100 protein-coding genes and 1 other RNA gene (1 of these 101 only partly in view) are annotated in these 115343 nt (G+C 69.1%); 69 read left to right on the forward strand and 32 right to left on the reverse strand.

Annotated elements, in window-relative coordinates:
• Nucleotides 1-366: 366 nt before the first annotated feature.
• Both ACZ7OI_RS32820 and ACZ7OI_RS32825 read left to right on the forward strand, forming a co-directional pair.
• Nucleotides 367-1059, forward strand: coding sequence for a ferritin-like fold-containing protein (locus ACZ7OI_RS32820; protein ID WP_470267945.1), 693 nt, complete (start codon nt 367-369; stop codon nt 1057-1059).
• Between the two features lie 103 nt (nt 1060-1162).
• Nucleotides 1163-1393, forward strand: coding sequence for a DUF3107 domain-containing protein (locus ACZ7OI_RS32825; RefSeq protein WP_009072973.1), 231 nt, complete (start codon nt 1163-1165; stop codon nt 1391-1393).
• A 70-nt stretch (nt 1394-1463) separates the two neighbouring features.
• On the opposite strand, the gene ACZ7OI_RS32830 is transcribed toward ACZ7OI_RS32825, so the two are convergent.
• Both ACZ7OI_RS32830 and ACZ7OI_RS32835 read right to left on the reverse strand, forming a co-directional pair.
• On the reverse strand, nt 1464-1784 hold the full coding sequence (locus tag ACZ7OI_RS32830; RefSeq protein ID WP_470267946.1) for a DUF4873 domain-containing protein: 321 nt from the start codon (nt 1782-1784) through the stop codon (nt 1464-1466).
• Nucleotides 1785-1798: 14 nt separating this feature from the next.
• Nucleotides 1799-2596 carry a TetR/AcrR family transcriptional regulator gene (locus ACZ7OI_RS32835; protein ID WP_470267947.1) on the reverse strand — a complete coding sequence of 266 codons (798 nt, stop codon included), beginning with the start codon at nt 2594-2596 and terminating at the stop codon, nt 1799-1801.
• A 115-nt stretch (nt 2597-2711) separates the two neighbouring features.
• Between ACZ7OI_RS32835 and ACZ7OI_RS32840 the strand changes: the two genes are divergently transcribed.
• The 3 genes from ACZ7OI_RS32840 to ACZ7OI_RS32850 all read left to right on the forward strand — a co-directional run bounded on the left by ACZ7OI_RS32840 (nt 2712) and on the right by ACZ7OI_RS32850 (nt 6302).
• The gene (locus tag ACZ7OI_RS32840) at nt 2712-3620 is read left to right on the forward strand and encodes an AurF N-oxygenase family protein (protein ID WP_470267948.1); all 909 of its coding nucleotides are present in this window, start codon (nt 2712-2714) and stop codon (nt 3618-3620) included.
• Nucleotides 3621-3654: 34 nt separating this feature from the next.
• Nucleotides 3655-4557: an alpha/beta fold hydrolase gene (locus ACZ7OI_RS32845; protein WP_470267949.1), complete on the forward strand. Its 903-nt coding sequence runs from the start codon at nt 3655-3657 to the stop codon at nt 4555-4557.
• Nucleotides 4558-4721: 164 nt separating this feature from the next.
• On the forward strand, nt 4722-6302 hold the full coding sequence (locus ACZ7OI_RS32850; RefSeq protein ID WP_470267950.1) for a P-loop NTPase family protein: 1581 nt from the start codon (nt 4722-4724) through the stop codon (nt 6300-6302).
• A 1-nt stretch (nt 6303) separates the two neighbouring features.
• On the opposite strand, the gene ACZ7OI_RS32855 is transcribed toward ACZ7OI_RS32850, so the two are convergent.
• Together ACZ7OI_RS32855 and ACZ7OI_RS32860 are read right to left on the reverse strand one after the other, a co-directional pair.
• On the reverse strand, nt 6304-6978 hold the full coding sequence (locus ACZ7OI_RS32855; protein ID WP_470267951.1) for an alpha/beta fold hydrolase: 675 nt from the start codon (nt 6976-6978) through the stop codon (nt 6304-6306).
• A 4-nt stretch (nt 6979-6982) separates the two neighbouring features.
• Complete coding sequence (locus ACZ7OI_RS32860) at nt 6983-7606, reverse strand: TetR/AcrR family transcriptional regulator (RefSeq protein WP_067585865.1); 624 nt, start codon at nt 7604-7606, stop codon at nt 6983-6985.
• 108 nt (nt 7607-7714) lie between these two features.
• On the opposite strand from ACZ7OI_RS32860, the gene ACZ7OI_RS32865 reads away from it, so the two are divergent.
• From ACZ7OI_RS32865 to ACZ7OI_RS32915, 11 genes are all read left to right on the forward strand, one after another.
• Nucleotides 7715-8701: an alpha/beta fold hydrolase gene (locus ACZ7OI_RS32865; RefSeq protein WP_470267952.1), complete on the forward strand. Its 987-nt coding sequence runs from the start codon at nt 7715-7717 to the stop codon at nt 8699-8701.
• A gap of 80 nt (nt 8702-8781) precedes the next feature.
• Nucleotides 8782-9954, forward strand: a complete 1173-nt coding sequence (locus ACZ7OI_RS32870) for a DUF3152 domain-containing protein (RefSeq protein ID WP_470267953.1) — start codon at nt 8782-8784, stop codon at nt 9952-9954.
• 98 nt (nt 9955-10052) lie between these two features.
• Entirely contained in the window at nt 10053-11234 is a 1182-nt protein-coding gene (gene moeZ / locus ACZ7OI_RS32875) for an adenylyltransferase/sulfurtransferase MoeZ (RefSeq protein ID WP_470267954.1), read from the forward strand.
• A gap of 428 nt (nt 11235-11662) precedes the next feature.
• Nucleotides 11663-12460: a TIGR02569 family protein gene (locus ACZ7OI_RS32880; RefSeq protein WP_470267955.1), complete on the forward strand. Its 798-nt coding sequence runs from the start codon at nt 11663-11665 to the stop codon at nt 12458-12460.
• 115 nt (nt 12461-12575) lie between these two features.
• Nucleotides 12576-14612, forward strand: a complete 2037-nt coding sequence (locus ACZ7OI_RS32885) for a molybdopterin oxidoreductase family protein (protein ID WP_470267956.1) — start codon at nt 12576-12578, stop codon at nt 14610-14612.
• Nucleotides 14609-16033: an FAD-dependent oxidoreductase gene (locus ACZ7OI_RS32890; protein WP_470267957.1), complete on the forward strand. Its 1425-nt coding sequence runs from the start codon at nt 14609-14611 to the stop codon at nt 16031-16033. Before ACZ7OI_RS32885 ends, ACZ7OI_RS32890 begins: the two co-directional genes overlap by 4 nt.
• A gap of 26 nt (nt 16034-16059) precedes the next feature.
• The gene (locus ACZ7OI_RS32895; protein WP_470267958.1) at nt 16060-17397 is read left to right on the forward strand and encodes a nitrate/nitrite transporter; all 1338 of its coding nucleotides are present in this window, start codon (nt 16060-16062) and stop codon (nt 17395-17397) included.
• 1 nt (nt 17398) lies between these two features.
• On the forward strand, nt 17399-19903 hold the full coding sequence (nirB, locus tag ACZ7OI_RS32900) for a nitrite reductase large subunit NirB (protein ID WP_470267959.1): 2505 nt from the start codon (nt 17399-17401) through the stop codon (nt 19901-19903).
• Complete coding sequence (gene nirD / locus ACZ7OI_RS32905) at nt 19900-20232, forward strand: nitrite reductase small subunit NirD (RefSeq protein WP_470267960.1); 333 nt, start codon at nt 19900-19902, stop codon at nt 20230-20232. Before nirB ends, nirD begins: the two co-directional genes overlap by 4 nt.
• Nucleotides 20229-21356: a uroporphyrinogen-III synthase gene (locus ACZ7OI_RS32910; protein ID WP_470267961.1), complete on the forward strand. Its 1128-nt coding sequence runs from the start codon at nt 20229-20231 to the stop codon at nt 21354-21356. The genes nirD and ACZ7OI_RS32910 overlap by 4 nt, the downstream gene beginning before the upstream one ends.
• 16 nt (nt 21357-21372) lie before the next feature.
• A complete protein-coding gene (locus tag ACZ7OI_RS32915) occupies nt 21373-21981 on the forward strand; it encodes a formylglycine-generating enzyme family protein (RefSeq protein ID WP_470268060.1) in 609 nt (202 codons plus the stop codon).
• On the opposite strand, the gene ACZ7OI_RS32920 is transcribed toward ACZ7OI_RS32915, so the two are convergent.
• Genes ACZ7OI_RS32920 through ACZ7OI_RS32930 form a run of 3 tightly spaced genes read right to left on the reverse strand, consistent with a single transcriptional unit; the run spans nt 21978 to nt 24475 of the window.
• Nucleotides 21978-22928 (reverse strand): prenyltransferase/squalene oxidase repeat-containing protein, encoded by a 951-nt coding sequence (locus tag ACZ7OI_RS32920; protein ID WP_470267962.1) that lies wholly within the window; start codon nt 22926-22928, stop codon nt 21978-21980. The genes ACZ7OI_RS32915 and ACZ7OI_RS32920 overlap by 4 nt on opposite strands.
• Before the next feature lie 21 nt (nt 22929-22949).
• Nucleotides 22950-24068 (reverse strand): winged helix DNA-binding domain-containing protein, encoded by a 1119-nt coding sequence (locus ACZ7OI_RS32925; RefSeq protein WP_470267963.1) that lies wholly within the window; start codon nt 24066-24068, stop codon nt 22950-22952.
• Between the two features lie 11 nt (nt 24069-24079).
• Nucleotides 24080-24475 carry a DUF3224 domain-containing protein gene (locus tag ACZ7OI_RS32930; protein WP_470267964.1) on the reverse strand — a complete coding sequence of 132 codons (396 nt, stop codon included), beginning with the start codon at nt 24473-24475 and terminating at the stop codon, nt 24080-24082.
• A 62-nt stretch (nt 24476-24537) separates the two neighbouring features.
• On the opposite strand from ACZ7OI_RS32930, the gene ACZ7OI_RS32935 reads away from it, so the two are divergent.
• Nucleotides 24538-25515, forward strand: coding sequence for a helix-turn-helix transcriptional regulator (locus ACZ7OI_RS32935; protein ID WP_470267965.1), 978 nt, complete (start codon nt 24538-24540; stop codon nt 25513-25515).
• An 89-nt stretch (nt 25516-25604) separates the two neighbouring features.
• Nucleotides 25605-26411, forward strand: coding sequence for a uroporphyrinogen-III synthase (locus tag ACZ7OI_RS32940; RefSeq protein WP_470267966.1), 807 nt, complete (start codon nt 25605-25607; stop codon nt 26409-26411).
• Here the strand turns inward: ACZ7OI_RS32940 and ACZ7OI_RS32945 are convergent.
• Both ACZ7OI_RS32945 and ACZ7OI_RS32950 read right to left on the reverse strand, forming a co-directional pair.
• Nucleotides 26408-27229, reverse strand: a complete 822-nt coding sequence (locus tag ACZ7OI_RS32945; RefSeq protein WP_470267967.1) for a siderophore-interacting protein — start codon at nt 27227-27229, stop codon at nt 26408-26410. The genes ACZ7OI_RS32940 and ACZ7OI_RS32945 overlap by 4 nt on opposite strands.
• Nucleotides 27230-27838: 609 nt before the next feature.
• Complete coding sequence (locus tag ACZ7OI_RS32950; RefSeq protein WP_067585909.1) at nt 27839-28168, reverse strand: MGMT family protein; 330 nt, start codon at nt 28166-28168, stop codon at nt 27839-27841.
• Between the two features lie 116 nt (nt 28169-28284).
• Between ACZ7OI_RS32950 and ACZ7OI_RS32955 the strand changes: the two genes are divergently transcribed.
• Together ACZ7OI_RS32955 and ACZ7OI_RS32960 are read left to right on the forward strand one after the other, a co-directional pair.
• Nucleotides 28285-31458: an ATP-dependent helicase gene (locus ACZ7OI_RS32955; RefSeq protein WP_470268061.1), complete on the forward strand. Its 3174-nt coding sequence runs from the start codon at nt 28285-28287 to the stop codon at nt 31456-31458.
• The gene (locus ACZ7OI_RS32960; protein ID WP_470267968.1) at nt 31455-34865 is read left to right on the forward strand and encodes an ATP-dependent helicase; all 3411 of its coding nucleotides are present in this window, start codon (nt 31455-31457) and stop codon (nt 34863-34865) included. The genes ACZ7OI_RS32955 and ACZ7OI_RS32960 overlap by 4 nt, the downstream gene beginning before the upstream one ends.
• A 3-nt stretch (nt 34866-34868) precedes the next feature.
• On the opposite strand, the gene ACZ7OI_RS32965 is transcribed toward ACZ7OI_RS32960, so the two are convergent.
• Nucleotides 34869-35252: a DoxX family protein gene (locus tag ACZ7OI_RS32965; protein ID WP_470267969.1), complete on the reverse strand. Its 384-nt coding sequence runs from the start codon at nt 35250-35252 to the stop codon at nt 34869-34871.
• Nucleotides 35253-35358: 106 nt separating this feature from the next.
• On the opposite strand from ACZ7OI_RS32965, the gene ACZ7OI_RS32970 reads away from it, so the two are divergent.
• Complete coding sequence (locus tag ACZ7OI_RS32970) at nt 35359-36441, forward strand: potassium channel family protein (RefSeq protein ID WP_470267970.1); 1083 nt, start codon at nt 35359-35361, stop codon at nt 36439-36441.
• Nucleotides 36442-36660: 219 nt separating this feature from the next.
• A complete protein-coding gene (locus tag ACZ7OI_RS32975; RefSeq protein WP_470267971.1) occupies nt 36661-37131 on the forward strand; it encodes a hypothetical protein in 471 nt (156 codons plus the stop codon).
• A 101-nt stretch (nt 37132-37232) separates the two neighbouring features.
• Here ACZ7OI_RS32975 and ACZ7OI_RS32980 read toward each other — a convergent pair whose 3' ends face one another.
• On the reverse strand, nt 37233-38432 hold the full coding sequence (locus ACZ7OI_RS32980) for a neutral zinc metallopeptidase (RefSeq protein ID WP_470267972.1): 1200 nt from the start codon (nt 38430-38432) through the stop codon (nt 37233-37235).
• Between the two features lie 198 nt (nt 38433-38630).
• Between ACZ7OI_RS32980 and ACZ7OI_RS32985 the strand changes: the two genes are divergently transcribed.
• Genes ACZ7OI_RS32985 through ACZ7OI_RS33005 form a run of 5 tightly spaced genes read left to right on the forward strand, consistent with a single transcriptional unit; the run spans nt 38631 to nt 44189 of the window.
• Nucleotides 38631-40181, forward strand: a complete 1551-nt coding sequence (locus ACZ7OI_RS32985; RefSeq protein WP_470267973.1) for a hypothetical protein — start codon at nt 38631-38633, stop codon at nt 40179-40181.
• Entirely contained in the window at nt 40175-40810 is a 636-nt protein-coding gene (locus tag ACZ7OI_RS32990) for a DUF4129 domain-containing protein (protein ID WP_470267974.1), read from the forward strand. The genes ACZ7OI_RS32985 and ACZ7OI_RS32990 overlap by 7 nt, the downstream gene beginning before the upstream one ends.
• The gene (locus ACZ7OI_RS32995; protein ID WP_470267975.1) at nt 40807-41946 is read left to right on the forward strand and encodes a DUF4350 domain-containing protein; all 1140 of its coding nucleotides are present in this window, start codon (nt 40807-40809) and stop codon (nt 41944-41946) included. The genes ACZ7OI_RS32990 and ACZ7OI_RS32995 overlap by 4 nt, the downstream gene beginning before the upstream one ends.
• Nucleotides 41947-41957: 11 nt before the next feature.
• Complete coding sequence (locus tag ACZ7OI_RS33000; protein ID WP_470268062.1) at nt 41958-42908, forward strand: AAA family ATPase; 951 nt, start codon at nt 41958-41960, stop codon at nt 42906-42908.
• On the forward strand, nt 42909-44189 hold the full coding sequence (locus ACZ7OI_RS33005; protein WP_470267976.1) for a DUF58 domain-containing protein: 1281 nt from the start codon (nt 42909-42911) through the stop codon (nt 44187-44189).
• A 238-nt stretch (nt 44190-44427) separates the two neighbouring features.
• Here ACZ7OI_RS33005 and ACZ7OI_RS33010 read toward each other — a convergent pair whose 3' ends face one another.
• Nucleotides 44428-45432 (reverse strand): stage II sporulation protein M, encoded by a 1005-nt coding sequence (locus ACZ7OI_RS33010; protein WP_470267978.1) that lies wholly within the window; start codon nt 45430-45432, stop codon nt 44428-44430.
• A 66-nt stretch (nt 45433-45498) separates the two neighbouring features.
• On the opposite strand from ACZ7OI_RS33010, the gene ACZ7OI_RS33015 reads away from it, so the two are divergent.
• The 12 genes from ACZ7OI_RS33015 to ACZ7OI_RS33070 all read left to right on the forward strand — a co-directional run bounded on the left by ACZ7OI_RS33015 (nt 45499) and on the right by ACZ7OI_RS33070 (nt 59994).
• A complete protein-coding gene (locus tag ACZ7OI_RS33015; protein ID WP_470267979.1) occupies nt 45499-46347 on the forward strand; it encodes an RDD family protein in 849 nt (282 codons plus the stop codon).
• Between the two features lie 4 nt (nt 46348-46351).
• Nucleotides 46352-47506 carry a DUF2207 domain-containing protein gene (locus ACZ7OI_RS33020; protein ID WP_470267980.1) on the forward strand — a complete coding sequence of 385 codons (1155 nt, stop codon included), beginning with the start codon at nt 46352-46354 and terminating at the stop codon, nt 47504-47506.
• Entirely contained in the window at nt 47503-49032 is a 1530-nt protein-coding gene (locus ACZ7OI_RS33025; protein WP_470267981.1) for a DUF2207 family protein, read from the forward strand. Before ACZ7OI_RS33020 ends, ACZ7OI_RS33025 begins: the two co-directional genes overlap by 4 nt.
• A 9-nt stretch (nt 49033-49041) precedes the next feature.
• Nucleotides 49042-50334 carry a M16 family metallopeptidase gene (locus ACZ7OI_RS33030; protein ID WP_470232255.1) on the forward strand — a complete coding sequence of 431 codons (1293 nt, stop codon included), beginning with the start codon at nt 49042-49044 and terminating at the stop codon, nt 50332-50334.
• A complete protein-coding gene (locus ACZ7OI_RS33035) occupies nt 50331-51722 on the forward strand; it encodes a M16 family metallopeptidase (RefSeq protein WP_470267982.1) in 1392 nt (463 codons plus the stop codon). Before ACZ7OI_RS33030 ends, ACZ7OI_RS33035 begins: the two co-directional genes overlap by 4 nt.
• Nucleotides 51722-52729 carry an NAD(+) diphosphatase gene (gene nudC / locus ACZ7OI_RS33040; RefSeq protein WP_470267983.1) on the forward strand — a complete coding sequence of 336 codons (1008 nt, stop codon included), beginning with the start codon at nt 51722-51724 and terminating at the stop codon, nt 52727-52729. The genes ACZ7OI_RS33035 and nudC overlap by 1 nt, the downstream gene beginning before the upstream one ends.
• A gap of 521 nt (nt 52730-53250) precedes the next feature.
• A complete protein-coding gene (locus tag ACZ7OI_RS33045; RefSeq protein ID WP_470267984.1) occupies nt 53251-54480 on the forward strand; it encodes an ROK family transcriptional regulator in 1230 nt (409 codons plus the stop codon).
• A 25-nt stretch (nt 54481-54505) separates the two neighbouring features.
• Nucleotides 54506-55882, forward strand: coding sequence for an extracellular solute-binding protein (locus ACZ7OI_RS33050; RefSeq protein WP_470267985.1), 1377 nt, complete (start codon nt 54506-54508; stop codon nt 55880-55882).
• On the forward strand, nt 55879-56868 hold the full coding sequence (locus ACZ7OI_RS33055; protein ID WP_470267986.1) for a carbohydrate ABC transporter permease: 990 nt from the start codon (nt 55879-55881) through the stop codon (nt 56866-56868). The genes ACZ7OI_RS33050 and ACZ7OI_RS33055 overlap by 4 nt, the downstream gene beginning before the upstream one ends.
• A complete protein-coding gene (locus ACZ7OI_RS33060; protein ID WP_470267987.1) occupies nt 56865-57755 on the forward strand; it encodes a carbohydrate ABC transporter permease in 891 nt (296 codons plus the stop codon). Before ACZ7OI_RS33055 ends, ACZ7OI_RS33060 begins: the two co-directional genes overlap by 4 nt.
• Nucleotides 57752-59017, forward strand: coding sequence for a 6-phospho-beta-glucosidase (locus ACZ7OI_RS33065; protein WP_470267988.1), 1266 nt, complete (start codon nt 57752-57754; stop codon nt 59015-59017). The genes ACZ7OI_RS33060 and ACZ7OI_RS33065 overlap by 4 nt, the downstream gene beginning before the upstream one ends.
• Complete coding sequence (locus ACZ7OI_RS33070; protein ID WP_470267989.1) at nt 59014-59994, forward strand: N-acetylglucosamine kinase; 981 nt, start codon at nt 59014-59016, stop codon at nt 59992-59994. The genes ACZ7OI_RS33065 and ACZ7OI_RS33070 overlap by 4 nt, the downstream gene beginning before the upstream one ends.
• Before the next feature lie 42 nt (nt 59995-60036).
• Here the strand turns inward: ACZ7OI_RS33070 and ACZ7OI_RS33075 are convergent, their stop codons facing one another.
• The 4 genes from ACZ7OI_RS33075 to ACZ7OI_RS33090 form a co-directional block, all read right to left on the reverse strand.
• Nucleotides 60037-60546: an SRPBCC domain-containing protein gene (locus tag ACZ7OI_RS33075; RefSeq protein WP_470267990.1), complete on the reverse strand. Its 510-nt coding sequence runs from the start codon at nt 60544-60546 to the stop codon at nt 60037-60039.
• Nucleotides 60543-60884: an ArsR/SmtB family transcription factor gene (locus tag ACZ7OI_RS33080; RefSeq protein ID WP_470267991.1), complete on the reverse strand. Its 342-nt coding sequence runs from the start codon at nt 60882-60884 to the stop codon at nt 60543-60545. The genes ACZ7OI_RS33075 and ACZ7OI_RS33080 overlap by 4 nt, the downstream gene beginning before the upstream one ends.
• 107 nt (nt 60885-60991) lie before the next feature.
• Nucleotides 60992-62359, reverse strand: coding sequence for a GntP family permease (locus ACZ7OI_RS33085; RefSeq protein ID WP_470267992.1), 1368 nt, complete (start codon nt 62357-62359; stop codon nt 60992-60994).
• The gene (locus ACZ7OI_RS33090) at nt 62356-62850 is read right to left on the reverse strand and encodes a gluconokinase (protein ID WP_470267993.1); all 495 of its coding nucleotides are present in this window, start codon (nt 62848-62850) and stop codon (nt 62356-62358) included. Before ACZ7OI_RS33090 ends, ACZ7OI_RS33085 begins: the two co-directional genes overlap by 4 nt.
• A gap of 126 nt (nt 62851-62976) precedes the next feature.
• Between ACZ7OI_RS33090 and ACZ7OI_RS33095 the strand changes: the two genes are divergently transcribed.
• On the forward strand, nt 62977-63660 hold the full coding sequence (locus ACZ7OI_RS33095) for a FadR/GntR family transcriptional regulator (protein WP_470268063.1): 684 nt from the start codon (nt 62977-62979) through the stop codon (nt 63658-63660).
• A gap of 25 nt (nt 63661-63685) precedes the next feature.
• On the forward strand, nt 63686-64585 hold the full coding sequence (locus tag ACZ7OI_RS33100; protein ID WP_470267994.1) for a cobalamin biosynthesis protein CobD/CbiB: 900 nt from the start codon (nt 63686-63688) through the stop codon (nt 64583-64585).
• Between the two features lie 4 nt (nt 64586-64589).
• Here ACZ7OI_RS33100 and ACZ7OI_RS33105 read toward each other — a convergent pair whose 3' ends face one another.
• The 3 genes from ACZ7OI_RS33105 to ACZ7OI_RS33115 all read right to left on the reverse strand — a co-directional run bounded on the left by ACZ7OI_RS33105 (nt 64590) and on the right by ACZ7OI_RS33115 (nt 66606).
• Nucleotides 64590-65198, reverse strand: a complete 609-nt coding sequence (locus tag ACZ7OI_RS33105; RefSeq protein ID WP_470267995.1) for an FMN-binding negative transcriptional regulator — start codon at nt 65196-65198, stop codon at nt 64590-64592.
• 67 nt (nt 65199-65265) lie between these two features.
• Nucleotides 65266-66096 (reverse strand): SURF1 family cytochrome oxidase biogenesis protein, encoded by an 831-nt coding sequence (locus tag ACZ7OI_RS33110; RefSeq protein ID WP_470267996.1) that lies wholly within the window; start codon nt 66094-66096, stop codon nt 65266-65268.
• Between the two features lie 48 nt (nt 66097-66144).
• Nucleotides 66145-66606: a low molecular weight protein-tyrosine-phosphatase gene (locus ACZ7OI_RS33115; RefSeq protein ID WP_470267997.1), complete on the reverse strand. Its 462-nt coding sequence runs from the start codon at nt 66604-66606 to the stop codon at nt 66145-66147.
• Between the two features lie 40 nt (nt 66607-66646).
• Between ACZ7OI_RS33115 and ACZ7OI_RS33120 the strand changes: the two genes are divergently transcribed.
• From ACZ7OI_RS33120 to ACZ7OI_RS33135, 4 genes are all read left to right on the forward strand, one after another.
• The gene (locus tag ACZ7OI_RS33120; protein ID WP_470267998.1) at nt 66647-67465 is read left to right on the forward strand and encodes a Nif3-like dinuclear metal center hexameric protein; all 819 of its coding nucleotides are present in this window, start codon (nt 66647-66649) and stop codon (nt 67463-67465) included.
• 17 nt (nt 67466-67482) lie between these two features.
• Nucleotides 67483-68220: a zinc ribbon domain-containing protein gene (locus ACZ7OI_RS33125; protein WP_470267999.1), complete on the forward strand. Its 738-nt coding sequence runs from the start codon at nt 67483-67485 to the stop codon at nt 68218-68220.
• Nucleotides 68217-69359 (forward strand): bifunctional RNase H/acid phosphatase, encoded by a 1143-nt coding sequence (locus ACZ7OI_RS33130; protein WP_470268000.1) that lies wholly within the window; start codon nt 68217-68219, stop codon nt 69357-69359. Before ACZ7OI_RS33125 ends, ACZ7OI_RS33130 begins: the two co-directional genes overlap by 4 nt.
• 182 nt (nt 69360-69541) lie before the next feature.
• The gene (locus ACZ7OI_RS33135; protein WP_470268001.1) at nt 69542-71287 is read left to right on the forward strand and encodes a hypothetical protein; all 1746 of its coding nucleotides are present in this window, start codon (nt 69542-69544) and stop codon (nt 71285-71287) included.
• Here ACZ7OI_RS33135 and ACZ7OI_RS33140 read toward each other — a convergent pair.
• Together ACZ7OI_RS33140 and sfnG are read right to left on the reverse strand one after the other, a co-directional pair.
• Entirely contained in the window at nt 71284-72462 is a 1179-nt protein-coding gene (locus ACZ7OI_RS33140; protein ID WP_470268064.1) for an SLC13 family permease, read from the reverse strand. The genes ACZ7OI_RS33135 and ACZ7OI_RS33140 overlap by 4 nt on opposite strands.
• A 77-nt stretch (nt 72463-72539) precedes the next feature.
• Nucleotides 72540-73670: a dimethylsulfone monooxygenase SfnG gene (sfnG, locus tag ACZ7OI_RS33145; protein ID WP_470268002.1), complete on the reverse strand. Its 1131-nt coding sequence runs from the start codon at nt 73668-73670 to the stop codon at nt 72540-72542.
• Between the two features lie 110 nt (nt 73671-73780).
• Between sfnG and rnpB the strand changes: the two genes are divergently transcribed.
• The 10 genes from rnpB to ACZ7OI_RS33195 all read left to right on the forward strand — a co-directional run bounded on the left by rnpB (nt 73781) and on the right by ACZ7OI_RS33195 (nt 85488).
• Nucleotides 73781-74174: RNase P RNA component class A (rnpB, locus tag ACZ7OI_RS33150), an RNA gene on the forward strand.
• Between the two features lie 22 nt (nt 74175-74196).
• A complete protein-coding gene (locus ACZ7OI_RS33155) occupies nt 74197-75054 on the forward strand; it encodes an SCO6745 family protein (RefSeq protein ID WP_470268003.1) in 858 nt (285 codons plus the stop codon).
• 470 nt (nt 75055-75524) lie between these two features.
• On the forward strand, nt 75525-75791 hold the full coding sequence (locus ACZ7OI_RS33160) for a hypothetical protein (protein ID WP_470268004.1): 267 nt from the start codon (nt 75525-75527) through the stop codon (nt 75789-75791).
• Between the two features lie 12 nt (nt 75792-75803).
• On the forward strand, nt 75804-76292 hold the full coding sequence (locus ACZ7OI_RS33165) for a hypothetical protein (RefSeq protein WP_470268005.1): 489 nt from the start codon (nt 75804-75806) through the stop codon (nt 76290-76292).
• Nucleotides 76293-76295: 3 nt separating this feature from the next.
• Nucleotides 76296-79253, forward strand: coding sequence for an ATP-binding protein (locus ACZ7OI_RS33170; RefSeq protein ID WP_470268006.1), 2958 nt, complete (start codon nt 76296-76298; stop codon nt 79251-79253).
• A gap of 46 nt (nt 79254-79299) precedes the next feature.
• Entirely contained in the window at nt 79300-81378 is a 2079-nt protein-coding gene (locus ACZ7OI_RS33175) for a magnesium transporter (protein WP_470268007.1), read from the forward strand.
• Between the two features lie 3 nt (nt 81379-81381).
• The gene (locus tag ACZ7OI_RS33180; RefSeq protein ID WP_470268008.1) at nt 81382-81981 is read left to right on the forward strand and encodes a hypothetical protein; all 600 of its coding nucleotides are present in this window, start codon (nt 81382-81384) and stop codon (nt 81979-81981) included.
• A 2-nt stretch (nt 81982-81983) separates the two neighbouring features.
• Nucleotides 81984-82982, forward strand: a complete 999-nt coding sequence (locus ACZ7OI_RS33185) for a C40 family peptidase (protein ID WP_470268065.1) — start codon at nt 81984-81986, stop codon at nt 82980-82982.
• Nucleotides 82983-83103: 121 nt separating this feature from the next.
• Nucleotides 83104-85266, forward strand: coding sequence for a DNA polymerase III subunit gamma/tau domain-containing protein (locus ACZ7OI_RS33190; RefSeq protein ID WP_470268009.1), 2163 nt, complete (start codon nt 83104-83106; stop codon nt 85264-85266).
• 24 nt (nt 85267-85290) lie between these two features.
• Nucleotides 85291-85488, forward strand: coding sequence for a hypothetical protein (locus tag ACZ7OI_RS33195; protein ID WP_370940185.1), 198 nt, complete (start codon nt 85291-85293; stop codon nt 85486-85488).
• 120 nt (nt 85489-85608) lie between these two features.
• On the opposite strand, the gene ACZ7OI_RS33200 is transcribed toward ACZ7OI_RS33195, so the two are convergent.
• Entirely contained in the window at nt 85609-86568 is a 960-nt protein-coding gene (locus ACZ7OI_RS33200) for an ATP-binding protein (RefSeq protein WP_470268010.1), read from the reverse strand.
• Nucleotides 86569-86681: 113 nt separating this feature from the next.
• Between ACZ7OI_RS33200 and ACZ7OI_RS33205 the strand changes: the two genes are divergently transcribed.
• Entirely contained in the window at nt 86682-88100 is a 1419-nt protein-coding gene (locus ACZ7OI_RS33205; RefSeq protein WP_470268011.1) for an RNB domain-containing ribonuclease, read from the forward strand.
• Nucleotides 88097-88861 (forward strand): helical backbone metal receptor, encoded by a 765-nt coding sequence (locus ACZ7OI_RS33210; protein ID WP_470268012.1) that lies wholly within the window; start codon nt 88097-88099, stop codon nt 88859-88861. Before ACZ7OI_RS33205 ends, ACZ7OI_RS33210 begins: the two co-directional genes overlap by 4 nt.
• On the opposite strand, the gene ACZ7OI_RS33215 is transcribed toward ACZ7OI_RS33210, so the two are convergent.
• Together ACZ7OI_RS33215 and gabT are read right to left on the reverse strand one after the other, a co-directional pair.
• Nucleotides 88842-90269, reverse strand: coding sequence for an aldehyde dehydrogenase family protein (locus tag ACZ7OI_RS33215; protein WP_470268013.1), 1428 nt, complete (start codon nt 90267-90269; stop codon nt 88842-88844). The genes ACZ7OI_RS33210 and ACZ7OI_RS33215 overlap by 20 nt on opposite strands.
• Nucleotides 90266-91621 (reverse strand): 4-aminobutyrate--2-oxoglutarate transaminase, encoded by a 1356-nt coding sequence (gene gabT / locus ACZ7OI_RS33220; protein ID WP_470268014.1) that lies wholly within the window; start codon nt 91619-91621, stop codon nt 90266-90268. The genes ACZ7OI_RS33215 and gabT overlap by 4 nt, the downstream gene beginning before the upstream one ends.
• Nucleotides 91622-91774: 153 nt before the next feature.
• Here gabT and ACZ7OI_RS33225 point away from each other — a divergent pair, with 153 nt between their 5' ends.
• Nucleotides 91775-93193, forward strand: coding sequence for a PucR family transcriptional regulator (locus ACZ7OI_RS33225; RefSeq protein ID WP_470268015.1), 1419 nt, complete (start codon nt 91775-91777; stop codon nt 93191-93193).
• On the opposite strand, the gene ACZ7OI_RS33230 is transcribed toward ACZ7OI_RS33225, so the two are convergent.
• Entirely contained in the window at nt 93183-93950 is a 768-nt protein-coding gene (locus ACZ7OI_RS33230) for a cache domain-containing protein (protein ID WP_470268016.1), read from the reverse strand. The two genes, ACZ7OI_RS33225 and ACZ7OI_RS33230, sit on opposite strands and share 11 nt — an antisense overlap.
• A gap of 6 nt (nt 93951-93956) precedes the next feature.
• Nucleotides 93957-94700: a FadR/GntR family transcriptional regulator gene (locus tag ACZ7OI_RS33235; protein WP_470268017.1), complete on the reverse strand. Its 744-nt coding sequence runs from the start codon at nt 94698-94700 to the stop codon at nt 93957-93959.
• A 113-nt stretch (nt 94701-94813) separates the two neighbouring features.
• Here ACZ7OI_RS33235 and ACZ7OI_RS33240 point away from each other — a divergent pair, with 113 nt between their 5' ends.
• The 6 genes from ACZ7OI_RS33240 (at nt 94814) to ACZ7OI_RS33265 (ending at nt 101210) form a co-directional block, all read left to right on the forward strand.
• Nucleotides 94814-96229, forward strand: coding sequence for a gamma-aminobutyraldehyde dehydrogenase (locus ACZ7OI_RS33240; RefSeq protein ID WP_470268018.1), 1416 nt, complete (start codon nt 94814-94816; stop codon nt 96227-96229).
• A gap of 32 nt (nt 96230-96261) precedes the next feature.
• The gene (locus ACZ7OI_RS33245) at nt 96262-97338 is read left to right on the forward strand and encodes an ABC transporter ATP-binding protein (RefSeq protein ID WP_470268019.1); all 1077 of its coding nucleotides are present in this window, start codon (nt 96262-96264) and stop codon (nt 97336-97338) included.
• 26 nt (nt 97339-97364) lie between these two features.
• The gene (locus tag ACZ7OI_RS33250) at nt 97365-98573 is read left to right on the forward strand and encodes an ABC transporter substrate-binding protein (RefSeq protein ID WP_470268020.1); all 1209 of its coding nucleotides are present in this window, start codon (nt 97365-97367) and stop codon (nt 98571-98573) included.
• 126 nt (nt 98574-98699) lie between these two features.
• A complete protein-coding gene (locus ACZ7OI_RS33255) occupies nt 98700-99581 on the forward strand; it encodes an ABC transporter permease (RefSeq protein ID WP_470268021.1) in 882 nt (293 codons plus the stop codon).
• Nucleotides 99582-99596: 15 nt separating this feature from the next.
• Nucleotides 99597-100400, forward strand: a complete 804-nt coding sequence (locus ACZ7OI_RS33260; protein WP_370940174.1) for an ABC transporter permease — start codon at nt 99597-99599, stop codon at nt 100398-100400.
• A 105-nt stretch (nt 100401-100505) separates the two neighbouring features.
• Entirely contained in the window at nt 100506-101210 is a 705-nt protein-coding gene (locus tag ACZ7OI_RS33265; RefSeq protein ID WP_470268066.1) for an alpha/beta fold hydrolase, read from the forward strand.
• On the opposite strand, the gene pip is transcribed toward ACZ7OI_RS33265, so the two are convergent.
• Both pip and ACZ7OI_RS33275 read right to left on the reverse strand, forming a co-directional pair.
• A complete protein-coding gene (gene pip / locus ACZ7OI_RS33270; RefSeq protein WP_470268022.1) occupies nt 101155-102093 on the reverse strand; it encodes a prolyl aminopeptidase in 939 nt (312 codons plus the stop codon). The two genes, ACZ7OI_RS33265 and pip, sit on opposite strands and share 56 nt — an antisense overlap.
• Before the next feature lie 96 nt (nt 102094-102189).
• Nucleotides 102190-103164 (reverse strand): right-handed parallel beta-helix repeat-containing protein, encoded by a 975-nt coding sequence (locus ACZ7OI_RS33275; protein ID WP_470268023.1) that lies wholly within the window; start codon nt 103162-103164, stop codon nt 102190-102192.
• 234 nt (nt 103165-103398) lie between these two features.
• Here ACZ7OI_RS33275 and ACZ7OI_RS33280 point away from each other — a divergent pair, with 234 nt between their 5' ends.
• Both ACZ7OI_RS33280 and ACZ7OI_RS33285 read left to right on the forward strand, forming a co-directional pair.
• Nucleotides 103399-104346, forward strand: a complete 948-nt coding sequence (locus ACZ7OI_RS33280) for an undecaprenyl-diphosphate phosphatase (protein ID WP_470268024.1) — start codon at nt 103399-103401, stop codon at nt 104344-104346.
• 16 nt (nt 104347-104362) lie between these two features.
• Complete coding sequence (locus ACZ7OI_RS33285) at nt 104363-105301, forward strand: cytochrome c oxidase assembly protein (protein ID WP_470268025.1); 939 nt, start codon at nt 104363-104365, stop codon at nt 105299-105301.
• Nucleotides 105302-105333: 32 nt separating this feature from the next.
• Here ACZ7OI_RS33285 and panB read toward each other — a convergent pair whose 3' ends face one another.
• Nucleotides 105334-106221 (reverse strand): 3-methyl-2-oxobutanoate hydroxymethyltransferase, encoded by an 888-nt coding sequence (gene panB, locus ACZ7OI_RS33290; protein ID WP_470232300.1) that lies wholly within the window; start codon nt 106219-106221, stop codon nt 105334-105336.
• A 241-nt stretch (nt 106222-106462) separates the two neighbouring features.
• Here panB and lysX point away from each other — a divergent pair, with 241 nt between their 5' ends.
• The 3 genes from lysX (at nt 106463) to ACZ7OI_RS33305 (ending at nt 111508) form a co-directional block, all read left to right on the forward strand.
• A complete protein-coding gene (gene lysX, locus ACZ7OI_RS33295; protein ID WP_470268026.1) occupies nt 106463-109786 on the forward strand; it encodes a bifunctional lysylphosphatidylglycerol synthetase/lysine--tRNA ligase LysX in 3324 nt (1107 codons plus the stop codon).
• Nucleotides 109787-110310: 524 nt separating this feature from the next.
• Nucleotides 110311-110919: a hypothetical protein gene (locus tag ACZ7OI_RS33300; protein WP_470268027.1), complete on the forward strand. Its 609-nt coding sequence runs from the start codon at nt 110311-110313 to the stop codon at nt 110917-110919.
• 7 nt (nt 110920-110926) lie between these two features.
• Nucleotides 110927-111508, forward strand: coding sequence for a DinB family protein (locus ACZ7OI_RS33305; protein ID WP_470268028.1), 582 nt, complete (start codon nt 110927-110929; stop codon nt 111506-111508).
• Nucleotides 111509-111979: 471 nt separating this feature from the next.
• On the opposite strand, the gene ACZ7OI_RS33310 is transcribed toward ACZ7OI_RS33305, so the two are convergent.
• The 3 genes from ACZ7OI_RS33310 to secA2 all read right to left on the reverse strand — a co-directional run.
• On the reverse strand, nt 111980-112513 hold the full coding sequence (locus tag ACZ7OI_RS33310; RefSeq protein ID WP_470268029.1) for a methylated-DNA--[protein]-cysteine S-methyltransferase: 534 nt from the start codon (nt 112511-112513) through the stop codon (nt 111980-111982).
• Nucleotides 112514-112870: 357 nt separating this feature from the next.
• On the reverse strand, nt 112871-114592 hold the full coding sequence (locus ACZ7OI_RS33315) for an NAD+ synthase (protein WP_470268030.1): 1722 nt from the start codon (nt 114590-114592) through the stop codon (nt 112871-112873).
• 103 nt (nt 114593-114695) lie between these two features.
• A protein-coding gene (gene secA2 / locus ACZ7OI_RS33320; RefSeq protein WP_470268031.1) for an accessory Sec system translocase SecA2 crosses the window boundary here: on the reverse strand, nt 114696-115343 show its final stretch. The gene runs 1692 nt beyond the window's last position; the window shows 648 of its 2340 coding nt (coding positions 1693-2340); the start codon falls outside the window, past its right edge — the gene reads right to left on this strand; it ends in the stop codon at nt 114696-114698.

The following is a 115343-nucleotide window of genomic DNA, read 5'->3' on the forward strand; positions in this document are numbered from 1 at the left end:
GCCTCTCTCGTGACCAGCGCGCACAGGCCGGGTTGTCACTCGACACTCGACCGGGGGCCTGGCTCGCACCTGCGCCTCGACTGAGGAGGCCAGTGGTGTCGGAGCCGCCCTCCCGGGAATGCCGCTAGGAGGCGTGCACGCACACTTGCGGCGAACCCCGGTCGCCCTGGTGGCACCGGCCGCTCGCCTGGTTCCCGCCGCTCCAGGGACCCCTCGAAAAAGGGCGGTCCGGCACGGCGAAGCTCTGTTTATCCGACCCCACTGTACCTGGTCAGGTGTTTTCCGGGGAATACCGGGAGCGGCGGCGCGGCGTGGGATCGGTCTCTTCACGGCGCGGGCCTGCGGTTCGGCGATACCCTCGTCGCCGTGACCGACCCCGCCGAAGCTGCCGTGTCCTCAGTGCCCGCCGCATCTCCGCCCGCGATCAGCGAAGGCGTCGTCGACCTGCTCGGCGTGATCGCCTACCTGGAGCTCTCCGCATTCGACCGGATGGCCGAGGACGCCCGCAGCGCGCCGACGCTCGCCGGCCGCGCCGCGCTCGCCTCGATGGCCGCCGCCGAGATCGGGCACCTCGATCTGCTCACGAAGCATCTGGCCGCGAACGGCGTCGCGGTCGAAGACGCGATGGCGCCGTTCATGTCGCAAGTGGACGCGTGGCACGGCTCCACCCGGCCTAAGTCGTGGTTGGAATCGCTGGTCAAGGCGTACGTCGGGGACGGGCTCGCGGCCGATCTCTACCGCGAGATCGCGAACTGGCTCGACCCCGAGACCAAGGACCTGGTGCTGACCGTGCTCGCCGACACCGGGCATTCGGCGTTCGCCGAGCGCGAAGTCGCGGCCGGGATCAAGGCCGATCCGAAGGCCCGCGACAAGCTCGCGCTGTGGGGTCGCCGCCTGCTCGGCGAGGCGCTCACCCAGGCGCAATACGTGGTGGCCGAACGCGATGGCCTGGCCGAACTGATCGTCGCGGGCTCCGGCGACCTCGCGGGAATCGGCGCGCTGTTCCGCCGGTTGCAGCAAGGGCACACCAAGCGCATGCAGGCGCTGGGGCTGGGCTGAGCGGGTGGTCGCGAATCACCCGCTGGTCGCACGCCACCGGGGCGGCCCGCTTCGGTTAGCCTTGCCGGGCGTAGTCACAACGAGTTTTCAGCGGAGGTCCCACGTGGAGGTCAAGATCGGCATCAAGGACACGCCGCGCGAGCTGGTGGTGTCCAGTGGCCAGACTCCCGAAGAGGTGGAGAAGCTGGTCGCCGAGGCGCTGACGGCCGGTGACGGGCTCTTCCGCCTCAACGACGAGAAGGGCCGCAAGTACCTGGTCCCGTCCGACCGCATCGCGTACGTCGAGATCGCCCCGTCCGACGTCCGCAAGGTCGGGTTCGGCGTCGGCGACTGAGCCCAGCCGTACGCGAAAGGCCGCTCCGGAGATCGTTTCCGGAGCGGCCTTCTCGCGTTGTGCGGCCTGGTCAGGCGGTGGCTTCTTCGACCTCGGCGAGGGTTTTCGGGACGGAGAACGGCGGCGTGGACGTGCCGGTGAGCCGGTAGCGGCCCCACGGGTCCGGGTCGGACAGTTCGCCCTCGGAGGCGTGCTCGCCGATCCGCACCTCGCACGCCTTCTTGCGCCCGCCGACCGCGTCGGCCAGCTTCGGGTCCGCGGCGACGCGGCCGTACCAGTGGTAGTAACCGTCGATCGGCTGGAAATAGCCGCGCAGATCGACGTCCGCGGTGATTTCCGTGCCGTCGACGACCAGCGTCGCCGAGCCCGTGTAGCCGTCTTCGTCGCTCATCCGGGGTCCTCTCGTCAGCCTGCGTCGGTATCGGCGTTTGCGGTGCTGTCCTCGGTGCGTCCGAGCTGGACGACTTTGTTCTCCTCGAGCGGCAGGTTCGGGTCGATCACCACGCCTTGCTGGCGGGTGAGCCCGTCGATCGCCGCCCAGATGATCTGGGTGAGGTACTCGACCACCGAATCGCGGCCCATCGAGCGCCGGTCCAGCCACCATTCGCCGGTGCTCTGGACCATGCCGACGATCCCGTGCGCCCACGGTTCGGCCGCGCCGGAGTCCATGTTGAACATCCGCATGTAGTCGCCGAGCAGGGCGGTCAGCGCGGTCGCGATGACCTCCTTGTCCTCCGCGACGACGTCCGAATCGGTGGTTTTGCCCGGCAGCCCGCCGTGTGCCAGCAAGCGGTACAGGTTCGGGTGTTCTTCGATGACGCCGAAGAACGCGTCGAGCGCCATCCGGATCCGCGGCACCGGCGCGAGTTCCGCGTTGATCGCCGGGATCAGCCGTTCGAAAAGGATCTCCGTGCCGCGCTGGCCGAGTGCGACGTACAGGTCGGCCTTGTCCTCGAAATGCCGGTACAGCACGGGTTTCGTGACACCGGCTTCCGCGGCGACGTCCTCCATGCCGAGGTCTGGACCGTGCGCGTCGAGCGCGCGCAGAGCCGCTTCGACGAACTCCGCGCGGCGGGCGATGCGGTGCTTGCGCCAGCGATCGCGGCGGGCGTCCCCGGTGCCCGCCGCGTCTTTTTCGGTGTCGGCCGCCTGCTTGCCGGACTGCTTGCTGGAGCGCTTGACACGTTCGATCACGGCGGTCATGCTACCAGAGGTAACTGTTACCACGGGTTACATGTTCTGGAGCACAGAGCCCGTGGCGGCAGCGGGACGCGGCTTCTCGATTCAACGGCGAGTCAGGCGCTGAAAGGGGCTGATGATGACGCGGACGCTCAAGGTGGCCGACCGGGAGGCGACGGCACAGCGGTTGCTGAAGTCGGCGGCGAACAAGTTCTACGACCCGGACGTCGACATCGACTGGGACGCGCCTCTCGTGGAGGGCAAGCGGTACATCCTGCCGGAGCGGTCCTCGCTCTACGGCACTCCGCTGTGGGACCGGCTGAGCCCGGAGCAGCGGATCGAGCTGGGCAAACACGAGATGGCCAGCATCGCGACCACCGGGCTGTGGTTCGAGATCCTCCTGATGCAGATGCTGCTCAAGGAGGTCTACGCACAGGACCCGACGACGGCGCACGCGCAGTTCGCGCTCACCGAGATCGCCGACGAATGCCGGCACTCCACGATGTTCGCGAGGATGTCCGCGCGGATCGGCTGCCCGACCTACGGTCCGGTGCCGGTGCTGCGGCAGTTCGCGAAGCTGATGCCGACCATTTCCTACGGCCCGGCGCGCTACGGCGCGATCCTGGTCGCCGAGGAGGTGCTCGACCGGCTGCAGCGCGAGCAGATGAACGACGAGGAGATCCAGCCGCTGGTCCGGATGGTGAACCGGATCCACGTGCTGGAGGAGGCGCGGCACGTCACCTTCGCGCGCGAGGAAGTCACCCGGGGGATGGCGAAACTCGGCCGTGCGGAGGTCGCCTACCAGCAGTTCAGCATCGCGCTGATCTCGTACTTCGTGACGCGGGCGTTCATCAACCCGAACGTCTACAAGGCGGTCGGGATCCGGCCGCGCGAGGGCGTCGAGACGGCGCTGAACAACCCGCATTGGCGCGCGACGATCGCGTGGGCGGGGGAGAAGATCATGCCGTTCCTGCAGGAGTCCGGTCTGGTCGGGTTGCCAGGGAAACCGTTCTGGCGCAAGTCTTTCCTGCTTCCGGAGGGCAAGTGACTACCGCCGACGTACTTTTTCCCGCGGAGGCGAAATGACTACCGTAGAACGGCTTCGGAATCCCGCTCGTGAGCATCGGTTCGTCACCAGCGACGGCTGTGCGTTGCACGTCGAGATGAGCGGCCCGGCCGATGCCGCGGTGACGTTGGTGCTGGTGCACGGCTGGACGCAGGACCACCGCACGTGGGACGGCGTGATGGACCACCTCGGCCCCGGCGTCCGGACGCTGCGCTACGACCTGCGCGGGCACGGCGGTTCCGCCGCCGCCACCAAGGAAACCGGGACGATTCCGCGGCTGGCCGACGATTTGGCCGAGCTGATCACCGCGCGCGTGCCTTCGGGACCGCTGGTGCTCGCCGGGCACTCGATGGGCGGCATGACCATCATGGCGCTGGCCGAACGGCATCCCGAACTGGTCCGCGACCGGGTCGTCGGGACGGCGTTCGTGGCGACGTCGTCCGGGCAGATGGACCGGATCACGTTGGGGCTGCCCGGAATGGCGGGCCAGTTCTCCGCGCGGTTCGAGCGCCGGCTGGCGAAAGCCTTGTCGCACCGCAAGGGCGAGCGGCTGCCGCTGAGTCCGGCGATGGTGCGTTCGGGCGCGCGGTTCCTCGTTTTCGGCGACCACCCGCGCCGCGCGGACCTTCGGCTCGTGGCGGATCAGCTGTTGTGCGCGCATCCGGCGAGCCTCGGCGCGTTCCAGGACGCGATTTCGACGCATGACTGCCGCGTCGCGCTGGCGACCCTGCGCGGTACCCCGTCCGTGGTGCTGGCGGGGGAGAAGGACCGGCTTTGTCCGCTTCCGCACGCGAAAGTGATCGCGGACGAGCTGCCGGACGCGGAGTTTGTCCGTTTTCCCGGTGCCGGCCACATGCTTCCGCAGGAGCGGGCGGGCGAGGTCGCGACCCGGATCGGGGCTTTGTTGCGCGTCTCGTGAGTGTTTTTCCGGTTAGAACCGGAATAAACACTCACGAGAGCCACACATTCGTAACCGTGCGCGTTCACCTCCTCCGCGCTCGTACCTGACTGTCGGCTGTTCCCGGCCGCCCGGCGCTGTCACGCTGGGTGGTTGGGATGTCGCCGACAGGACGGGACGGGCGCATGGGCCAGCCGCTGAGCGCGCACGTCAACCGGAGCCTGATGGCGATCTCCCGGCGGGCGGAGAGCGTGGACCGGCATACGCTGGCCAAAACCTTCGTGGTGGCCGGGTCGTTTTCGGCGATGCTGCATTCCGCCGACCACCAGATCCTTTACGGCCGCCGCGGCACCGGCAAGACGCACGCCCTGCTGTACCTGGCCGATCTCGTCGAAGAGACCCACGATGTCTCGGTGTACCTGGATTTGCGCACGATCGGCTCCACCAACGGCCTGTACGCGAATCAGCGGCTGCCGGTGCCGCTGCGGGGCACTCAGCTGCTGGTCGACACGCTGGAAGCGGTGCACGAACAGCTGCTGACCACGGCGATCGAGACCAGGGTTTCCGATCAGGAAGACCTGCTGCAGGGCCTGGACGAGCTGACCGAGGCGGCGACGACGGTCGAGGTCGTCGGCAATGTCGAGCGGGAGACGACTGTCGGAGGTTCCGCGGAGCAGGCGACCGGTGCCGGTGCTTCGGCGTCCTGGGGACCGGGCGGTCCGCGCGGCCAGGTGACGATGTCGGGCAGCAGCAGGCATTCGGTCACGGCTTCGGATCGGTTGCGGCGCACCGGGATCGAGCACCACCAGGTCATTTTCGGGCCGCTCAGCCGGGCGCTGGCACGGATCACGGCCGCGTTGGCTCCGGCCCGGCTGTGGTTGTTGCTGGACGAGTGGAGTTCGATTCCCCTTGACCTGCAACCGTTGCTGGCGGATCTGCTGCGCCGCAGCGTGCTCCCGACACTCGGGACGACGGTCAAGATCGCGGCGATGGAACGCCGGTCCCGGTTCCGCGAACCGGGCTGCGAAGGCGATTACGTCGGCATCGAGGTCGGCGCGGACGCGGCCTCCGCGGTCAGCTTCGACGACGTGCTCCTGTTCGACCACGGCCGGAGCCAGTCGAGGCAGTTTTTCGCCGAGCTCTTCCTCAATCACGTCCGGCCGCGGATGCCGGTGACCGACGACCCCGCGGAATTCGTGGCCACCGCGTTCAGCCGCACCGCTTTTCCCGAACTCGTGCGCGCGGCCGAGGGCGTGCCCCGGGACGCGATCAACATCGCCGCGCTGGCCGCGCAGCACGCGAACACGGCGACCATCGGCATCCGGCACGTCCGGCAGGCCGCGCAAGATTGGTATCTGCGCGACAAATACGCCGCCATCGACGGGAACGAACCGGCTTTGACGCTGCTCCGGTGGCTCGTCGACGAGGTGGTGGGCCGTCGGCGTTCCCGGACGTTCCTGCTCGAACACACCGGTGGCGCGCACGATCCGGCGATGCGCGATCTGTACGACGCCCGGCTCGTGCACCTGGTGCGGCGCGGCATCGTCAGCCGAAAGCGGCCGGGAACGCTCTACGACGGGTTCGCCATCGATTACGGCTGTTACGTCGCCTTGCTGTCCGACGGGGAACAACCGTCCCGGCGAAGCAAATCCGACGCCTGGCTGGCCGATCCGTGCGGCGCGCCGCCGGACCATCTCGAGCAGCTGCTGGTCGAACTGCCCGGAGCGGCCAGATCGGTGCCACGGCAGCGAAAACCGCGCGAGTGAGCTAGCGGAGCCGTTCGAGGGTGGCGACGGTGGCCGGGACGTCCTCCCAGATCGGGGAGTGCCCGGTCTCGACGGTGACGAGTTCGCTGTCCGGCAGATGGTCGACGAGGTGCTGGGCGTCGGCGAGAGTGCGGGCCCGGTCGTGGATTCCGTGCAGCACCGTCACCGGGCAGCGGATCGACGCCAGCCGCGGCGTGAGGTCCAGATCCCGTTGGCTCGTCAGGACTTCCAGCGCGGCTTCGGCCGGGACCCGGGCGGCATAGCCGAGCAGTTCGGCGCGCAGGTCCGGCGGCAAGGGGACGGCGAAGGACCGGTCGAGCACGCCCGCGTGCAGGTCGGGGCCCCAGGCGGAGGCGATCGCGGCGAGGATCCGGTCGACGTCGCCGTGGCCGCGCATGTGCGCGCCGGTGTTCGCGAGCAGCAGTGCGGACACCAGATCCGGCCGGGTGGCCGCGACGACCGCCGCGATACAGCCGCCAGTGGAGTGCCCGATGAGCGTGACCGGGCCGCCGTGCTGCTCAATCCGGTCGGCGACCCGCGCCGCGACGTCTTCGATCCGCCACGGACCGGGCGCGGTCATCCAGTCGACAGTGTCCAGTTCGTCCGGCAGTGCGGCCGCGAGCGGTGCGTAGATCCGCGGGCTGCAGAGCGTGCCCGGCACCGCGACTACGCGCACGGAGTCAGTTGTCCTTGAGCGGGAAACCGCCGCCGATGCCGCGCCACGCGAGGTTCGCGGTGAGCGCCACGGCGTCCTCGCGGCTCATCGACTGGTTGTGCTGCAGCCAGTAGCGCGCGCTGACCTGGCTCATCCCGACCAGGCCGACGGCCAGCAGACGAGCCTTCTCCTCGTCCAGACCGGCGTCGGAGGTGATCGTCTCGGTGATGGCCTCGACGCTGGCCGAGGTCGCGCGGTCGACCGCCTCCTGAACGGCGGGCTCGCCGCGCAGGTCGGATTCGAAGACCATGCGGAACGCGCCGGCGTCGTTGTTCACGAAGTCGAAGAACGCCCCGACCGTGGCCGGGACGCGCTGGCGGTTGTCGCTGGTGGAGTTCAACGCGCCCTGCACCCGGCCGACGAGGTCGTCGACGTGGCTTTCCAGCAGCGCGATGTACAGGTCGAGCTTGCCGGGGAAGTGCTGGTAGAGCACCGGCTTGCTGACGCCGGCCTCCTCGGCGATCTCGTCCATCGCCGCCGCGTGGTAGCCGTGCTCGGCGAAGACGCGCTGCGCGGCAGTCAGCAACTGGGCACGGCGCTCGGTCCTGGGCAACCGGACGCCTCGTTGCAGTCGCGCCATCTCCGTCATTCTTCCTCCGTCCGCAGCCTTCGCCGGGCGGGTTCACCACCTCGTGAAGTGAGCCTGACATTACTCGTGGGTACGCCCGAAATGCCAAGGGTCAGGCATCCTGGACTCGTGACGACCACGACCTCCCGCCCCACGGCCGCGGCGGCGGTCCGCCCGCCGGTGACCCAGGTGCCATTGTCGACTACGCCCCTTCCGCCGCTCGACGGGGCGCTGCCAGCCTGGCCGGGAACGGTCGAGGACGGCCTGCACATCCGGCACACGCCGGGCCCGGACGGCACGCCCGCGGTGTACGTGCACGGGCTCGGCGGATCGTCCACGAACTGGACCGACCTCGCCGGGCTGCTCGCCCCGACCGCTCCCGGGCAGGCCGTTGACCTGCCCGGATTCGGCTATTCGGAACCGGCGGAAGGATTCGCCTTCGGGCTCGACGACCACGCCGAGGTCATCGCGAGCCGGCTGGAGCAGCTCGGCAAACCGGTGCATCTGCTCGGCAACTCGATGGGCGGCGCGATCTCGCTGCTGCTCGCGGCGCGGCGGCCGGAGCTGGTGAGAACTCTCACCCTGATCTCCCCGGCGATGCCGGACCGCCGCCCGGACCCGCGCCGGCTGTCGGATCCGCTGATGGCGCTGGCCTACCTCCCGGTGGTCGGGGCGCGGGTGCGCCGCCGGATGGCCGGGATGACCGCCCGCGAACGCGCCGCGCAGGTCATCAAGCTGTGCTTCCACGATCCGTCGCGGTTCCCGGACGCCCGGCTGGACGAACTGGTCGAGGAGCACGCCGCGCGCGCCGGCTTCCCGTGGGCGCTGGCCGCGATGGAACGCAGCACGTTCGGCATCTTCCGGCGCTGGACCGCGCTCGGCTCCGGGTCGCTGTGGTCGGTCGCCAAACAGGTCCAGGCACCGACGCTGGTGGTCTGGGGACTCCACGACCGGGTGATCTCGGTCAAGCGCGCGCTGCGGACCGCGCAGACGATTCCGCACGCCCGGATGCTGGTGCTCCCGCGCACCGGTCACGTCGCGCAGATGGAACGTCCGCAGGTGGTCGCGCGGGCCGTGCTCGGTCTGTGGGAGGGCGCGGACACGGGCTCCTGGTAGCCCGAACGGGGGACCGCGGATCGCCGGGGAGCCCGCCAGTCGCTGCCGGGAACGTCGCCGCCGTGTGGCACCCTGGATCGGTGGACCGGCTGAAGCAGGACGCGCGAGCGAAAGACCGGCGGGGCCCGACCGCCGGGTCGGCCCGGCGTTCAGGGTCTTCGGCTTCTTCCGGTTCCGGCGATCCGGAGTCCGATTCGTCGCGCGTCGGCCAGTACCGGCCCGCGCGCAAGCCCGCCCAGCGCGTGGGCGAGGACCGGTACCGGCCGGGCGGACGCCGTACCAGCGCGGAGCCGCTCGCCGCCGCCTGGAAACCCAAGGACGACCCGGAGAAGCGCCCGGCGTCGAAGAAGAAGCAGCAGTCGCCGTTCGGCCGGTTCGTGAAGACCTACGGCTGGCGCGTGTACGCGCTGCCGATCCTGGCCGTGATCACCGTGCTGGTCGCGGTCAACACCGCCACCGGCCCGTCCGACGCCGGTACGGCCGGCAGCAGCGGCGAGGTCGCGTCCGGCGACTCGTCCTCGGGCGCGATCGACGGTGGCGGCGGCATCCCGGAGAACCCCGCGCAGCCGGTGAACCTCAACGTGCCCACCGCTGACCTGCCCAGCGGCGGCAATTTCACACAGACCGGCAAGGGCACCTGGCACGTGGTGCAGGGGTCGAGCGACGTCGTGGGCAAGTCCGGGAAGCTCTACACCTACACCGTCGAGGTCGAGGACGGCATCGACCCGGCCAGCTATGCCGGCGACGACAGCTTCGGCACCGCGGTGCAGGGCATTTTGTCCGATCCGCGCAGCTGGACGTGGAACGGCGAGATCCGGTTGCAGCGGGTCGACGCGAGCTATCCGAACCCGAGTTTCCGGGTGAGCCTCACCACGCCGGACACCACGCACCGGCCGGACGCGTGCGGGTTCCAGATCAAATTCGAGGCCTCCTGCTACCGGCGCAGCATGGGCCGGGTGCTGATCAACCTGGCCCGCTGGTCGCGCGGCGCGAAGGTCTACGGATCGGACATGACGGGGTACCGGCAGTACGCCATCAATCACGAGGTCGGGCACGCGCTGGGCAACAACCACGTCGGCTGTCCGGGAAACGACCAGCCCGCGCCGGTGATGATGCAGCAGTCGTTCGGCGTGGCCGACGACTACGTCGCGATGCTCAACAACATCCCCGGCGGCGACAAGGGCAAGGTCGCCGCGGACCACCACGTCTGCAAGCCGAACGCGTGGCCGAACCCGACGCCGCCGGGCCAGTAACAACGTCCCACGATCTGAGAGCAGGGAAGTCTCCCTTGCGGGCGGGCGTTGAACATACTGGGATCGACTACGCGACCCGCGCGAGTATGGAGGACCCGATGTCAGACACGGCACTGCCGCCGCTCGTCGAGCCGGCAGCCGAGCTCACCAAGGAAGAGGTGGCCCGGTACAGCCGTCACCTGATCATCCCGGACGTCGGGGTGGTCGGGCAGAAGCGGTTGAAGAACGCGAAGGTCCTGGTCATCGGTGCGGGCGGCCTCGGAAGCCCGGCGCTGCTGTACCTGGCGGCGGCCGGCGTGGGCACGCTCGGCATCATCGACTTCGACGTCGTCGACGAATCCAACCTGCAGCGCCAGGTGATCCACGGCCAGTCCGACCTCGGCAAGCTCAAGGCCGCGTCGGCGCAGGAGTCGATCGCCGAGATCAACCCGCTGGTCAAAGTGCACCTGCACACCGAGCGCCTCGAATCGGCGAACGCGCTGGAGATCTTCGGCCAGTACGACCTGATCGTCGACGGCACCGACAACTTCGCCACGCGCTACCTGGTGAACGACGCCGCGGTGCTGCTCGGCAAGCCGTACGTGTGGGGTTCGATCTTCCGGTTCGAAGGCCAGGTCAGCGTCTTCTGGGAGGACGCCCCGAACGGCAAGGGTCTCAACTACCGGGATCTCTACCCCGAGCCGCCGCCCCCCGGCATGGTCCCGTCCTGCTCCGAAGGCGGAGTCCTGGGCGTGCTGTGCGCGTCGATCGGCTCGATCATGGTGACCGAGGCGATCAAGCTCATCACCGGCATCGGAGAGCCCTTGCTCGGGCGGTTGATCTCCTATGACGCGCTGGAGATGAAGTACCGCGAGGTCAAGATCCGCAAGGACCCGGAGACCCCGAAGATCACGGAACTGGTCGACTACGAGGCTTTCTGCGGCGTCGTGTCGGACGAGGCCGCTTCCGCCGCGTCGGGCAGCACCCTGACTCCCGCGGAACTCAAGGCCAAGTTCGACGCGGGCGAGGACTTCGCCCTGATCGACGTCCGCGAGCCGCACGAGTACGAGATCGTCAACATCAAGGGCGCCACGCTGATCCCGAAGGACCGGATTCTTTCCGGCGAGGCACTGGCAGAACTGCCGCAGGACAAGCCCATCGTCCTGCACTGCAAGTCCGGCGCCCGCTCGGCCGAGGCGCTGGCCGCCCTGCACGCGGCCGGTTTCAAGGACGCCACCCACCTGGGCGGCGGAGTCCTGGCCTGGGCTCGGCAGATCGACCCAAGCCTGCCGACTTACTGAGCAAGCAGTCCGTGAAGGGCTCCTTGAGGGAATCAGATTCCCTCAAGGAGCCCTTCACGGCTTTCCGGTGACGAAAGTCCGTGAGGGGCTCCTTCACAGACCACCCGCCATACCGCCGCCCGCGACCCCAACGCGCCACCCCACTCAACCCCCGCGCCCCACCCACCCCACCGCAGCCCGCGCACACAACCCCACCAGGCACCCACACCACCCCCGCACCCCGATACGAAGCCAAAATGCGGTCTGAGGGTGGTTGTCAAGGCATCTTTCCCGCCTTGACAACCACCCTCAGACCGTCATCACAATGGGCTTCGGGGTGCCCCACCGAGGACCGGGCGCAATGTCGCCGCCAGGCGACGAGTAGCCCCCGCCCGAGACCAGCGAGTCTCCCCAAGAACCACCCCCACCCCGGGGTAACCTCCCCCTTTGTGCGGTCAACCCTCGAACGTCCCTCCGAACGCGTCTGCTCCGCGTTCGGCAGCGACGCCGACGCCATCACCCTCCTCCCCGACTCCGGAACCTGGCGTTGCAACGACGTGGTCTTCAAACGCGTCACCGACCGCTCCCAAGCCCTCTGGACCGCCCGGGCCCTGGACTTCGCCGACGACCCAGGCCTGCGCATCTCCAAACCGGTCCGCTCAAGAGACGGCCGCTGGATAGTCGGCGACTGGTCAGCCTGGCGCTATCTCCCCGGCTCCACCGAACACCGCTGCGAAGAATCCATCCTCGCCGCAGTCCGCCTCCACCGGGCGACGGCGGACCTGCCCCGCCCAGACTTCCTCTCCTCCCGAGACGACCGGGACGCCATCGCCGACCGGATCGCCTGGGAAGAACAAGACCGCCCCCTCCCCGAGGAAAAAGGCGGCCGCTGGTTCGAAATCCTCGCCCCGGCCCGCCGCCCGATCAAACTCCCGCACCAGGTAGCCCACGGCGAACTCCTGGCCGGCCTCCTCTTCGACGGCGACGCGGCCCCCGGCGTAGTCGACTTCGTCCCGTACTACCGGCCAGGCGAATGGGGCGCGGCCATCGCCGCGGTCGACTCCCTGAGCTGGGGCGGAGCCACCGGCGCGCTCCTGGAACGCTGGGCCCACCTCCCCGAATGGCCCCAGCTCCTTCTCCGCGCGATGCTCTTCCGCCTCGCCTCGCACGCACTGGACCCCCGCTCCACCAACGCCGCCCTGGACGGCCTCCGCGCGGCCGCCCGCGAGGTCAGCGCGATCCTCTGACTCACTGCGCACCCCCGCAATGACGGCGGGCAATGTCAACTCCCTGAAACATTCCGGCACGTTGAGGTAACACGGCGTCCTTACCGTCGGGTCATCGCCGACCCGAGGAGCGCCTGTGCCGCACGTCGACACACATTGCCCGTACTGCGCCTTGCAGTGCGGGATGCGCCTGGCTGAAACCCGGGTCACGCCAAGGGATTTCCCGGTCAACGCGGGCGGCCTGTGCCAGAAAGGCTGGACAGCCGGTTCGCTCCTGGAGTCCGGCGCACGACTGACCTCGCCGCTGCTCCGCCGAGACGGCGAACTGCAGCCGGTTTCCTGGGACGAGGCATTGGATTTCGTCGCGGATCGCCTACGCGCATCCCGGCGCACACACGGCGCGGACTCGGTCGCGGTGTTCGGCGGTGGCGGCCTGACCAACGAAAAGGCTTACCTGCTCGGGAAATTCGCCCGGATTGCGCTCGGAACATCGCAAATCGACTACAACGGCCGATTCTGCATGTCCTCGGCCGCCGCGGCCGGGATCCGAGCGTTCGGCGTGGACCGCGGACTTCCGTTCCCTGTCACCGATCTCGCGGGCGCGGACGTCGTCCTGCTCGCCGGAGCGAACCCGGCCGAGACGATGCCGCCGTTCATGCAGCACCTGGCGAGCGCGGAACTGATCGTCATCGACCCACGCCGTACCCCGACGGCCGAGAGCGCCGCGTTGCACCTCGCACCCGCGCCGGGAACGGATCTCGCGCTGGCGTTGGGAATCCTGCACGCGGTCGTCGCCGAGGGACACCTGGACAAGTCCTATGTGGATCTTCGGACGGCTGGGTTCGACGAGATGTGGCGAATCGCCGCTACCTGGTGGCCGGAGCGGGTCGAGCGGGTGACCGGCGTCTCGGCCGCGGATCAGCGCCGGGCGGCGGAAGTGCTGGCCCGGGCGGGAAATGCGTATGTGCTCACCGGGCGCGGTACGGAACAGCACGCGTCCGGCACCGCGACAGTCGGCGGGTGGATCAACCTGGCGCTCGCGCTGGGATTGCCCGGCCGTGCCGGTTCCGGGTTCGGTTGCCTGACCGGGCAGGGCAACGGCCAGGGCGGGCGGGAGCACGGGCAGAAGGCGGATCAACTGCCGGGGTATCGCAAGATCGACGACCCGGCGGCGCGTGCGCACGTGGCCGGAGTTTGGGGTGTGCCGCCGGAAAGCTTGCCGGGGCCGGGCCGGTCGGCGGTCGAGTTGCTCGATGAATTGGGCGATTCGATCAAGGCGTTGCTCGTGTTCGGAAGCAATCCGGTGGTGTCCGCGCCGCGGTCGGCTCGGGTACAGGACCGGTTGGCTGGACTGGATCTTCTCGTGGTGGCGGACTTCGTCCTGTCGGAAACCGCGGAACTGGCCGACGTGGTTTTCCCGGTGCCGCAATGGGCCGAGGAGGAAGGCACGTTGACCAACCTCGAAGGCCGGGTCCTCCTGCGGCAGCGGTCGATCGACCCGCCGGACGGAGTAAGCAGCGATCTGACGCTCTTGCGGGAACTCGCAGTCCGGATTGGACAGCCAGCCGAGAGGTTTCCGGACGACGCGACGGAGGTCTTCGAGGAGCTGCGCGCAGCGTCGAAAGGGGGAGCGGCGGACTACTCCGGCGTGACCTATCAACGGTTGCGGTCCGGGGAAGCGCTGCACTGGCCGGTTCCGGACGAGACGCACCCGGGCACGCCGCGAATGTTTCTCGAGGGATTCGCGCATCCGGACGGACGGGCGCGGTTCGCGGACGTCGACCACAGTGGACCCGCTGAGTTGCCGGACGAGACGTTTCCGTTGCAGGCCACGACCGGCCGAGTGTTGCAGCATTACCAATCCGGTGCGCAGACTCGCCGGATCGCGGAGCTGACGGCGGTCGTGCCGGAGGTATTCGTCGAGGTGCACCCGGACACCGCGGCGCGGTCCGGGCTGGCCGACGGCGATCGCGCGGTGGTGCGGTCGCGGCGCGGGGAGACAGTCGCGCAGGTGCGGTGTGTTTCGTCGATGCGGGCCGACCTGGTCTTCCTGCCGTTCCACTTTCCCGGTGCGGCACGGGCGAATCTGGTGACCAACCCGGCGCTCGACCCGGTGAGCCGGATGCCGGAGTTCAAGGTGTGCGCGGTGTCGTTGGCGAGGGCGGAAGCATGAGCGCGCGGAACGTCGTCATCATCGGGTACGGGATGGCCGGTGCACGCCTCGCGGACGAGATCCGGCGGCGTGATCCGGAGGCGGACCGAGTACGGCTGACTGTGCTTGGCGAAGAGCCGCATCCGGCGTACAACCGGGTGTTGCTGTCCACTGTGGTCGCTGGGGGAATGCACCCGGAAACAGTGCGGCTGCACGATTCGGGATGGGCAGAGCAGGCGCGGGTCGACCTGAGGCTCGGAACTCGGGTGACGCGGATCGACGCGGCACGACGGATTGTCCGCACGGAAACCGAAGATTTCCCCTACGACGCCGTGGTTCTCGCGACCGGTGCCGCGCCCTGGTTGCCGCCGGTCGAAGGCCTTGAACTCGGGCCGGAGGTCGTGACGTTCCGGACGCTGGACGACTGTGCGCGCATCGTCGACGCCGCACGACCGGGAGCGCCGGTCGCGGTACTCGGCGGCGGCCTGCTCGGCTTGGAAGCCGCACGAGGGCTGGCCGGTCGCGGTGCGAACGTGACCGTGGTGCACCCGCAGCCGCATGTGCTGGAACGGCAACTGGATTCCGGTGCCGGCCGAGTGCTGGCGCGCCGGCTGGCGGAGCTGGGCGTGACGTTCCGGTTCGAGGTAACGGCCGCGCGGCACCTTCCCGGCGACGGCTTGAAACTCGACGACGGCAGCTTCGTTCCCGCTGACCTCGTGGTCGTCGCGGCCGGGGTCCGGCCGGAGACTTCGCTCGCCGAAGCCGCCGGACTCGCGGTGGACCGCGGCATCCTGGTCGACGATCTGCTTCGGACCAGCGACGGCCGGATCCACGCGCTGGGCGATTGCGCACGCCACCCAGGCGCGCCGGCGGGATTGGTGCAGCCCGCGTGGGAACAGGCCGCGGTGCTCGCGGACCTGCTCACCGGCGCGGACGCCACGGCGCGGTATCGCGGCACTCGCACGGTGACCCGGCTCAAGGCTCGCGACATCGATCTCGCCGCACTCGGCGAAACTCAGGTGACCAGCGAGGACGACGCCGCCGAGGTCGTGACCTTCGACGATCCGTCCGGCGGAAGGTACGGCAAGCTCGTCGTGCGCGGCGACCGCGTGACCGGCGCGATCCTGCTCGGCTTGCCGGACGCGGCGGCGACCGTGACGCAGCTGCACGATCGAGGCACGCCAGTACCCGAAGACCGGCTCGCTGTTCTGCTCGGCCGAGCGTTGCCCGCGGGCGCGCCGACGGCCGCCAGCCCGGCTGATCTTCCTTCGTCCACAGTTATCTGCCGCTGCAACGCGGTGACCAAAGGCCGGCTGATCGAAGCCTGGCGGGGTGGCGCCACCGACGCTGCCGCACTCGCCCGCACCACCCGCGCGACCACGGGATGCGGCAGCTGCCGCGACACGGTCGGCGCGGTCGCGGACTGGCTGGCCGCGCAATGACCGCCCCCGGCAACGAGGAGGACGCCATGACCCGCCGTTGGATCGAGCACTGGGATCCCGAGGACGACGAGTTCTGGGAAACGACCGGCAAGCGCGTCGCCCGGCGCAACCTGTGGTTTTCCGTGTTCTCCGAGCACATCGGCTTTTCGATCTGGACATTGTGGTCAGTCGTGGTGCTGTTCATGGGCCCGGCTTACGGCTTCAGCGCGGCGGACAAGTTCCTGCTCGTCTCCACGCCGACGGTGGTCGGCGCGATCATGCGGATCCCGTACACCTTCGCGGTCGCGCGATTCGGCGGTCGCAACTGGACAGTGATCAGCGCGTTGCTGCTGCTCGTCCCGACGGTGCTGACCGCGGTCGTGCTGCACCCGGGTACCTCGCTCGGCACGTTCCTCTTGATGGCAGCTCTCGGCGGTGTCGGCGGCGGAAACTTCGCCTCCTCGATGACGAACATCAACACCTTCTACCCAGAACGGCACAAGGGCTGGGCACTCGGCCTGAACGCTGGTGGCGGAAACCTTGGCGTCGCGGTGATTCAGCTCGTCGGACTGCTCGTGATCGGCACCGTTGGTGCGACGGCTCCGCGGCTGGTGCTTTACATCTACCTTCCCTTGATCGTCATCGCCGCGACGTGCGCCGCATTGTTCATGGACAACCTGGCCAGCGTTCGAGGTGACACGAAGGCCATGCGCGAGGTAGTCCGTTTTGGACACACCTGGGTGATGTCGCTGCTGTACGTCGGCACGTTCGGTTCCTTTATCGGCTACAGCTTCGCCTTCGGGTTGGTGCTGCAGAACCAGTTCGGTCGGACGCCGTTGCAGGCAGCCGCGGTGACGTTCCTCGGACCGCTGCTGGGTTCCTTGTCGCGGCCGGTCGGCGGCTGGCTGTCGGATCGCATCGGCGGCGGCCGAGTCACCTTCGCGACGTTCGGCGCGATGGCCTTGGCGACTGTGGTGCTGGTACTGGCTTCCTCGGCTGACTCGCTGGCGACGTTCACCGCCGCGTTCATCGTTTTGTTCGTGCTCACCGGAATCGGCAACGGTTCGACGTACAAGATGATCCCGGCGATCTTCCAGGTCAAGGCGCGGGCGGCGATTCAGGCCGGCGCGGACGAGGCGGCGGAAATGCGGAACGCGCGCCGGCTGTCCGGAGCCGTGATCGGGCTGGCCGGTGCGATCGGTGCGCTGGGCGGGTTGTTCATCAACCTCGCGTTCCGGCAGTCGTTCGCCACCGCGCACAGCGGTGTCCCGGCGTTCGTCGGATTTCTGGTCTTCTACGCGGTGTGCGTGGGTGTGACGTGGTTCGGCTATCTGCGCAAGCCGGCGGTGCGAGCGCAGGTGGCGTTGGCAGGAGCGGAGGTCTGAAATGCCTACAGTGGTGGTTGCCGGGCACGGAATGGTCGCGCACCGGTTCGTGGAGGCACTTCGCGCGGCAGACGCGGCGGGCGAGTGGCGGGTCGTCGTCTTCGGCGAGGAGAATCGTCCCGCTTACGACCGGGTCGCGCTGACCTCCTATGTGGACAGTTGGGATCCGGCGGCGTTGGCGTTGCCGGGATCGGATTACGCCGGTGACGACGCGGTCGAGCTCCGCCTCGGCGAGGTCGTCGTCTCGGTGGATCGCGAAGCCAAGACGGTGACGACGGCGGCCGGGCACGTGCAGTCGTATGACTCGCTCGTGCTGGCGACCGGTTCTCGTCCGTTCGTGCCGCCGGTGCCGGGGCGGGATCTGCCCGGAGTCTTCGTATACCGGACGATCGAAGATCTCGACGCCATTCGTGCGGCGGCGCAGCGGCAAGGTCGCGGCCGTCGGGCGGCGATGGTGATCGGCGGCGGTCTGCTCGGGTTGGAAGCGGCGAAGGCGTTGCGGGACATGGGCTTGTCGCCGCACGTCGTGGAAATGGCACCGCGGTTGATGCCGTTGCAGGTCGACGATGGCGGCGGCGGGCTGCTTCGGCGGTTAATCGCGAACCTTGACGTGACCGTCCACACGGGAACTTCGACGGACGCGATCGAGTCCGACGGGTCGCGATTGCTGGCCAAGCTGGGCAACGGCACGGAGCTTGACGTCGACCTGGTGGTCTTTTCCGCCGGTGTCCGCCCCCGGGACGACCTGGCCAGGGAGTCCGGTTTGGATGTCGGCGAGCGCGGCGGCGTCCTGGTCGACGCGACGTGCCGGACCAGCGATTCGGCGGTCTACGCGATCGGCGAGTGCGCGGCGGTCGAAGGTCGCGTGTACGGCATTGTCGCGCCGGGCTACGCGATGGCGGAGGTGGTCGCGGCGCAGCTCACCGGTGCCACGGCGAGCTTCCCCGAACCGGACACCGCGACGAAGCTGAAGCTGATGGGCGTGGACGTCGCGAGTTTCGGCGACGCGCACGCGGCGACCGAAGGATCGTTGGAAGTCGCGGTGAACGACGCCGTGGCCGGGACGTACAAGAAGCTCGTGGTGACCGACGACGGCCGGACGCTGCTCGGCGGGGTTCTGGTCGGCGACGCGGCGGAGTACAACACGCTGCGGGCGTTGGTTGGTCGCCCGCTGCCTGCTGACCCGGGTGCGTTGCTCGCGCCGGCCGGCGGCGGGGCGGCGGTCGGCGTGGACGCGTTGCCGGACGAGGCGCAAGTCTGTTCGTGCAACGGGGTTTCCAAAGGTGCGCTGACCCGGGCGATCACTGAGGACGGCTGCGATTCGGTCGGGAAGCTGAAGGCGTGCACGCGGGCAGGAACCTCGTGCGGCTCGTGTGTGCCGATGCTCGCGAAGCTGCTGAACGCGTGCGGTGTCGAGCAATCGAAGGCGCTGTGCGAACACTTCACGCAGTCTCGCGCGGAGCTGTTCGAGATCATCCGGGCGACACAGATGACGACGTTCAGCGAGGTGGTGAACCGTTACGGCACTGGGACCGGTTGTGCGATCTGCAAGCCCGCGGTGGCGTCGATCCTGGCGACGTTGGGCAACGGGCACATTCTCGGCGGCGAGCAGGCCGCGCTGCAGGACACCAATGACCGGTTCCTCGCGAACATGCAGCGCAACGGCAGCTATTCCGTGGTGCCGCGGATTCCCGGCGGCGAGATCACGCCGGAGAAGCTGATGGTGATCGCGCAAGTCGCGCAGGATTTCGGGCTGTACACGAAGATCACCGGCGGACAGCGGATCGACCTGTTCGGTGCCACTGTGGACCAGCTGCCGGAGATCTGGCGCCGGCTGGTCGACGCGGGCTTCGAGTCTGGGCACGCGTACGGAAAATCCTTGCGCACAGTCAAATCCTGCGTCGGGTCGACCTGGTGCCGTTATGGCGTGCAGGACAGCGTGGGGCTGGCGATCGACTTGGAGCTGCGGTATCGCGGATTGCGGTCGCCGCACAAGATCAAGGCCGGAGTGTCCGGGTGTGCGCGTGAATGTGCTGAAGCGCGCGGCAAGGACTTCGGCGTGATCGCCACCGAACACGGGTGGAACCTCTACGTCGGCGGCAACGGCGGAGCGACGCCCCGGCACGCGGAACTTCTGGTGTCTGATGTGGACACCGAAACTCTGGTGCGCACGATCGACCGGTTCCTGATGTTCTACGTGCGCACGGCGGATCGGCTGCAGCGCACGGCGCCGTGGATCGAGGAGCTGGACGGCGGGCTCGACCACCTGCGCTCGGTGATCGTGGACGACAGCCTCGGCATCTGCGAGGACCTGGACGCGGCGATGGCGAAACACGTCGAGGGCTACACCGACGAATGGCGCGGGGTGCTGGAGGATCCGGACAAGCTGGCGCGCTTCAGTTCGTTCGTGAACGCGCCGGGGACGCCCGATCCGTCGATCTCGTTCCGCGAGGAGCGGGAGCAGCGGATCCCGGTGCTGCTGGGAGTTCCGGAGGTGCGGCGATGACCATGACTTCATCCTGGACCGCGGTGTGCGCGGCCGCGGACATTCCGGAGTTCTGCGGAGCCGCGGCGCTGGTCGACGGCCAGCAGGTCGCGGTGTTCCACGCCGGCGACGGCTGGTACGCACTGTCCAATTGGGACCCGTGCAGTGGTGCGGCGGTGCTTTCGCGAGGGATTGTCGGCGACGCCGGGGGAGAGCCGGTGGTCGCGTCGCCGGTCTACAAGGAACGGTTTTCGCTCCGAAGCGGAGAGTGCCTGGACGCGGAGGGTGTTTCGGTGCCGGTGTATCCGATTCGCGTACGGGACGGGGTGATCGAGGTGGGATCGCCGTGACAGACGTCCGGCCGCTGGCCGGGTTCACGGTGGGAATCACGGCAGCGCGCCGAGCTGAAGAGCTGGGCGCGCTGCTCGTGCGCCAAGGCGCCGCGGTCCGGTATGGACCGGCGATCCGGATCGTGCCGCTGGCCGACGACACCGAACTGCACGCGGCGACGATGCGGTTGCTGGAGTCGCCGGTGGACCTTGTCGTGGCGACGACCGGGATCGGCTTTCGCGGCTGGATCGAGGCCGCGGAAGGCTGGGGCCTCGGAGACAAGGTGCTCGACCATCTGTCGAGCGCGTCGCTGCTGGCTCGCGGCCCGAAAGCGGCAGGCGCGGTGCGGACGGCGGGGTTGGTGGAGGACTATTCGCCCGCTTCGGAGAGCAGCGCGGAGCTGCTGCAGTATCTGACCAAGTCCGGAGTGGACGGACGGCGGATCGCGCTTCAGCTGCACGGCGAGCCGTTGCCGTTCTTCGCGGAGACCCTTCGGCAGGCAGGTGCCGAGGTGATCGAGATCCCGGTGTACCGCTGGGTCGCTCCGGCCGATCCGGGACCGCTCGACCGGCTGTTGGACGCGGTACTGGAAGGCACGATCGACGCGTTGCCGTTCACCAGCGCGCCCGCTGCCGCGTCGACCGTCGCGATGGCGCGGCGGACTGGTCGGCTCGGCGCGCTGGTCGAGGTGTTGAGCAGTCGGGTGGTGGTGGCGTGCGTCGGCCCGATCGCCGCTGCGCCGCTCGCCTCTCTTGGCGTTCCGACTGTCCAACCGAGACGGTCGCGAATAGGCGCGCTGGCGCGAACGGTCGCCGAGACTTTGGTCGAGGCCTCGCCGACGCTGTACGCCGCAGGTCATGTGCTGCAGGTCCGCGGCACCGGCGCGCTGGTGGACGGCGAATGGCGCGAGATCGCCCCGGCCCCGATGGCGCTCCTGCGCGCTCTCGCGCGGCAACCTGGCCGAGTGGTCGCGCGCCGTGAGCTGTCGGCCGAGCTTCCGTCCGGCGGCGAGGCGCACGCGGTGGAGACGGCGATCGGCCGGTTACGGACCTCCCTCGGCGGCAATGGAGTGGTGCAGACCGTGGTCAAACGCGGCTATCGGCTGGCGGTGAATCCCGGCGACAGCCCAGCGTCGATCGGCTAACCTCGGCCTGGTGCGGATGGTCCCCATTCCGCCGGGAACGGTGACGCTCACCGACCGGCGGACAGAACGCAGCTGGACAGTCGACGTGCCCGCGTTCGAGCTAGGCGCGTTCCCGGTCACCCAGGAGGAATACGACGGCGGCGGAGACCTGCCCGCGGTCGAGGTGTCCTGGTTGGACGCTGTGCGGTTCTGCAACACACTGTCCGAACGCGACGGACTGCCACCCGCTTACCTGCTCGGAAGCGACGAAGTGGAGTGGGACCGGTCCGCCTCCGGCTACCGGCTGCCCACTGAAGTCGAATGGGAACACGCCTGCCGCGCCGGCACCGAAGGCCCTCGGTACGGCGACCTGGACGAGATCGCCTGGTACGAAGGAAACTCCGGCGGCAGGCTGCATCCGCCCGGAGAGAAGCGTCCGAATGCTTGGGGCGCTTACGATGTACTCGGCAACACGTGGGATTGGTGCTGGGATCTCTACGATCCGGCCGTGTACGGCGAGTATCGAGTGCTCAAGGGCGGCGGATGGGCGGACGAACACTGGAGCGTCCGGGTGTCGGTGCGCCGTCGCAGCCATCCGACGTTCCGGGTGGACGACGTCGGCTTTCGCGTCGCACGGTCCAGTTAGGACTGTGCGGAGTCCCACCAGGACAGAATCCGCGTGCCGTACAGCGTCAGCCACTTCGAGGGCTCGCCGGCGGACACGTCGACCTCGAACCACATGTCACCGTTGAGCCGGCCGTCCTGCAGCCAGGTTCCGTCCGGCTGCCGGGCGGCGCGAACCCGTTCCACCGCGTCGGCGAGCCGCGGGTCGGGCGGAATGTCGTCCACGATGGCGGCCTCGCGGAAGTGTTCGACCGCGTTGATCGCGCTGTAGTGCCACCGCACCGGATACGCGAAATGATCCACCCAGGACGCCACCTGCTCGCCGGTCGAGAGCCGGTACAGCAGACGGCGTTCCAGCAGGTACTCCTCGCCGGCGCGGCGGGCGGCGTGCGTCTCGTCGGTGCCGCCGGTCGCGATGTCGTAGGCGAGCAAGCCTTTCACCGCGTTCAGCGTCGAGTGGAAGGACGAGCGTTTCGACCCGTCGACCCATTCGCAGTTCCAGCCGCCGTCGGCCATCTGGTGCTCGGGGAACCAGTGGGCGAGCCGGGAGACGTCAACGCCGAGCCAGCCGCCGTTCGCGAGGGTCCAGGCATTGATGCAGACGTCGACTTCGCCGTCCCAGTACGGCAGATCGTGGTATTCCCACCGGGAATTCTCGGCGATCAATTCGGCCGTGCGCCGGGCGCGCAGCACAGCCGGATCCAGGCCCCATTCACGCAGCATGGTGAGCGACCAGGTGGTGGCCGTCCACGGCTGTCCGGTGTCGGGTCCGGGCTCGAATTGCGCGGGGAAGAACGCGCCGCCGGCCCATTGCCCGTCCGGGTCTTGCCGCGCGAGGAGTTGTGCGCCGAAGCCCTCGGTCGCGATCTTGTGCCGGGTGGCCGTCCAGACTTCGGGCGGCGCGTCCGCTAAGTCCCGTTCGACCTGCCAGCGCAGCGTCGGGTCTGAGTCGAGCAGCCATTTCAGCACGTCAGGACTTTAGCCCGCCGGTCAACCCCACGTCACGGAAAAGTCCTCGTAGCCCCGCGCGGATGCGACCCGCGCCGCCTCGTCCTCGGCGGCTTCGCGGTCCGAGCGGCGGAGCGGGTCGAATTCGGCGAGGGTGAAGGCCAGGCGTTTGCCCGACGCTTTCATGCGCCAGGTACCCATAATCTCGCCGTCGACCAATAGCGCTCCGGGGCTGCCGAGGATTTTCCACACCTCTTTCGCCCGCGCTTTGTCCGGCACGAGTACGGCTTTGTCCCGGCTTTGCGTGTACGGATCGAGCGGCGGCAACAGGCGTACGCCAGTAGCCGACGGCGGGTTCTCCAGCGCGGGCAACCGATCAGTCGGGATGAATGCCAGCCGACCGTCCACTTTGACTTCGGTCACGGCGGAAGGCCAAGTACCGCGGACACAAGTCTTTGCGGTGCCTAGAAAACCAGCCGCGTCGCCTTGCGTCGCGGGCCCGTTGAAGCGCAGATACCGCTCGAGAACTCGCGAAACTGCCGCCGGAGCCGGACGCGTGGACAGCCGTCCGCGATCCTCCAGCGGCGCGAGTGTCGCCGGAGACTGTCCGGCTTCCAGCTGCGCGCCGCCGTGCAGGGAGGCGATTCGCATGAGCTGTTCATGGACGTGAGTCGCATTGCAAGGACGGCACCAGCGACTGAACGAGGGCGGCAACAGCTTCGTGATCTCGCCGCTTACGACGCCCTTGGTCATCGGCTTGGTGACCACTTTGCGGATCGCCCGCGCGGTGGTGAACACAATGTCCACAGGGGACACCGCAGCGGCCTCGAGATCCTTCTTCTGCCACAACATCCGGGCCAGCGCGTCCGGATTATCGAGCGGCACCAAGGCAGCCGTCAGCTCCGGCAGATCCACGCGTCGGTGGAAATGCGGCGCGCCCCGGTGCGACCACACCAGGGCGAGCCGCGGATCGTCCACAAGGGACTCCGGCGTGACCGGATCCGGCATCCGCGCGGTCAACGAGAGCGCGGCGGTGTCGCGCATGCTGTCCTGCAGACCGAGGTCCAGGAGCGGAAGTTCGTACGGATCGGCGACGGAGCGGTGCAGCCCCTGCTCGGCGATCCGGTACGCCAGCGCCTGTTCGCGCGATACTTCCAGCATCCCGGCCTCCTTCAGATCTTGTAGTCGAAGGTGTACGACACGGTCGGCTCGCCCAGCACGCCGTGCACCGTGCCGGTGCCGCTGATGCCGGCCAGTTCGCCGGTGCCGGAGCCCGGCACGACCTCGAATGTCGAGCGGATGCTCTTCGGGTCGAAGCCCCACTCCTGGCGGACCACGAACGTGCCGCGGCGGCCGTCGACAGTGCCCTCGAACCGGTCGTAGCCCGGCGACGTGGTCGCGCCGCCGTCGTAGCCTTCGCCCGGGTAGTACAGCAGGTAGTCGCCGGTGGCCGCACCCTGGATGACGCCCGAGTACTCCATCGCGGCGTGCACGTAGGCGACGCGCGGACTGCCCTCCTCGCCGCTCGCCACGTGCTCTTCCCACTTCGTCATGCCAAACGTATTCATGCGGAGCAGTTAATCAGCCATACCTGCCATCTTGTGTCAGGTATTTCAGTCATACTTGCCGCATGCGTGCCGGCCGTTTGCTCACCGTGCTTCTCCTGCTGCAGAACCGCGGCCGGATGACCGCCGAGGAATTGGCCGCTGAGCTGGAGGTTTCGGTCCGGACGGTGTACCGGGACATCGACGCGCTGTCGGCCTCGGGGGTGCCGGTGTACGCCGACCGCGGCCGCAGCGGCGGCTACCAGCTGGTCGACGGCTACCGGACCCGGCTGACCGGCCTCAACGAGGACGAAGCCCAGTCGCTGGCGCTCGCCGGGCTGCCGGTGGCGGCCGCTGAGCTGGGGCTCGGCACGGTGCTGGCGGCGGCGCAGCTGAAGCTGTACGCCGCGTTGCCGCAGGAGTTGCGCAGCCGCGCCGGACGCGTCGCCGAGCGGTTCTACCTCGACGTTCCCGGCTGGCATCGCGGCATCGAAAGCCTGCCGACGCTGTCCGCGGTCGCCGACGCGGTGTGGTCCGCGCGGCGGATCCGCGTCCGGTACGAACGGTGGGGGCAGCGCGAGGTCGAGCGGGTGCTGGAACCGCTCGGCCTGATCCTCAAAGCAGGCAACTGGTACCTCGCCGCCCGGTGCGAGGGGACCGATCGCACCTACCGGATTTCGCGCATCCACGAGCTGACCGACCTCGGCGAGGAGTTCGAACGACCGGCGGAATTCGACCTCGCCGGTTACTGGCAGGAGTGGTCGGAGCAGTTCGAACGCCGGATGTACCCCCGAAAGGCGAAGGTGCGCCTCTCGCCGCGCTCCCAGGCTCTCGTACCGTTCTACTCGGGCAGTGTCGGCGCCCGGGCGCTTCGCGAGGCAGTCGCCGCCGGAGCGGAACCGGACGGCGACGGATGGTTGACGATCGACCTGCCGGTCGAACCGGGAGAAGCGGCCATCGGCGAACTGCTGCGGTTCGGGCCGCATTTGGAGGTGCTCGCGCCGGAGGATCTGCGGACGGAACTGGCGGCGGCGATCCGGGAGATGGGGCAGAGGTATGAGTGAGCTGGACAAAGCGGCGGGGCGGTGTTCGGGCGAGCTGCGGCGCGGTGCGGAGATTTCGCTGGCTTCTTCGCCGGAGATGGGACAAGCGGATGGGTGAGCTGGACGGCGTGCGGATCGGCGTCACGGCCGAGCGGCGCGCGGACGACCTGATCGGCGCGTTGCTCAGGCACGGTGCCGAGGTCCGGCACGCGCCGACAATCACGATCGTCCCGCTGCCCGACGATCCGGAACTGCGCCAAGGCACCGAAGCCGTCCTCGCCGCGCCGGTCGACCTCACCGCGGTCACCACCGGGGCCGGGTTCCGCGGCTGGCTCGACGCCGCCGAAGGCTGGGGTCTTCGCGGCGCGCTGCTGGACTCGCTGGCCGGGTCGCGCATCTTCGCGCGCGGGCCGAAAGCGGTGGGCGCGGTGCGTGGCGTCGGCCTGCGCGAGCAGTACTCCGCGCCCGGCGAGACCAACGACGAGCTGTTCGGCGCGCTCACCGAAGCCGGTGTCGACGGCGCGCGCGTGGCGCTGCAACTGCACGGCGCGCCGCTGCCGGAGTTCACTGATCCGCTGGCGGCGGCGGGTGCGTCGGTGCTCGCGGTGCAGCCCTACCGCTGGCACACGCCGCCGAATCCGGAGCCGGTGTTCTCGCTGATCCGCGAAGTGCTGTCCGGGGAACTAGCCGCGTTGGTGTTCACCAGCGCCCCGGCCGCGACGAATTTCCTGACGCTCGCCGACGAATCCGGCCACGGTGCGGAGCTGCGCGAGACCCTGAGCGGTGGCACGGTCGTCTGCGCGTGCGTCGGTCCGGTGACTGCGGCGCCGTTGGAGGCAGCCGGAATCCGCACGCTACAGCCGGAGCGTCAGCGGCTAGGCGCGTTGGTGAAGCTAGTGGTCGCGAAGCTCGGTTAGGACGCTTCGGCCTGCTGTCGTCCGGCGGCTTCTTCGCTGAGGCCTTGCCGCCAGTAGCCGGTGAAGCAGATCGCGGTCTTGTCGAAGCCGCGCTCGCGGACAAGGTGTCGCCGAACGAGCTTCACGACGCCTGCTTCGCCGGACACCCACGCGTACGGCGTGCCGTTGGGCAGTTCGGCCGCGCGTACGGCGTCGACGAGCGCTTCGCCGTGCGTACGCGTCCCGCGGACGACCCAGTGCACTTCAACCGCACCGTTGGTCTCGAAGGTCTGTCGCTCCGCGCGGTCCGGAATCTCGACGTACACCGACGCGCGCGCCGACTGCGGCAGCCGCTCGAGAATCCCGCCGATCGCCGGCAACGCTGTCTCGTCGCCGACCAGCAGCTGCCACGTCGTCCCGTCGGGCACGTCGTACAACCCGTGCGGCCCGAGGAACGCGACGCGACCGCCGACCTCCGCCTGCCCGGCCCACGTCGACGCCGGGCCGCCGCTCTCCTCGTGCAGCACGAAGTCGACGTCCACCTCGCCACTCTCCGGACGCGCCGCGCGCACCGTGTACGTCCGCATCGGCGGCCGGACGTCGTCGGGCATCGCGAGGTAGCGGCGGTACCAGGACAGGACGTCGTCCTCGCCCGTCTCGGCGGGCGGCAGGTGCGGCTCCTCGTCGCCGGGAAGCGGGAAGAACACCTTCACGTACGCGTCCGGGGCCGCCGGGCCCGCCGCCGCGAGACCCGGGCAGTCGAACGTGATCCGGGCCATGTGCGGGGTGACCCGCCGGACCGCGGTGACCTTGCCGGGGTGATAGGTGAGGGTGCCCATGAGGTGAGGCTAACCTAAAGCGCGCGAGGCGGGCTATGGCCGGGGAGGATGGCGGGCGCCACGTTTGCCCGGATCGGGCGGGGTTCGGCCGCCGTTGGCGACGCTGGCCGGGCTCGCGAAGCGGGCTCGCCCACCTCGGCGGAGTTGGTGCGGGTTCGGCCGCCGTTGGCGACGTTGCCGGGCTCTGCGACGCGGGCTTGCTCACCTCGGCGGAGTTGGTGACGCCGAGGTGCGCGAAGCGGGTTCGCCCACCTCGGCACGCTCCGCGTGCAAGAGCTGAGTTGGTGCGGGTTCGGCCGCGAGGGCACGGGCCTGGGCGGTTCTCCCCATGGGGTGAGCGGGAGCCAGTCGCGCCATGGGGTGAGCGGGAGCCAGTAGCGCCCTGATGCGGAGCGCCAGCCGGGCCGCGCACCTCGCGTAACTCCTCGCGCCCGCAAACGTCCGTGAGGGGACCCCTGAGGGAATCTGATTCCCTCAGGGGTCCCCTCACGGACATCGACCTTGCCGTGCCGCGCCAGGAAACCTCAAGGGGCATGGGTGCGTCTCGCGCGTGGGGTCAGGTTGCGGCCTGCCCCGTCGTAGTGCCGTCCGAAGAGGCGTCCGGAAGCTCTAGAACAAGCCGGGCGGCTCGTCCTCGCCCGGCTCGTCCCCGTCCGGACGCCAGCGGTACTTCCGCAGGTCCACCTTCTCCCCGTCCGCCAGCACGCCCTCGGCACGCAGCCGCTCGAGCTGTTCGTGCAGGAGATGCGGCGCGGGAGTCCCGTTCGCGCGGAGGATGCGGTGCCAGGGCAGGTCGTGGCCGTCCTCGGCGAGAGCACGGCCGACCATGCGCGGAGAGGGAGCACCGGAGAGCGCTGCGACGTCGCCGTACGTCGCGACTGTCCCCGCGGGTACGTCGGCGATGACTGCGCGTATCCGCTCGTGCAGTTCGTCGTTCATGACCCGGCAGATGATAGTCCCGCCGAGGGGTGTGCCGGTGCGCCACCCGGGTGAGCGGGCATGGTTCCATCGCTGATGTGCACGTGCGGAGAGCGGGAAACGGGCAGGCGCGGCTGGTGCGCCCGCCGGTCCCCGCCGCACCCACGTTCACCTGGGACGAAGACGCTCGGCGGCTGCTGTCGGCTCCTTCTGGATTCCGCCGGGTGCTCGGCGGGCCGGGCACCGGCAAGACGGCGTTGCTCGCCAGCGCCGCCGCGCGCCGGATCGCGGAGGGGGCGGATCCGGAGAGCGTGCTGCTGCTCACGACGTCCCGGCGGGCGGCGGACGCGCTGCGGGCCGACCTCACGCGGCGGCTCACGTCCGATCCGGACCAGGAGTCTCCGCTGCCGCGCACGGTGAGCGAACCGCTGGTGCGCACAGTGCATTCGTACGCGTTTTCCTTGCTGCGCCTGGAAGCTCGCGCCGAGGAACTGCCGCCGCCGCGGTTGCTGGCCGGGGCGGAGCAGGACGTGGTCGTGCGCGAGCTGCTGGAAGGCGACCTGGACGAGGGCGCGACCGGATGGCCGGAGCAGTTGCGTCCGGCGCTGACCGTGCCGGGGTTCGCCGAGGAATTGCGCGACCTGCTGATGCGGGCGGCAGAGCGTGGGCTCGGGCCGGAGGATCTGACTGAACTCGGGCATCGCCAGGACCGCGAGGAGTGGGTCGCGGCGGGGCAGTTCTGGGCGCAGTACGAGGAGGTCACCCAGCTGCAGGGGGCCGGCGGGAACGCGCTCGGCCTGCCTGCCGCGCCCGCGCTCGACGCCGCCGAACTGGTGACGTCGGCGTTGCTCGCGCTGGAGGACGACGAGGAGCTGCGCGAGCGGGAACGAGGCCGGGTCCGGCATTTGTTCGTCGACGACGCGCACCACCTGGATCCGTTGCAGGTCCAGCTGATTCGCACGATCGGGCACACCGCGGAGGAGTTCGTGGTGGCGGGCGATCCGGATCAGTCGGTGTTTTCTTTCCGCGGCGCGGACCCGAAACTGTTCGCCGATTCCGACAACGACGGCGACCGGACGGTCATGCTGACGACGTCGCACCGGCTCGCTCCGACTGTCCGGGCGGCGGTCGCGAAGCTCGGCGCGACGTTGCCGGGTGCCTCGGCGCATCGGAAGCTGGTTACCCCGCAAGGGAAACGCGGTGGCAAGGTGCGAGTGCGGCTGATGCCGACTCCGGCCGCGGAGGCCAGCTGGATCGCCGACCAGCTGCGTCGGGCGCATCTCGTCGACGGGGTGCCGTGGTCGGAGATGGCGGTGCTGGTGCGGTCTCCGGCGCGGACTTTCCTTGTGCTGCAACGTGCCTTGCGTGCGGCTGGGGTGCCGATCGGTTCGGCTACTGAGGAATTGCCGTTGGCGAAACATTCCGCGGTACGGCCGTTGCTGGCGGTGTTGCGGATCGCGGCCGAACCGGAGCTGCTGGACGTCGACATCGCGGAGATGTTGCTGTCCTCGTCGCTCGGCGGGGCTGACCCGTTGGCGTTGCGTCGGTTGCGGCGTGGTCTGCGTCGACTGGAGCTGGCAGGCGGCGGGCAGCGGTCGAGCGACGAACTGCTCGTGGAAGCGTTGCGGGGCGGGGACATTCTCGTCGGTCTCGCCGACAACGAAGCGCTGCCGGTGCGTCGGGTCGGCAAGCTGCTGAGCGTCACGCACCAGGCGGTGAGCCGCGGCGAAAGCGTCGAGCAGGTGCTGTGGGAGCTGTGGCAGGCGAGCGGACTGCAGGAACGGTTGCTGCGGTTGGTGGATCGCGGCGGTTCGCTGGGCGCACAGGCTGATCGTGACCTGGACGCCGTGGTGGCGTTGTTCGATTCGGCGGGCCGGTATGCCGACCGGTTGCCCAAGGCGAGTGTCGCGGCGTTCGCGGATTATCTGTCGTCGCAGAACATCGCGGGGGACACGCTCGCCCCGGCGGCGATCCCGGGCGAAGGGGTTTCGCTGCTCACCGCGCACGCGTCGGCGGGTCGCGAGTGGACAGTCGTCGCGGTCGCCGGGGTGCAGGAGGGTGCGTGGCCGGACATGCGGCTGCGCGGATCGTTGCTGGGTGTGGAGCGGCTGGTCGACCTGCTGTCCGGAGTGGACGAACACGACAAGGTGTCCGCGATCGCGCCGATCCTCGCCGAGGAGCGGCGGCTGTTCTATCTCGCGGCGAGCCGGGCGCGCCGGACGCTGCTGGTGACCGCGGTGGCCGGGGAAGACGAGCAGCCGTCCCGGTTCCTCGACGACCTTGAGGAGAACGGCGCCGACGACGGCATGCTCGACTCCCGGATGAAGCCGCCGGGCCGGTCGCTCGTGCTGGCCGAATTGGTCGGCGAGCTGCGCGAGGTCGTGTGCGACGACAAGACGGAACCGGAGCGTCGGAAACGGGCGGCGAAACAGCTCGCCCGGCTGGCTGCCGCCGGCGTGCCGGGAGCGCATCCGGACACTTGGTACGGGCTCATGGAAGCGTCCACGGAGGATCCGGTGCACGGGCCCGGCGACCTCATGCGGATCTCGCCGTCCACTGTGGAGATTCTGGTGAAGTGCCCGCTGCGCTGGCTGATCGAACGGCACGGCGGCAGCGATCCGGCGCAGCTGGCGGCGGTGACCGGAACTCTCGTGCACGGCCTGGCGCAGGCGATCGCGGGCGGAAGCACCGAGGAGCAGATCCAGGCCGCTCTGGACGAGGCATGGGTGCGCGTGGACGCTGGCGCGCCGTGGTTTTCCCGGCGCGAACGGTCCCGGGTGGAGCAAATGCTGCGCAACTTCGTTTCGTGGCTGGAAAAGTCGCGGCAGGAGCTGATCGAGGCCGGGGTCGAGCAGGACATCGAGGTCGAGTTGCCGATGGGCGACGAAGAGGTGCGCGTGCTGCTGCGCGGCCGTGTCGACCGGGTCGAGATGGACAAGGACGGCCGCCCGGTGATCGTGGACATCAAGACCGGCAAGGTCCCGGTGTCCGGTGCGGACGCGGAGAAACACCCGCAGCTCGCGGCGTATCAGCTGGCGGTGCTGCTGGGCGCGGTCGAGGGCAAGAACACGCCCGGCGGCGCGAAACTCGTTTACGTCGCCAAGGGGAACAACAAAACCGGGGCCACACAGCGGGATCAGCCGCCGATGGACGAGGACAGCGGACGCGAGTGGCTGGAACTCGTGCGGTCGGCCGCAGCCGCCGCGGTCGGTCCGGACTACCAAGCGCACGAGAACGCCGACTGTGACCGGTGCCCGGCGCGCGGTTGCTGCCCGTTGCGTCCGGAAGGGCGTCAGGTGACCGGACCGTGAGCCCGGTGGTGATCGCCAACCCCGTCGGACCCGCGGAAATCGCTGACGCACTGGGGTTGCACCGTCCGACGCCCGAGCAGGCGACCGTGATCGCGTCGCCGGTCGAGCCGTCGCTGGTCGTCGCGGGCGCGGGCGCGGGGAAGACCGAAACAATGGCCGCGCGCGTGGTGTGGTTGGTGGCCAACGGAATCGTGAGCCCGGAGCGGGTGCTCGGCCTGACCTTCACCCGGAAAGCCGCGCGTCAGCTCGGCGAGCGGGTGCGGGCGCGGCTTCGGCGACTTGCCGGTTCGGGGCTGCTGGAGCGGCTTGATCCGTCGGGTGCGTTGCGGTCCACTGTGGTCGCGGGTGAGCCGACGGTGCTGACTTATCACGCGTACGCCGGGCGTTTGCTGTCGGAACATGGTTTGCGGCTTCCGGTGCAGCCTGGCGTCCGGTTGCTGTCAGAGACTTCGTCGTGGCAGCTGGCCCATCGAGTGGTGTCCACTTGGGACAATGACCTGGACACCGACCGCGTGCCGCCGACAGTCACCGCGCAACTGCTCGCGCTGGCTGGTGAACTTGGCGAGCATCTGATTTCGACGGAGAAACTCGGGCAGTACACCGAGTGGCTGTGCGAGGTCATCGAAAACGCTCCGCGGGCTAAAGGGCAGCGTGCGTCGCTGCCAGTGAAGCTTCAGGACGTGCTGGCAGCGCAACGGTTTCGGCTCGCGCTGCTGCCGTTGGTCGAGGACTACCATCGGCGCAAGCGGGCGGAAGGCGCGCTCGACTTCGCGGACCAGATGTCTCTGGCCGCGCAGCTCGCGGACGGATATCCGGCAGTGGTCGCGGGGGAGCGCGAGCGTTACGGGGCCGTGCTGCTCGACGAGTATCAGGACACCGGGCACGCGCAGCGAGTATTGCTGAGGTCGTTGTTCGGCGGGGTTGATCATCCGCCGATGCCGGTAACCGCGGTCGGCGACCCGGCGCAGGCGATTTACGGCTGGCGCGGTGCGAGTGCGGCGAACTTGCCCCGGTTCACCACGGACTTCCCGCGCCGCGGCGAGGAACGGCTCGAAACCGCGCACGAATTCGGGCTGCTCACGAGTTTCCGCAATCCGCCGGAAATTCTGGAGCTGGCCAACGCGATCTCGGAACCGTTGCGGCAGCGCGGACTTGGCGTCGAACGGTTGCGCGCGCGGGACGGTGCCGGCCCGGCGGACATCGCGGTCGCGCTGCTGCCGGATGTGCGCGCGGAACGCGAGTGGGTCGCCGACGCGATGGCACAGCGCTGGCACGCGGAGAAAGAGGAATCCGGCAAGCCGCCGACCGCCGCGGTGCTGGTGCGCCGCCGCGCGGACATGGCCCCGATCGCGGCGGAAATGCGGATGCGCGGGCTGCCGGTGGAGGTCGTGGGGCTCGGCGGATTGCTGGACGAACCGGAGGTCGCGGACCTCGTCTCCACCCTGCGGGTGCTCGCCGATCCGCTCGCGGGCAGCGCGGCCGCACGGCTGCTGACCGGTGCGCGCTGGCGGATCGCGGCGGCGGACGTCGCGGCGTTGTGGCGGCGGGCCAACGAACTCACCTCGCCCGAGCCGCGCGCGCAGGAGGGCGAGGAACCGGAGCTGGTCGCCGAACGCGCGGAACAGGCCGGTTTGATCGACGCCGTCGACGAACCCGGCGCGCCCGAGCGTTACTCCGCGGAGGGGTACCGCCGAATTCGCCGGCTGGGCGCGGAATTGACCGCGTTGCGTCGCCGGCTGGATCAATCGCTGCCGGAATTGGTGGCGGACGTCGAACGCACGATGCTGCTGGATGTCGAGTCGCTCGCTCGTCCCGGATCGGCTGGCCGCGCGCATTTGGACGCGTTCGCTGAAGTCGTCACCGATTACGCGGAAACCGCTCCGACCGCGACCCTGTTGTCCTTTGTGGACTACCTGAACACCGCGGCGCACGCGGAAGACGGCCTCACGCCTGGCGAAGTGCAGGTGGTTCCGGACCGCGTGCAGGTGCTCACCGTGCACTCGGCCAAGGGGCTGGAGTGGGAAGTGGTGGCTGTTCCGCATCTGGTCGCCGAGGTGTTCCCGGGCAAGCGTCGTTCGTCGTCGTGGTTGCGCACTGCTACCGCGCTGCCCGCGCATTTGCGTGGTGACGCGGCGGATCTGCCGAAGCTGCAGGTCGCGGAAGGCTATGACCGCAAGGAAGTTCAGGAAGCACTCGAACTGCACGAGGAAGGGTTCGTCGCACGCGAAGCCGACGAGGAGCGACGGTTGTGTTACGTCGCGCTGACCCGTTCCGAGCGCGCGCTGCTCGTTTCCGGGCATTGGTGGAACGAAAGCAGCACGCGCGCTAAGGGGCCGTCGATCTTCCTGTCCGAAATCGCCGAGGTGATGGGCGAGGCCGATCCGCCGCTGGGCGTGGTGGACGTCTGGGCCGACGAACCGGCTGAGGACGACGAGAACCCCTTGGTCGCGGACTCGAGGGCGGCGAAGTGGCCGGTGGATCCGCTGGGCGACCGGCGGTCCGGCGTGGCCGCCGGGGTGGATCTGCTGCTGGCGGAAATGGCTGCGCTGGAAGAAGAACCCGAGCCCGAAGCCAAGGCCGAGCCGGAACCCCAGGCCGAGCCCGAAGCAGACGCCGACCCTCTCCCGGCAGCCGACGACGACGAAATCCCGCTGCCGCCGGAGCCCGAGGACGAAGAGGAGTATCTGCCGGACGACTTCGAAGACGACGAAGACGTCATCGACCCGGAAGACCCGGACGGCTGGGCCGCCGACACCGACGTCCTGCTCGCCGAACGCGCCCGCTCGCAGTCCACAGTGGATCGCGTGGCTTTGCCCGCGCAGCTGAGCGTCAGCCAGCTGGTGGACCTGGCGTCCGACGCGGACGCTCTGGCCCAACGCCTGCGTCGCCCGCTTCCGTTGCCGCCCAACACCTTCGCCCGCCGCGGCACCGCGTTCCACAGATGGCTGGAGCAACGCTTCTCCGGCGACCGGCTGCTGGAGATCGACGACCTCCCCGGCGCGGCCGACGTCGGCGAGGCTCCGGACACCGATTTCGAGGCCCTGCAAGAACCTTTCGAGAACAGCGAATGGTCCGACCGCGTCCCGGTGGCTGTGGAAGTGCCGTTCTCCGCGGACGTCGAAGGCATCACTCTGCGCGGACGAATGGACGCGGTGTACGCCGATCCGGACGGCGGCTGGACCGTCGTGGACTGGAAAACCGGCTCCGTCCCGTCCGAGGAACGGTTGCCAGCACTGGCCGTTCAGCTCGGCGCGTACCGATTGGCGTGGGCGGCGTTGAAGAAAGTCCCGGTGGAACGGGTGCGTGCGGCCTTCCACTATGTCCGATCTGGACACACGCTGCGCCCGGCGGATCTCTTGGACGCGGAAGGCCTGCGCGCCTTGCTGCGCAACATTCCGCGAGAGTAAAAGCTAGGCCCGATCGCGTACGGTCAACGCCCAGCTCACCAACGGCCACTGCATCGGCAGCCGCAGCCACGCCACCGCACGATCCCGCGCCGGACGGCCGCGCCGCTGAGAGTCCAGCGCCATCTTCACGTTCCCCGGGAACACCCCGACGAACAGCAGCGCCGCCGCCAATCCGCCCAGCCGGCGCGTGCGCGGCAACGCGATCCCGGCGGCGACGGTCAGCTCGGCGACCCCCGAGGCGTAGGTCCAGGTGCGCCGGTCACCGGGCAACTCCTGGGGAACCAGCGCGTCGAACGGCTTTGGCCGGGCGAAGTGCAGGACGCCGGCCCCGGCCAGGAGAGCGGCGAGAAAATGGGCGGGACGTTGCGACGTGCGAGGCTCGGACATGCGGCAAGCCTGCCACAGCATGATCGCCGTGACGGGTGTGCGGGTGCTCCGATTGGGTTATCCTCCCGGCTGTGAGTGACGCCGAACGCGCGCGGGGAGCCGGTGCATGAAGGCCTTGAAACGGCTGCCCCTGAACGTCCGGTTGAACGACCGGCCCGACCACGAGCTCGTCGGCGTGATCCGGATGCCGGAGCTGACCGTCAGCCCGATGCGGGCGATCGTCAAGCGGATCATCGGCGCGCTGCTGGCGCTGCTCGCCACCGTGCTGATCGTCTACCTCGACCGGGACGGCTACCGCGACGCCAACGGCGACGGACTCTCGTTCCTCGATTCGCTCTATTACGCGACGGTTTCCCTCTCGACGACCGGCTACGGCGACATCGCCCCGGCCACCGCGTCCGCGCGGCTGGTGAACGTCATCGTGATCACGCCGCTGCGGGTGCTCTTCCTCATCGTCCTCGTCGGGACCACCCTGGAAGTGCTCACCGAGCGCTCCCGGCAGGCGTTCAAAATCCAGAAGTGGAGGACGAAGGTGCGTGACCACACCGTCGTCGTCGGTTTCGGCACGAAGGGCCGCTCGGCGGTCAACGCGCTGCTCGGCGACGAGGAGGTGCAGGCCAACCGCGTGGTGGTCGTCGACACCGACCAGCAGGCGCTGGACGCGGCGAGCGCGCTCGGGCTCGTCACCGTGCACGGATCGGCGACCAGGGCGGACGTCCTGCGCGTCGCGGGCGTGCAGCACGCGCGAGCCGTGGTGGTCGCGCCGAACCGCGACGACACGGCCGTGCTGGTCACCCTCACCGCGCGCGAACTGGCTCCGAAGGCGCACATCGTGGCGTCGGTGCGCGAGGCGGAGAACGTGCACCTGCTGAAGCAGTCCGGGGCGAACCAGGTCGTGGTGTCGAGCGAGACGGCCGGGCGGCTGCTCGGGATGGCGACGTCCACTCCGCTGGTAGTGGACATGGTCGAGGACCTGCTCACACCGGAATCCGGACTGGCGATCGCCGAGCGCGCCATCGAGCCGAGCGAGGAAGGCGGATCGCCGCGGCACCTGCCGGACATCGTGCTCGGCGTGGTGCGGGACGGGGTGCTCTTCCGGGTGGACGCGCCGCAGGCGGACGCGCTGGAGCCGGGGGACCGGCTGCTGTACGTCAAGAAGGTCACGCAGGTCGATCACATCGAACGCTGAGGTGCGCCGGGTTTTCCTGGTCGCCGGACCTGGCTCGGACGTCTGCGGGAGCAAGGCCGCGCACAGCCGCTGCTGAGAAACCTCGTCGGGTGCACCCCAAGTGGCATCGGGCCGGGGTCGGGCGGCGGCGAGTGAGGTGGCGCACGCGGCCCCGGGCGGGGTCCCCCGGGCGCGGGCACCTCACTGGGTTTTGCCCCCGGCATCTGGAAGCATGGCGTCGTGCAGGTTTCCGACCCTCCGCATAAGAGTCCCGTCAAGCGGTGGCTGCAGGTGGGCATCCCGATCGCGGCCGGGGTGCTCGTCGTGGTCTTGTCGTGGCTCGCCGGGCCGGGGCTGCTCAGCATCCACGTGAAGTCCCCCGGCGCGCCGGTGGACGCCCAGATCACCAAGGCCGTCGACTGCTCGGTTCCCGGGGCGGCCGAATCGGTCTCGTTCCAGCTCGGCGGCAAACCTCGCCAGGGCACGCTCGACAGCTGCGGGCACGGCAAGGACGAGCACCTTCAGGTGCTGGTCCCGGACGACGCCCCGGACAACGGCGTCGTCTCGGTCACCGCTCCGGACACCTCGGCGGGCTCGCAGGACCTGCGCGCGCCGATCGCGCTGGCGCTGCTGGTGTTCGCCTGCTTCTGCGGCGGGATGTACGCCTACCTGGTGATCCGCGGTTCGGGCAAGCTCGCGCTGCTCAGCTGATCCCGCCTGGAAGCCAGGAGAACCACTACATCCGTAGTAGTTGACAGTGCGCCTTCGGCAGCCGCCCAACGCGAACCACTACGACCGCAGTAGCGACCAGCTCAGCTGACGTCCGACGCGGACGCGGCGAAGGTGTTGCAGTCCGCGATCCGGTTGTCCTTCGCCCCGGCGCGCCACCACTGCGCGTAATGCGCGTTGGTGCCGTGGTCGTGGCTGCGGGAAGTGTTGTCGCCACGGGTTTCCTGGTCGTTCCAGGCCTTGTTGTACATGTCGCGGGTGATCGTGCCGCCGCGGTCGACGTGCGCGCCGAGGAACATTCCGGAGAAGCACTGCGCCTGTAGTTCTTTGCGACGCGACATGTCGAGGCCCTCGGGACTGTTCTGTCCCGCCGCGTAGATCTTCTGCCACGCGGCGTCCATGATGCCCGCGACTTCCTGCACGTGGTGGCCGTACTCGTGGGCGAACAGTGCCAGGTAGACGCCGGGGTTGTTGCCGTACTGGTCGGTCTGCAGGCCCTTGAACGGCACGTACAGGTTGTTCTCGCAGTAGTAAGCCGCGGTGGCGATGCCGACCTGGATGGTGCCGCATTCGGTGTCGAAGCTCGGCCCGGTCGGGAAGTGCAGCGCGGGCGGCGTGAACGGCAGGTTGTAGGACTCGAGGAACGGGCCCCACGCCGCGTCGAGGCATTTGCTCGCCGCGGTGAAGAACGCTTCGGCGCCGTCCTGCGTGCTGCTCCACTGCGGGAGGTTGCAGACGAGGTTCTGGAGGCCGGCGTTGCGGTCCTGCAGGATCGGGTGATCGGCCAGCTTGAGGATTTTGTGCGGGCCCGCGCTGGCGGAGGTGCTCGGGCTTTCCGACGAGCTGGTCGGCGCGCTCGAAGCGGTGGACGAACCGCTGGTGGGCGGAAGTTCGTAGGCGGACGTCGGCGAGGGCGGCGCGGCCTGGTAGCCCGCGTTGCTCGGCCCCGACCCGCGGTTCAGCGAAACGATCGCCACGACGCCGAGCGCCAGCACCGCGACCGCGCCGAGGCACAGGCCGACAATCAGACCGGTCGGCTTGCGCGGCGGCACCGGATAGGACGGCGGCTGCTGCCACGGCGGGCCTTGCGGCGGCGGCCCTTGCGGCGGCGGGCCCTGATACTGCGGCTGCTGTCCCTGGTACGGCCCTTGCCCCGGCTGTGCCTGGTAGGGGCCTTGCGCCTGGCCCGGGTACTGGCCCGGCGGCACCGGTCCTTGACCCGGCACCGGCGGCGGTTGAACGGTCCCGCGTGGCGGCACCTGGCCGTAGGGCGGTTGCGTCATCAGGGCAGTCCCGGTGGGTCTCGGCGCGGGCCGGGCGTCCCCCGGCTTGCCGTTCAGCATATCGGGGGACGCCCGGCTCGCCGCAGCACTTCGCCGGACTGCCTCCTCGCCCGGACGTCCCCCCAGGTCTGGCCGGGTGCGGACGGCTCTGGAAGAGTGACGGCAGCAACCGCAGGGCCGTGCAAACGAGGGGCTCCGATGACACATTCACCCGGTTCGCCCGGGCCGGGGGACGACACGCCTACGCCGAGCCGGGGCTTCGCGAGCCCCGACCCGGACGCGTCCGCCGCCATTCCGCCGGAGACCGGCCAAACGGACACCTCGTCCTCGCTGTCCGGCACGAGCGCCGGAATTTCGTCGTCCGCCAGCGAAAACTCCGGTTCGTCCGGGGGCGCGCAGGCTGCCTCGGACGGCCCGGCCGGCGCGAATCCGTCGCCTGCCAGCGAAAACGCGGCTGACGCGACGTCGTCCTCGGGCGGCGCGAATCCGGCTGGCGCGACGCCGCAGCCGGGCTGGGCGAGCCCGGCTGGCGCGACGTCGTCCTCGAGCGGCGCGGACCCGGCTGGCCCGACGTCGCAGCAAGGTGGGCAAAACCCGGCTGGCGCGACTTCGCCTTCAGCCGGTGAGAATCCGGCAGGCGCGACGCCGCACCCCGGCAGCGAGACCTCCGCGGGTGTGTCTTCGTCTCCAGACGCGCAGTCCGGCGCGTTCCCGCCGCCAGGTGCGACCCCGCCCGGCGCGACCCCGCCCGGCGGCGGCCAGTGGCAATCCCCGGGCCAGCAACCGCTTCCGCACTACCCCGGCGGCGCCTACGGCCGTCCCGGCGCCGGCTGGAGCCCGAACGGGCTGGGCAAACCGGGCGTGATCGCGTTGCGCCCGTTGAACGTCGGCGACATCCTCGACGGCGCGATCACCGCGATCCGCCGGTACCCGGTGCTGATCCTCGGGGTGGCCGCGATCGTCGCGGTGGTCTCGGCGGGGCTGAACCTCGCCGCGTCGCTATGGCTGGTGCCCGATTTCAACCGGGTCACCCAGCTCGGCCCGGCCGCGACGCAGCAACAGCAGCTCGACGCGCTCTACAGCCTGCTGGGCTCCACGCTCACCTCGCTGCTGCCGGTGCTGGTGATCTCCATGCTGGCGCAGACTTTCCTCACCGGCTTCCTCACCGTGGTGATGGGCAAGGCGGTGCTCGGCCGTCCGGTCGACTTCAGCTCGGCGATGCGCGAAGCCGCGCCGCGGCTGCTGCCGCTGCTGGCGGTCACCGTCCTGTACACGCTGGTCACGATCGTCGCCGCGGCGTTCTGCCTGCTGCCCGCCGTGCTGCCGTACGTGTTCTGGTCGCTCGCCGGTCCCGCGCTGGTGCTGGAACGCGGCACCATCGGACAGGCGTTCACGCGGTCGCGCCAGCTGGTGGCGGGCATGTTCTGGCGGGTGTTCGGGATTCTGCTGCTCGCGGGCGTGATCAGCTGGATCATCTCGGCGATCATCAGCATTCCGTTCAATCTCGGCTCGGGCGCGTTCAGCGGCCTCTTCGACCCGCAGGCGACGCTGCCGAAGGTGACGACCGGCGGGCTGGTGCTGCAGTCGGTCGGCAAGGTGATCGCGGAGACGATCGTCATGCCGTTCACCGCGCTGGTCACCGTGGTGCTCTACATCGATCAGCGGATGCGCCGCGAGGGCATGGACATCGAACTGGCCAGGGCGGCGGGCATCCAGCCGCCGCAACCGCCGCAGCAGCAGGCGTGGTGATCGGTTTTCTCGCCGACGTCCCGGTCGACATCGACCGGGACCCCGCCCGGCTGGGGGCGGTTCAGGAACTGACCGACCCGAATTACGCGGCCGCGCGACCGGGCTTTCTCGAGCGGGCCTCGCAGTGGCTCGGGCAGCGGGTCTCCGAGCTGTTCGACACGTTGTCCGGGGTGCCCGGCGGCCCGCTCGGCCTGGTGCTGGTGCTGGCCTTGGTGATCGTGCTGATCGCGGTCGTGCGGCTGCGGGTGGGCAAGGTCGGCCGGGCGGCGAAAACGTCCGGCGAGGTGTTCGGCGGACGGCGGGAAACCGCGGACGAGTACCGGAAAGCCGCTGAGGAAGCCGCTGCTCGCGGCGATTTCGCGGATGCGGTGCGCGACCGGTTCCGCGCGCTCGTGCGCGGAATGGAAGAGCGCACGCTGCTCGACGTCCGCTCCGGCCGGACCGCGGACGAAGCCGTTGCCGAAGCCGGAAGGTTCCTGCCGGAGCTCGCGGTCGAGCTCACGGCCGCCGCGCGGCAGTTCGACGACGTCCACTACGGCGGACGGCCGGGGACCGAAGCCGGTTATCGCACTTTGTCCGAATTGGACGAACGGGTCCGTCGCGCACGACCGGTTTTGGCGGACGCATGAGCACGGCTGTTTCGCCGGATCTGCGCCGAATCTGGCGTGGCACCCGGATCCCGCTGGCGATTCTCCTGCTGATCGTGATCGTCGCGCTGGCCATGGTGCTCAGTCGCGGCAAACAGACCAGCGGCGAATTCGACCCTGGTTCTTACGAACCACGCGGCAGTCACGCCCTCGCGCATTTGCTGGAGCAGGAAGGCGTTCAGATCCGCGCCGTGCATTCGCTCGCCGAGGCACGCGACGCCGCCGACAGCGGAACCCTGCTGATCACCAACCCGCAATTGGTGCCGTCGAACGGGTTGGCTGATTTGCGCCGCCGGGTCGGGCACCTCGTTCTCGTCGCGCCCGGATCGACTGCGCTCGGCATGGCCGCGCCGACGGTTTCCCCGACGGGAGCGGGAGATGTCCGGACGCTGCAACCGGGTTGCACGGTCGGCGCGGCGGTGAGCGCGGGCTCGGTCACGCTCGGCGGACGCCATTACCGCACCGACGACAAGACGGCGCGCGCCTGCTACCGCGACGACGGCGAAGCGACTTTCGTGCAGTTGGCGGACCGAACCGGAACCGTGACCGTGCTCGGCGCCGCGGACGCGTTCACCAACGACCAAATCGCCAAGGAAGGCAACGCGGCTTTCGGCATGCGGCTGCTGGGCGATCACCGGCAGCTGACCTGGTACGTACCGTCCATAGAGGACTCCGCGCTGGACGGCGAGAAGAAACCGTTCGTCGACCTGATCCCGCCCGGCTGGCGCTACGGCGCGCTGACCGCGGGAATCGCGATCGTCCTTTTCGCACTGTGGCGCGCGCGGCGGCTCGGTCCGGTGGTGCGCGAACCGCTGCCGGTGGTCGTGCGGTCGGCGGAAACGGCGGAGGGCCGGGCCCGGCTGTACCGGCGGGGCGGCGCGACCGGGCACGCGGCGGAAACCTTGCGCGAGGCAGTCAGGACACGGCTGCGGAAGAGACTGGGATTGCCGCGCGACGCCGCTCCGCCCGCAGTGGTGGAGACGGTGAGCGCGCGGACAGGCCGGGCGCCGAACGAGGTCGGGGCGGTGCTGTACGGCCCGTCGCCGTCCGACGAGGCGGCGCTGGTGCGGCTGGCGGACGAACTGGACGCGGTGGAACGAGAGGTGGAGCGTTCTTGAGTACCGAACAGATGCAGGACGCGCGAGCGGCCCTGATCGCGTTGCGCACCGAGGTCGGGAAGGCTGTGGTCGGCAACGACGCGGCCGTCACCGGGCTCATCCTCGCGCTGCTCTGCCGGGGGCACGTGCTGCTGGAAGGCGTGCCGGGCGTCGCGAAAACGTTGCTGGTGCGGGCTTTGGCGGCGTCGCTGGACCTGAAGACGACCCGCGTGCAGTTCACGCCGGACCTGATGCCGGGCGACGTCACCGGGTCCATTGTGTACGACGCGCACAGCGGCGAGTTCTCCTTCCGCGAGGGGCCGGTCTTCACGAATCTGCTGCTGGCGGACGAAATCAACCGGACGCCGCCGAAGACGCAGTCGTCGCTGCTGGAGGCGATGGAGGAGCGGCAGGTGTCGATCGACGGCACTTCGCGGCCGTTGCCGGATCCGTTCGTGGTGGTCGCGACGCAGAACCCGGTGGAGTACGAGGGCACCTATCCGCTTCCCGAGGCGCAGCTGGACCGGTTCCTGTTGAAACTGACCATGCCGGCACCGTCGCGTGAGGACGAAATCGGCATTCTTTGGCGGCACGCACAGGGTTTCGACCCGCGTAACCTCGCCGCCGCAGGCGTGCGTCCGGTCGCTGGGGCGGCGGAACTCGCCGCCGCGCGGGAGGCGGTCGCGAAGGTGACCGTCGGTCCGGAAGTGATCGGCTACGTCGTCGACCTCTGCCGTGCGACGCGTGAACTCCCGGCGGTGCGCATCGGCGTTTCTCCGCGTGGCGCAACGGCTTTGCTCGCCGTGACGCGCGCGTGGGCCTGGCTGTCCGGCCGGGACTACGCGACGCCGGACGACGTCAAGGCGCTCGCCCGTCCCGCGCTCCGGCACCGCCTCGACGTGCGGCCCGAAGCCGAACTCGAAGGCGTGACCGCGGACGGCGTCCTCGACCGGGTGCTGGCCTCCGTGCCGGTGCCGCGCTAGATGGCAGTCACCGGGCGGCTCGGGCTGCTGGCGCTCCTCGGGGCGCTGGTGGTCGGGCTGCTGTTCCCGTCCGGCACCGGCGTCGCGATTGTGCTCGCGGTGCTGCTGGTGCTGGTCGTCGCGGACCTCGTGCTGGCCGGGAGTGTGCGAGCGCTGCGATTTTCGCGCAGCGGCACCACTTCCGTCCGGCTGGGGGAGCCCGCCGAGGTCACGCTGACCGTGACGAACCCCGGCGGACGCACCGTTCGCGGCTCCTTGCGCGACGCCTGGCCGCCGAGCGCCGGTGCCGAGGACCGGCACCCGTTGGTGGTTCCTTCCGGCGAACGGCGTGCTCTCGTCACGCCACTGCTCCCGATCCGCCGCGGCGACCGCATCGCAGCGCGGGTGACCGTGCGCGCGGTGGGCCCGCTGGGATTGGCCGCGCGGCAGGGTTCGCACGAGGTGCCGTGGGCGGTTCGGGTGCTGCCTCCGTTCCACAGCCGCAAACACCTGCCTTCGCGGTTGGCTCGGCTGCAGCAGCTGGACGGTCGCAACGCGGTGTTGATTCGGGGCCAGGGAACGGAATTCGATTCCCTGCGCGAATATGTGATCGGCGACGACGTCCGGTCGATCGACTGGCGCGCGACCGCCCGCGCTTCGGACGTGATGGTGCGAACGTGGCGTCCGGAACGCGACCGGCAAGTGGTGCTGGTGCTGGACACCGGCCGCGTCTCGGCCGGCCGGGTCGGCGACGCCCCGCGGCTGGACGCGGCGATGGACGCAGCGCTTTTGTTGGCTGCGTTGGCTTCCCGGGCCGGGGACCGGGTCGATTTGGTGGCTTACGACCGTCGTGTGCGGGCTTCCGTCCCGAACGCTTCGACGCCGTCTCTGGTGAACGCCTTGGCCACGATCGAACCGTCACTGGTGGAGACCGACGCGCGGGGGATGGTCGCGGAAGTGCTGCGGCGGACTCGGCGGCGGGCTTTGGTGGTGCTGTTGACCGGGCTGGAGCCAGCGCCGTTGGAAGAGGGGCTGTTCCCGGTGCTGGGGTCGTTGACGGCTCGGCATGAGGTGCTGGTGGCCTCGGTGGCGGACCCGCGGGTAGCGGAGATGGCGGCTTCGCGGGGGTCGGCGGAGGCGGTTTACGACGCTGCCGCGGCGGAACGCGCGTTGGCCGGGCGGGAGTCGTCGGTGGCTTGGCTGACGAGGCATGGGGTCGGGGTGGTGGACGCGGTGCCGGAGGAGTTGCCGCCTGCTCTCGCCGACCGCTACCTGGCGTTGAAGGCCGCGGGACGCCTGTAAGCGGTACCCGGCGGTGAGTGGGTGCGGCAGGATGAGGCGAGTGGCTATCGACGCTGACTCCGGGGCGCGCACCGGCGCGGGCGTCTTCGCCGGTCGCCGACACCGGTGCCGCGCTCATCGCGTTGCATGGCCTTCGTCGCGCAACACCCGGTGCCCGACGACCTCCTGGACTCAGTCGAGAACCTCAACGACATCCAAGCCGCCGAGCTGATCCCTCCCGACGATCCCCGCTTGGCCGCTACCCAGCCTCCGGCAGCGCGTCTCCGGCCGCTCGGCGGTCCACGTCCCCAGTCTCCCCGTCCAGCGCCGCACGCCGGCCCAGCGTGAACACGTACGTCAGGAACAGCAGCTCCACCACCGCCCCGATTCCGATCCGCAGCCACGTCGGCCAGCCCGACGGCGTCACGAACGCCTCGATCACACCCGACACCAGCAGCACGCACGCCAGCCCCAGCGCCATCACCACCACCGACCGGCCCTGTTCGGCCAGCGCCGCGCTGCGCGATCGACGTCCCGGATCCACCACGGTCCAGCCGAGCTTCAGCCCGGTCCCCGCCGCGATGAACACCGCCGTCAGTTCCAGCAGACCGTGCGGCAGCAGCAGGCCCAGCAGCACATCGCCGCGCCCAGCAGACGACATCAGACCGATCGCGACCCCGGCGTTCAGCGAGTTCATCCACAGCGCGGCGATCACCGGCAAGCCGAGCGCGACACCCAGAAACAGGCACGTCGCCGCCACCCACGCGTTGTTCGTCCACACCTTCGCCGCGAAGGACGCCGCGGGGCCGGTCGAGTAATACGTCTCGTACTGGCCGCCCGGTGCGGTCATCGCGTGCACCTCGTCCGGCGACACCAGCGACGCGCGCACCTCCGGGTCGCCGGCGATCCACACGCCCAGCACCGCCATCACCGTGACCGACAGCAGCGCCGCCGGGATCCACCAGCGGCGGCTCAGGTACACCGCGGCCGGGAAGCGGCGGGTGAAGAACAGGCCGACCTCGCGCCACGCCGGGCTGTGCGAGCCGGCGACCGCCGAACGGCCGCGGGCGACCAGCGCCGACAGCCTCGCCAGCAGGGCCGGGTCGGGTGCGGTCGAGCGGATCATCGACAGATGCGTGGCGGCGCGTTGATACAGCGTGACCAGCTCGTCTGTCTCCTGGCCGGTCAGTCTGCGCCGTCCGGCGAGCTCCCCGAGCCTGCTCCATTCGGCGCTGTGCGCCGCGACGAACACATCGACGTCCACCGGCCACCTCCCTCGTGCGCCAGGATAGTGGCACCGGCTCCCGCTCCCGCGCTCTACGCTGGCGTCGTGCAGGAAGAGTCCGATCTCGTCACCGGTGAGGCCGTCGTCCTCGACCTGCGGGTGGCGAAGCTTGCCACCCGCGCGGTCGCGATGCTGCTCGACGTCCTCGTCCAGGCCGCGTTGCTGTTGCTGATGCTTGTCTTGCTGATGCTGACCGCCGGGTCGTTCGACTCGGCTCTCACCATCGCCCTGATGCTGACCATGTTCGTGCTGGTCGTGATCGGCTACCCGGTGCTGTTCGAAACGCTCAGCCGCGGCCGTTCGCTCGGCAAACTCGCGCTCGGCCTGCGCGTGGTGCGCCTCGACGGCGGCCCGATCAGCTTCCGGCACGCGCTGACCCGCGCGCTCGCCGGCTTCTTCGTCGATTTCTGGGCGCTCGGCTTCCTCGGCGCGGTGGCCGTGATCGTGTCGCTGACGTCGTCGAACGGCCGCCGCGTCGGCGACTACCTCGCGGGCACCCTGGTGATCCGCGAACGCGTGCCGCAGTCCGCGCAGGCGATCCTCATGGTGCCGCCCGGGCTGGAAGCGTGGGCCGCGCATTTCGACCTCAGCGGCCTCACCGACGACCTCGCCATGGCCTCCCGCCAGTACCTCGGCCGCTACCACGAACTGCGCCCGGAGGCGGCCGCGTCGCTCGGCTTCGGCCTGGCGCAGCAGGTTTCGGCGGCGATCGGCGTGCCACTGCCGCACGGGATGCCGCCGTGGGTCTTCCTCACCGCAGTCCTGGCCGAACGCCGCAACCGCGACCACGCCCGGCTCGCGCCGATGCAGTACGGCCCGCCCGCCTACGAGCCGCCGCCGGTCCAGCCTCCGGCTCCGCCGAAGTCCGACAACCCCTTCACCCCGCCGAGCTGAGGGCATGCTCGCCGACGACGTCACCGTCACCACCGCCCAGGACGGTCAGCTCACGGTCATCGAGCGCGTCGTCACCGACGCCCCCGCCGTCCACCGCATCGCCGAACGCGTACCCGTCACCGACGACGAGGACCGGCTCTACTCGGTCACTGACCTGCGCGTTTCCGGTGCGGCCAGCGTCGATGGAACGACGGTCACGGTCACCGGGCCCGCCACCGTCACGTACACAGTGGACGGTGCGGTCGCCGCTGGCGGGCAGGTGCGGTTTCAGCTCACCGGCGGCTGGGATCGGGCGCTCGACCGCGTCGCCGCGTCCTTCAGCGCGCCCGGAGTGTCCACAGCGGACTGTTACGCCGGGCAGCCGGGTTCGTCCCGGCAGTGCACCTTCTCCGAACTGCGGAGCGGGGGAGCGCATGCCGAACAGAACGTTCTGCGCCAAGGGGATCGGATCGATCTAGCTGTCCAAACCGGGCCGTTGCCGGAGAATGCCCGGTTTGTCCCGACTGGACCGTTGGCCGCCTTCGCACCCGGATTTCCCACTGTCCTCAGTGGTCTGGTTTTGGTGCTGTATCTGCTCATCGGCGCCAGTTTGCTGCGCCGCCGCACCGGCCCGCCCGCTCCCGGTGTGCCGCCTGCGTACATCGCGTATGTCGCGCGCGGCGAACTTGACCTCACCGGCACCGTTCTCGATCTTGTTGCCCGCGGTCACCTGCACATCGACGACGGTCAGGTCGCCCACGGCGAAGCCGATCCGCTCACGCCGTTCGAGCAAGCCGTCAAAGCCGCTTTCCCACCGGGGCCGCTCGCTGCCGCGCGGCCGGATCAGGCTGAGCTGCAAGCCCTTCTCGACGCCGAAGCGCATCACCAGGGCTGGCTGTCCGCGAGACAACCTCGCGTCCGCCTCGCTGGATTGATCCTGGCTGTCGCGGGAATTTTGACCACGGTCGTATTGGCCGCCACGGTCGGCGAAGCATTGATCGGCGTCGCGCTCCTGATCGCCGGGCTCGCCACTTTCGCCGCCGCTCCGCTGGTTCCGTCCCAAACCCGCCGCGGCCGAGCGTTGGGCACTCCAGCGGCACGCGTCGAATCCCCGCTGGCGACCGAACTCGACGCGATCCAAGCGATGGCCGAACGTCGCGCGGCGGTGTCCGCGCAATGAAACTCGCCGTCCTGCTGGTGATCCCATTCCTCTGCGCAAGTCCTGCTGCGGCACAAGACCAACCGTCGCTGCCAGGACTGCCGCAGAGTGTCGAAGTAGCGCTGAAGGTCCAGCGCGACGGCAGCCTGTCCGTCACCGAAGCAGTCTCAGTACCGCGCGATACCTCGATGACCCGCACGATCCCGTTGCGCGCCAACGCCCGCGTGCTCGGCATCCGCGACATCAGCATCGAAGGCGCGGGCAACGCCGATTCAGGCAACGACCAGGTGACCTTCTACCTGCGCGGCGGAACGTCTGTCCTTCGGTACACAGTGGACGGTGCGGTCGGCACCAGTCTCGGCGTCGAGCACGTCACGTGGGACGTCGCTGGCGGCTGGGACACCCGCCTCGAACTGGTCCGCGCGACCTTCGCCGCCCCCGCTATTCCCGACGCGCTCAATTGCCTCGCCGGTCCGCCCGACTCGACATCCCGCTGCGGTGCCGCGCAAATCGACCACTCCGGCCTGACCCGCGTTTCGGTACCGAACCTTCAGCCCGGCTCGCGCGTACAGCTGACGGCCGAACTCCCTGGTGGCACAGTCGCCGCGACAGAGAAGCTCATCCCCACCGGCCCCTTCGCCGCGACCGCACCAGTGTGGTGGGCATGGCTGGCCTTCGCCGTGCTGTCAATCGCCGGTGCCATCACGGTGTTCGTACGTCGCCGACGCGACCAAAAGCCAGGCCGCGCCACCCCCGTGCAGCTACTCGACAACGGTCGCTTCTCTTCGCCGGACGGCGTGCTCCCTGGACACGTAGGACTGCTTCTTACCGGACGCGTCAGTTCGGTCGACCTAGCCGCGACAGTGCTCGACTTATGCGTCCGTAACTATCTATGGGTCACCGAAGACGGCCCACACAGCTGGGTCCTCGTACGTCGCAACCCGCCCGACGAACACCTGACCGCCTTCGAGCTCGCGGTGTACGCAGCCGCTGCACCGGGCGAAGCCGCGACGCTCGCCGAAGTCCGCGAAGCAGGCGTACGCGAGCTAGTCGCCGACACGGTCCGTCGCGGCTGGCGCTACCCGAAGCGACTGTCGAAGATCGGCCCACGGCTATGTGGGTACGGCGTCTTCCTCACCATCCTGCTGGCCCTCACCGTCGGTTACGCACAACTCGGGTTGGTGCTTCTCGCCACCGGCATCGCTGTGACGACAGCCGCCCGTCTGCTGCCGGAGCGCACGAAGGCTGGCCTAGACCTCCGAGACCGCCTTCTCGGTCTCAACGCACAGCTGCGCACGATGGACACGATGGAAGCGCCAGACGACGAACTGCTCGTCTCTCGCACGCTCCCGTACGCGTACGCGCTGGGCGAAGCAGACGCTTGGCTAGTTAACGCTTGTTCGCTGTCGGCGTACTGGTACGGCGCCTCGGGCGAGGACGCTGTGCCGTTGGTGCGGACCAGGGGATTCGTGGCCGCACTGACCGTCGCGTTCGAGGGCGCGAGGCACCTCCGACCGGACGAGCCCAAGACGCCCGCGCCTGCGTAGGGTGGAGGCATGGCCGATCCCGAGCTCTTCCGTTTCACGATCGACAACGGTCTGCGCGTGGTGCTCGCTCCTGACCCGACCGCGCCGGTGGTCGGGGTCAGCGTGCACTACGACGTGGGCTTCCGTTCCGAGCCGGAGGGGTTGACCGGTTTCGCGCACCTCTTCGAGCACCTGATGTTCCAGGGCAGCGAAAGCCTGGAGAAACTCGCGCACTTCCGGCACGTGCAGTCCAGCGGCGGCACCTTCAACGGTTCCACGCACCCGGACTACACCGACTACTACGAGGTGCTGCCCGCGGCCGCGCTGGAACGCGCGCTGTTCCTCGAGGCCGACCGGATGCGCGCGCCGAAGCTGACCGCGGAGAACCTGGCGAACCAGATCGAGGTCGTCAAGGAGGAAATCCGGCTGAACGTGCGCAACCGGCCGTACGGCGGATTCCCGTGGATCCTGCTGCCGCCGGTGCTGTACTCCACCTTCGCCAACGCGCACGACGGCTACGGCGCCTTCGAAGACCTCGAGGGCGCGACGCTGGACGACTGCGCCGCCTTCTTCGACACCTTCTACTCCCCGGCCAACGCGGTGCTGACCGTCGCAGGCGACTTCGAGGTGGAGAACGCGAAGGCGCTCGTCCAGAAGCACTTCGGCGACGTCCCGCACCGGCCCGCTCCGGTCCGTCCGTCCTTCGCCGAACCGCTGCCCACCACGCAGCTGCTCGGCGAGCACACCGACGCGCACGCGCCGCTGCCCGCGCTGGCGGTGGGCTACCGGATGCCGGACCCGATCAACGACCTCGACGGCTACCTCGCGTACCTGGTGCTGGCCGGCGTCCTCACCGACGGTGACGGTTCGCGGCTGCAGCAGCGGCTGGTGCACGTCGAGCCGCTGGTGGTCGACATCGGCGCGGGGGCCGGGCTCTTCGGCCCGTTCGAGGCGCGCGATCCGGACACCTTCACCATCACCGCGATCCACCCGCCGGAGGTGCCGCGCGAGCGCGTGCTCGCCGCGCTGGACGAGGAGCTGGAGAAGCTCGCGTCCACTCCGCCGGACGAGCAGGAACTGAAGAAGGTCACCGCGCGCTGGGCGGCGAGCCTGCACGCGGAGCACGACCGGCTCGTGTCGCGCACGCTGGCGCTCGGCGCGTTCGAACTTCTTTACGGCGACGCGTCGCTGGTCTACCAGCTCGCCGACCGCCTGTCCGCGGTCTCCGGCGAAGCTGTGTCGGCGGCGGCGAAGGCGCTGCGCCCGGACGCGCGCGCCGTGCTCGTCGTGAAGCCCGCAAGCACCGAAGGGACGGAACAGTGACCTCGGCTGAACAGGTCAAAGCCGCACACCGCAGCGCCGAGGAGATCGGCCGCACCGCCGCCGGACCGCGCCCGCTGCCCGAACTGGGCCACCAGCGCGCCGCCGCTGATCTGTCCCATGTGGACACGACGCTCTCCAACGGGCTGCGCGTGCTCGCGGTGCGCAAGGCGAGCGTCCCGATGGTCGAACTGCGGCTGTGGATCCCGTTCGCGGGAGAAGACCGGATGCACGCGGCCACCGCGGAGGTGCTCGCGGAAACCGTGCTCACCGGCACGGCGCGGCGCGACCGGGTGGAAATCGACGCCGAGGTCGCGCTGATCGGCGGCGACCTCAACGCGGGCGTGGACCCGGAGCGGCTGTACTTCGGCGGCACCGCGCTGTCCGACGGCCTGCCGACGCTGCTGGACGTGCTCGGCGACGTGCTCACCGGTGCCACGTACGGCGACACTGAGGTCGCGCGCGAGCGGGAGCGGCTGATCGAGCGCATCGCGGTGTCGCGGACCCAGCCGCGCACTATTGCGCGCGAAGCACTGCAGAAGCACCGGTACGGCGACCACCCGGTGACCCGCGAGGTCCCGCAGGCCGAGGATGTCGCCGAGGTGACCGCCGAGCAGGTGCGCGCGCTGCACAACGCTTCGGTGCTGCCGCGCGGTGCCGTGCTGGTGTTGGTGGGAGACCTTGACCCGCAAGAGATTCCGGCCGAACTGGAGCGCGCGCTCGGCGGCTGGAAGTCGGACCGTTCGGCTGTGGTGCTGCCGCCGCTGCCCACGCTGACCGGCGGCAACGTCCTGCTGGTTCCGCGCGCCGGCGCCGTGCAGTCGCAGATCCGGCTGTCCGCCCAGACGGTTCCGCGCACCGATCCGCGCTATCCGGCGCTGCAGCTGGCGAACCTGGCGTTCGGCGGGTACTTCTCCTCGCGGCTGGTCGAGAACATCCGCGAGGACAAGGGATACACCTACGGCGCGCACTCGGGCTTCGAATTCACCGGCGACAGCGCGGTGGTCAATGTGGACGCGGACACGGCCAACGAGGTCACCGCGGCGGCGTATCTGGAAACCCGGTACGAGCTGTTCCGGCTCGGCACCGTGCCGCCGACTGCCGAAGAGGTCGAATCGGTGCGGCAGTACGCGATGGGCTCGCTGGTCACCGGCACGTCGTCGCAAGGCGGGCTGGCCGGACAGCTGATGGCGCTGGCGTCGAACGGCCTCGGCATCGAGTGGCTGCAGAGCCACCCGGAGCGGCTCGCGGCGGTCACCGAGGAGCAGGTCGCCGAAGCGGCGGCGGAGTTCTTCGCGCCGGGCGGGTTCACCGGCGTCGTGGTCGGCGACGCGGACCTGCTCGCGCCGAAGCTGGCCGCGCTCGGAGTTTCCACCAGCGAGAAGGACTGATGAGCGTTCCGTTCGAACTAGGGGCCCTGCCGACACTGTCGCGTTCCACAGTGGACCGTCAGGAAACCTTGCGCACCAACCCGGAGCGGCTCGCCGCGAAATGGTCGGAAGCCCGCGTGGTGCTGCTCGACGACACCGGCCGCACGCCGGTCGTCGAGGGCGGCTCCGCGCTGGCCACCCGCAAGGCGATGGACTTCGGCACCGAACCGCCCGCCGACGCGGTGTTCCTCGGCGAATGGGAAGACGTCGACTATTGGTCGCTGCCCGGCAGTATCGAGGGCGACGTCGACACCGTGCGGCTGGCGGGCAGCTGGGGCGTGATCGAAGAAGTGCCGCGCGCCAACGGCGAGCTGTGGGTCGAGCTGCGCGGATACGGCGAACAGCTGGACGACACGTCGGCCGGCCTGTTCACCACCGCGCAAGCCTTGCGGCACTGGCGGCGGCAGTCGCGCTTCTGCACCCGCGACGGCTCGCCGACGCAGCTGATCCAGTTCGGCTGGGCCAGCCGCTGCGAAGCCAAGGGCCACGAGGAATACCCGCGCACCGACCCGGCGGTGATCTGCCTGGTGCACGACCTCGACGGGGTCAACGGTTCGCACGTGCTGCTCGCCCGGCAGCCGATCTGGCCGCCGGACCGGTACTCGGTGCTCGCCGGATTCGTGGAGGCGGGGGAGTCCCTGGAGGGCTGCGTCGTCCGCGAAATCCGCGAGGAGGCCGGAATCGAGGTGGGGGACGTGCGGTATCTCGGCAGCCAGCCGTGGCCGTTCCCGCGCTCGATCATGCTGGGCTTCACCGCGCGCGCGGACCGCAATGCGCCGCTGGTCCCGGCCGAGGGCGAGATCGAGGAAGCGCTGTGGGTGTCCCGGGAGGAGGTCCGGACCGCGTTCCGGAACGCCGGGACCGGGGTGCCGACGCCGATCGCCGGTGGCGCGTCGAATCTGTTGCTGCCGGGGAATTCGTCGATCGCCCGGGTGATGCTGAAGGCGTGGGCGGACGCCGAAGAATAACGGACGGGTGCGAGCCTGCACCTGATCCCGGATCGGTCCGTGAAGGGCCCCTTGAGGGAATCTGATTCCTCAAGGGGCCCTTCACGGCTTTCTGGGGTCGGCAAAGTTCGTGAGGGGACCCCTGAGGGAATCAGATTCCGTGAGGGTTCCCCTCACGGACCGTGAAGCCGCGTTCTGGCTTGGGCGGGTGCGTTCGGCTTGGGCAGGTGTGCCGCAAACCCGCCCGGCGCCGCGTTGGTTTCCTGGCAGCTCAAGGGTGCCTCCCGGGCCGCGCGGTTTTCAGCGCGTAACTGGCTTCCGCCGCGCCTCCCATCGTGATCCCGGAATTCCCGGACCACCCCGACCGCTGGTCTGCCGCCCTGCACGGTCCGCGCTCGCCCGGTCACCCTGTGCCGGTCGCGGACATCCCGCGGTATCAAGCCGTTACCCCGCCGTTTCCCCAGCCCATTGACGGCGTGTGTCCGCGCTCACTACAGTCCCGGAAAACCGTCTGTAAAGTTTCCTAATAAAGGAGCAGCCAGGTGCGAGCCGGCAGTCCGCGAACGTTGCGCGAGATGAACGACCGCGCGGCGATCGAGGCGTTGCTGCGGAACGGGCCGCTCACGCGGGCCGAGCTGGAGGCCGCCATCGGGCTGTCCAAACCGGCCACCGCGCAGTTGCTCACCCGGCTTGAGCAGGACAATCTCGTCGGCAAAGCCGGAGAACGCGCCGGTGGCGGACGCGGGCCGCGCGCTCAGCTGTGGGCGGTCAACGGCGGTCTCGCGCACGTCGCCGCCGTCGATCTCACCCCACAGGTCGCGGACTTCGTGGTCGCCGACGTCGCCGGGGCCGTGCTCGCCGAGTACCGCGTGCAGCTTCCGGTGGCCGAGGGCGCGGACGTCGTCGGTTCGTTCGGGCAGGCGCTGCGCCGGGTCACCAAGGCCGCGGGCATGCAGCTCGACGATCTGGCCAATGTGGTCATCGGCGCGCAGGGCGCGTTCGATCCGCGCACCGGATTGCTGTCCTCTGCCCCGCACATCCCGGGCTGGCTCGGGTTCGACGTGCCGGCGCGGCTGAGCGACGAACTCGGCGTCACGGTCAAGATCGAGAACGACGTAAACCTTGTCGCGGTTGAGGAAATGACCGTCGGTAACGCGCAGGACGTCGACGACTTCGTGCTGGTCTGGCTGTCCGAGGGCGTCGGCGGCGCGGTCGTCATCGGACGGCGGCTGCTGCGCGGCGCGACCGGTGGCGGCGGCGAGATCGACTGGATGCGCGTTCCCGATCCGGCCACTGTGGACACTGGCGACAGCTGGCCGTCCGCCGGTGCGCGGTACGGAAATCTCGTCGATTCGTCCGCGATCATCCGGCTCGCCAAGGCGCACGGCATCTCCGCGGACAGCGGATGGGACGCCGTCGCTCAGGCACGCCACACGGCACACCAAGGGTTTCTGGACGATCTCGCGCGCCGCGTCGCCAGCGGAGTCGCCAGCCTCGTCGCGGTCGCCGACCCGCAGCTCATCCTGCTGTGCGGCGAGACCAGCCGCGCCGGCGGCGACGAGTTCGCCGGGATCGTCGCGGAAAAACTGCACGAACTGGTCCTGCCGCGCACGCCGGTCGGCGTCGCTTCGGTGCAGGGCAACGCGGTGCGAGCCGGTGCGCTGCAATCCGCGCTCGCAACCGCCCGTGAAGACGTCTTCGGCGTCGTCACCCCCACGCTCCTCGGGCCGCGTCGGTCCGCGGGAGAGCAAGCCCCGTCCCCGACCGAGTAGACCCACCCGAAGGACAGGAGGGTTCATGTCCGCTCCCACCCGCATCCGGAGAATCGCGCGCAAGCGCGGATCTCTGCTGCTCAGCGCCGTCGCGGCGAGCACGCTGCTGGCCACCGCCGCGTGCGGTGCCGCCGCGCCCGCAGGAGGCGGCGACGCCGCGGCGCCGCCGAACAAGGACGACAAGCTCACCATCACCGTCTACAGCAAGTTCACCGACCGCGAGTACGGCGTGGTCACGAAGGCGCTGGACAAGCTCAAGGCGAAGTTCCCCAACATCACCATCAAGCACGAGGGGAACCAGGACGACGACAAGCTCACCCAGTCGATCCGCGGCGGCAACCCGCCGGACGTGGCGATCTCGTTCTACACCGACAACCTCGGCGCGTGGTGCTCGACCGGCAGCTTCCAGGACCTGAAGCCCTACATCGAGCGCGACAAGGTCGACCTCGAGCAGATCCCGCAGGCGGTCCGCGATTACACGTCGTACCAGGGCAAGCGGTGCGCGATGCCGATGCTCGCCGACGTGTACGGGTTCTTCTACAACAAGACGCAGTTCGCGGCCAAGGGCATCGCCGGTCCGCCGAAGAACACGACGGAACTGTTCGAGGACGTCAAGAAGCTCACCGAGTTCAACCCGGACGGTTCGATCAAGACCGCGGGCTTCCTGCCGTCGATGCCGTTCTACGCCAACCAGGCGCAGTACTGGGCACCGAACTTCGGGGCCAAGTTCATGGGCCCGGACGGCAAATCGTCGCTCGCTTCCAGCCCCGGCTGGAAGGAGATGTTCGAATTCCAGAAGAAGCTCATCGACTTCTACGGCGGGCACGAGAAGGTCGAGAAGTTCAAGGCCGGCCTCGGTGACGAATACTCGAAGGACAACGGCTTCCAGGCCGGCAAGCTGTCGATGATCTACGACGGCGAGTTCCGTACCGCGTTCATCAAGGACCAGGTGCCCTCGCTCGACTACGGCACCGCACCGGCGCCCGTGCTCGACAGCCTGGCCAGCCAGTACGGCGGCGGTTTCGGCACCGGCACGATCATCGCGATCCCGAAGGGCGCGAAGAACCCCGGTGCGGCGTGGGAGCTGATCAAGCAGGCCTCGCTCGACACCGACACCCTCGTCGAGATGGCCAACGGCCTGAACAACGTGCCCAGCACCAAGGATTCGCTGAACTCGCCGAATCTGAAGATGCCGCCGCAGTTCAAGACCTTCACCGACATCTACAACAGCGGCAAGCTGGTCGCCAACCCGACCACGCCGATCGGCGACGCGTTCCTCAAGGCGGTCAACGACTTCGCCGAGAAGTGGCAGGCCGGGTCGGTTCCTGATCTGGACGCGGGCCTCAAGAAGGTCGACGCGCAGATCAACGACGAACTGGCGCAGAAGGGCGCCGGCGGATGACCACGCTGACCGCGGCGGAATCCGGAACCTCCTCCGCGCCGAACCAGGCGCGGAGGGGGTCTCCCCGGGCCAAGCGCCGGCGCACGGTGTTCTGGTTCATGGCACCGGCGACGCTCGGGTTCCTCATCTTCTTCGCCTACCCGCTCGGCGCGACCCTGTTCTACTCGTTCACCCGCTACGACCTGATCAACCCTCCACAGTGGATCGGGTTCGACAACTACGTGCGCATGTTCACCAGCGAACCGCTGGTGAAAACCGCCGCGTACAACACGTTGTGGCTGGTGATCATCCTGACCGTCTGCCGGGTGCTGTTCTCGCTCGGCGTGGCGTCGGTGATCTCGCGGCTGAAGTCGGGCGTCGGCCTCGTCCGCACGCTCTGCTATCTGCCCGCGCTCGCCCCGCCGGCGGCCGCGACGCTCGCGTTCGTCTTCGTGTTCAACCCGGAATTCGGTCCGGTGAACCGCTTCCTGCGGCTGGTGGGCATCGACGGCGGATTGTGGTTCAACAGCCCGGAAATGTCGAAGCCCGCGCTGACCCTGCTCGCGCTGTGGGGCTCGGGCGAGCTGATGATCATCATCCTGGCGGCGTTGCTGGACGTTCCGCAGGAGCAGTACGAGGCCGCGGAACTCGACGGGGCCGGCCCGGTGCGCCGGTTCTGGCACGTGACGCTGCCGTCGATCTCGCCGGTGCTGTTGTTCGGCGTGGTCAACTCGATGATCTACGCGCTGCAGTTCTTCACTCAAGCGATCGTCGCGGCGTCCGCTTCCGCGGGCACGGCAGACGTCGCCGGGAACTCGAAACTGATCGGTGCGCCGGAGAACTCGACGCTGACGTACCCGATCTGGTTGTACGTACAGGGTTTCCGGTACTTCAACATGGGTTACGCGGCGGCGATGGCCGTGCTGCTGTTCCTGGTCTCGGCTGGCTTCACTTGGCTTTTGGTTCGGCAGATGCGTAAGACGCAACATCAGGAGGACGGAGCATGACGACGCTTTCGGCACCGCCGCGTCCGGCTCCTCCGGTGCATCCGCGGGAGAAGTTCAAGCGGCGCTGGGACAAAAAACTGTCCTTTGTGGCCACCCACGCGGTCGGCATCGCGCTCGGCATGATCTTCATGCTGCCGTTGCTGTTCGTCTTCCTCACCTCGGTGATGAAGAGCGACCAGGCGATGACGTCGAGCCTGTGGCCGACCGAATGGCATTTCGAGAACTTCGTAGAGGTGTTCCGGAAGGCCCCGTTGCTGGAGTACTTCGGCAACAGCTTCCTGTACTCGGCGCTGGCGACGATCGGGGCGCTGCTCTCGGCGATCCCGGCGGCGTACGGGCTGGCGAAACTGCGGTGGCGCGGGCAAAACCTGTGCTTCATGCTCGTCGTCGTCGCGATGATGCTGCCGCCGCAGGTCACCGTCGTTCCGTTGTACGACCTGTGGGTGCGGCTCGGGTTCACCGGCACGCTGGTGCCGCTCATCGTGCCGTACTTCTTCTTCGATGCCTTCTCGATCTTCCTGCTGCGCCAGTTCTTCCTCACCATTCCGAAGGACTACCTCGAAGCGGCGAAGATCGACGGCTGCAACGAGTTCCGGGTGCTCACGCGGGTGCTGATCCCGATGGCGAAGCCGGGGATCGCGGCCACCGCGATGTTCTGCTTCCTGTTCACCTGGAACGACTATTTCGGCCCGCTGCTCTACACGGGCGAGAACAAAGACAACTGGCCGCTTTCACTGGCGATCGCGTCCTTCCGAGGCATGCACCACGTCGAATGGAACCTCACGATGGCCGCCACCGCACTGATCATGCTGCCGGTGATCGTGCTGTTCGTGTTCGCGCAGAAGTCGTTCGTCAAGGGCATCACGTTCACGGGAGTCAAGGGATGAAACTGGCAGTGGTCGGCGGTGGGTCCACCTACACGCCGGAGCTGATCGACGGCATCGCCGGGCGGCGAGCCTCGCTCGACGTCGACGAGATCGTGCTGATCGACCCGGACGCCTACCGGGTCGAGGCGGTCGGCGATTTCAGCCAGCGGCTGCTGAACCACGCGGGACACTCGGCCCGCGTGCGCACCACCGCGAATCTGGAGGAGGGCGTCGACGGTGCGTCGGCGGTCCTCATTCAGCTGCGCGTCGGCGGACAGAAGGCACGGGCGTCGGACGAGACGTTCCCGCACCTGTGCGGTTGTGTCGGCCAGGAAACGACCGGTGCGGGCGGCCTGGCGAAGGCGCTGCGCACGGTGCCGGTGGTGCTCGACATCGCCGAGCGCGTGCGCAAGGTCGCCGGTGACGACACCTGGATCGTCAACTTCACCAACCCGGTCGGCATCGTCACCCGCGCGCTGCTGCAGGAGGGCCACCGGGCGGTCGGCCTGTGCAATGTCGCGATCAACCTGCAGCGCAAATTCGCGAAGCTGCTCGGCGCTTCGACCGGCGACGTCAAGCTGATCCACACTGGACTGAATCACCTGAGCTGGGAACGCGGCGTCCTGGTCGACGGCGTCGACCGGCTGCCGGAACTCCTTGCCCAGCACGCGGAATACCTCGGCGAAGAGGTCAGCGTGCCGGTCGAGTGGATGCAGCGGATGCAGGCCGTGCCGTCGTACTACCTCAAGTACTACTACTCGCACGACGCGCAGGTCGCGAAGCAGCAGACCGAGCGTCCGCGCGCCGAGGTGGTCAGCGACGTCGAGGAAGAACTGCTGAAGATCTACCTCGACCCGGAGCAGGTCACGAAGCCGGAGTCGCTGGAGAAGCGCGGCGGCGCGTACTACTCGGAGGCGGCGGTACAGCTCGTGCACGCGCTCACCTCCGGCGGCGGCGCCGAGGAACACGTGGTGAACGTCCGCAACAACGGCACGTTCGATTTCCTGCCGGACGACGCGGTGATCGAGGTTTCGTCCACTGTGGATTCCGCGGGAGCGACCCCGATCCCGCAGACTCCGGTCGACCCGCGGTTCGCCGGACTGATCGCCGGTGTCACGGCGTACGAGTACCTGGCCTTGGACGCCGCGATCAAGGGCGGCCGGGACCGGGTCGCGGACGCGCTGCTCGCGCACCCGCTGGTCGGCCAGTACACCAAGGCGGATCAGCTCGCGGACGAACTCGTCGCACGCAACCGGGATTTCCTGCCCTGGGCGCGGGCATGAGCGACACCGTCGTCGCGATCGACGGGGGGAACAGCAAGACCGAGGTGCTGGTGGTTTCGCGGGACGGTGTCGTGCTCGGCACCTCCCGCGGCCCTGGCGTTTCTCCCCAACGTGTCGGCGTCGACGGATGCGTTGCCGCACTTGAGGAATTCGTCCAGGAAGCCCTCCGCGCCGGTGGCTTGCCCGCTGAACCGCCGTTCGCCGTGCACACCTCGGCGTACCTGGCGGGACTCGACTTTCCCCTGGAAGAAGAGGCGCTGCACAAGGCTTTGTCCGCGCGCGGGTGGAGTTCCACTTTGGACGTCGGAAACGACGTGCTCGCGCTGCTGAGGGCCGGAAGTTCCGACGGCACCGGGGTAGCGGTGGTGTGCGGCGCGGGGATCAACGGCGCTGGCTTCGCCCCGGACGGTCGTTCGTACCGATTTCCCGCGCTGGGCAAGCTGTCCGGCGACTGGGGCGGTGGCTACCGGCTCGGCGAGGAAGCCCTGTGGTGGGCCGTCCGCGCGGAAGACGGTCGCGGTCCGCGGACGGCATTGGAATCAGCGGTGGCGGAGTACTACGGTGCCACGGCACTGCTGGATGTGGTGCAGGGCCTGCATTTCAAGGAGATCGACGCCGCCTCGATCCACGGTCTTTGCCCGCTGTTGTTCGAGGTGGCCGCGTCCGGTGACGAGGTCGCGCAGGACGTGGTGACCCGGTTCGCCGAGGAAGTGAGCCTGCTGGTGGCGGCGATCATGCGCCGCCTGGACCTCACGGAGTCCGCTCCCGAGGTCATCCTCGGCGGCGGCGTGCTGACCGGCGTCGGCGAGCCGGTGATCGCGGACATCGAACGGCGCTGCCTGAAGGTGGCACCGCGTGCGCAAGTGCGCGTGGTGGAGGTGAATCCGGTGGTCGGAGCCGCACTGTTCGGTTTGGACAAAATCGGGGCCTCAGACTCCGCGAAAGCCGCGTTGAAGGCCGCGACGCAACGCGCGTGATTGCGGGGTGGCTGCCCAAACGAGCAGCCACCCCGCCTCGCGTCAGGCCGCGATTCCCTTGCCGGTCTCCAGGACCGACTTCAGGTCGGACAGGATCCATGCCCAGCCGCCGCCCGCGTTCTCGCCCGGACCGGCGTTGACGTCCTCGTGCTGGCCGGAAACGAGCGCCGCGTGGTTCGGCGCGCCGGTGACGTCGTGGGTGACGGTCAGCCGGGTGCCGGCGGTCTGCGTTTGCTCGATGTCGTAGGTGACTGTGGTGTACGGCTCGGCGAGGAGACTCGGGTCCATCTGCAGTTTCCACGTGACGACCAGCTTGCGCGGCGGATCGACCTCGAGCACTTCGCCGTCGAGGAGATCGCTGGTGAACCCTGAGTCGATGAACTCCTGAGTCGGCTTGGTCCGGTGCTTGCCGCCGCGTTTGAGGTCGTATTCGGCCAGCCCGGTGTAGCCGTACTTCTGCGTCCACTCCGGCTTGGTGATGGCGTCCCACACCGCCTGCGGGGTGGCCTTGATGTAGACGCGGTTGACCTGAACGGTCGTGGTGTCGCTCATTTTCCGGGCTCCTTATAAGTTTCTTCGGCTTCCAGCTGGGCCTTGAGGTCCAGCAGGGCCGAGGTGTGGTGTGCGGTGTACTTGTCGATCCAGCGGTCGTGGATCTGCCGGATCGGGATCGGGTTCAGGAAATGCCGCTTCTCCCGCCCCTCCTTGCGCGAGGTGACCAGCTCGGCCTCCTCCAGCAGCTTGAGGTGTTTCATCACCCCGAACCGGGACATGTCCACTTCGGACTCCAGCTCGGTGAGCGTGCGGCCGTCACGCGCGTAGAGCAGGTCGAGCAGGAACCGGCGGGTCGGATCCGCCAGAGCCTTGAAAACCAGGTCCTCGTCGGGCACGCACCGAGAATAGGTGACCAAAAGGTCACATGTCAACCACGAGAACGGCCGCTGGGCTCCACTCGAGGGGGAAGCCCAGCGGCCGGAGGCAGGGCGCTAAAGGGGCGCTAAAGCAGTGCGCCCAACGGCAGGATCAGTGCGATCGCCACCACCGAGATCACCGTTTCCATCACCGACCAGCTCTTCAGCGTCTGCCCGACCGACATCCCGAAGTACTCCTTGACCAGCCAGAACCCGGCGTCGTTCAGGTGCGAGAAGAAGAGCGACCCGGCGCCGATGGCCAGCACCAGCAGCGCGTTGTGCGTCGGGTCCAGTGTCGCGGCCAGCGGGGCCACGATGCCCGCGGCGGAGACCGTCGCGACCGTCGCCGAACCCGTCGCCAGGCGGATCGCCACCGCGACCAGCCAGCCGAGCAGCAGCGGGGACAGGTGCGCGCCCTTGGAGAGGCTGGTGATCACGTCGCCGACGCCGGCGTCCACGAGGGTCTGCTTGAACCCGCCGCCCGCGGCCACGATCAGCATGATCCCGGCGATCGGGCCGAGGGAATCACTGACGATCGACGACAGCCGTTCCCGGTTCAGCCGCGCCGGGCGGCCCAGCACGACCATGCCGACGAGGACCGCCAGCAGCAGCGCGACGAGCGGGTCGCCGATGAAGTCGAAGACTCGCCGGACCGGGTTTCCCTTGTCCGCCAAGATGTCCGTGAGCGCTTTGGCCAGCATCAGGACGACCGGCAGCAGCACCGTGCACAGAGTCGCGAAGAAGCTCGGGCGGTGTTTTTCGTCGGTGCCTTCGGATTCCGGGACCAGCCGTGCGGGCGGTTCGGCGTTGGGCACCATCTTCGCGGCGAGGCGGCCGAAGAGCGGACCGGCGATGATCACCGTCGGAATCCCGACCAGCAGGCCCAGGCCCAAGGTGAGGCCGACGTTGGCGTTCAGCGAACCGGCGGCGGCCAGCGGGCCGGGGTGCGGCGGGATCAGGCCGTGCAGCACCGACAGCCCGGCCAGCGCCGGGATTCCCAGCAGCAGCACCGGTTTCCCGCTGCGCTTGGCGACCAGCAGCACCACCGGGATCAGCATCACGAGACCGATCTCGAAGAACATCGGCAGCCCGATCAGCGCGGCCACCAGCGCCATCGCCCACGGCAGCCCGCCGCCGCGGACCCGGCCGAGCACGGTGTCCACGATCCGGTCCGCGCCGCCGGAATCGGCGAGCAGCTTGCCCAGCATCGCCCCGAACGCGATCAGCACGCCGACAGACGCGACGGTGCTGCCGACGCCGTTGGTGAAGCTCTTCAGCAGTTTGTCCACCGGCATCCCGGCGACCAGGCCGAGCACGCCGGAGCCCAGCGTGAGCGCGAGCAGCGGATGCAGTTTCACCTTGCTGATCAGCACCACGATCACGGCGATGGCGAGCACCGTGGCGAGGATCAGGCGGGTGTCGTGGCCGGTCCAGCCGGCGGCGAGGGTCGTCATGCGAGCTCCCGGAACGCGGTGAGAGCCGACTTGACGAGGTCGGCGGGAGGACGGCTGATGTCAAAGGTTTCGCCCGGCTCGTCCGGCTCGAGCGGTTCGAGGTCGGCGAGCTGGGAATCGAGCAGCGAGACCGGCATGAAGTGGCCGGTGCGGGTCTTCATCCGCTCGGCGAGCACGTCGCGCGTGCCGTTCAGGTGCAGGAACCACACGTCCCAGCCGCCGCGCAGCACGTCGCGGTAACGCCGCTTCAGTGCGGACGAGCTGACCACGCCGCCGCTGTCCTGGTGCTCGGCGATCCACAGCGCGATCGCGGCCAGCCACGGCTCCCGGTCTTCGTCGGTGAGCGGGTGGCCCGCGGTCATTTTCTCGATGTTGGCCTGCGGGTGGAAGGTGTCCGCCTCGGCGTATTCGACCCCGAGCTCCTCCGCGACCGCCTTGCCGACCGTCGTCTTGCCCGAGCCCGATACGCCCATCACCACGATGACCGTCATCCGCACCTCCCACGTCTTTGTGCTCTGGAGAGTCAAACTCAAAAGTACTACTTAATCAAGAAGAAGTAGTACTTAATCGAGTCAGAGGGTTAAGTTAAGCCGGTGGGGAATGATCGGCACGAGGAGATGCTCGACGAGCTCGGCGCGGCCATCGCGAGCGGCGAGCTGCCGCCGGGTGCGGTGTTGCGCTCGGAGGAGCTGCAGGAGCGGTACGGGGCTTCGCGGACGGTGGCCCGCGAGGTGGTCCGGGTCCTCGAGACGATGGGGTTGACCAGCAGCCGCCGCCGCGTCGGGGTCACCGTCCGCGAGCCGGCCGAGTGGAACCACTATGACCCGAGGCTGATCCGCTGGCAGCTCGACGGCGCCGACCGGGCGACCGCGCTGCGCACGCTGACCGAACTCCGCTCGGCCGTCGAGCCGTGCGCCGCCCGGTTCGCCGCGATCCGGGCGACCCCGGAGGAGCGCGGGCGGCTCCGCGCGCTGGCGGTGCATCTTCAGCGAACGGCGCGCGCCCGCGATCTCGACACCTTCCTCGGCCACGACGTCGCATTCCACGATCTGCTGCTGTCCGCCTCGCGGAATCCGATGTTCGCGCAGCTGTCCTCAGTGGTCGCCGAAGTGCTCGCCGGCCGTACCGAGCACGGTCTGATGCCGGACGAACCGCAGCCCGAGGCGGTCGCGTTGCACATCGAGGTGGCGGAGGCGATCGACCTGGCCGACCCGGTGCGCGCCGAACGCGCGATGCGCGACATCGTGGAGCAGGCACGCGACGAAATCGCCGCCGCGGTGTCGAGTAATCTCGGCGACTGAATCGTCCACGTTCGGGGGGCTACAGGTGAGCGCGGCGCGCGCGATCGGCTTGATTCTCGGTTTGGCCGCCGACGGAGCACTCGGCGATCCGCGGCGACGGCCGCCCGTCATCGCCTTCCGCCAGGTGGTCGCGGCCGCCGGTTCTCGGCGCGCGGCCGGTTTGGGAATCGCTGGAGCCGCAGTCGCCGCCGGAGTACTGGTCGAGCGCAGCGGCCGACGCAGTCCGGTGCTGCAGGCGACGGCTACGGCGGTCGCGACTTGGGCTGTCGTCGGCGCGGCCGGGCTGGCCGCGCAGGGGACGGAACTGGCTCGCGATCTCGAAGAGAGCCGTCTCGAACCGGCGCGCGACACACTGTCCGAACTGGACCCGCGCGTCACCGACGGGCTGGGCGCGATCGGGCTTTCCCGTGCGTCCGTGGAAACTCTGGCGGAGAACACGTCCGAAGTGGTCGTGACGCCGCTGCTGTGGGGTGCGGTCGCGGGCGTGCCCGGGCTGCTCGCGGCGCGGACGATCGGGTTGCTGCGGCGTCTGCTTCCCGGACACTGGGCTATCGATCGGCTCGATGAACTCGTCCACCTTCTGCCGACCCGAGTGGCGGCCGCGTTGACTGTCCTTGGTGCGCCGGTTGTCGGCGGTTCCGCGGGTGGTGCGTGGCGGGCTTGGCGGCGGGACACGATCGCGCATCCGAGCCCGAATGCCGGCCGGGTCGAGGCGGCTTTCGCTGGGGCGTTGGAGATTCGGGTCGGTGGGCGGACTGAGTATCCGCAGGGCGTGGTGGAGTTGCCGGTGCTCGGGGTAGGCCGGAATCCGGACGCTGGGCACGTGACGCGCGCGGTGGAACTGTCCCGAGTGGTCGGTTGGCTGGCCGCTGGGACGTCGGTGGTCGTGGCAGTGCTGACTGGAGTGCGTCGCCGAAACCCTTGAGCCGTCAGGGTTTCAGGTGTGCCACCGCCGCAGCGTCGTTGAAACCGTCCCGTTCGGACAGTTGAGCACCGATCCGCTGCCGGTCCTCGGACTTCTTGTTCCCGCCGTACTTGAACTTCGCCCGCACGTCCGTGACCGTCAGCTCGATGCCGCGAATTCCGGGCAGCAGCCGCCGATCCGGAGCGTCCACAGCGGACACCGGGGTGCGCTTGCCGTCCGGCTCGAAATGCGCCAGCTGGTGGTTCAGCAGCGCGGCTTTCTCCTCCGGATCGTCGATGAGCCGGACGTCGCAGGCCAGCTGCACGCTCGCGTAGTACGAAGTGGGCACGCCCAGTGCGGGATCGTCGGAAGTGTTCCAGTCCGAGCGGATGTACGTGTAATCCCCGGTCACCGTGAGCAGCGCGCGCGGGTGTTCCTCCAGCAGCGGCCACACCGGGTTCGGCCGGGCGAGGTGCAGCCGGACGGTCGCGTCGCCGTCGAAGACGAAGTGCGTCGGCACCACCACCGGGAGATCACGGCCGCGGCCGCCGGCGACCAGTTCGCCGAAATCGTGTCCGGCGAGCCAGTCCCGCCATTCGTTCTCGTCCGCGGTGTCCCAGGGGTGGATCAGCATGCCGCCAGTATCAACGCCGCGAGTGGCCCGGACAAAGGGCCATTTTTCCGTAGAACGACCAGGCCACTCAGGCGGTCGGGGTGTACTCGTCCTCGTCTTCGGCGAGCATCTCCGCGACGGACTTGCGCCGGCCGCTCTTCGGGCGCTCGGTCGTCAGCGCGCCGCCCGGACGCAGCTCGCGGACGGTGAAGTACAGCCAGCCCAGCAACGCCATCGTGCCAAAGGCGAGCCACTGCAGCGCGTACGAGAAAAACGGGCCTGATTCGAGCTGGGGCAGCGGAAGCGGGCTGAGCACCCCGGGCTGGTTCTGGTCGAGCTGGAAGTACCCGGGCCGGATGGTGAGGCCAGACGACTTCGCCACCACGCGCGAGTCGACGGTGTAGCTCTGCAGCTTCCCGTTCGTCGAGGCGTCGGCGAACGCTTCGCGGTTCTTCGGGTCCGTCTCGTCGCTTCGCACGCGCGCGACGACCGTCACCTGTCCGCCCGGCGCGGCCGCGTACGGGAGGACGCCGGAGTCGCTGCTGAGCCCGACGTAGCCGCGGTCAATCAGGTACACAGTGCCGTCGGTGGCGCGAAGCGGGGTGAGGACCTCGAACGCGCCTTGGCCCTGCACAGTGCGCAGCCGCGCGACGACTTCCGCCGAAGGCAGGTACGTGCCGGTGATCGACACGAGGTGCCACTCGGTGTTCTTGTCCGGCTTCGTCCCGGGCGGCAGCAGCTGTGCCGCGGGAGCGGGCTTCGCGGTGAACGACGTGGTCAACGCGTTGTTCTGAGTGACCTGTTCGCCGTCGCGGCGGAACTGCCACGGGGCCAGCAACGTGTAACAGCAGATGGCGAAGGTGAACACCACCACTGTCAACGCCAGCCATCCCGGCCGGAGCAGAAACCGCAACCGCACCCCTCTACGGTAGGCCGTCGCGTTCCGTGCGCGCACCCGGACCGGACGTCACGCCTGTTCGCGGACCCAGTCCAGCAGTCCCGGCACGCTTCGCTCGATCATCCCGAGCACGTCCTCGAAGCCGTCGTCGCCGCCGTAATACGGGTCAGGAACCTCGGCGCCTTCCGGAGCGGACGGGTCGAAGGAGCGCAGCAGCCGCACCCGCGAAGGGTCTTCGACGCGCGACTGCAGGAACCCCAGGTGACTCTCGTCGGCGGCGAGCAGCAGGTCGGCTTCGAGGTCTTCGTCGCTGACCTCGGCCGCGATGTGCTCGGTGGGGTAGCCGTGCGCCTTCAACGTGGCGCGCGCCCGCCGGTCAGCTGATTCGCCGACGTGCCACGGGCCGGTGCCCGCGCTGGACACGCGTACGGCGTCAGAGAGGCCCGCGTCGGCGAGCTTCTTGCGGAAGACGAGCTCTGCCATGGGCGAGCGGCAGATGTTCCCGGAGCAGACAAAGACCAGCGTGGGCATGGTTCGCAGTCTCCCAGAGCGATCGTGCGAGGATCCCCAGGTGCCTGCATTAGCCGAGATCATCGCTGTCCTCGAACGCAGTTACCCGCCCCGCCTGGCGGAAAGCTGGGACGCGGTCGGGCTCGTCTGCGGAGACCCGGCCGAGGACGTCCGCCGTGTGCTGTTCTGCGTCGACCCGGTCGAGGAGACGCTCGCCGAGGCCGAGGAGATCGGCGCGCAGCTGATCGTCGCGCACCATCCGCTGCTGCTGCGCGGTGTGCACGGCGTCCCCGCGGACACCGCCAAGGGCTCTCTCGTGCACCGCATGATCCGCGGCGGCATCGCGCTCTACTGCGCGCACACCAATGCCGACTCGGCCGACCCCGGCGTATCCGACGCGCTCGCCGAGGCCATCGGGCTCGAGGTCGACCGGCCGCTCGACCCGCACGAACCGGGCGGGGCTACTGGGATCGGCCGGATCGGGCACCTGCCCGCCGCCGAGCCGTTCGCGCAGTTCGTCCAGCGGGTCGCCAATGCTTTGCCAGCCACCGTGCCGGGCGTTCTTGGCGCAGGAGACCCGGATCGGCCGATCCGCACCGTCGCGGTGTCCGGCGGCGCGGGCGACTCCTATCTCGCGAAGGCGACGGCCGAGGGCGTCGACGCGTACGTGACCGCGGATCTGCGCCACCATCCGGCCGGTGAACACCTCGCATCCGCCGGAACCGTGCCCGCGCTGGTCGGCTTGACGCACTGGGCCAGCGAGTGGCCGTGGTGCGGACAGGCCTCGGCCCTTGTCGGCGCGGCCTTTGCGGGTACCGTCGAAGCTCACGTCTCCACGCGGTGCACCGACCCGTGGACCATCCGCGCTACCGCCCAGTAACTAAATCAGGGAGCACAGTGAAGGCCGACCCCGCCGTCCAGCGTCAGCTGCTCGAACTCGCGAAGGTGGACGCGGAGCTTTCGCGCGTCGCGCACCGCCGCCGCACCTTGCCCGAGCTCGCCGAGATCGAGGCCGGGGAGAAGACCGTCCGGGACAAGCGCGACGCGCTGGTGTCGGTCGAGACCGCGACGTCGGACCTCGACCGGGAGATCGCCCGGCAGGAGAAAGAGGTCGAATCGGTGCGGGCGCGCGAGGACCGCGACCGCAAGCTGCTGGAATCCGGGTCGGTCGGCGCCAAGCAGATGACCGACATCGAGCACGAACTGCAGACGCTCGGCCGCCGCAAGGGCGCGCTCGAGGACGACCTGCTGGAGCTGATGGAGCAGCGCGAGGCACTGGGCCTGGACGCGCAGCGCACCAGCGCCGAGGTCGACAAGGCGACGCAGGCGGTCGAGGCCGCCGTGGGCCGCCGCGACGAGGCGTTCAAGGACCTCGACACCACCGAGGCCCGGCGCAAGGAAGACCGCGCGAAGCTGCTGCCGCGGTTCCCGGAGCCGCTGCTCAAGCTGTACACCCGCGTCTACGACCACAAGGGCATCGGCGCGGCGCTGCTGCGGGCCCGCCGGTGCGGCGCCTGCCAGCTCGAACTCGACCGCAACACCATCTCCGAGATCAAGTCCGCGGCCGAGGACAGCGTCGTGCAGTGCGACAACTGCGGCGCGATCCTGGTCCGCACGCTGGAGTCGGGCCTGTGACCGAACGGGCGATCGTCGAGGCCGACGGCGGATCCCGGGGCAACCCGGGTCCGGCGGGCTACGGCGCGGTCGTGAAAGACGCGGCCACCGGCGAGGTGCTCGCCGAACGCCACGAGTACCTCGGCATCGCCACGAACAACGTCGCGGAGTACTCCGGGCTCGTCGCCGGGCTCGCCGCGGCCGCCGAACTCGGAGTGTCCATTGTGGACGTCCGGATGGATTCGAAGCTCGTGGTGGAGCAGATGTCCGGGCGGTGGAAGATCAAACACGCCGCGCTGCAGCCGCTGGCCGCGCAGGCGCGCGAGATCGCGACGGGCTTCGAGCGGGTCAACTACACCTGGATCCCGCGTGCGGAGAACTCGCACGCCGACCGGCTCGCGAACGTCGCGATGGACAGCGCCGGCTCCGGTGCCACCTCGCCCGCCCCGCTCGCCGAAACGCGGCCGAGGGCCAAGGTTTCCGAGCCGGACCGGGTGTCCCCGGCAGGCTGGACCGGAGCCCGCGGCACGCCCACCAAGCTGCTCCTGCTGCGCCACGGCCAGACCGAGATGTCGGTCGACCGCCGCTACTCCGGGCGTGGCGACGTCCCGCTCACCGAACACGGCCGGGGCCAAGCCGCCGCTGCGGCCAAACGGCTTGCCGCGATGCCGGGGCTGATCGGCGAGGACGGCGAACCGGCTCCGATCATCTCGTCGCCGCTGATCCGCACCAAGCAGACCGCGCAGGCGGTCGCGGACGCGCTCGGCGGCCGGGTCGAAACGCATCCCGGCCTGATCGAGACCGACTTCGGCGAATGGGAGGGCCTCACCTTCGGCGAGGCCGCGCAGCGGGATCCGGAACTGCACCGCTGCTGGCTGAGCGATTCGTCGTGCCCGCCGCCCGGCGGCGAGAGCTTCGACGCGGTCCACGAGCGGGTCGGCAAGGCCCGCCGCGACCTCGTCGAGCAGTACGACGGGCGCACGGTGCTCGTGGTCAGCCACGTGACGCCGATCAAGACCCTGCTGCGGATGGGGCTCGACGCCGGGCCGTCGCTGCTGTTCCGGCTGCACCTCGACTTGGCGTCGCTGTCGATCGTCGAGTTCTATCCCGACGGCAACGCCTCGGTCCGGTTGGTGAACGACATCTCGCATCTGTCCTGAGCAGTGCGGATGTGATGTGGATCACGGTCGGGGATAACGTGTGAAACGCCCCGGATGAGGTATTGGCTAGAGTGCGGTGTCGACCGCGGCGCCGCGGCGCAGGTCCCGGCCGGGACTTCAAGGGGGGCGCAGGCTCGTGCGTTTCTTCGGCAGAATCCGCAAGTGGAAACAGTGACGAGGACATGACGGCTAGCGCACTCACCGCAGTATCCGAGCCCGACCTGCCGGGGGAGGAGACGACCGACCCGCCGGCCCGGTTCAAGCTCAGCTGGCTGGCGTCGACACTGGCGGTGCTGGCCGGCGTGGCCGCGGTCGCCTGGCACGCCACCCGCTACGGCCACTGGATCGTCGACGACGCGGCCATCACGTTCTCCTACTCGCGCAGCGTCGCCGAAGGACTCGGCCCGGTGCTGGCCCCCGGCGCGCCGCCGGTGGAGGGCTTCTCCGACCCGACCTGGATGATCCTGCTCGCGCTGGGCAAGGTCGCCGGCCTGTTCGACAAGGGCCTGCTGTTCGGCATCCCGGACTACGTGCTGTTCCCCAAGCTGCTCGGCCTGTTCTTCGCCGCGGGCATCCTGGTGCTGTGCCACCTGGTGGCCCGGCAGGTGTTCCGCAGGCACGCGTGGGCGATCACGCTGGCCACTGGCCTCGGGCTGGCGGCGATCCCGTCGTTCGTGATCTGGGTGGTCTCCGGTCTCGAGAACTCGCTGTTCGCGTTCTTCACCACCGCGCTCGCCGCGCTGTTGTTCACCGCGCTGCGCAAGGAAAACTCGCTGTCGTTCAAGGTCGCGATCGTCGCGGGCGTGCTCGTCGCGGCCGCCGCGCTGACCCGGCCGGAAGGCCTGATCTACGCCAGCGCGTACCCGATCGTCCTGCTGTTCGGCGTGAAGCGCGAGGGTTTCTGGCCCAGCCTCCGCTCCGCGCTGGTGTCCATCGCGGCCTTCGCCGTGCTGTTCGGCGGCTACGTCGTCTGGCGCTACACGGAATTCCACCGGCTGCTGGCCAACCCGTCGGTCGCCAAGAAGCAGGGCTTGCCCACCTTCGCCTCGATCATCCGGCCGCACCAGCTGGTGGAGTACGCGGGCATCGCGCTGACGCTCGTCCTGCTCGCCGTGGTCGTCTGGGCGCTGGTCAAGGCTCCGTGGCGGCGTCCGCTGATCGGGCTGGTCACGCCGCTCGCACTCGGCGTCATCGCGTACGGCGTGATGGTTCCGGACTGGATGGCGCAGTACCGCTTCGCGACGCCGGTGTGGGTGCTCGGCACGCTGTGCGGAGTCATGGCTTTCGCCGAACTGCTGCGTTCGCTGGCGAAGGTGCAGTGGCGGGCGGTCGCGGCTCTCGTGCTCGTGGCCGCGGCGGTGCCGTCGGCGATCGGCTTCGTGCAGCAGTCCGACGAGTTCATCAAGAGCCCCACCGTGCCGGCGTGCCTGATCGCCGACCGCTTCGGCCGCGGCTTCAACACCTACGCGGACATGCTCGGCCTGCAGCACGCGTCGCTGCTGCTGCCGGACCTCGGCGGCTCGTCGATGACCAGCCGCCTCGAGCTGGTCGACATGGCCGGCCTGGTCAACGCGCCGATCGCGGACCTCACGCACAAGGAAGACATCGTCGGCCTGCGCAACTACGTGTTCGACACGGTGAAGCCGACCTTCATCCACTCGTGGGGCCCGTGGGCGGACGGCAACGAGATCAGCATCGACCCGCGCATCGACCGCGACTACGTCCCGATCCTGGTGTACCCCGGCGAGGGCAAGCGCCAGGGCGACTTCGTCCGCAAGGACGCGATCACCGACCCGGCGAAGCTCGCCGCGGTTCAGCACTACGCGCAGGTCACCATGATGAACGTGGAGGCGCAGCGGTTCGGGGACGGTCTTGATGACTGTGGTCCGACGTTGTCGCGGGGGAGCACGATCGCGCCGCGGGGTTAGAGCGCCAGCCACAGCGCGCACGTCGCCGCTGCTAATGACAGTGGCGTCGTGAGTGCGCCGAGCTTCAAGAATTCCTGCACCGGCGGGTGCTGTCCGTGCCGGACGACGACACGACGCCACAGCAGGGTCGCGAGCGAACCGAGGTACGTCGCGTTCGGGCCGATGTTCACGCCCAGCAGCACGGCGAGCAGCACGCCCTGGTTCGGGTGCGGGCCGAGGACGGACAGCAGGATCAGCGTCGCGGGCAGGTTGTTGACGACGTTCGCCAGCACCGCCGCGACACCCGCGGCGAGCAGAAGTTCGGGCAGCCCGGCCGTCGTCGGCAGGATCGTGCGCAGCAGCCCGCCGAGGACGTGCTCGTCGACCGCTTCGACCACCACCGCGAGGGCGAGCACGAAGAGGACCAGCAGCGGGGACGCTTCGGTGATCACCTGCCACGGCCGGATCTTGCGCTCCGCCAACGCTTTCGACGCCAGGACGAGCGCGGTCAGCGCGGCGATCCAGACGGGTTCGACGTGCACCAGTTGTCCGGTCGCGAAGCCGACCAGCATGATCGCCAGCACGACGAGGGTGAAGACCGGCGCTTCGCGATGTTCCGGCTGACGGGTGCTGGCCGGTTCGCGGAGGTCCTTGCGGAAGAACCAGGCGAACGCGGCGAGTTCGACAGCGAGCGTGACGAGCCACGGCAACGCCATCAGCGCGGTGAAACCGGCAAAGGTGAGGCCGGACGCGCTGAAGGCGAGCAGGTTCGTCAGGTTGGAGACGGGAAAGAGCGTGGACGCCGAGTTGGCCAGGTGCGCGCACGCGTAGACGTGCGGGCGCGCGGTGAGTTTCAGTTCCGCCGCAGTAGCCAGGACGACCGGGGTCAGCAGGACGACGGTGGCGTCGAGGCTGAGCACGGCGGTGACGATCGCGGCCGCGGCGAAGGTGAGCAGCAGGAGCCGAGGCTGCCGTCCGCGGCAGATCTCGGCGAGTTCGGCGCCTAGCCAGGTGAAGACTCCTTCGGCCGCGGCGAGGTGGCTGACCAGCAGGATCGCTGCGAGAAAGCCCATCGTCGGCAGCATCTGGACGACCCGCTCGCCCGCTTCGTGCGGCGAAGTCAGGCCGAGCGCGAGGACGACACCGGCGGCGGGGACCGCGAAGACGGCTTCCGGGAGGCCGCGCGGACGCGCCATGGCGAACCACAGCGTTCCGGCCAGAAGCAGCAGGGAGAGGGCACCGTTCACGCCCGAACGCTAGCCGCCGCGAAAGCTCAGATCCCCGCCGGTTCCGGAATTCCCGCGCCGCGCTCCAGCACTCGCTCCTTCTCGCGGATCACCGGCAGCACCGCCCGGCCGAAGTGCTCGACGTCCTCCAGGTAATGCAAAAACCCGAGCAGCAAGAGGTTCGCACCGCGCTTTTTGTACTCGATCGCCCGGTCCGCGATCTGTTCCGGAGTCCCGATCAACCCGGTCCGGAATCCGTCGTTGTACTGCACCAGGTCCGCGAACTCCGAATCCGCCCACATGCCCTTGGTGTCCGAAGTGGACTTCCCGGCCTGCGCGACCGCCGAGCGGAATCCTTCGACGGCGGGCACGTTCGCCTTCGCCACGATCTCCCGCAAGACCTCGCGCGCCTCGGCTTCGGTTTCGCGGGCGATGACGAAACCGTTGAGGCCGAACCGCACCGCGTGGTCGTTCGCGGCGGCGTACCCGCGCACCTCGTCGACCTGCTCGCTGAAACCGGCGAAATCCTTGCCGTTGCTGAAATACCAGTCCGAAACGCGACCGGCCAGCTTGCGCGCCGCGGTGGAGTTGCCGCCCTGGAAGACCTCCGGATGCGGACGCCGCGGACCGGCGACCGGTTTGGGTTTGATGTCGAAATCGTGGATGCGGTAGAAATCGCCGCCGAACTCGGCGTGGTCGTCGGTCCACAATTGCTTGAGCACGCGGATGAACTCCTCCGAGCGGCGGTAGCGCTCGTCGTGTTCCAGCCACGGTTCGCCGAGTCCGGTGAACTCGTCCTTGAACCAGCCGCTGACCACGTTCACCGCGGCCCGGCCGCCGGAGATGACGTCCGCGCTGGCGATGAACTTCGCGAGCACGCCGGGCTGCCACAGTCCGGGATGGACGGCCGCGATGACCTTCAGCCGTTGCGTCGCGAGCAGCAGCGCCAGGCTGAAACCGGTGGATTCGTGCTGGTAGGCGGCACCGTAGCTGGCGGTGTAGCGGACCTGGGTGAGCGCGTAGGAGAAACCGTTGTTCTCGGCGAGCACGGCCAGGTCGCGGTTGTACTCGTAGCCCCAATCGGTGCGCTGTTCGATGTCGCTGGTGACCAGGCCGCCGCTCACATTCGGGACCCAGTAAGCGAATTTCAGGGGTTCGTGCGGTTCGGGTGCGGACATGGCGGGAGTGAAACAGCGGCCGGGCTCCGGGGCCAAGCGCGTCCACGCGGTGGAATGTGCCAGCCGGTGCCGGGGGCCGCACCGTCTCCCGGGTAGGCTGTTTCGGCGGACGAGCTGGCAGGACGGTCGCGGCCCGGGTTCTCCCGGTCCGAGGAAAGTCCGGACTCCGCAGGGCAGGGTGGTTGCTAACGGCAACCCGGGGCGACCCGCGGGACAGTGCCACAGAAAACAGACCGCCCCCGCCTCACCGCGGGGGTAAGGGTGAAACGGTGGTGTAAGAGACCACCAGCATCCCGGGTGACCGGGATGGCTCGGTAAACCCCACCCGGAGCAAGGCCAAGAGGGAGCAACGCTCCTGCGCAGGCGATCGAGGGCGGCCCGCCCGATGCCTGCGGGTAGGCCGCTGGAGCCTGCCGGCGACGGCAGGCCGAGATGGATGACCGTCGCCCGGTCCGCCGCGAGGCGGCCCGGGAACAGGATCCGGCTTACATGCCAGCTCGTCCGCCCGATCGCTACGATCGGGCGCATGGGTCAAGCCGTCGCCGCCGCTGTCGCCTTCCGGACCACCTTCGACGCTCTGCACGCCCCCGTCTATTTCGCGCCCGAGACCCAGGAGCGGCTCGCCGCCGTGGGGCTCAAACCAGGGTCGATGACCTACTTCGCCAGCCGCGCCGCGGCGATGGGCCAGGTCGGACCGGGCACAGTCACCGCCACCTTCTACAGCTTCAGCCCCAGCCTCGTCGCCCACTTCGTCCCGCGCGTCTGGACGCTCGCCGCCCCGGAGACCGTCCTGGAAGCCCGGCTCGGCGCCGTCGACGAGATCTACCGCCGGCTCTTCGACGACGAGACGCTCGCGTCCGCGGAGTTCGCCGAAGCGGCGGCGCTCGCACGGGAAGCCACCGAGGGCTGCCGTCCGGAAGGGCGTCCGCTCTACGCCGCCCACGCGGACCTGCCGTGGCCTGAACAGCCGCCGGTCGCGCTCTGGCACGCGATCATGCTGCTGCGCGAGCATCGCGGAGACGGGCACGTCGCGGCGTTGACCACGAACGGCCTGTCCGGCCTCGACGCGCTGGTCACGCACAGCGCGACCAAGAACGGCACCCCGCCGGACACTGCCAAGCGCACCCGCGGCTGGAGCGACGAGGAGTGGGACGCGGCGACAGCCAGGCTCACTGCCGACGGAATCCTCGATGCCGACGGCGCGCTCACCGAGCGCGGACTGGAGCTGCGCGAGCGCGTCGAGTCGGCGACGAACGCGGCGGCGGAAGGTCCGTGGCGGCACCTCGGCGAGGCGAAGACGGCCCGGCTGGAGCAGCTGTGCGCTCCGCTCAGCCGCCGGGTGTTCGAGGCCGGCGCGATCCCGAGCGCGGCGTTCCGGGCCTGATCCGCGAGACGGTCTGGAACTGCCCGGGATCACGCTTTGTAGTGAACAAATGCGCACATCGGACGTGATGGTGACCGTTATCGCATCAGAGAGTGATCAATTCCGGATTGTTTTCCAATCCGGTTGTCACTCACCGGACTCGCGGCGGAACGCCGATCGGGGCATGCCACACTGGTGCCTGCCCGACACGCCGGTCCGGGGCGCACTGAGAGTGAGCTCGGCACGTTTTGCGGAGCCGCGCCGCCGGAACACTGCGCAATCCGGGTGGCTTGGGTTATTCCGGAGCACCCTTGCCACGATGATGGAGGGCGAGGAATCCTGACCACCGGACAGCAGCACCCGCCCGTCAACCACAAGTCGACATCTACGCAGCGCGCTTTGACCATTACCCCTTGTAACGCCATGATGGTGTTCGTAGCTTCGCCGAAGCCAGAACAGCGCGGCGCCAACCGTGCACCGGGAGTATCGCGATGACCAGCATGACCGCCCTCGAGACTCTTGCGGCCGGAGAGCTCGGCACCGGCAACGTCCGCACCTGGCTGCTCGACAACGTCATCCCGCTCGTACTGCTCGCGGTGGCGCTGCTGCTGCTGTGGCTCGGCGGCGGCAAGGGCGACAACGCGGGGGTCATGCGGCGGCTCGCCGGCGTGGTCATCGCGCTCGCGATCATCGGACTCGCGGTCAGCGGCGCAGGCGTCAACGTGGGCCAGTGGATCGCCGGCCTCTTCACCGGCTGAGGCGGAGCAGGCGTGCGGATCAGGACCGATGACGAGGTGTACCGGGTCGATGCCGTCTGGCTCGGCCCGCCGAAGGCGACTTTTCCCTGGCGGGCCCGTTACGTGGCATGGCTCGTCGGCATTCCGGTCTTCCTGGTCGTGCTCACCGTGGAGCGGTGGGTCGGCTGGAGTTTCGGGTTCTTTTCCACGGCGTGGGCGTTCGTGGCCACGATCGTGATCACCAGGCTGATCACCTCGAAGATCAGCCACGAGCGCCCGCTGGGCGCGGTGATCGCGATGATGGGCCAGGAGTTGCGCGCGCCGAGGGAAACGGCCTCGGGCACGGGCGGCGCGGTGAGCGCCAGCCGGGTCCGGGTGCGGGCGGAGCGCCCGCTGCCGAAGCACAAGAGAAGGCGGCAATACCAGCACCGCGACCCCCGTCGCGGTGCTGGCGCGAGTGCCGGGAAACAGGGAGCACCACGAGCGCGCCGGAGCCGCCCCGCGGCTCGGGCCGGGAGGTAGTCGTTGTTCGGTCGCGGCGGAAGCCGAGGGAAGCGGGAACAAGACGTCCCTGCGGGCGCGTGGAACGCGCCGCCGCAGGGCCGTCCGCCGTCCGGCGGCAAAAACTCCGGCGGCAAGGGCCGCCGGCTGCCCGGTGAGCAGGCGATACCGGCGTACACGCCGTCGATCGCCGCGCGCAGCATCGACGGGCACCTGCTGCGGACCGGGTACGAGGTGTACGCCTGGTACCGGCTCGCGCCGCAGCGCTGGTCGTTCCGTTCCGATTCGCAGCGCCGCGACCTGATCGCGGCCATCGCGGGCCAGTACGCCGAACTGCAGGGCCGCTGGCTGCACCTGCGCGTCACGAACCGGCCGTACCCGATCCGGATGTGGGCCGAGGCGCACGTGCACAACGCGGTCGGCAGGCCGGGCGACGTGCCGGGCGCGCTGTCGTTCGACGACTACCTGATCGGCGAGCAGCAGCAGCTGATGGGCCGCTCGATGGCGGAAAAAGAGGTCTACCTCGGCGTCCAGGTGCAGACCCGGCGCATGGTGGACCGCGCGGTCGAACGCGCCGCGCCGGTGCTGCGCCGGATCCTGCCCGAGGCGGTCGACGCCGAACTGGCCGCGCTCGACTCCGAGATCGAGCACCTCGACCAGGTCATCGGCAGCGCCGGGCTGGAAGGCCGTCCGGTGCACGCCGAGGAGATGTCCTGGCTGATGCACCGCTCGTGCTCGCTGGGCCTTCCCGCGCCGCGGAACATGCCCGCGGTGCCGGGTGCGGCGTGGGAGCCCGAGGACCTCGCCAGCTTCACCGACGCGGCTGATTTCCACGCCGACCCGTACGCGCCCACGGTCACTGTGCGCGGCCGAACCGGGTCCAACGCCGGTGTGTCGCGGCATCTCGCGGTGCTCACCGTCGGCCAGATGCACGGGCTGCAGATCCCCGAGGTCGACGATCCGTGGATCCAGCACGCGGACCGGCTGCCCGCGGCGGTCGAGGTGTCCGCGCGGATCTACGTCCGGCGTCCGGAAGAGGTGTCCGGCGAACTGCAGCGGCAGATGAACAAGGTCCGCTCGCAGGTCAAGCACTACACCGACGAGCACGAGCTGGAGCCGCCGCAGTCGCTGGCCCGCCAGGCCGGCCGGGTGCTGGAGATCGACGACGAGATGACGTCGGGCTTCACCGCGCTCGCCACGCGCGTGCGGTCCTGGTGGCGCCTCGCGGTGTCCGGCCCGACCGAGCGCGACGCGCTGCGGCTGGCCCAGCAGCTGCTGGACCTGTACAAGCCGAAGATCGCCATCGAGCACCCGGAAGCGCAGTACGCGATGGCCCGGGAGTTCATCCCGGGCGAGCCGCTGGCCTCGGGCGCGTACATGCGCCGCGGTTCGGTGGTGTGGACGGCGTCCGCGGTGCCCACGGCGACCGCGGAGGTCGGCGACCGGCGCGGGATCCTGCTCGGCGAAACGGTCACCGCGACGCGGCGTCCGGTGGCCTGGGACCCGTGGATGGCGCAGGAAATCCGCGACGGATCGGGCCTCACCGCGATGGTCGCCGGCCTCGGCGGCGGCAAGTCGTTCCTCGGCGGCGGCATCGTCTACAAGACGCTGCGGGCCGGGGCGCACTGGACGATCCTCGACCCGTCCGGCCCGCTGTCGCGGCTGTGCGACCTGCCGGAGATCCGGCCGTACGCGCGGCCGATCAACCTGCTCAACGCCCAGCCGGGCATCCTCAACCCGTACCGCGTGGTCGCCGATCCGCTGATCGAGCACTTCATGGACGAGGAGGACCCGGAACGCTCGTGGCGGCGCGAGAAGGCGCTGGCCGGAGCGACCCGGCGGCGGCTGGTGCTCGACGTGCTCACCGGCGTGCTGCCGTACGAGGTGTCGCGGATGGCGCAGACCCGGATCGTGCTGCTGCGCGCGGTGCGCGCGGTCGGCGGCCGGTTCGACGCGGACCCCGGCCAGGTCATCGACGCGCTGCGGCGGGATTCGAGCGAGCACCACGAGCACGCGGTCGTGGTCGCGGACTTCCTCGACGAAATGCGCGAGCGGATGGCGCTGCTCATCCCGGAAACCGACGCGGACCCGTACGCCGAGACCCGCGACGACCGGATGACGGTGCTGACCATGGCGGGGCTGACCCTGCCGAAGGACGGCGTGCCGCGCGAGTACTGGACCGACGCCGAATCGCTCGGCGTGGAAATGCTGAACCTCGCGGCGTGGCTGACCCAGCGGTCGGTGTACGAGAAGCCGAAGGAACTGCGCAAGGGCGTCTGGATCGACGAGGCGTTCTTCCTGTCCGAGGTGCCGACCGGGCGCGTGCTGATGAACCGGTTCGCGCGTGACTCGCGGAAGTGGAACGTCCGGGTGCTGCTGTCGTCGCAGATCCCGGCGGACTTCCTGAAGATCCAGGGTTTCGTGGCGCTGCTCGACTCGGTGTTCGTCGGCCGTCTCGACGACGACGACGCCCAGGCCGACGCGCTGCGGCTGCTGAAGGTGCCGGTCGGCGTGGGCTACGAGCAGGTCGTCGCCGCACTCGGCCGTCGGCCGGGAGCCCAGCGCGGGCTGGAACGCGACATGGAGCCCCGGCAGTTCATCTTCGGCGACGGCGCCGGCGGCGTGGAACGCATCCGCGTCGACTTCTCCGGCCCGCATCTCGACCCGCTGCGCGCGGTCATGGACACCACCCCGGGCTCGCCCGACGCGCGCACGAAACCCGGCGGCGAACTCGTGGTACCCCACGAGGACGAGGCCAAGCCGTATGTCCCCGCCCCACCGGAGGACGACGAGCTGGAACACGACTTCGAACTCCAGGCGGAACTCGAGGTCGGTCTTGCCGACGAGCAGCTGCTGGGCTCGCCGGACCCGCTCGCGTCCGAGACCGGCGAGGTGGAGGGTGCAGTGCGCAACGGACGGCAGGACGACCGGCACGCCCGCGCCGGCGGCAAGGGCGGCGGCACCGGCAGGGACGCGGCATGACCCCCGGTGATCCGGGCCGGCCCGCGCCGGCCATGAGGAGGCCTGCGTGAACACCGTCTTCACGCTGGCGTTCGTCCTCGCGTTCGCCGCCGGCTGGCACGCGCTGCGCAAACGCGTCAAGGAAGGCCCGAAGCCCGGTGGCCGTCGGCCCAGCCGGCGCGCGTCGCTGCTGGCTGTGGTGGCGGTCATCGGGCTGCAGACGGTGCTGTTCGCGCCCGCGGCGAATGCGGCGGCTTGCGGGGAATCGCCGAACCCGGAGCGTCCGGGCGCGGGCATGGTCGGCGCGCTCGACCCCGCCGAAGGCCATGGCGAGGCGGGCAGCCCGTACATCGATTACAGCTACGCCGGATTCGTGTGGAACACCTACCAGACGAACTGCACGGCGCTGTCGGCTATCGCTTCGCCCAGCTCCACGATCGACACCTGGGCGGGCAACCAGCTGTTCAACGTCGGCAAGAACATCGTCGGCGCTACCAACTCGCTGCACTACACGGTGCTCGAGGGCGGTCTGCTCAACCCGATCTACAACGCGGTGAAGGCAGGCGCGGAGAAGGTCTACAACAACATCTACGCGCAGCTGTTCGGGCTGGTCGCGCTGATTCTGTCGATCATGCTGTTCCGCAACATCTGGCGCGGCGATCTGGCCGGGGTCAGCAAGCGGGCGCTTTACGCGATGGCCGGCGTGTGGCTCGCGGCCTCGTCGCTCGCGATGCTGAGATATTTCGATCCGATCGACAAAGCGATCGTGCAGACCACCACGAACATCCAGGCCGGGTTCGTGGACGAGTCCGAGAACCGGGTTGTGCGGCACATTCTGCCGACCGACCTGCACACCGAAGTCGTCTACAAGAACTGGATGCGCGGGGAGTTCGGGTCGCCGGACGCGCCGCAGGCGACCCAGTACGGCCGCCCGCTGCTCGATGCCCAAGCCTTCACCTGGGATCAGCTGCGCAACGGCGACGACGGCAAGCAGAACGTCGTCGACGCCAAAAAGGCCGCCTTCAAAGACATCTCCACCAAACTCGGCCCCGCCACCGGCTACTTCACCGGCGAGTCCGGCGGCCGCACCGGCGCCGGGTTCCTCGCGCTGGGCCAGAGCCTCGTTTACTCGCTCTTCCAGCTGCTGGCCAAGGCGTCCGTGCTGCTCGCGCAGGTGCTGATCCGCCTGTTCGCGCTCACCGCGCCGCTGATCGGCCTGATCGCGCTGCTGAACCCGGAGATCCTGCGCCGCGTGCTCAAGGTCGCCGGCGGCATCGCGTTCAACCTGGTTGTGCTCTCGGTTCTGGCCGGCGTGCACGCGCTGCTGCTGCAGGCGATCTTCGCCGCGGGCGACGGGCTCAACCTGCTCACCAAGATGGTCCTCGCCGGGCTCATCACGGTGCTGCTGTTCCTGGTCGGACGGCCGGTGCGGCGGCTGTGGCAGATGGTCGAGATGTCGGTCAGCATGGTCGGCGGGGCGGTCCCGTCGCCGGGCGGCGGGCTGTTCTCCCGGTTCCGCCGGAAGAACGAGCCGACGCCGCAGGACCAGTTCTGGCAGAACGTCCGCGACACCGACGACGTCGTCGACGGCGAGCAGCGCGGTCCGATCGGCGCGACGGTCGGCGGCGGCCGGTACCGGCCCGAGGCGGCGGTTTTCGCCAGCTCGCAGCGGCTCGACAACGGCTCCCGCGCGGCTCGGCCCGCGGCGGCCTGGTCCGGTGCTCCGTGGCCGGGCGCGGTCGGTCCCGCGCAGTCCGCCGCGGGCGCGCTGCCCGCGGGCGGCGGGGGAGGCGCGCCGGTGTTCGGCCAGTACCACCCGGTGGCCGGTGCGCCCGGCGACTACGTCATGGCGGGCGCGCGCTGGCCGGTCAAGGAAAGCCGTCAGGTCGACACGTCCCCGGTCGCCGACCGGCGGTGGAGCGACGAGCCGGAACCGGTGGTCGTCCCGTCGCGGATGAGCGCGCCGGACCGCGGCTACTCCGCCCCGGCCCCGGACCAGCCGGGGTTCACCGTGCCGACCCAGGGCATCCGGGCCCAGCCGCGCCGGGTGGATCCCGAGGTCGTGGCCGGGAAGCCGGTGTTCGTGCTGTACCGCCCGTCGCGCGGCATCGAGGTCCGCGACACCGACCAGGTCATGGGGCGGTGACCGATGCCGATCCGCACCAACCGCGGCCGGACCGCGGTCTACCGCCGCCTGTGGGGCTTCCCGCTCCGCTCGCCCCGGCACCTCGTGGGCACGCTGGTGTTCCTCGCGGTGGTCATCACCGCGCTGGGCGTCGGCCTGCCGAAGGTGCTGGGCAAACCGGCGTCCGCGCAGCCGGGAGCGGCTCCGCCGAACTCGTCGGCAGGGCCGCACACCGGTGTCGCGGCCCCGGTGCCGAGCACTGAAACCCTGCCGACCCGGCTGTCGCAGCCGCTGGTCACCCCGACGTCAGCGGCTCCGAGCCCGGAGGCGCTGAACGTCGCGAAGCAGTGGGCCACGGCCTGGGTGCGCCATCCGGCGGGCATTTCCAACGCCGACTGGCTCAACGGGATGCGCGGGCTCACCACCGACGAGTACCTCCCCGTCATGTCCACTGTGGACCCCGCGAACATCCCGGCCACCAAGGTCACCGGTGATCCGACGGTCGCGCAGTCCTACTCCAGTTCAGTCAAGGTCGTGGTCCCCACCGACGGTCCGAAACTCAGCATCACCGTGGTCAAAACCAGCGCGGGATGGCGAGTGTCGGACTACGACCAGGCGAGCTGACCGTGAAGCTGGCCATTCTCGTCTCGGTGGTGATCGCCGCCGTTTTCGCCACGGTGCTCACCACCAACGTCGTGACGAAGGTCGTGAACGACCAGCAGCAGGCAGCGGCCGGCGGGATCGCGCTGACCTCGTGCGACGCCGCGATCGGCCCGACCCAGCCCGGACAGCCGGAGCAGGGCGGGTCGGACGCCGCCGAACTCGACCAGGAGTCGCGCGGCACGGTTTCGCTCATCATCGCGATCGGCAAGCAGCGCAGCCTCGCGCCGCGCGCGTGGCAGGTCGCGATCCAGGCCGGGATGACCGAATCGCGGCTGCACAACGTGAACTACGGCGACCGCGACTCGCTCGGCATCTTCCAGATGCGCCCGTCGATGAACTGGGGCAGCGCGGCCCAGGTCACCGACCCGAACTACGCGATCAACAAATTCTTCGACGTCCTGCTCGGCGTCCCGGACTGGGAAAACCTGCGCCCGGGCGACGCCGCGCAGCGCGTCGAGCGGTCCGGTTTCCCGGACCGGTATCACCGCTGGGAGGCCATGGCGGCCTCGCTGGTGCAGAACATGGGCCAGATCGCGGACGTGGTCGGCTGCGGGCAGGGCATGGGAGCCGCGCTGCCGCCGAGCCAGGCCGCGGCGCAGGCGATCAAGTTCGCCCTCGGCGAGCAGGGCAAGCCCTACATCTGGGGTGCGACCGGCCCGGATTCCTACGACTGCTCGGGCCTGATGCTGCGCGCCTACGAGTCGGCGGGCGTGATCCTGCCGCGCGTTTCGAAGGACCAGTACAAGGCAGGCGCGATGCTGCCGGTGCGCGAAGCACAGCCCGGCGACCTGATTTTCCTCGCCACCGACCCGGCCGACCCGACGACCATCCACCACGTCGCGATGTACCTGGGAGACGGCAAGATCGTCGAGGCTCAGCAGACCGGCGTCCCGGTGCACATCAGGCCGTTCTCGTTCGACGAGCGTCAAGTGGTGCCGCAGGCGGTGCGCCCCGGCGTCTAGCATGGGTGCGGGAGGCATCGGCTCTTGACCCGCGGGCGCCCAGTACCGCGGGTCCGGATTCACCCCGAAGTCGCGGCCTGTCCACGAGCACGTGGCCGCGCGCTGGCAGAGGATGGCACACGTGGCACGGAAATTCGGCAAGCGAGGCAAGTCAGGCCAGAGCGAGCCCCAGGACCCGGCGACGCTGTTCGGCGCACCGCAGCCGCCGCGCCAGTCCGCGCACCCCGCGTCCAGCACCCCGTTGGCGGACCTGCTGAACCAGGGCATGCCCGGCGTGGACGGCGGGTACGTCGTCCTGCCGCGCTCTCTTGCGGAGGGCATGTCGCTGCCGTGGCAACAACAGATGGCGGCTTTGCTGGCCCAGTTCCACGCGGCGCACGCGCGGTTGTCGTGGCCGGTGTACCGGGTGGTCCCGTCGCGGTACGAGCGGTTGGTCGATCTCGACGAGGAGCAGCTGGCCGAGGCGGGCTATCTGGTGGAGATGGACGCCGAGGGGGAGATGGTCTACCGGGAACGGAGCGGTCGGAAGGTCCAGGACCCGGACCGGACGACTGTGCTGGTGTCCTGTCTGGACCCGATCCCGCGTCCGGCCGCGGCTGGGCCGGTGCCGTCGGGGGAAGCGCGACCGGTGGGGCCGTTGCCCGCACCGGTCCCGATGAACATCGGCCCGGCTCCGGTGTGGCGGTCGGTGCCTAACGGGCCTGGTGAGGGGGCGGTTGGTCTGGCGAACACCGGTCAGGTGCCGGTTGGCCCGCCGCCGCGTCCGCCGGAGGAGGCGCGGCCGTCCGCGGGTGCTGGCCAGACCGGCCCGGTTCCGGCGGTGAATCCCGAGTCGGTGGCGAATGGCCAGGTCAAGGCTGCGGAACCACCCGCGCCGGTTCCGCCCGCTGCGCCTGCTGCGGCGGTTCACCAGGCCGCGCCGGTCCAGCCCGCTGCGACGGTTGACCAGCCTGCGTCGGCTCGGCCTGCTGCGACGGTTGACCAGCCTGCGTCGGCTCGGCCTGCTGCGACGGTTGACCAGCCTGCGTCGGCTCGGCCCGCTGCGACCGCTGATCAGCCTGCGTCGGCTCAGCCCGCTGCGACCGCTGATCAGCCCACGCCGGTCCAGCCCGCTGCGACAGCTGACCAGGTTCCGGAGCCTGCCAGCCCGGACCCGGCCCCGGCGGCAGAAGCACCCCAGCCTGACCCGGTGCCCACAAACGACTCGGGCACGACTGTCGGAGAACCGGCTCTTCCGCATAACTCGGCCGCCGCGGATTCCACTCCGCCCGCCGTGGAGGAAGCACCGGCTGCGATTCCCCCGCTGGCGAGTCCGTCACCTGCACCGCACGATGCTCCCTCTCAGCCGGTCGATCAGCAGTTGCAGGCGAGGCAGTCGTGGCAGCCGAAGCCGTACGTCCACGAGCCGAGGCAACCCGCACGTCCGGCGGAACCGTTGCCGCCGCAAGGAAATCCGGTTCCGGCGCACGGCAAGGCCCCTCAGCCGGGAGGGAATCAGCCGCAGTACGTCGCTCAGCCCCCTGTACAGCAATCCTCAGCGCAGCCGCCCCTTTCCGGGACGCCGCACCAGGTTCCGCCAGCACCTCCTGCCGCGCCGGTCAGGGAGCAGCCGACGAACCCTCCCGCACAGCAGCCGCTTTCGCCTGCACCCAGCGCCCAGCAGGCTCTGCCCGCGCAGCAAGCTCCGGCTCAGCCGCTTCCGCCGACGCCAGCACCGGTCGCGCAGCAACCGCCTGCACCCGCCCCGCAACAGGCCACGCCTGTGCAGCAATCCTCGGCGCAGCCTGCCCCGCCACCACTTCCGCCAGCGAACCCTCCTGCACACCAACCACTTCCGCCCGCCCCCAGCGCTCAACAGAATGCGCCGCAACCCCCGGCTCAGCCGAGCGCGCAGCCGCAGGCAAATCCGTCGCAGCCGGCCCCTCCGTTCCAGCTGCCGCAGCCCAGCGGCCGCCGACGGTCCGCCGAGACCGGGCCGGACGGACGGCCGCTGCCGGTTTTCCCCGGCCAGGAGACCGGTCCGTCCGCGCCACCGCCGCCGTCGCGGACGTATCGCGACGAGCCCCCGGTCTTTCCCGGCAAGGAGTCAGCCGTGCCGCCGGTGCCGAAGCCGGACTACGGCGCTTCCTCCCCGGCGGACGACGCGGCGACCCCGCCCCGCGGCATCCCGGTTCCGGACAACCGCGGGTGGTTCGACGAGCACCCCGACCACGAGGACGACGGCCCGGCCGATTTCGGGCCCACCGGGCAGCCCACCGAGGTTCCGTTCCGCTGGCGCAAGTGAGCGGGCAAGTGTCAGGCTGAACCCATGTCTGACGACCCGAACCCGGACCAGGGCTGGTACTACAACACCCGGACCCACGAAGTCGAGCACCTGGAGCGCAGCCGCGGAGTCGACCTCCTCGGCCCCTACCCGGACGAGGCCACGGCCCGCCGTGCGCTCGACATCGCGCGCGAGCGCACCCGCCAGGCCGACGCGGCCGATCGTTCCTGGGACGGGGAATGATCTTCGCCGTCAAGCCTGGCTAGAGCAACCGCCGAGGCTCCGGGAAAGCAAGAAACCGCCGACCGGACAGGTCACTGTCCGGTCGGCGGCGCAGATGCCTTCAACCAGGCAGCCCGTCAGCTATCCCGCGACCAACGCCGGATCCAGGACGAACTCCGGGTCCACCTGCTCCTCCAGATCCGCCCCCGCGCGCCCGTTCCCCCAGGCTCGCGCGTTGCGCAGGTGGAACTCCACTCCCTGCCGCTGATACCGCTCCCAGTCGCGCGGCGTCGTGTCCACCAGGTCCTGCATCGCGGCCAGCGTCGCCAGGTTGCGCGGCTCCAGTTCGCCGATCGGACGGGTGGTCCCGCGCTCGGCGGCCCGGACGTGGCCGGACGTCGTCATCCAGCCCAGCAGCGCCGAACCCAGTTGTGTGGTCAGGAAGTCGACGTCGTCGCTGTCGGTCACCTTGTTCCCGACGGCCACCAGGTGAACCCCGAAGTCCCGCGCGTGATCCGCGTACTGACGGTAAACACCCACGCTGCGCAGGGTCGGTTCGCACACCAGGAAGGTCACGTCGAAGCGCGTGAACAGACCCGAGGCGAACGCGTCCGCACCGGCGGTCATGTCCATCACGACGTACTCGTCCGTGCCGTCCACCAGGTGGTTCAGCAGCAGTTCAGCCGCGCCGACCTTCGAGTGGTAGCAGGCGACACCCAGGTCGTCCTCGTCGAATTTGCCGGTGACGCCCAGCCGGACGTCGCCGAGCGGGCGGAAGCAGGCGTCGAAGACGGGGTTGTCCTCGAAGGGGCGCACGAGCCGCGAGCCCCGGCCGGGCGGGGTGGTCTTGATCATCGCGTCGGCGGACGGGATTCGCGGGTTGTCGCCGCGCAGGTAGTCCTTGATCAGCGGCATGTGCTCGCCGAGGGTCGGCCACGCCAGCGCCTGTTCCTCGGTCGCGCCGAGGGCTACCGCCAGGTGCTGGTTGATGTCGGCGTCGATGGCCAGCACCGGTTTGCCCGCACCCGCCAAGTACGAGACGAACAGCGACGAGAGCGTGGTTTTCCCGCTGCCGCCCTTGCCGACGAACGCGATCTTCACCGATCCGACCCCTTCTGAAAATGAAGACGATTATCAATGCCAGGCAGGCTACACCCGACCGGCCCGCGCCCGAACGGGCGATCATCGGCGGTTCGGCGGGATAGTGTTGGACCGTGCCGCCACTCGTGCTGAGGACACCAGCGTCGGGAGGGGACTTCGGTCGTCTCCGGGCGGAGTTCGCGCTGCCGGAGTCGTTCGGGCCGGGGGTGCTCGCGGAGGCCGAGGCGGCGGTGGTCGATCCGCTCGCGTCGGCCGGCGGTCGCGAGGACGCCACCGACCTGCCGTTCGTCACGATCGATCCGCCCGGGTCCAAGGACCTCGACCAGGCGATGGTGATCGAGCGGCGCGGCAGCGGGTTCCGGGTCCAGTACGCGATCGCGGACCTGGCGGCGTTCGTGCCGCCGGGCGGCGCGCTCGATCACGAGGCGCGGCGGCGCGGGCAGACGCTGTATCTCCCGGACGGCAACGTCCCGTTGCATCCGCCGGTGCTGTCCGAGGGCGCGGCCAGCCTGCTGCCGGGGGAGACCCGGCCTGCGGTGTTGTGGACGATCGACGTCGACGAGGGCGGCGAAATCCTCGCCACCCGGGTTCGGCGGGCGTTGGTGCGTTCGACCGAGCAGCTCGACTACGAAGGGGTCCAGTCGTCGCTCGACGCCGGGCGGCCGCATCCGTCGGTGGCGGCGCTGCCGGAACTGGGACGGTTGCGGCGCGGTCTGGCGGTGCAGCGCGGCGCGGTCGAGTTGCAGTTGCCGGAGCAGGAAATCAGCGGCGGCATCGACGGCGGCTGGATTCTCGCGCGCCGGCCGCGGACGGCCGTCGACGCGTGGAACGCCGAAATCTCTTTGCTCACCGGGATGGCCGCGGCGCGGATCATGATCGACGCCGGGATCGGGGTGCTGCGGACGCTGCCGTCGCCGGAGCCGGACGCGGTGGAATGGCTGCGCCGGTCCGCGGCGGCGACCGGGCTGGCCTGGCCGGTCGAGCTGACGGTGTCCGAGTTTCTGTCTACTTTGGACCCGGGGCAGCCCGCGTCGATGGCGTTGTATGCCGACACCACCAGGCTCTTGCGGGGCGCGGGTTACACGGCGTTCGCCGGAGAATTGCCTGCGGTTACGACACACGCGGGGATCGGCGGGGCGTACGCGCATGTCACGGCGCCGATTCGCCGGCTGGTCGACCGGTTCGGCACCGAGGTGTGCCTCGCCGTGACGGCTGGCCGAGAGGTGCCGGATTGGGTGCGCGAGGCGTTGTCTGAAGTGCCGGCGCAGATGTCCGCTTCGGACAGTCTTGCGGCGCGGGTCGAGCGGGCGTGCATAGATCAGGTCGAGGCGTGGGTACTCGCAGAGCATGTGGGTCGCGAGTTCACCGCTGTGGTCCTGCGCGCGGAGGAGACGCGCGCGGAGATCCTGGTCGAGGATCCCCCGGTGATGGCGAAGTGCTCCGGCGAGAAGTTCCCGGAGGGCGAGCGGATCGCGGTGCGGCTGACCGAAGTGGACGTCGAGCAGCGGAAGGTGTCGTTCGAACGGGTATGAGGAACGCGGAACTGGTCGATGATCTCGGCGAACCGGTGCCGATCGAGGGGCCGCCGCGGCGGGTCCTGTCGCTGGTGCCTTCGCTGACCGAGGCGGTGGAAGTCAGCGCGCCCGGGCGGCTGATCGGGGCGACGGATTACTGCACGCATCCGGCGGATCTGGACGTGGAACGGGTCGGCGGGTCGAAGTATCCGAAGCTGGACCGGGTGTTAGCGCTCAAGCCGGATCTGGTGCTGGCGAATTCCGAGGAGAATCGTCCGGAGGACGTCGAAACCCTGCGCGCCAACGGGGTTCCGGTATTCGTCATGGCGGCGGCAGAGTCCGTGCCTGCCGCGCTGGGGTCGTTGCGGCGGATTTTCGGCCAGGTGTACGGCATCGACGAACCGGAATGGCTCGACACCGCGGACGAGCTGTGGCGCGAGGTGGAACCAGCGCGGCACCGGGCGGTGATTCCGGTGTGGCGCAAGCCGTGGATCGTGCTGGGGCGCGACACTTTCGCCGGAGACGTACTGCGCCGGGTCGGGGTCGAGAACGTCTACTCGGGACACTCTGAGCGCTATCCCCGGCCGTCGCTGGAAGAACTCCAGAAGACCGGGGCCGACCTGGTCGTACTGCCCGACGAGCCGTACGAGTTCACCCAGGACGACGGCCCCGGCTTCTTCCCGGAGATGCGCCCGGTGTTGATTTCCGGGCGCTACCTCACGTGGTACGGACCGTCCCTCGTGGACGCCTACGCGGCGCTCAGAGAGTCAGTCCAGTAAGGACAGTCACGCGCTCCTCGGTGAAGTCCGCCATCGCCGCGGCCGGGCCTTCGCGGCCGACGCCGGAGTCCTTGACCCCGCCGTAGGGCATCTGGTCGGCACGGAAGCTCGGCACGTCGCCGACCAGCACGCCGCCCACCTTGAGCCGCGCCGACACGTCGAACGCTGTCGGCAGATCGCGGGTGAACACGCCGGTCTGCAGGCCGAAGCGCGACGCATTGATCCGCTCGACACCGTCATCCACAGAGGACACACGGACCAGTGAAACTACCGGTCCGAACACCTCATCCGCCATCACCGAAGCGTCCTCGGGGGCTTCGGCGAGCACGGTCGGCTCCACTGTCGCACCCTTACGGCCGCCGCCCGCCAGCAGCTTGGCACCGGCGACAACCGCGTCGGTGACCCAGGATTCGACCCGCGACGCGGCCGCCTCGTTGACCAGCGGGCCAACGTCGACGCCGTCCTCGCGCGGGTTTCCGGTGCGCAACGCGGCGACCTGCTCGAGAACCTTCGCCTGCAACTCGTCGTAGACGTCGGTGTGCGCGTACACGCGCTGCACCGAAATGCACGACTGTCCGGCCTGGTACATGGCGAACGTCGCGATCCGCTGCGCGGCGAAGTCCAGGTCAGTCCAATCCGGACAGACGAGCACGGCGCCGTTGCCGCCGAGTTCCAGCGCGACGTGCTTGCGCGGCACGCTGTCGCGGATCGCCCAGCCGACCGGCACCGAGCCGGTGAACGACACGACCGGCAGTCGCGGGTCCTTGACCAGTTCGGCGGTCGCTTCGTTGCCCAGCGGCAGAATTGACCAGCTGCCCGCCGGAAGATCGGTCTCGGCAAGGATTTCGCCGAGCAGCAGCGCGGTCAGCGGCGTCGCCGGGGCCGGCTTGAGCACGATCGGCGCGCCGACCGCGATCGCCGGGGCGACCTTGTGCGCCACCAGGTTCAGCGGGAAGTTGAACGGCGTGATGCCCAGCACCGGACCGCGCGGCACGCGCCGGACGAGCGCGAGCCGCCCGGTGCCGCCGGGGTCGGTGTCGAGGCGCTGCAGGTCGCCGGAGAACCGGCGGGCCTCCTCGGACGCCCAGCGGAACGTCGACACCGCACGGCCGATCTCGCCGCGCGACCACTTCAGCGGCTTGCCCGATTCGGCGGTGATCAGCTGCGCGATCTCCTCCGCCCGCTCGGAAAGCCGCCGCGAGATGTGGTCGAGCGCGCCCGCGCGGACATGCGCGGGCAGCGTCGCGTACTCGTCGGCGACGTCCGCCGCGGCCTGGACCGCAGCCTCCACATCGGACGGTCCGGGCAGGTAGTGCGTCCCGGCTTCGGAACCGTCGAACGAATGCCGGACGACGGTCGTTTCGCTGCTGGTTACCGGTTTTCCGGCCACCCAGAACGGAAAAGTCACTTGCGGGCCTCCGTGGCGATCGCGTACTCGAGAACGGCGAGGCCTTCGTCGAGCAACTCGTTGGACAGGGACAGCGGGGGAAGCAGCCGGACGATGTTGCCGTACGTGCCGCAGGTCAGCACCACGACACCCTGGGCGTGACAAGCGGCGGCGATGCGCTTCGTGAGGTCGGCGTCCGGTTCATTCGTGCCCGGCTTGACGAACTCGGCCGCCAGCATCGCTCCGCGTCCGCGCACATCGCCGATTACGCCGGTTTCCGAGGCCAGCGCCCGAAGTCGCGGCAGCACCAGTTCCTCGATGCGCTTCGCGGAACCGGTCAAGCCGTCGTTCCGCATGGTCTCGATCGCGCCCAGCGCCGCGGCGCACGCGATCGGGTTGCCGCCGTAGGTGCCGCCGAGCCCGCCCGGGCCGACCGCGTCGAGCAGTTCCGCACGCCCGGTTACTGCGGCGAGCGGCAGGCCGCCCGCGATGCCCTTGGCCGTGCACACCAGGTCCGGGACGACGTCCTCGTGCTGCGAGGCGAACCAGTTTCCGGTGCGGCAGAAGCCGGTCTGGACCTCGTCGGCGACGAACACGACGCCGTTCGCCTTGCACCACGAGGAAATCGCGGGCAGGAAGCCGGGCGCGGGCTCGATGAATCCGCCCTCGCCCTGGATCGGTTCGAGCACGACGGCCGCGACCTGGTCGCCGCCGATCTGCTTCTCGATCCGGTCGATCGCCTGCCGCGCGGCCTCCGGGCCGGCCAGCCCGTCGCGGTACGGGTACGAGCCCGGCACGCGGTACACCTCGGGCGCGAACGGGCCGAAACCGTGCTTGTAGGGCACCGATTTCGCGGTCATGCCCATGGTCAGGTTGGTGCGGCCGTGGTAGGCGTGGTCGAACACCACGACGGCCTGGCGACCGGTGGCGGTGCGGGCGATCTTCACCGCGTTCTCGACCGCTTCCGCGCCGGAGTTGAACAGCACTGACTTCTTCGCGTGGTCGCCGGGCGTCAGCTCGGCCAGCGCCTCGCACACCTCCACGTAACCCTCGTACGGGGTGACCATGAAACAGGTGTGGGTGAACAGCGCCGCCTGCTCGCGTACGCGGTCGACCACCTCGGGCGCGGAATGCCCGACGCTCGTCACCGCGATCCCGGAACCGAAGTCGATCAGCACGTTGCCGTCAGCGTCGGTGAGCAGTCCGCCGCTGGCGGAGGTGATGTAGGCGGGCAGCGTGGACGCGACCCCGGCCGCGACCGCGTTCGCGCGGCGTTCCTGCAGCGCGCGGGAGACAGGCCCGGGGATCTCGGTCTGCAGCCTGCGCTGCCGGGGTGCCGGAGCCTGCGGCTCGGCGGCGGTGCTGGTGGTCACGGGCGCTCCTGCGTCGCGGTCGTGAGTGCTGATGCCGGTGAGAACCGGCGTGCGCACTCACGAGCTTTGGGTGGGTCGTCCCTCAGGATGGGGCCTGCGCCGCCCGCCGTCAGCTGGCCGTTCTGTCCAATTCGTCAGCTACAATTGGCCGTTATGGCACTTACCCTGCGGGCGTTGGCCGCTGAACCCGCGCTCAGCCTGCGCGTGGTCGCGGGCGAGGCCGGGCTGGACCGCCCGATCGGCTGGGTGCACCCGACCGAGCTGACCGACCCGCAGGTCTTCCTCGAAGGCGGGGAACTGCTGCTCACGACCGGTCTGACGCTCTACAGCGCGACCTACGCGGCGTACATCCGGCGGCTGGTCGACGCGGACGTCGCCGGGCTCGGCTTCGGCGTCGGCCTGAGCCACGCGAAGGTGCCGGACGCGTTGGTGGCGGTCGCCGACGAGGTCGGGTTGCCGGTGCTGGAGGTGCCGCGGAAGACGCCGTTCATCGCGATCACGCGCGCGGTCTCTCGATCGGTCGCCGCCGACGAGTACGCCGCGACAGTGCGGATCGGCCGTGCTCAGCAGGAGCTGACCCGGACCGCCGTCGGCCGCAGCGGTGCCGGGGGAGTGGTGCGGCGGCTCGCGCGGCTCATCGACGGCTGGGTCGTGCTTTACGACTCCGCCGGGCGCGTGCGGGAGGCGTCGTCGGCCAAGGCGCGCAGTGTTGAACTGGACGTCACCGGCCTTCGCGCGGGCACGCGCGTGGTGTCCCATGGCGACGACGAGGTCGTCATCCAGACTCTGCACACGCGGGGTGCGCTGGCGGTCGGTACCGCGGAACCGTTGGACAGCACCGGACAGCACATCGTCAACTCTGCTGTCTCACTGCTTTCCCTTGCCCTGGAACAGGATCGTGCGCAGCGGGTTTCGCTCTCCCAACTCCATACCGGCGTGCTGGAGCTGCTCGCCGCCGGACACCAGGAGCTGGCCCGCGAGGTCGTGCCGGACCTTCCGCCGGAACCGTGGACGGTGCTGGCCGTAAAGGGAAGCAAGGCCGCGCGGAACACGCTGTACGAACGGCTGGAAACCCTTGCCGGGCAAGTGTTCGCCGCACATCGCGGAGACAAGCTGATCGTGCTGGCGGAGAACGACGAGGTGAGCGCGATCGTCGCGGAGACCGGTGAGTTCCACAGTGGACTATCGACGGGGGAGTTCCCGACTGCATTAAGGCAGGCGGAAGAAGCGGCCGAGGCGGCACGGACCCAACGCGTGCCGATGCTGCGGTACGCCGATCACGCCGGATCCGGATTGCTCGGCCTGGTCGATCACCAAGCCGCGCAAGCGTTTTCCGACCAGCTCCTCGCGCCGGTGCGAGAGTTCGACCGCACCGGACGCGGCGACCTGGAACTGTCCCTGCGCTGCTGGCTCGAACACCACGGCCACTGGGACCTCGCCGCGACAAAGCTCGGCGTGCACCGGCACACCTTGCGCAACCGCGTCACCAAGGCGGCCGAACTGCTGGGCCGGGACCTCGACGCGCCAGGCGTCCGCGCCGAGCTGTGGTTCGCACTCCAGATCAGGTCGTGACCAGCAATGTGATCGGCGAATCCCCGCACCGCCGCAACGTCATCCCGCCCGGCGCCGTGTACGGTTCCGCCCCGGACGCCCACCAAGCAGGCACGTCGATCTCGCGCACTAGCGACCCAGTCGCCTTCCGCACGCTGTTCGACACGATCACCCGCCCCTGTGCGTTGAGCAACGCGGCAGTCCGGCCGAGCGCGCGAAGCCGGCGACTCACCGTGCGCTCGAACTCGCGCACATACACGTCCGCACCAACGACTCCGGCGAATTCCTCACCGCGTGTGACAGGCACGGTGAAGGTGAGCGTGTACTCGTCGGTGCAGAGATAGTCCACGTACGGCCCGTTGACGTGCCGCCGTCCGCTGTCGCGCGGGACGGTGAACCACGATTGCCGCGTGTAGTCAAGGAAATTAGGGCTCTCCGGATCGAGGCTGATGAACAGCTGTTCCGGCGCACCGTCGTCGGTGCGGCAGGAAGTCCACCACTCGAAGCCGAGTTCCTGATCAGCCAAGACCTTCGGCGCGCTGACGAAGCCCGCGCCGACCACGAGCCCGCCGAGCGCCTCGATGACCTGCGGCCGGATCGCGTGCAGCGCTTCGGCGGACAGGTCGTCGGTTTCGCCGAGCAGTGTCTCCGCGGCGGCCAGAACTGGTTTCAGGCGCGCGAAAATCTCCTCGACGAGGGAGGAAACCTGGGTCACTACCTCTTCGCCGGTCAGCGTGTCGGTGTCGGTCACGATGCTCACCTCGTGATGCGGGGTCATCGGAGCTTACGGCGTTTCGAGGGTCAGGTGCAGATCTGCGAGCCGATCAAGCGCGCCGAGGAGGTGCTCTTCGGTCAAGGCGCGCGCCCGATCGCCGTCGGCCGAGGCGATCGCGGAGACGATCGCCTGGTGCTCAGCGTAAGACCCACGGCAGGTTTCCTTGTCGCCGAGGGGCGCCCAGAGCAATACGCCGTGTTCGCTCTGCAGCTGAACTTCCTGGTTGGTGAGCCGCGGGGACTGTGCGGCGGCGGCGACTTCGAGGTGGAAGTGCCGCTCCGCGCGGGTCGCGTCGGGGCCGCTCGCGCCGAGGAGGTCTTCCGCGGTGAGCCGCAGCCGTTCGAGATCTTCAGCAGTGCTGCGCTCCGCGGCGAGTTTCGCCGCCGAACCCGCGACGGCGAGGTAGTGGTCGCCGAAGTCGCGAAGTTCAGCCATTGAGACCAATCGCAGGCGTTCGGCCCACGAACTCTGCGCGGGCCAGTCCGGGGTGCGCACGAAGCTGCCGCCGCCGCGCCCGCGCCGCGTTTCGACGAGACCCTGCTGCCGCAGCACCGCGAGCGCCTCGCGAACGGTGACCGTGGAGACGCGGAACTGCGCGGCGAGTTCGGCCTCGCTCGGCAACTGCTCGGCGTCGTCGAGGAGACCGAGGGTGATGGCGTCGAAGAGCCGCGCGGCGACCGCTTCCGCGCGCCCCACCTGTTCCAGCGGGGCGAACATCGCCAGTCGTGCGCTGTTCGACATCTCCTTGCGCATCGTTGGTCCACCCGTCTCGGCATCCGTTGGAGCCAATCCTGCCCCAGGGCCTTGTCATTTGAAATATGGAGTTATATGTTTCATCCTGCCACGGAGAGTCAGGAGGCGCACGCGTGCAGGAGTTGAAGCACTACATCGGCGGGACTTTCGTCGACTCGCTGTCCGGAAAGGTCGCGGAAATCGTCGACCCGGTTACCGGCCGTGCGTACTGCACCGCGCCGGTGGCCGGTGCCGAGGACGTGGACCGCGCGCTGAAGGTCGCCGCGGAAGCGTTCGAAAGCTGGCGCGAGACCACCCCGGCGCAGCGGCAGCTCGCACTGCTGAAGATCGCCGACGCGCTCGAGGCGCGCGGCGAGGAGATCATCCGCGTCGAAGCGCAGGACACCGGCAAGCCGTTCGCGCTGACCATGGAGGAGGAGCTGCCCGCGGTCATCGACCAGGTGCGCTTCTTCGCCGGTGCCGCGCGCGTGCTCGAAGGCCGTTCGGCCGGCGAGTACATGGAAGGCCACACGTCGTTCATCCGCCGCGAGCCGGTCGGCGTCTGCGCGCAGGTGACGCCCTGGAATTACCCGCTGATGATGGCGATCTGGAAGATCGCGCCGGCGCTCGCCGCGGGCAACACCATCGTGCTCAAGCCGTCCGACACCACGCCCGCCTCCACGCTGCTGCTCGCCGAGATCTGCGGCGAGCACCTGCCCGCGGGCGTGTTCAACGTGATCTGCGGCGACCGCGACACCGGACGTGCGTTGGTAGAGCACGACATTCCGGCGATGGTGTCGATCACCGGCTCGGTGCGAGCGGGCATCGAGGTCGCCGGTTCGGCGGCGCACGACGTCAAGCGCGTGCACCTCGAACTGGGCGGCAAGGCCCCGGTGATCGTGTTCCCGGACGCGGATCTCGAAGCCGCCGCCGAAGCTATTGCCGCCGCGGGGTATTTCAACGCCGGCCAGGACTGCACGGCCGCCACTCGCGTGCTGGTGCACGACGACGTGCACGACACGTTCGTCAACGCGCTCACCCGCCAGGCCGAGGCGAACAAGACCGGCACGGACGACGACGTCGCCTTCGGTCCGCTCAACAACGCCGCGCAGCTGGAAAAGGTCTCCGGATTCATCGACCGGCTGCCGGAGCACGCGACTGTCCACTGTGGAGGACGGCGCTCCGGCGACGAGGGCTATTTCTACGAGGCCACCGTGGTTTCCGGGGTTCGGCAGGACGACGAGATCATCCAGAACGAGGTCTTCGGCCCGGTCATCACGGTGCAGCGGTTCACCGAGGACGACGAAGCGCTCAAGCACGCCAACGGCGTTCCCTACGGCCTCGCTTCCTCGGTGTGGACCAAGGACCACCAGCGCGCCATGAAGTTCTCGGCGAAACTCGACTTCGGTTGCGTGTGGATCAACACGCACATTCCGCTCGTGGCCGAGATGCCGCACGGCGGGTTCAAGCGGTCCGGCTACGGCAAGGACCTCTCGCTGTACGGCCTCGAGGACTACACCCGCGTCAAGCACGTGATGAGTGCGCTGTAGCCGTCGTGACCAGATCCATGGGAAGGCCCGTCATGCCCCATCAAGCCCCCGCCGAGACCCGGCCGCCGGGAAGGCGTCCGCAGTCCGCGCAGCCGGCGATCCGGCTCACCGGACTGGAAAAGCACTTCGACAAGGTGCGTGCCGTGGACGGCGTCGACCTCGACATCCCGCCCGGCGAGTTCTTCTCGATGCTCGGCCCGTCCGGTTCCGGCAAGACCACCGTGCTGCGGATGATCGCCGGGTTCGAACTGCCCACCGCGGGCACGATCGAACTCGAAGGCAAGGACGTGAGCCAATTGGCTCCGTTCGACCGCGACGTGAACACGGTCTTCCAGGACTACGCGCTCTTCCCGCACATGACGGTGCAGCAGAACGTGGAGTACGGCCTGAAGGTCAAGCGGGTCGCGAAAGCCGAGCGCCGCGAGCGGGCGAAGGAAGCACTGCGCACGGTGCGGCTTGAGGACTTCGGCGAGCGCAAGCCGTCGCAGATGTCCGGTGGACAGCGACAGCGCGTCGCGCTCGCCCGCGCTCTCGTAAATCACCCGAAAGTGTTGCTTTTGGATGAACCCCTTGGCGCGCTTGACCTGAAGCTGCGCCAAACCATGCAGGTCGAGCTCAAGCAGATCCAGCGCGAGGTCGGCATCACCTTCGTCTTCGTCACCCACGATCAGGACGAGGCGCTCACCATGAGCGACCGGATCGCCGTGTTCAACGCGGGCCGCATCGAACAGGTCGGTACTCCGGTCGAGGTCTACGAACGTCCGGCAAGTGCTTTCGTGGCAGGGTTTGTCGGCACGTCGAACCTGCTCAGCGGGCGCAGCGCCGAGGCGGTGATCGGCAGGCCGGGCGTGTACAGCATCCGGCCGGAGAAGATCCGCATCGACGGAGACCTTGCGTCGCCGGCCGGTCCCGGAGAGACTTCTGCGACCGGTTCGGTCACGGATGTCGTTTATGCCGGTTCGACAGTGCGCTACGCTGTCGCGCTCGATGCCGGGGGCCAATTGTCCGTAGTCCGCCAGAACACCAGCGAGCCGACCGAGTTCGCCGACGGTCGCGTTCGCCTGCGCTGGCGCCGCGAACACAGTTTCCGGGTCCCCGAAGCCGGCTAGTTCCTCACGGGAAGGTTTCTCTCGCTATGAAGAACAGGAAGACGCTGCTCGCAGGGCTGTGCGGCGTGAGCCTCCTGCTCGCTGCCTGCGGCACCTCGGGTTCCGACTCCAAAACGGGGTCGGCGCCGGGCGCACAGGGCTTCACGCCGCCGAAGCTGAACGCGCTGACGCAACTCGGCCAGCCGGAAGGCCAGCTGAACGTGCTCGCGTGGCCCGGCTACGCGGAAAACGGCTCGAACGACGCGAAGGTCAACTGGGTCACACCGTTCGAGCAGCAGACCGGATGCAAGGTCAACGTCAAGCCGTTCGGCACCTCGGACGAGGCCGTGACGCTGATGAAGACCGGGCAGTACGACGTGGTTTCGGCCTCCGGCGACGCCTCGCTGCGGCTGGTCGCCTCGGGTGACGTCGAGCCGGTCAACACCGCGCTCGTCCCGAACTACAACGACATTTACCCGTTCCTCAAGAACAAGTCGTGGAACAGCGTCAACAACGTCGCCTACGGCATCCCGCACGGCTGGGGCGCGAACGTCCTGGCCTACCGCACCGACAAGGTGCAGCCGGAGCCGAAGTCGTGGTCGCCGATGTTCGACGAGAAGTCGCAGTTCAAGGGCAAGGTCATCGCGTACGACTCGCCGATCTACATCGCCGACGCCGCGCTGTACCTGATGGCGCACCAGCCCGATCTCGGCATCAAGAACCCGTACGCCTTGGACGACAAGCAGTTCAAGGCGGCCACGGACCTGCTCAAGAAGCAGCGCCCGCTGGTCGAGGAGTACTGGTCGGACTACCTCAAGGAAACGCAGTCGCTCAAGAGCGGCGACGGCGTGATCGGCACGGCCTGGCAGGTGACGGTGAACCTCGCGAAGAGCGAGGGCGCGCCGATCGCGGCCACGGTGCCGAGCGAAGGTGCGACCGGCTGGTCGGACACCTGGATGGTGTCCGCGAAGTCGCAGCACAAGACGTGTGCGTACAAGTGGATGGACTACATCACGAGCCCGAAGGTGAACGCCCAGGTCGCCGAGTACTTCGGCGAGGCCCCGGCGAACTCCAAGGCCTGTGCGGAGTTCAAGGACAAGTCGCTGTGCGACACCTACCACGCCAACGACGCCGCGTACGCCGCCAAGATCCAGTACTGGACCACGCCGATCCCGCAGTGCCTCGACGGCCGCACGGACGTCAAGTGCAAGGACTACGGCGACTGGACCCGGGCCTGGACCGAGATCAAGGGCTGACGTGACCCTCGCGGATGCCGGTACCCACCGCGCCGGCGTCCGCGAGCCCGCCGGGGGTTGCGGGCCCTCCCCAATGTTCCCGCAGCCCCCGGCTTTTCTCCCTTCCGCACCCGAAAGCGCTAAGACATGACCGCCGTGAGCCCGCCGAGTCACCGCATCTCGGCTTTCTTCCACCGCAAACCCAAGCTGCGCCTCGGACTTCTCCTCACCGTGCCGATGCTCTGGCTCGGCCTGGCCTACCTCGGCGCGCTCGCCGCCCTCTTCATCACGGCCTTCTGGTCCACCGACGTCTTCACCGGCAAGGTGGTCACCGACTGGTCCTTCGACAACTTCGTCACGCTTTTCAGCGATTCGGTCTATCGCACGATCACGTTCCGCACCGTCGGCATCGCGCTGCTGGTGACCGTGATCGACGCGGTGATCGCCTTCCCGATGGCCTTCGCCATGGCCAAACTCGCGTCGCCGCGGGCGCAGCGGCTGCTGGTGATCATGGTGATGACGCCGCTGTGGGCGAGCTACCTGGTCAAGGCGTACGCGTGGCGGACCCTGTTGTCCGGCAACGGAGTGCTGAACTGGCTGCTGGACCCGCTCGGCCTGTCCGGCCCGGGTTACGGCGTCACCGCGACCGTGATCACGCTGTCCTACCTCTGGCTGCCGTACATGATCCTGCCGATCTACGCGGGCCTCGAGAAACTTCCGACGTCCCTGGTGGACGCTTCCGGCGACCTCGGCGCGAAATCGTTCCGCACGTTCCGTTCGGTGATCTTGCCGCTGACGTTCCCGGCGATCGTCGCCGGTTCGATCTTCACCTTCTCGCTGTCGCTCGGCGACTACATCGCGGTGAAGATCGTCGGCGGTACTTCGCAGATGCTCGGAAACGTCGTGTACGACAACATCGGCGCGGCCAACAACCTGCCGTTCGCCGCGACCGTCGCGACGGTTCCGGTCGTGATCATGCTCGTCTACCTGGCCGCGGTGCGTCGCACCGGTGCGCTGGACAACCTCTAGGAGACCGCCGTGCGGATGTCGAAACCCGCCCGGGTGCTGCTGTGGACCGCGCTCGGGGCCGGATTCGCGGTGATCTATTTCCCGCTGCTGGTGGTCCTGCTGAACTCGGTGAACGCGGACACCACGTTCGGATGGCCGCCGAAGAGCTTCACTCTGGAATGGTGGGGCCGGGCGATCACCAACGAGGGTGCGCTGCACGCCTTGTGGACCAGTGTCATCGCCGGCCTTTCGGCGACCGCGATCGCTTTGGTGCTCGGCACGATGGCCGCGTTCGCGTTGCAGAAGTACCGGTTCTTCGGGCGGAACTCGTTGTCGCTGCTGGTGATCCTGCCGATCGCGCTTCCCGGCATCGTCACCGGTATCGCGCTGAACAACGCTTTCCGGACGATCTTCGGCCTCGACCTCGGCCTGATGACGGCGATCGTCGCGCACGCCACGTTCTGCATCGTGGTGGTGTTCAACAACGTGGTCGCGCGGTTGCGCCGGATGGGCGGGAACCTCGAAGAAGCGTCGATGGACCTCGGCGCGGACGGGATGACGACGTTCCGCCTGGTGACGTTCCCGATGCTGCGATCGGCGTTGCTGGCAGGCGGATTGCTCGCCTTCGCGCTGTCGTTCGACGAGATCATCGTGACGACTTTTACGCTCGGCACGGGCATGGAAACGCTGCCGATCTGGATCTACAACAACCTGTTCCGGCCGAACCAGGCCCCGGTGGTCAACGTGGTCGCGGCGGTGCTGATCATCGTGTCGACGGTGCCGGTTTACCTGGCGCAGCGGCTTTCCGGCGGCGACAGCTCCAGCGGCGGCCGGATCTGATCTGCTGTCCTTCTTGCTGAGCCCGCGGTTCCGGCCGCGGGCTCAGTCGCGTGGTAAATCGGTTGCCGCGCCTCGGGAACGGCGGGCACAGTGCAGTCCGTGGACATGCGTGATCACGGCGGCGACGGCACCCCGGTCGTCTTGCTGCACGGTGGCGGGGGCCGCACGAGGCAGGACTGGGACCATCTGATCCCGCTCCTGCCCGAATTTCGGATCGTCACGTACACCTTCCGCCCGGGACCCTGGAATTGGCGGCGGGCACTGACCGATCTCGCCGACGTCATCCAGCATTTCGGCCTAGACCGGCCCGCCGTCATCGGACATTCGCTCGGCGGCATGCTGGCGGCGGTGTGGGCCACGGAACATCCCGAATGCCCGCTCGCCGTCAACCTCGACGGCCACACGAATCCCACCGGCCCGGTGCTGCGCGCCTTCATCGACGAGCAAGTCCGGCTGTCCGACGACCCCGATCTCGGCGCGCTGATCGCAGCGTTCGACGAACTCGACCTGATAGCGACTTACCGGACCACGCGGTGCCCGCTCATTGTCGTCTCCTCGATGCGGCCAGACGCCGAGATGATGCTCCCCGAAGAGGTCGGCGTCGCCTTCGCGCGCTACCGCGAGGAATTCGGCGAACAGCTAGCCGCCGCGGCCGCCGACACACCGCTGCTTTCCTTGCACGAGACGGACACCGGGCACGACGTCCACCTCGAAGCAGCGGAGGAAGTCGCCGACCTGATCCGCGCCGGATTGATTACCGGAACCGGTCCGTCGCCTCGCGCAGCGCGGGAATCACACCAGGATCGCTGACCGCGTGCCCGGCGCTCTCGACCAGTTTCAGCTCGGACCCGGGCCAAGCCCGATGCAGCTGATACGCCGTGATCGGCGGGCACACCGCGTCATAACGCCCCTGCACCAACACCCCCGGAATCCCGGCGAGCCTCCCCGCATCCCGGATCAGCTGTCCTTCTTCCAGCCAAGCACCGTGCCGGAAGTAGTGCACCGCCAGGCGAGCGAACGTCAGCGCGAACTGCGGATTCGCGTATTGGTTCACAAAGGACTGTTGCGGCAGCAACGCCACCGTCGCGCCTTCCCAGACGCTCCAAGCGATCGCGGCCCGCTCGCGGACGGCGCGGTCGGGGGAGTGCAGCAGTTCGGCGTACCCGGCGAGCGGGTCTTCCGTATTGTCCAGCGGCTCCAGGAAAGCTTCCCACTCCACCGGGAAGAGATTCGCCGCGCCGCCACGATAAAGCCAGTCCAGTTCCCGCTGGCGCACGGTGAAAATCCCCCGCAACACCATCTCGGACACCCGCGACGGATGGGTTTCCGCATACGCCAGCGCCAGCGTCGAACCCCACGACCCGCCAAACAGCTGCCAGCGCTCGATATTCAGCCGTTCGCGCAGCAACTCCATGTCGGACACCAAGTGCCACAACGTGTTCGCCGACAGATCGTCGCCCGCGTGGGGAGTGCTGCGCCCGGCGCCGCGCTGATCGAACAGGATGATCCGGTACGCCTCGGGGTCGAAATGCCGCCGGGTCATCGGCGCGGTGCCGCTTCCCGGGCCGCCGTGCAGCACCACCACCGGTTTCCCCTCTGGGTTCCCGGCTTCCTGGCAGTAGATCCGGTGCCCGTCGCCGACGTCCAGCATTCCGTCGGCGCGCACCGGGACCGGCGGGTAAAGCTCGTCCATACCGGACACTCTTCCCGAAAGCTTCCGGCTTCTCAAAAGTAGGGTGGGGGCCCGCCCCCGCCGCCGGGCTGAGCGGGCCCCCGTCTGTGATCGCGGTCAGCAGCCTGGTGTCGCGGCTACGTTCGCGAAGCCCTTCCCGGCGTTCGTCACCTTGTTGCTGGCGCAGACCTTGTTCCCGGTGGCCGCCTTGACCACGTAGAAACCGTAGGCCGAGGGCGCCTGCACGTCCGCGGTGTTGTCCGAGAAGGTGTTGTTCTGGCCCCAGCCGTCGACCTGCACGTGGACCTCGAACGACCCGTAGGTCGCGTCGTGCACGAAGACCTTGCTGCCCTTGTTGCCGGTGACCAGGTATCCGTTGCCCTTCACGTCGACCCAGCTGTCGGCGTAGTTCTCGCCGCTCTGGCCGGTGCCGTCGAAGGTGTTGCCGCGCAGTTCGCCGCCGGTGGTGCCTTCCTTGACGTCGATCGACTCCGCGCGCACGTTCGGCCCGATCTTGTTGCCGATCGCCTTGTTGCGGTCGCTGTGATCGGGTTGCCCGTCCGGCCAGTTGCTGGTGGCCGAACCGAAGTAGATGCCCTCGCCGAAACCGCCGTTCTCCTTGCCGGTGTCGGAGATTTCGGAGTTCTGCACGACGTTGTCGCTGCTGCCGTGCTGGAAGTGGATGCCCTCGTTGCCGATGCCGGTCACCTTCAGCCCGTCGACCAGCGTGTGGTTGACGCCCAGCGCCATCACGCCTTTCTGGCCGCCGGTGACGGTGAATCCGGACAGCGTCCAGTAGCTGCCGGTCAGTTCGATGGTGCGGCCGCCGGACGCCTGCACGACCGCGCTGCGCGGGCCGGTCAGCGTGATGCGCCCGCTCGCGGTGCCGCTGGCGGCGGCCTTGAAGTTGCCGGTGTAGGTGGTGTTCGCGGCCAGCTGGATCGTGGTGCCCGGCTTGGCCGAGGCCAGCGCCGTCTTCAGCTCGGCGGAAGTCTTGACCGGGACAGTCCCGGCGGACGCCGCGGGTGTGGCGAGTGCGAGCAGTGCTGCGGCTCCGGCAGTGGCTGCCAGAACTCGGTCGCGGACGCGCATTCCAACCCTCCTCGTCGAGGCTCGATGACTTCGGATGCGGCGTGCGCTCACGCTAAGACATCGAGAGAACACTGGTCAAGTACATGATTGATGTTCATGGATGTGAACAGAGTGAACAAAGGATGGCCGGAAAGTGTCGCCTGCGACTGTTCCCGCCCGGCTTGCTCGGAGTTAACCCGGTCCTCGGTAGTTTTTCCGCGGAATGCCCGAACTGCGGCGAGAAAGGCCCGTTGAATGTCCGCGGTCAGCTACCTCGAGTCCATTGTCGTCGGCGCTTTGCAAGGCGTGTCGGAATTGTTTCCGGTGTCCAGTCTCGGGCACAGCGTCCTGTTGCCCGCGCTCGTCGGCGGAAGCTGGGGACGCGACCTGAGCATCGGGAAGGACTCGCCGTATCTCGCGGTGCTGGTGGCGATGCACGTCGCCACCGCGATCGCGCTGGTCCTCTTCTTCCGGCGCGACTGGGTGCGCATCGTCACCGGCCTGTGGACGTCGATCCGCCATCGCGAGGTCCGCACGGCGGATCAGCGCCTCGCGTGGCTGCTCATTCTCGCCACGATCCCGGTCGGAATCGCCGGGCTGCTGCTGGAAAGCCTGCTGCGCGACGTCCTCGGCAAACCGGTGCCTGCGGCGATCTTCCTGGCGCTCAACGGCGGCGTGCTCTACGCCGCGGAGAAGTTCTCCCGGAAACCCAAGACGGCGGTCGCGCGCGAGGAGGAGACCATCGACTTCAGTGCCGAGGAGACGATGGTGATGCGCGCGGTGACCCTCGACGAGGCCACCGACGTCCGGCTGTCGAAGCTGAGCGTGAAGGAAGCCGTGCTTATCGGTTCGGCGCAGATTTTGGCTCTGCTGCCCGGGATCAGCCGCTCCGGCATCACCATGGTGGCCGGTCTGCGGCGTGGTCTCGACCACGAGGACGCCGCCCGTTTCGCCTGGCTGCTGGCGACTCCGGTGATCCTCGCCGCGGGCGCGTTGAAGATGCCGTCGCTGTTCACGCCGGAGAACAAGCCGTCGCTCGGCCCGGCGCTGGTCGGCAGCGTGGTGGCGTTCGTGGCGTCCTACATTTCTGTCCGTTTTCTGACGAAATACTTTGAAACGCGCACCTTGACCCCCTTCGCCATCTACTGCGCGGTCGCCGGAATCGGCAGTCTGATCTTCTTCGCGGTGTCAGGGGCGGCGTAGGGCGCAATTTCGCCGGGTGCACACTGAACGCATCGAAATCGTGCCTGACCTGCCGCCGCTGAGCGGATCGACGTTGTTCACGGCCTGGACTTTGGACGTCCCGGCCGTGCTCGTCGCGCTCGCGCTCGGCGTCGGCTACGTCGCTGCGGCACGCCGTCAGGAATGGCCAGCAGGGCGGACGACAGCGTTCCTCGCCGGGCTGGCCACGCTCATCCTCGTCACGTGCTCGTTCCTCGGCGTGTACGACACGACGCTGTTCTGGGTACGCGCGACGCAGAACACCGTCCTGCTGATGGTCACGCCGTTGCTGCTCGCGCTCGGCGCACCAGTGACGCTGCTGATGCGCACCGCGCCACCCAGGCTCGCCACGTGGTTGCGTACGCACGGCCGTGGCCGCTTCGCGCAGTTCATCACCTTCCCGCTGTGCGTCACCGTGGTGTTGATCGCGCCGTTTCTGCTTATCTACCTCACGCCGCTGTACGAGCTTTCGCTCGACTCAGCGGTCGTCGGCGGCTTCGTGCGCGTGGCGCTCGTACTGGCCGGCTTCTTGTACTTCTACAGCCGCGTGCAGCTCGACCCGACGCCGCGCAACGGCTCGCATCTGGTGTCGGTGTGGATCTCGTTCACCGAAGTGGTGTTCGACGGCGCGCTCGGGCTCGTGCTGTGGCTCGGGCCGCTGCTCGCGCCCGCGCATTACGACGCGGTGCACCGCGACTGGGGACCGGACCGGCGCACCGACCAGATCATCGGCGCCGGTGTGCTGTGGATCGGCGGAGACGTCGCCGGGCTGCCGTTCGTCGGCGCGCTGTTCATCAGGTGGGCGCGCGACGACGAAAAACGGGCGAAGCGGCTCGACCGGAAATTGGACGAGGAGGCAGCGGCAGGCGAAGCACCGGCGAAGGGATTGTGGTGGGAGAACGATCCGGAACTCGCCGAACGGTTCCGCCGCTCGTGAGTGCCGGCTCGCACCGGCACTCACGAGGCGGCTCAGTGGAACGCGTGCTCGGGCGCGGGGAACTCGCCGCGCCGGACGTCCTCGGCGAACGCCGTCGCGGCGCTCTGCAGCACCCCGGCGACATCGGCGTACCGCTTCACGAACCGCGGCGCCTTGCCGCGGCGCAGCCCGGCCATGTCCTGCCAGACCAGCACCTGAGCGTCGCAGTCCGGGCCGGCTCCGATGCCGACTGTCGGGATCTTCAGCTCGTGCGTGACGCGCTTGGCCGCCTCGGCGGGCACCATCTCCATCACGACCGCGAACGCGCCGGCTTCCTGCAGCGCCAGCGCGTCGGCGAGCAGCTTGTCCGCCGCTTCGCCGCGCCCTTGCACCCGGTAGCCGCCGAGGTTGTGCTCGCTCTGCGGGGTGAAGCCGATGTGGCCCATGACCGGGATCCCGGCCGAGGTGAGCGCCTCGACGTGCGCCGCGAACCGGTGTCCGCCTTCGAGCTTGACCGCGTGCGCGCGGCCCTCCTTCATGAACCGGACGGACGTGGCCAGCGCCTGCTCCGGGGAAAGCTGGTAGGAACCGAACGGCAGATCGGCCACCACGAGCGCCCGTTTCGCCGCCCGGGTGACCGAGCGGACCAGCGGGAGCAGCTCGTCAACCGTGACCGGCAGCGACGTGTCGTAACCGAACACGTTGTTCGCCGCGGAGTCGCCGACCAGCAGGACGGGGATGCCTGCTTCGTCGAAAAGCTCGGCGGTATACATGTCGTAAGCGGTGAGCATGGGCCACGGTTCGCCGCGGTCCTTCAGCTCGCGCAGATGGTGGATCCGGACTTTTCGCGGCTTGGCCGTGCCGGTGCTCGCGGGGCCGGTTCCGTAAGGGGCGGCCACCTCGCCGGCGGCGCCATCGGGTTGGGCAGACTGGGCAGACATCGTCGTCGACCGTCCTTCCCTCGAGGCCTCGCTGAGGTCCCCGGGTCGTGGAGTCAGTACCGGACACAGCGTGACACGCGCGCGGGAGGGCCCCAAGGTCGTGCGACCAGCTTCACACGGCCGGGTAGCGACAACCGTTTTGCCTCCTGTGACGTCTTGATAGGCATCGGACCGATATGCGTCCGGTGGTGAGAAAGTCCGGCGCCTCCCTCGACACGGGCGCGCCGCAAGAAAGGTACCGATGGGAACCCCAGTGAGCGCCCGCCCGCGCAGCCTCGGCTGGAAGGCCCGCGCCGGCGGTCTCGTGGCCACTGTCGTGCAGCTCGCGGCGATCTTTTCGATCGTGCTGCTGCTCGCCGGCGGACGGCACGGGCACCTGCTGAACGGCATCGACATGGTGTTCGGCGCGGTGAGCGTGCCGACCAGTTCGAGCCTGGTGATCGTGCTGCTGCTGGTCGTGCTCGGGGCGGCGCTGCGCAGGCGCAAGAAGGCCGCGCTGTACGTGCTCGTGCTGTTCCAGGTCGCCGGCCTGATCACCACACTGGTCCTGCAGGCGCTGCTGCTGTGGGCTCCCGATCTGCTGACTCTCACCGCCCGGCAGATGCGCCACATTCCGACGCAGGTGGGCGCGCTCGCGGTCGCCGACGTCATCTCGATCCTGCTGATCGTGTTCCTGCTGTCGCTGCGGCCGGCGTTCCCCGCACGGCTCGCCCCCGGTGCCTGGTGGAACGGGCTTTCCGTGCTGTTCGTCGGGTTCCTGGGGGTGATCGTGTGCGGCTGGGCACTCACCGAGGTATTCCCGGGCAGTCTTGGCGACACGTGGGAGCGGTTCGCCTGGGTGGTCAACCACGCCACCGGCGAGAACCTGCAACTGCGCCGCATCGGTGTCGGCGAGGGCCCGGCGTGGATCGACGTCGTCCTCGACCTCGGCGCGACCTTCGTGTCCACTGCCGCGCTGTACACGCTCTTCCGCGGCGTACGCAGCCGTCGCATTCGGACAGACGACGAAGAACTGAAGCTGCGTCGTCTGCTGGGCGAGTACGGCGAAGACGACTCTCTCGGCTACTTCGCCACGCGTCGCGACAAGAGCGTCATGTTCGCGCCCAACGGCCGTGCCGCGGTGACGTACCGCGTGCTCGCCGGTACGACAGTGGCGAGCGCGGACCCGATCGGCGACCCCGACGCGTGGCCGGACGCGGTGCAGGCGTGGCTCCACGAAGCGCGTACGTACGGCTGGACGCCAGGCGTACTCGGCGCGAGCGAGAAGGGCGCGAAGGTGTACGCCGCGGCGGGGCTGCGCGCGCTGCAGATCGGTGACGAAGCGGTCCTCGACGTCCGAGAGTTCACTCTCACCGGCCCTGAGCGGAAGTCCGTGCGACAGGCGGTGAAGCGGATCCAGCGCGCCGGGTACACCGCGCAGGTCCGTCGGCACAGCGAAATCCCCGAAGACGAGATGGTGCAACTGCTCGCCCGCGCGCAGCAGTGGCGCGTCGACGAGACCGAGCGCGGCTTCTCGATGGCGCTCGGCCGTCTCGGCGACCCGAGCGACGGCCGCAGCGTGATGGTCGAGGCGTACGACGCGCGCGGCGAACTGCGCGGCCTGCTGTCGTTCGTTCCGTGGGGCCGCCGGGGTCTCTCGCTCGACCTGATGCGCCGCGACCGGGACGCCGAAAACGGGCTCAACGAGTTCATGGTCGCCGAGGTCGTCGCGGCCGCCCAGCACGTCGGCGCGCAGCGGATCTCGCTGAACTTCGCGATGTTCCGCGCGGTGTTCTCCGAAGGCGAGCGCATCGGCGCCGGCCCGGTGCTGCGCGCGTGGCGTGCGGTGCTCGGTGTCGCGTCGCGGTTCTTCCAGCTGGAATCGCTGTACCGGTCCAACGCCAAGTACGGCCCGGAGTGGGAACCGCGGTTCCTCTGCTACTCCTCGGCGCGGCGCCTCCCGCGGGTCGGCATCGTCGCGGGCGCGCTGGAGGGCTTCGTGCCCACCGGACGCGCGCGGTCGCTGCGGCTGGAGAACGTGGGGGAGGATTTCGTCGCGCAGGTGCGGCAGATCGACGAGGAAGCGGCGCAGGTCGTGCCGCGGCCCAAGCGGCGTCCGGAACAGGTGCGCGTGCGAGTGGCCAAAGTGGACAAACTGCGGGAGCTCGGGGTGGACCCGTACCCCGTCGGCTTCTCCCGCGAAGATCATCTCGGCGACATCGTGCACACGTTTTCCGGACTGGAACCGGATTCCCACACCGGAAAACGCGTGCGGGTAGCCGGGCGAGTGCTGGCCCTGCGCACCCTCGGCGGCTTGTGTTTCGCCCGGATCAAGGACTTCTCCGGCGAACTGCAGCTGATGCTCGACGCGAAGGTCCTCGACCTCACCGGCTGGCGCACCGGCGTGGACCTGGGCGACCACGTCGGCGTCAGCGGCGAGGTGATCACGTCCCGCCGAGGCGAGCTGTCGGTGCTGGTGGACGAATGGACCGTCACCGCGAAGTGCCTGCACCCGTTGCCGGACAAGCGAAAGGGCCTCACCGACCCGGAGACGCGAGTCCGTCAGCGTTACCTGGACCTGGCGGTCAACCCAGACTCGGCGAACATGCTCCGCCTGCGCTCGACAGTCGTCCGCGCCGTCCGCGAACGCCTGCATCAGGGCGACTTCCTCGAGGTCGAAACCCCGATGCTGCAGACCATTCACGGCGGTGCCAACGCGCGGCCGTTCGTCACGCACATCAACGCGTACGACATGCGGATGTACCTGCGGATCGCCCCGGAGCTGTACCTGAAGCGCCTGTGCGTGGCCGGCGTCGAGCGGGTTTTCGAGCTGAACCGGAACTTCCGCAACGAGGGCGTGGACGCGACCCACAACCCGGAATTCACGATGCTGGAGGCGTACCAGGCGTACGCGGACTACAACGCCATGCGCCACCTGATGCGCGACCTGATCCAGTACGCCGCCGAAGCCGCGTACGGCGCACAGATCGTGCGACGCCCTGACGCCAACGGCCGCGTCGTCGAACACGACATCTCCGGCGACTGGCCAGTGATCCCGGTGCACAAAGCCGTGTCGGACGCCCTTGGCGAGGAAATCGACTCCCGCACGCCGATCGCCACGTTGCGGAAGCTGTGCGCCGCCGCAGGCGTCCCCGTGCCGGAAGAAGCCAGTGCGGGCGACTTGGTGTTGAAGGCGCACGAACATTTGGTAGAAGGTTCGACAGTCCTGCCGACCTTCTACACGGACTACCCGACCGAGGTCTCCCCGCTGACCCGCCAGCACCGGACCGACCCGCTCCTGGCCGAACGCTGGGACCTGATCGCGTTCGGCTCGGAAGTCGGGACCGCGTACACGGAGCTGACCGACCCGCTCGAACAGCGCCGCCGGCTGGAGGCGCAGTCGTTGCGGGCGGCGAGCGGGGATGTCGAGGCGATGGAGCTGGACGAGGACTTCCTGCTGGCGCTGGAACACGGAATGCCCCCGACCGGCGGGCTGGGTCTCGGGGTGGACCGGCTGCTGATGATGCTGAGCGGGACGTCGATTCGGCAGACGGTGCTGTTCCCGTTCGTTCGTCCGCAGGGGTGAGGTTTTCGGGACTTGGCCTGTTTCATGCGCTGAATCCGCAGCTGCGGGAAGCCACTGCTTCCTCTGACTCGCGGATGTCGGCGTTTGGGGCGGCACCTCGGCTATCGGCTCGTGGTCACCGGTGTCGGCGACTGCTGAAGTAGTGCTCAGCTAGCCACTTGATGAATTTCGTGGTCGCAGCCGTCTGGCCGCTGCCGTCGACCCCCTCGGATGTCGGCAATCGCAGACATGCCGCCGTCTGCACCTGACTGCAGACCAGACCTCACCTGCTGGTCACCGGACGTCCCAGCCGTCCCGTGACCAGCCGCTCGAGGTGCTCTCCGAGGAGAACCTCCACGAACCGAGTTCCGAGAGTCCTTCACGTTCGAGGCAGGTATTGGCGACCCGTCAACCATGATCCGGTAGCCTCCCCCAGGGATTCGGTGCGTGAGTTCGTGGTAGCGGATGGTGTCCGGAACCTCCGGTAAGTCACGGGTGTGACACCATCCGGCACTTCGTCGCAGAGATTCGCTTAGGGTGGGCAAGTGCGTGCTGCGCGGGTGGCTTTGATAGTCCTGCTCGGACTGGGTTTGGCGGGATATTCCGCGTGGCTGCTGGAGTTCTTCCTGCAGACCGGGGTGTCGCCGACCGAGCAGCCGGTCTGGGATTTGTTGTACGCGCAACCGGTCTTCCAGATCGCGACGGGGATCGGCGGCCTGGCCTTTTTCTTCACCGGCCCCGCCCTGATGCGGCTCGCGCCGGCGCACTGGAGCGGCAGGCTGACGTCAGTTTCGGTGTCGGTGTTCGGGATCGTGCTGATGGTGTGCGCCGGGGTCCCGGAGACCGTGGTGACGCCGAACCTGTTGAGCGCGGCCGTCGCCGTCGGCGCGTTCAGCCTGGTCTTCTGGTGGCCGTCCGGGTGGCGAGCCTGCGCCGTGGGTTGCCTGGTGGTCGTGCTGGTCGCGTGGGCGCTGGTGGTGGCATCGACGCTGGCCGGGCATCTGGAGGGCGTGTTCACCCGGGTTCAGCTGGTGGTGCACGCGGCGCAGGTCGTGATCGGCGGCGCGTACGTCGTGCAGACCCCGGTTCCGGTCCGCGGCCGAAAATTGTCGGTGGCGGGTGCGATGCTGCGGAGCAACAGACACCGGAAGTGAGGCCACCATGGCTGGCAATGTCTCCCCGACCCCTGACGAACGCGGCGGTTTGCTCGGTTTCCTGGCCCAGCAGCGGCAAGCGGTGAAGACAGCCGCGTACGGCCTGACCGACGACCAGGCGCGTGCCGTGCCCAGCGCAAGCGCCCTGAGCGTGGGCGGGCTGCTGAAACACGTGTCATCCACCGAAAGCATCTGGATAGACCATGTGCTGCGCATCCCGCCGAAACCCTTCGCCGAAAGCGTGGCGGTCTACCAGAAGAATTACCGCCTCGGCCCGGACGAGACGCTGGAGTCGGCGATCGCGGCCTACGACAAAGTCGCCGCCCGCACTGAAGAGGTCATCGCCGGGATCGAGGACCTGAACCAGGAAGTCCCGGTCCCACAGGACGTGCCATGGTTCCCGGACGACGTGTCGGCCTGGTCCGTCCGCTGGGTGCTGCTGCACCTGATCGAGGAAACCGCCCGGCACGCCGGCCACGCCGACATCGTCCGCGAATCCCTGGACGGCGCCACGGCTATGCCCCTGCAGGCTGCGGCCGAGGGCTGGCCGGAGACGGACTGGCTGAAGCCGTGGAAACCGGCGGAATGAGCTGAGCTTCGCTGAACGCCTTGCGCGGTCAGCCGCGACGGGCGGGTTGTCGGAGTTGGGCGGATTGGTTGAAGGCTGGTCGGGTTGGCCGTTCGAGTCGGATTGGCTGGCTGAAGGCCGGGTCGACTGGTCCGCTGCGACGGGTGGGCCGTCCGAGTCGGCGGGGTTGGTTGAAGGCCGTTGGGTCATTGCTCGGCAAGGGGGTGCACTCGGTTGGAAACCTGCGGCATTGGGGGTGCGGCTGGATTCCGACCGGGTGCGCCAAGGCTCCAGCCTGATCACGAAGCCTGGGGTGGCAGCCAGGCAAGACCTCAGCGCCCCCGGCGTCCGGCATCCTGCACTTCAGTGCTCCGAGCGTCCGGTGCCCTGCAGTTCAGCGCCTCCAGCATTCGCCGCCCAGCATTCAGCGGCCCTGAACTTCGACAACCTTGCCGATCAGTAGTCAAGGCAAACCAGGTTCCGCACCCACCGTCAGAACAGCGTCGGTTCCTCCGGAAAAGCCCCTTCGATCACCAACATCCGCCGCTTGGTCTCGACCCCGCCCGGTGCCGAAAATCCTCCGGTGTTCTTGCCGGCTCCCAAAACCCGGTGGCACGGCACGATGATCGGAAACGGATTGTTCCCCATTGCCTGCCCGACGGCTTGCGCGGAGCCGGGCGCACCCAGCTGATGCGCGATATCCCCGTACGTCAGGACTTTCCCCGGCGGAATAGCCCGCGCGACGTCGTACGCGCGCCGGTTGAAGTCCGGTACATCCTGGTAATCCAGCGGTGCCGCACGCAAATCGCGAGATTCTCCCGACAGCAGTGCGACGACATCCTCCACCACCGCGCGAAGTTCCTCCGGCACCGGCGATTCCACCGCGTCCGGGAAGCGGGTCGCGAGATGCGAGCGCGTCCGCTCAGCCGTGCTTCCCGGCAGCGCGGTTCCGATCACCGCACCGTCCCGCCAGACGAGGCCGCACGCCCCGATCGGGGTATCGAACACCGTGTACCCAACCGTCATACCGCCCAGCGTACGACCCGGCACCGACAGAAACTGGCGAGAAAACGACACGACCCTAGCTGCGGCGAACCCGATCGCGACCCCCGCAAAGGCGGCCGCGACCCTGGTAAGGCGATCCTGGCTGAAGACAAGCCTCAGCCCGTCGCACCGACAGCCCTGCCACTCGCTTCCGAAACCCGGCGAGGCCCGGAAACCCGCTCGGGACTTCCGCTCCCGGCCTCCGAGCCTCGGCGGAGCCGGAAACCGCGGTCAGGACTCCGTCCCGCCGCCGAGCTCCAAGGCCCGGCGAAGCCGAAAGCCCGGTCAGGACTTCCGGCCCCCGCCCAGCTCCGAACCCCGACCAAGCCGAAACCCCGATCAGGACTTCCGTTCCCGCCACCCGTTCGTCATCGGAAGCCGCCGGTCCCGGCCGAATGCCTTGAACGTGATCTTCGTGCCCGGCGGGTATTGCCGCCGCTTGTACTCCGCTCGGTCGACCAGTCGCACGACCCGGTCGATGGTCTCCGGGTCGAACCCGGCCTCGATCAGGTCCGCGTACCCGCGGTCGTTCTCGACGTAATCGTCCAGAACATCGTCCAGCAGTTCGTAATCCGGCAGCGAATCCGAGTCCTTCTGGTCCGGCCGCAGCTCCGCCGACGGCGGCTTCGTGATCGAGTTTTCCGGGATCGGCGGCGTTTCCCCCCGCTTGGCCGCTTCCTCGTTCCGCCACCGCGCCAGCTGCCACACGTGCGTCTTGAACAAGTCCTTGATCGGCGCGAACGCTCCGACCGCGTCGCCGTAAATAGTCGAGTAGCCGACGGCCAGCTCAGTCTTATTGCCGGTCGCCAGCACCAGGTGACCGTCCAAATTGGACAGCGCCATCAGCAGCATCCCGCGCACCCGCGCCTGGATGTTCTCCTCCGCGAGCCCGGTCAGCTGCAGCTGGTTGACATACACGTCAACCATGTCGCCGATCGGCTCGACCCGGTAGTGCGCACCGATCCGCTCCGCCAAGTCGGAAGCGTCATCCCGCGAATGCGACGACGAGTACTTCGACGGCATCGAGACGCCGTACACGTTGTCTCCGCCGAGCGCGTCCGCCGCCAGTGCTGCGCAGACAGCCGAGTCGATTCCGCCGGAGAACCCGAACGTGACTGACGAGAAGCCGTTCTTGTGCACGTAATCGCGCAGCCCGACGACCAGCGCCGACCACACCTCGGCCTCGTCCGACAGCGGTTCGCTGATCGTCGGAGCGGCCAGCGGCGAGTACGCGGCCAGCGGCGAGTCGTTCAACACCCGCCGGTGCACTTCCAGCCCGTCGAAAGAGCCCGTGGCGGCAGCATTCGCAACGGGCAGATCCAAGTCCAGCACCAGCAGGTGCTCCACGAACTGCGGCGCCCGCGCGAGCAGAGTCCCGTCCGCGCCGACCACCAGCGAGTCGCCGTCGAAGACCAGATCGTCCTGACCGCCGACCTGGTTCGTGTACACCAGCGGCGCGCCCGCCTCGGCCGCTCGCCGGGCGATCAGCGGCAGCCGCTGTTCGTCCTTCGAGCGCTCGTACGGCGACGCGTTCGGCGCGACCACCAGGTCGACTCCGGCCTTGCCCAGCGCGGAGATCGGGCCGCCGTCCTGCCAGATGTCCTCGCAGATCACCATGCCGATGTCGACGCCGTGCAGCCGCAGGACCTCAAGCTCGGTGCCCGGTTTGAAGTACCGGTGCTCGTCGAACACGCCGTAGTTCGGCAGGTGGTGCTTGAACTGCCGGGCGACGACCTCGCCGCGGTACAGCGCCGCCGCGGCGTCGCGGGGGCCGATTTCGTCGTGGTCGAGGTAGCCGACGTACACGAGCACCTCGCCGCAGCCTGCCTCGTCGAGCCGGCGCGCCAGTTCGGTCACCGAGCGCCGGGACGCGTCGGCGAACGTGCGCCGGAGCGTGAGGTCCTCGACCGGGTAACCGGTCTGGGACATCTCCGGGAACACGACGACGTGCGCGCCCGCCTCGGCGGCCTTGCGGGTCCACTCGACGGTGAGCGCGGTGTTCCCGTCGATGTCGCCGACGGTGGTGTTGACCTGGGCCAGTGCGATGCGCAGTTGCGGCATGCCGCCATTCTGTCCCACCGCACCGACAGAAACTACGCAGAGGTGAGCCAGAGAACGGCGAAGGGCCCCTCACCCGCGGCGAGGGGCCCTTCGAAAGAGGGAATCAGGACTTCTTCATCCGCATCATGCTGCGCACCTTCTTGACCGTCTGCTCGAAGTCCGAGTCGAACGGGTTGTCGTGCACCAGATACGTCCACGTCGTGTTCGCCCGCCGCACGCCGACGTCCTCGAGGTCGAGGCCGTTGTCGGTGATCTCGGCTTCCTCGAGCGTCTTCGCCGTCCGCGAGGCGGATTCGGCGATGATCTTGTGGAACTCCGGGATCGCCGCGCGGTGGAACTCGTCCAGCGGCGTCTCGCGGGCCAGCGCGCGCAGGTGGATGCTCTCGCGCACGTCGGTGAGATACGCCAGGTGATCCGACCACAGCTGGTCGAGGTGGAACAGCCGGACCTCGCGGCACACCTGCTCGAGCCGTGCCTCGTCGTCCAGCTTTTCCTTCAGCTCGGCGAACTTCTCCGGCTGCGCCTTCTCCAGCTCCTCGGCGGCGAGCCCGGTGTGCAGCACCTTGTCCCGGTGCTCCAGCAGCTCGGCGCGCTGCCGTTCGATCAGCCGCGTGTAGCGCCAGGTGTTGCGGTGGATCTCCAGGTCGACGCCCTCGGCCACGCGCTGGGCATGGTTGAGCTGCCGGTGCGCGGCCGGGTCGGTGATCTCGCCGGTCTCGGTGTCCGCGTCGATGCCGTCCGGCAGGTCCGG

The organism is Amycolatopsis sp. NPDC114503, assembly GCF_055633655.1.

Coding starts and splice junctions, on each gene's coding strand:
- ACZ7OI_RS32830 (WP_470267946.1), bottom strand. CDS start 1,784: ATGAGCGACGAAGACGGCTACACGGGCTCGGCGACGCTGGTCGTCGAC.
- ACZ7OI_RS32835 (WP_470267947.1), bottom strand. CDS start 2,596: ATGACCGCCGTGATCGAACGTGTCAAGCGCTCCAGCAAGCAGTCCGGC.
- ACZ7OI_RS32840 (WP_470267948.1), top strand. CDS start 2,712: ATGACGCGGACGCTCAAGGTGGCCGACCGGGAGGCGACGGCACAGCGG.
- ACZ7OI_RS32845 (WP_470267949.1), top strand. CDS start 3,655: ATGACTACCGTAGAACGGCTTCGGAATCCCGCTCGTGAGCATCGGTTC.
- ACZ7OI_RS32850 (WP_470267950.1), top strand. CDS start 4,722: ATGGGCCAGCCGCTGAGCGCGCACGTCAACCGGAGCCTGATGGCGATC.
- ACZ7OI_RS32860 (WP_067585865.1), bottom strand. CDS start 7,606: ATGACGGAGATGGCGCGACTGCAACGAGGCGTCCGGTTGCCCAGGACC.
- moeZ (WP_470267954.1), top strand. CDS start 10,053: ATGTCAGACACGGCACTGCCGCCGCTCGTCGAGCCGGCAGCCGAGCTC.
- ACZ7OI_RS32890 (WP_470267957.1), top strand. CDS start 14,609: ATGAGCGCGCGGAACGTCGTCATCATCGGGTACGGGATGGCCGGTGCA.
- ACZ7OI_RS32895 (WP_470267958.1), top strand. CDS start 16,060: ATGACCCGCCGTTGGATCGAGCACTGGGATCCCGAGGACGACGAGTTC.
- nirB (WP_470267959.1), top strand. CDS start 17,399: ATGCCTACAGTGGTGGTTGCCGGGCACGGAATGGTCGCGCACCGGTTC.
- nirD (WP_470267960.1), top strand. CDS start 19,900: ATGACCATGACTTCATCCTGGACCGCGGTGTGCGCGGCCGCGGACATT.
- ACZ7OI_RS32915 (WP_470268060.1), top strand. CDS start 21,373: ATGGTCCCCATTCCGCCGGGAACGGTGACGCTCACCGACCGGCGGACA.
- ACZ7OI_RS32925 (WP_470267963.1), bottom strand. CDS start 24,068: ATGCTGGAAGTATCGCGCGAACAGGCGCTGGCGTACCGGATCGCCGAG.
- ACZ7OI_RS32930 (WP_470267964.1), bottom strand. CDS start 24,475: ATGAATACGTTTGGCATGACGAAGTGGGAAGAGCACGTGGCGAGCGGC.
- ACZ7OI_RS32935 (WP_470267965.1), top strand. CDS start 24,538: ATGCGTGCCGGCCGTTTGCTCACCGTGCTTCTCCTGCTGCAGAACCGC.
- ACZ7OI_RS32940 (WP_470267966.1), top strand. CDS start 25,605: ATGGGTGAGCTGGACGGCGTGCGGATCGGCGTCACGGCCGAGCGGCGC.
- ACZ7OI_RS32945 (WP_470267967.1), bottom strand. CDS start 27,229: ATGGGCACCCTCACCTATCACCCCGGCAAGGTCACCGCGGTCCGGCGG.
- ACZ7OI_RS32950 (WP_067585909.1), bottom strand. CDS start 28,168: ATGAACGACGAACTGCACGAGCGGATACGCGCAGTCATCGCCGACGTA.
- ACZ7OI_RS32965 (WP_470267969.1), bottom strand. CDS start 35,252: ATGTCCGAGCCTCGCACGTCGCAACGTCCCGCCCATTTTCTCGCCGCT.
- ACZ7OI_RS32970 (WP_470267970.1), top strand. CDS start 35,359: ATGAAGGCCTTGAAACGGCTGCCCCTGAACGTCCGGTTGAACGACCGG.
- ACZ7OI_RS32980 (WP_470267972.1), bottom strand. CDS start 38,432: ATGACGCAACCGCCCTACGGCCAGGTGCCGCCACGCGGGACCGTTCAA.
- ACZ7OI_RS32985 (WP_470267973.1), top strand. CDS start 38,631: ATGACACATTCACCCGGTTCGCCCGGGCCGGGGGACGACACGCCTACG.
- ACZ7OI_RS32995 (WP_470267975.1), top strand. CDS start 40,807: ATGAGCACGGCTGTTTCGCCGGATCTGCGCCGAATCTGGCGTGGCACC.
- ACZ7OI_RS33000 (WP_470268062.1), top strand. CDS start 41,958: ATGCAGGACGCGCGAGCGGCCCTGATCGCGTTGCGCACCGAGGTCGGG.
- ACZ7OI_RS33005 (WP_470267976.1), top strand. CDS start 42,909: ATGGCAGTCACCGGGCGGCTCGGGCTGCTGGCGCTCCTCGGGGCGCTG.
- ACZ7OI_RS33020 (WP_470267980.1), top strand. CDS start 46,352: ATGCTCGCCGACGACGTCACCGTCACCACCGCCCAGGACGGTCAGCTC.
- ACZ7OI_RS33025 (WP_470267981.1), top strand. CDS start 47,503: ATGAAACTCGCCGTCCTGCTGGTGATCCCATTCCTCTGCGCAAGTCCT.
- ACZ7OI_RS33030 (WP_470232255.1), top strand. CDS start 49,042: ATGGCCGATCCCGAGCTCTTCCGTTTCACGATCGACAACGGTCTGCGC.
- nudC (WP_470267983.1), top strand. CDS start 51,722: ATGAGCGTTCCGTTCGAACTAGGGGCCCTGCCGACACTGTCGCGTTCC.
- ACZ7OI_RS33050 (WP_470267985.1), top strand. CDS start 54,506: ATGTCCGCTCCCACCCGCATCCGGAGAATCGCGCGCAAGCGCGGATCT.
- ACZ7OI_RS33055 (WP_470267986.1), top strand. CDS start 55,879: ATGACCACGCTGACCGCGGCGGAATCCGGAACCTCCTCCGCGCCGAAC.
- ACZ7OI_RS33060 (WP_470267987.1), top strand. CDS start 56,865: ATGACGACGCTTTCGGCACCGCCGCGTCCGGCTCCTCCGGTGCATCCG.
- ACZ7OI_RS33065 (WP_470267988.1), top strand. CDS start 57,752: ATGAAACTGGCAGTGGTCGGCGGTGGGTCCACCTACACGCCGGAGCTG.
- ACZ7OI_RS33070 (WP_470267989.1), top strand. CDS start 59,014: ATGAGCGACACCGTCGTCGCGATCGACGGGGGGAACAGCAAGACCGAG.
- ACZ7OI_RS33075 (WP_470267990.1), bottom strand. CDS start 60,546: ATGAGCGACACCACGACCGTTCAGGTCAACCGCGTCTACATCAAGGCC.
- ACZ7OI_RS33085 (WP_470267992.1), bottom strand. CDS start 62,359: ATGACGACCCTCGCCGCCGGCTGGACCGGCCACGACACCCGCCTGATC.
- ACZ7OI_RS33090 (WP_470267993.1), bottom strand. CDS start 62,850: ATGACGGTCATCGTGGTGATGGGCGTATCGGGCTCGGGCAAGACGACG.
- ACZ7OI_RS33095 (WP_470268063.1), top strand. CDS start 62,977: ATGCTCGACGAGCTCGGCGCGGCCATCGCGAGCGGCGAGCTGCCGCCG.
- ACZ7OI_RS33105 (WP_470267995.1), bottom strand. CDS start 65,198: ATGCTGATCCACCCCTGGGACACCGCGGACGAGAACGAATGGCGGGAC.
- ACZ7OI_RS33115 (WP_470267997.1), bottom strand. CDS start 66,606: ATGCCCACGCTGGTCTTTGTCTGCTCCGGGAACATCTGCCGCTCGCCC.
- ACZ7OI_RS33135 (WP_470268001.1), top strand. CDS start 69,542: ATGACGGCTAGCGCACTCACCGCAGTATCCGAGCCCGACCTGCCGGGG.
- ACZ7OI_RS33140 (WP_470268064.1), bottom strand. CDS start 72,462: ATGGCGCGTCCGCGCGGCCTCCCGGAAGCCGTCTTCGCGGTCCCCGCC.
- sfnG (WP_470268002.1), bottom strand. CDS start 73,670: ATGTCCGCACCCGAACCGCACGAACCCCTGAAATTCGCTTACTGGGTC.
- ACZ7OI_RS33155 (WP_470268003.1), top strand. CDS start 74,197: ATGGGTCAAGCCGTCGCCGCCGCTGTCGCCTTCCGGACCACCTTCGAC.
- ACZ7OI_RS33160 (WP_470268004.1), top strand. CDS start 75,525: ATGACCAGCATGACCGCCCTCGAGACTCTTGCGGCCGGAGAGCTCGGC.
- ACZ7OI_RS33180 (WP_470268008.1), top strand. CDS start 81,382: ATGCCGATCCGCACCAACCGCGGCCGGACCGCGGTCTACCGCCGCCTG.
- ACZ7OI_RS33195 (WP_370940185.1), top strand. CDS start 85,291: ATGTCTGACGACCCGAACCCGGACCAGGGCTGGTACTACAACACCCGG.
- ACZ7OI_RS33210 (WP_470268012.1), top strand. CDS start 88,097: ATGAGGAACGCGGAACTGGTCGATGATCTCGGCGAACCGGTGCCGATC.
- ACZ7OI_RS33225 (WP_470268015.1), top strand. CDS start 91,775: ATGGCACTTACCCTGCGGGCGTTGGCCGCTGAACCCGCGCTCAGCCTG.
- ACZ7OI_RS33230 (WP_470268016.1), bottom strand. CDS start 93,950: ATGACCCCGCATCACGAGGTGAGCATCGTGACCGACACCGACACGCTG.
- ACZ7OI_RS33235 (WP_470268017.1), bottom strand. CDS start 94,700: ATGCGCAAGGAGATGTCGAACAGCGCACGACTGGCGATGTTCGCCCCG.
- ACZ7OI_RS33245 (WP_470268019.1), top strand. CDS start 96,262: ATGCCCCATCAAGCCCCCGCCGAGACCCGGCCGCCGGGAAGGCGTCCG.
- ACZ7OI_RS33250 (WP_470268020.1), top strand. CDS start 97,365: ATGAAGAACAGGAAGACGCTGCTCGCAGGGCTGTGCGGCGTGAGCCTC.
- ACZ7OI_RS33255 (WP_470268021.1), top strand. CDS start 98,700: ATGACCGCCGTGAGCCCGCCGAGTCACCGCATCTCGGCTTTCTTCCAC.
- ACZ7OI_RS33260 (WP_370940174.1), top strand. CDS start 99,597: ATGTCGAAACCCGCCCGGGTGCTGCTGTGGACCGCGCTCGGGGCCGGA.
- ACZ7OI_RS33265 (WP_470268066.1), top strand. CDS start 100,506: ATGCGTGATCACGGCGGCGACGGCACCCCGGTCGTCTTGCTGCACGGT.
- pip (WP_470268022.1), bottom strand. CDS start 102,093: ATGGACGAGCTTTACCCGCCGGTCCCGGTGCGCGCCGACGGAATGCTG.
- ACZ7OI_RS33275 (WP_470268023.1), bottom strand. CDS start 103,164: ATGCGCGTCCGCGACCGAGTTCTGGCAGCCACTGCCGGAGCCGCAGCA.
- ACZ7OI_RS33280 (WP_470268024.1), top strand. CDS start 103,399: ATGTCCGCGGTCAGCTACCTCGAGTCCATTGTCGTCGGCGCTTTGCAA.
- panB (WP_470232300.1), bottom strand. CDS start 106,221: ATGTCTGCCCAGTCTGCCCAACCCGATGGCGCCGCCGGCGAGGTGGCC.
- lysX (WP_470268026.1), top strand. CDS start 106,463: ATGGGAACCCCAGTGAGCGCCCGCCCGCGCAGCCTCGGCTGGAAGGCC.
- ACZ7OI_RS33305 (WP_470268028.1), top strand. CDS start 110,927: ATGGCTGGCAATGTCTCCCCGACCCCTGACGAACGCGGCGGTTTGCTC.
- ACZ7OI_RS33310 (WP_470268029.1), bottom strand. CDS start 112,513: ATGACGGTTGGGTACACGGTGTTCGATACCCCGATCGGGGCGTGCGGC.
- ACZ7OI_RS33315 (WP_470268030.1), bottom strand. CDS start 114,592: ATGCCGCAACTGCGCATCGCACTGGCCCAGGTCAACACCACCGTCGGC.